At 72.3% G+C, this 113181-nt stretch carries 101 protein-coding genes and 3 pseudogenes (1 of these 104 only partly in view); 41 read left to right on the top strand and 63 right to left on the bottom strand.

The window, feature by feature from the left end; genetic code table 11:
• A protein-coding gene (locus tag WDV06_RS04780) for a C39 family peptidase (RefSeq protein ID WP_395508341.1) crosses the window boundary here: on the bottom strand, positions 1-344 show its 5' portion. The gene continues 271 nt to the left of window position 1, outside the view; only the first 344 of its 615 coding nucleotides appear in the window; its start codon is at positions 342-344; its stop codon lies off the left edge, out of view.
• A gap of 351 nt (positions 345-695) precedes the next feature.
• On the opposite strand from WDV06_RS04780, the gene WDV06_RS04775 reads away from it, so the two are divergent.
• The 3 genes from WDV06_RS04775 (at position 696) to WDV06_RS04765 (ending at position 3029) form a co-directional block, all read left to right on the top strand.
• Complete coding sequence (locus WDV06_RS04775; protein WP_395508340.1) at positions 696-1517, top strand: MerR family transcriptional regulator; 822 nt, start codon at positions 696-698, stop codon at positions 1515-1517.
• Between the two features lie 107 nt (positions 1518-1624).
• The gene (locus WDV06_RS04770; RefSeq protein ID WP_395508339.1) at positions 1625-2398 is read left to right on the top strand and encodes a molybdopterin-dependent oxidoreductase; all 774 of its coding nucleotides are present in this window, start codon (positions 1625-1627) and stop codon (positions 2396-2398) included.
• On the top strand, positions 2382-3029 hold the full coding sequence (locus WDV06_RS04765) for a cytochrome b/b6 domain-containing protein (RefSeq protein WP_395508338.1): 648 nt from the start codon (positions 2382-2384) through the stop codon (positions 3027-3029). Before WDV06_RS04770 ends, WDV06_RS04765 begins: the two co-directional genes overlap by 17 nt.
• 323 nt (positions 3030-3352) lie before the next feature.
• Here the strand turns inward: WDV06_RS04765 and WDV06_RS04760 are convergent, their stop codons facing one another.
• Entirely contained in the window at positions 3353-4438 is a 1086-nt protein-coding gene (locus WDV06_RS04760) for an SGNH/GDSL hydrolase family protein (protein ID WP_395508337.1), read from the bottom strand.
• A gap of 334 nt (positions 4439-4772) precedes the next feature.
• Positions 4773-4913: pseudogene (locus WDV06_RS04755) on the bottom strand (RNHCP domain-containing protein); the annotation flags it as partial.
• Positions 4914-5326: 413 nt separating this feature from the next.
• Here WDV06_RS04755 and WDV06_RS04750 point away from each other — a divergent pair.
• Positions 5327-5596: a hypothetical protein gene (locus WDV06_RS04750; protein ID WP_395508336.1), complete on the top strand. Its 270-nt coding sequence runs from the start codon at positions 5327-5329 to the stop codon at positions 5594-5596.
• A 309-nt stretch (positions 5597-5905) separates the two neighbouring features.
• Here the strand turns inward: WDV06_RS04750 and WDV06_RS04745 are convergent, their stop codons facing one another.
• Positions 5906-6640, bottom strand: a complete 735-nt coding sequence (locus WDV06_RS04745; RefSeq protein WP_395508335.1) for an alpha/beta fold hydrolase — start codon at positions 6638-6640, stop codon at positions 5906-5908.
• An 80-nt stretch (positions 6641-6720) separates the two neighbouring features.
• Here WDV06_RS04745 and WDV06_RS04740 point away from each other — a divergent pair, with 80 nt between their 5' ends.
• Positions 6721-7695 carry a helix-turn-helix transcriptional regulator gene (locus WDV06_RS04740; RefSeq protein WP_395508334.1) on the top strand — a complete coding sequence of 325 codons (975 nt, stop codon included), beginning with the start codon at positions 6721-6723 and terminating at the stop codon, positions 7693-7695.
• A 115-nt stretch (positions 7696-7810) separates the two neighbouring features.
• On the opposite strand, the gene WDV06_RS04735 is transcribed toward WDV06_RS04740, so the two are convergent.
• Positions 7811-8128, bottom strand: coding sequence for a cupin domain-containing protein (locus tag WDV06_RS04735; RefSeq protein ID WP_395508333.1), 318 nt, complete (start codon positions 8126-8128; stop codon positions 7811-7813).
• Positions 8129-8365: 237 nt separating this feature from the next.
• Between WDV06_RS04735 and WDV06_RS04730 the strand changes: the two genes are divergently transcribed.
• A complete protein-coding gene (locus tag WDV06_RS04730) occupies positions 8366-10279 on the top strand; it encodes a helix-turn-helix domain-containing protein (protein ID WP_395508332.1) in 1914 nt (637 codons plus the stop codon).
• A 225-nt stretch (positions 10280-10504) separates the two neighbouring features.
• On the opposite strand, the gene WDV06_RS04725 is transcribed toward WDV06_RS04730, so the two are convergent.
• Together WDV06_RS04725 and WDV06_RS04720 are read right to left on the bottom strand one after the other, a co-directional pair.
• Positions 10505-10867, bottom strand: a complete 363-nt coding sequence (locus tag WDV06_RS04725; protein ID WP_395508331.1) for a carboxymuconolactone decarboxylase — start codon at positions 10865-10867, stop codon at positions 10505-10507.
• Positions 10868-11020: 153 nt separating this feature from the next.
• A complete protein-coding gene (locus tag WDV06_RS04720; protein ID WP_395508330.1) occupies positions 11021-11554 on the bottom strand; it encodes a GtrA domain-containing protein in 534 nt (177 codons plus the stop codon).
• Positions 11555-12003: 449 nt separating this feature from the next.
• Between WDV06_RS04720 and WDV06_RS04715 the strand changes: the two genes are divergently transcribed.
• Both WDV06_RS04715 and WDV06_RS04710 read left to right on the top strand, forming a co-directional pair.
• On the top strand, positions 12004-13398 hold the full coding sequence (locus WDV06_RS04715) for an oxygenase MpaB family protein (RefSeq protein WP_395508329.1): 1395 nt from the start codon (positions 12004-12006) through the stop codon (positions 13396-13398).
• Positions 13399-13480: 82 nt separating this feature from the next.
• The gene (locus WDV06_RS04710; RefSeq protein WP_395508328.1) at positions 13481-13969 is read left to right on the top strand and encodes an asparagine synthase-related protein; all 489 of its coding nucleotides are present in this window, start codon (positions 13481-13483) and stop codon (positions 13967-13969) included.
• A gap of 138 nt (positions 13970-14107) precedes the next feature.
• Here WDV06_RS04710 and WDV06_RS04705 read toward each other — a convergent pair whose 3' ends face one another.
• Positions 14108-14581 carry a GNAT family N-acetyltransferase gene (locus WDV06_RS04705; RefSeq protein WP_395508350.1) on the bottom strand — a complete coding sequence of 158 codons (474 nt, stop codon included), beginning with the start codon at positions 14579-14581 and terminating at the stop codon, positions 14108-14110.
• A gap of 166 nt (positions 14582-14747) precedes the next feature.
• Here WDV06_RS04705 and WDV06_RS04700 point away from each other — a divergent pair, with 166 nt between their 5' ends.
• Positions 14748-16139 (top strand): competence protein CoiA family protein, encoded by a 1392-nt coding sequence (locus tag WDV06_RS04700; protein ID WP_395508327.1) that lies wholly within the window; start codon positions 14748-14750, stop codon positions 16137-16139.
• A gap of 318 nt (positions 16140-16457) precedes the next feature.
• Here WDV06_RS04700 and WDV06_RS04695 read toward each other — a convergent pair whose 3' ends face one another.
• Positions 16458-20720 (bottom strand): hypothetical protein, encoded by a 4263-nt coding sequence (locus WDV06_RS04695; RefSeq protein ID WP_395508326.1) that lies wholly within the window; start codon positions 20718-20720, stop codon positions 16458-16460.
• A 271-nt stretch (positions 20721-20991) separates the two neighbouring features.
• On the opposite strand from WDV06_RS04695, the gene WDV06_RS04690 reads away from it, so the two are divergent.
• Positions 20992-21210 carry a hypothetical protein gene (locus WDV06_RS04690; protein ID WP_395508325.1) on the top strand — a complete coding sequence of 73 codons (219 nt, stop codon included), beginning with the start codon at positions 20992-20994 and terminating at the stop codon, positions 21208-21210.
• Between the two features lie 75 nt (positions 21211-21285).
• On the opposite strand, the gene WDV06_RS04685 is transcribed toward WDV06_RS04690, so the two are convergent.
• The 6 genes from WDV06_RS04685 to WDV06_RS04660 all read right to left on the bottom strand — a co-directional run bounded on the left by WDV06_RS04685 (position 21286) and on the right by WDV06_RS04660 (position 26793).
• Positions 21286-23025, bottom strand: a complete 1740-nt coding sequence (locus tag WDV06_RS04685) for an immunity 49 family protein (protein WP_395508349.1) — start codon at positions 23023-23025, stop codon at positions 21286-21288.
• Between the two features lie 447 nt (positions 23026-23472).
• On the bottom strand, positions 23473-24138 hold the full coding sequence (locus WDV06_RS04680) for a response regulator transcription factor (protein WP_395508324.1): 666 nt from the start codon (positions 24136-24138) through the stop codon (positions 23473-23475).
• Complete coding sequence (locus WDV06_RS04675) at positions 24135-25346, bottom strand: sensor histidine kinase (protein WP_395508323.1); 1212 nt, start codon at positions 25344-25346, stop codon at positions 24135-24137. Before WDV06_RS04675 ends, WDV06_RS04680 begins: the two co-directional genes overlap by 4 nt.
• A 2-nt stretch (positions 25347-25348) precedes the next feature.
• Positions 25349-25873, bottom strand: coding sequence for a hypothetical protein (locus WDV06_RS04670; RefSeq protein WP_395508322.1), 525 nt, complete (start codon positions 25871-25873; stop codon positions 25349-25351).
• An 81-nt stretch (positions 25874-25954) separates the two neighbouring features.
• Positions 25955-26113, bottom strand: a complete 159-nt coding sequence (locus WDV06_RS04665) for a hypothetical protein (RefSeq protein WP_395508321.1) — start codon at positions 26111-26113, stop codon at positions 25955-25957.
• A 329-nt stretch (positions 26114-26442) separates the two neighbouring features.
• A complete protein-coding gene (locus WDV06_RS04660) occupies positions 26443-26793 on the bottom strand; it encodes a hypothetical protein (protein WP_395508320.1) in 351 nt (116 codons plus the stop codon).
• A gap of 955 nt (positions 26794-27748) precedes the next feature.
• Here WDV06_RS04660 and WDV06_RS04655 point away from each other — a divergent pair.
• Complete coding sequence (locus WDV06_RS04655) at positions 27749-28378, top strand: hypothetical protein (RefSeq protein WP_395508319.1); 630 nt, start codon at positions 27749-27751, stop codon at positions 28376-28378.
• 237 nt (positions 28379-28615) lie between these two features.
• Here WDV06_RS04655 and WDV06_RS04650 read toward each other — a convergent pair whose 3' ends face one another.
• The 4 genes from WDV06_RS04650 to WDV06_RS04635 form a co-directional block, all read right to left on the bottom strand.
• On the bottom strand, positions 28616-29617 hold the full coding sequence (locus WDV06_RS04650) for a terpene synthase family protein (RefSeq protein ID WP_395508318.1): 1002 nt from the start codon (positions 29615-29617) through the stop codon (positions 28616-28618).
• Entirely contained in the window at positions 29614-30399 is a 786-nt protein-coding gene (locus WDV06_RS04645) for a squalene/phytoene synthase family protein (RefSeq protein WP_395508317.1), read from the bottom strand. The genes WDV06_RS04650 and WDV06_RS04645 overlap by 4 nt, the downstream gene beginning before the upstream one ends.
• A 226-nt stretch (positions 30400-30625) precedes the next feature.
• Positions 30626-32014, bottom strand: coding sequence for a hypothetical protein (locus tag WDV06_RS04640; RefSeq protein ID WP_395508316.1), 1389 nt, complete (start codon positions 32012-32014; stop codon positions 30626-30628).
• Positions 32011-32730: a hypothetical protein gene (locus tag WDV06_RS04635; RefSeq protein ID WP_395508315.1), complete on the bottom strand. Its 720-nt coding sequence runs from the start codon at positions 32728-32730 to the stop codon at positions 32011-32013. Before WDV06_RS04635 ends, WDV06_RS04640 begins: the two co-directional genes overlap by 4 nt.
• A 231-nt stretch (positions 32731-32961) precedes the next feature.
• Between WDV06_RS04635 and WDV06_RS04630 the strand changes: the two genes are divergently transcribed.
• From WDV06_RS04630 to WDV06_RS04620, 3 genes are all read left to right on the top strand, one after another.
• Positions 32962-33183, top strand: coding sequence for a hypothetical protein (locus tag WDV06_RS04630; protein WP_395508314.1), 222 nt, complete (start codon positions 32962-32964; stop codon positions 33181-33183).
• A complete protein-coding gene (locus WDV06_RS04625; RefSeq protein ID WP_395508313.1) occupies positions 33180-35480 on the top strand; it encodes a bifunctional polysaccharide deacetylase/glycosyltransferase family 2 protein in 2301 nt (766 codons plus the stop codon). Before WDV06_RS04630 ends, WDV06_RS04625 begins: the two co-directional genes overlap by 4 nt.
• Positions 35481-35626: 146 nt before the next feature.
• Positions 35627-36049 (top strand): VOC family protein, encoded by a 423-nt coding sequence (locus WDV06_RS04620; protein ID WP_395508312.1) that lies wholly within the window; start codon positions 35627-35629, stop codon positions 36047-36049.
• 686 nt (positions 36050-36735) lie between these two features.
• Here the strand turns inward: WDV06_RS04620 and WDV06_RS04615 are convergent.
• Positions 36736-37152, bottom strand: a complete 417-nt coding sequence (locus WDV06_RS04615; RefSeq protein WP_395508311.1) for a DUF3052 domain-containing protein — start codon at positions 37150-37152, stop codon at positions 36736-36738.
• An 841-nt stretch (positions 37153-37993) separates the two neighbouring features.
• Here WDV06_RS04615 and WDV06_RS04610 point away from each other — a divergent pair.
• The gene (locus WDV06_RS04610) at positions 37994-38425 is read left to right on the top strand and encodes a VOC family protein (RefSeq protein WP_395508310.1); all 432 of its coding nucleotides are present in this window, start codon (positions 37994-37996) and stop codon (positions 38423-38425) included.
• Between the two features lie 308 nt (positions 38426-38733).
• Here WDV06_RS04610 and WDV06_RS04605 read toward each other — a convergent pair whose 3' ends face one another.
• On the bottom strand, positions 38734-39243 hold the full coding sequence (locus WDV06_RS04605; RefSeq protein ID WP_395508309.1) for an ABC transporter substrate-binding protein: 510 nt from the start codon (positions 39241-39243) through the stop codon (positions 38734-38736).
• A 90-nt stretch (positions 39244-39333) separates the two neighbouring features.
• Here WDV06_RS04605 and WDV06_RS04600 point away from each other — a divergent pair, with 90 nt between their 5' ends.
• The 6 genes from WDV06_RS04600 (at position 39334) to WDV06_RS04575 (ending at position 46684) form a co-directional block, all read left to right on the top strand.
• Complete coding sequence (locus WDV06_RS04600) at positions 39334-39915, top strand: hypothetical protein (protein ID WP_395508308.1); 582 nt, start codon at positions 39334-39336, stop codon at positions 39913-39915.
• A gap of 128 nt (positions 39916-40043) precedes the next feature.
• Positions 40044-42749, top strand: coding sequence for an AAA family ATPase (locus WDV06_RS04595; protein WP_395508307.1), 2706 nt, complete (start codon positions 40044-40046; stop codon positions 42747-42749).
• A gap of 82 nt (positions 42750-42831) precedes the next feature.
• A complete protein-coding gene (locus WDV06_RS04590; RefSeq protein WP_395508306.1) occupies positions 42832-43287 on the top strand; it encodes an SRPBCC family protein in 456 nt (151 codons plus the stop codon).
• Positions 43288-43349: 62 nt separating this feature from the next.
• Entirely contained in the window at positions 43350-44792 is a 1443-nt protein-coding gene (locus tag WDV06_RS04585) for an MFS transporter (RefSeq protein ID WP_395508305.1), read from the top strand.
• Between the two features lie 52 nt (positions 44793-44844).
• Complete coding sequence (locus tag WDV06_RS04580; protein WP_395508304.1) at positions 44845-45285, top strand: SRPBCC family protein; 441 nt, start codon at positions 44845-44847, stop codon at positions 45283-45285.
• 52 nt (positions 45286-45337) lie between these two features.
• A complete protein-coding gene (locus WDV06_RS04575) occupies positions 45338-46684 on the top strand; it encodes a carotenoid oxygenase family protein (protein ID WP_395508303.1) in 1347 nt (448 codons plus the stop codon).
• Positions 46685-46746: 62 nt separating this feature from the next.
• Here WDV06_RS04575 and WDV06_RS04570 read toward each other — a convergent pair whose 3' ends face one another.
• Together WDV06_RS04570 and WDV06_RS04565 are read right to left on the bottom strand one after the other, a co-directional pair.
• Positions 46747-47385, bottom strand: coding sequence for a flavin reductase family protein (locus WDV06_RS04570; RefSeq protein WP_395508302.1), 639 nt, complete (start codon positions 47383-47385; stop codon positions 46747-46749).
• A gap of 301 nt (positions 47386-47686) precedes the next feature.
• Positions 47687-47830, bottom strand: a complete 144-nt coding sequence (locus WDV06_RS04565; protein ID WP_395508301.1) for a hypothetical protein — start codon at positions 47828-47830, stop codon at positions 47687-47689.
• Positions 47831-48085: 255 nt separating this feature from the next.
• Here WDV06_RS04565 and WDV06_RS04560 point away from each other — a divergent pair, with 255 nt between their 5' ends.
• A complete protein-coding gene (locus WDV06_RS04560) occupies positions 48086-48493 on the top strand; it encodes a PPOX class F420-dependent oxidoreductase (protein ID WP_395508300.1) in 408 nt (135 codons plus the stop codon).
• Between the two features lie 193 nt (positions 48494-48686).
• Here the strand turns inward: WDV06_RS04560 and WDV06_RS04555 are convergent, their stop codons facing one another.
• Positions 48687-49202, bottom strand: coding sequence for a hypothetical protein (locus WDV06_RS04555; protein WP_395508299.1), 516 nt, complete (start codon positions 49200-49202; stop codon positions 48687-48689).
• 135 nt (positions 49203-49337) lie between these two features.
• On the opposite strand from WDV06_RS04555, the gene WDV06_RS04550 reads away from it, so the two are divergent.
• Positions 49338-50630, top strand: a complete 1293-nt coding sequence (locus tag WDV06_RS04550; RefSeq protein WP_395508298.1) for a sensor histidine kinase — start codon at positions 49338-49340, stop codon at positions 50628-50630.
• A gap of 295 nt (positions 50631-50925) precedes the next feature.
• Here the strand turns inward: WDV06_RS04550 and WDV06_RS04545 are convergent, their stop codons facing one another.
• Complete coding sequence (locus tag WDV06_RS04545) at positions 50926-52419, bottom strand: serine/threonine-protein kinase (RefSeq protein WP_395508297.1); 1494 nt, start codon at positions 52417-52419, stop codon at positions 50926-50928.
• A gap of 765 nt (positions 52420-53184) precedes the next feature.
• Positions 53185-53905, bottom strand: a pseudogene (locus WDV06_RS37320) (protein kinase family protein); the annotation flags it as partial.
• Between the two features lie 389 nt (positions 53906-54294).
• On the opposite strand from WDV06_RS37320, the gene WDV06_RS04535 reads away from it, so the two are divergent.
• Both WDV06_RS04535 and WDV06_RS04530 read left to right on the top strand, forming a co-directional pair.
• Positions 54295-54858 (top strand): papain-like cysteine protease family protein, encoded by a 564-nt coding sequence (locus WDV06_RS04535; RefSeq protein ID WP_395508295.1) that lies wholly within the window; start codon positions 54295-54297, stop codon positions 54856-54858.
• A gap of 10 nt (positions 54859-54868) precedes the next feature.
• Positions 54869-55750 (top strand): hypothetical protein, encoded by an 882-nt coding sequence (locus WDV06_RS04530; protein ID WP_395508294.1) that lies wholly within the window; start codon positions 54869-54871, stop codon positions 55748-55750.
• Positions 55751-56035: 285 nt separating this feature from the next.
• Here the strand turns inward: WDV06_RS04530 and WDV06_RS04525 are convergent, their stop codons facing one another.
• The 10 genes from WDV06_RS04525 to WDV06_RS04480 form a co-directional block, all read right to left on the bottom strand.
• Positions 56036-56593, bottom strand: coding sequence for a nucleoside 2-deoxyribosyltransferase (locus WDV06_RS04525; RefSeq protein WP_395508293.1), 558 nt, complete (start codon positions 56591-56593; stop codon positions 56036-56038).
• Positions 56594-56663: 70 nt separating this feature from the next.
• On the bottom strand, positions 56664-57314 hold the full coding sequence (locus WDV06_RS04520) for a class I SAM-dependent methyltransferase (RefSeq protein WP_045951142.1): 651 nt from the start codon (positions 57312-57314) through the stop codon (positions 56664-56666).
• A 31-nt stretch (positions 57315-57345) separates the two neighbouring features.
• Positions 57346-59229 carry a hypothetical protein gene (locus WDV06_RS04515; protein ID WP_395508292.1) on the bottom strand — a complete coding sequence of 628 codons (1884 nt, stop codon included), beginning with the start codon at positions 59227-59229 and terminating at the stop codon, positions 57346-57348.
• A 92-nt stretch (positions 59230-59321) separates the two neighbouring features.
• Entirely contained in the window at positions 59322-60578 is a 1257-nt protein-coding gene (locus WDV06_RS04510) for an MFS transporter (protein ID WP_395508291.1), read from the bottom strand.
• Between the two features lie 104 nt (positions 60579-60682).
• Positions 60683-61921, bottom strand: coding sequence for an ATP-grasp domain-containing protein (locus tag WDV06_RS04505; RefSeq protein WP_395508290.1), 1239 nt, complete (start codon positions 61919-61921; stop codon positions 60683-60685).
• Positions 61918-63099, bottom strand: a complete 1182-nt coding sequence (locus tag WDV06_RS04500; RefSeq protein ID WP_395508289.1) for a DegT/DnrJ/EryC1/StrS family aminotransferase — start codon at positions 63097-63099, stop codon at positions 61918-61920. The genes WDV06_RS04505 and WDV06_RS04500 overlap by 4 nt, the downstream gene beginning before the upstream one ends.
• Positions 63096-64262 (bottom strand): arginine 2,3-aminomutase, encoded by a 1167-nt coding sequence (gene blsG, locus WDV06_RS04495; protein WP_395508288.1) that lies wholly within the window; start codon positions 64260-64262, stop codon positions 63096-63098. The genes WDV06_RS04500 and blsG overlap by 4 nt, the downstream gene beginning before the upstream one ends.
• Positions 64263-64395: 133 nt before the next feature.
• Positions 64396-65331, bottom strand: coding sequence for a CGA synthase-related protein (gene blsF / locus WDV06_RS04490; RefSeq protein ID WP_395508287.1), 936 nt, complete (start codon positions 65329-65331; stop codon positions 64396-64398).
• A complete protein-coding gene (gene blsE, locus WDV06_RS04485) occupies positions 65319-66308 on the bottom strand; it encodes a cytosylglucuronate decarboxylase (protein WP_395508286.1) in 990 nt (329 codons plus the stop codon). Before blsE ends, blsF begins: the two co-directional genes overlap by 13 nt.
• A gap of 95 nt (positions 66309-66403) precedes the next feature.
• A complete protein-coding gene (locus WDV06_RS04480; protein ID WP_395508285.1) occupies positions 66404-67657 on the bottom strand; it encodes a hydroxymethylcytosylglucuronate/cytosylglucuronate synthase in 1254 nt (417 codons plus the stop codon).
• Positions 67658-67991: 334 nt separating this feature from the next.
• Between WDV06_RS04480 and WDV06_RS04475 the strand changes: the two genes are divergently transcribed.
• Entirely contained in the window at positions 67992-69632 is a 1641-nt protein-coding gene (locus WDV06_RS04475; protein ID WP_045951131.1) for an ABC-F family ATP-binding cassette domain-containing protein, read from the top strand.
• Between the two features lie 14 nt (positions 69633-69646).
• On the opposite strand, the gene WDV06_RS04470 is transcribed toward WDV06_RS04475, so the two are convergent.
• Together WDV06_RS04470 and WDV06_RS04465 are read right to left on the bottom strand one after the other, a co-directional pair.
• Complete coding sequence (locus tag WDV06_RS04470) at positions 69647-71296, bottom strand: purine-cytosine permease family protein (protein ID WP_395508284.1); 1650 nt, start codon at positions 71294-71296, stop codon at positions 69647-69649.
• Positions 71297-71488: 192 nt separating this feature from the next.
• Entirely contained in the window at positions 71489-73174 is a 1686-nt protein-coding gene (locus WDV06_RS04465; RefSeq protein ID WP_395508283.1) for a serine/threonine-protein kinase, read from the bottom strand.
• 430 nt (positions 73175-73604) lie between these two features.
• On the opposite strand from WDV06_RS04465, the gene WDV06_RS04460 reads away from it, so the two are divergent.
• Positions 73605-74384, top strand: a complete 780-nt coding sequence (locus WDV06_RS04460) for an SDR family NAD(P)-dependent oxidoreductase (protein ID WP_395508348.1) — start codon at positions 73605-73607, stop codon at positions 74382-74384.
• A gap of 79 nt (positions 74385-74463) precedes the next feature.
• On the opposite strand, the gene WDV06_RS04455 is transcribed toward WDV06_RS04460, so the two are convergent.
• The 5 genes from WDV06_RS04455 to WDV06_RS04435 all read right to left on the bottom strand — a co-directional run bounded on the left by WDV06_RS04455 (position 74464) and on the right by WDV06_RS04435 (position 78235).
• A complete protein-coding gene (locus WDV06_RS04455; protein ID WP_395508282.1) occupies positions 74464-75030 on the bottom strand; it encodes a TetR/AcrR family transcriptional regulator in 567 nt (188 codons plus the stop codon).
• Between the two features lie 28 nt (positions 75031-75058).
• Positions 75059-76459, bottom strand: coding sequence for an amidase (locus WDV06_RS04450; RefSeq protein ID WP_395508281.1), 1401 nt, complete (start codon positions 76457-76459; stop codon positions 75059-75061).
• The gene (locus tag WDV06_RS04445; protein ID WP_395508280.1) at positions 76446-76658 is read right to left on the bottom strand and encodes a hypothetical protein; all 213 of its coding nucleotides are present in this window, start codon (positions 76656-76658) and stop codon (positions 76446-76448) included. Before WDV06_RS04445 ends, WDV06_RS04450 begins: the two co-directional genes overlap by 14 nt.
• A 638-nt stretch (positions 76659-77296) precedes the next feature.
• Positions 77297-77704, bottom strand: coding sequence for a hypothetical protein (locus WDV06_RS04440; protein WP_395508347.1), 408 nt, complete (start codon positions 77702-77704; stop codon positions 77297-77299).
• Positions 77705-77920: 216 nt separating this feature from the next.
• Positions 77921-78235: a hypothetical protein gene (locus WDV06_RS04435; RefSeq protein ID WP_395508279.1), complete on the bottom strand. Its 315-nt coding sequence runs from the start codon at positions 78233-78235 to the stop codon at positions 77921-77923.
• Positions 78236-78528: 293 nt separating this feature from the next.
• On the opposite strand from WDV06_RS04435, the gene WDV06_RS04430 reads away from it, so the two are divergent.
• Positions 78529-79290, top strand: coding sequence for a metallophosphoesterase family protein (locus WDV06_RS04430; protein WP_395508278.1), 762 nt, complete (start codon positions 78529-78531; stop codon positions 79288-79290).
• Positions 79291-79525: 235 nt separating this feature from the next.
• On the opposite strand, the gene WDV06_RS04425 is transcribed toward WDV06_RS04430, so the two are convergent.
• Complete coding sequence (locus tag WDV06_RS04425) at positions 79526-79954, bottom strand: ester cyclase (RefSeq protein ID WP_395508277.1); 429 nt, start codon at positions 79952-79954, stop codon at positions 79526-79528.
• A pseudogene (locus tag WDV06_RS37315) lies at positions 79890-80087 on the bottom strand (hypothetical protein); the annotation flags it as partial. The gene WDV06_RS04425 and the pseudogene WDV06_RS37315, both read right to left, overlap by 65 nt.
• 396 nt (positions 80088-80483) lie before the next feature.
• Here WDV06_RS37315 and WDV06_RS04420 point away from each other — a divergent pair.
• Positions 80484-80681, top strand: coding sequence for an antitoxin (locus tag WDV06_RS04420; protein ID WP_395508276.1), 198 nt, complete (start codon positions 80484-80486; stop codon positions 80679-80681).
• A gap of 181 nt (positions 80682-80862) precedes the next feature.
• Here the strand turns inward: WDV06_RS04420 and WDV06_RS04415 are convergent, their stop codons facing one another.
• Together WDV06_RS04415 and WDV06_RS04410 are read right to left on the bottom strand one after the other, a co-directional pair.
• The gene (locus WDV06_RS04415) at positions 80863-81534 is read right to left on the bottom strand and encodes a response regulator (RefSeq protein ID WP_395508275.1); all 672 of its coding nucleotides are present in this window, start codon (positions 81532-81534) and stop codon (positions 80863-80865) included.
• Positions 81531-82754, bottom strand: a complete 1224-nt coding sequence (locus WDV06_RS04410; RefSeq protein WP_395508274.1) for a sensor histidine kinase — start codon at positions 82752-82754, stop codon at positions 81531-81533. Before WDV06_RS04410 ends, WDV06_RS04415 begins: the two co-directional genes overlap by 4 nt.
• A 164-nt stretch (positions 82755-82918) precedes the next feature.
• On the opposite strand from WDV06_RS04410, the gene WDV06_RS04405 reads away from it, so the two are divergent.
• The gene (locus tag WDV06_RS04405) at positions 82919-83812 is read left to right on the top strand and encodes a CPBP family glutamic-type intramembrane protease (RefSeq protein ID WP_395508273.1); all 894 of its coding nucleotides are present in this window, start codon (positions 82919-82921) and stop codon (positions 83810-83812) included.
• 174 nt (positions 83813-83986) lie between these two features.
• On the opposite strand, the gene dmpI is transcribed toward WDV06_RS04405, so the two are convergent.
• Both dmpI and WDV06_RS04395 read right to left on the bottom strand, forming a co-directional pair.
• Positions 83987-84169 carry a 4-oxalocrotonate tautomerase DmpI gene (gene dmpI / locus WDV06_RS04400; protein WP_395508272.1) on the bottom strand — a complete coding sequence of 61 codons (183 nt, stop codon included), beginning with the start codon at positions 84167-84169 and terminating at the stop codon, positions 83987-83989.
• 114 nt (positions 84170-84283) lie between these two features.
• Positions 84284-85183 (bottom strand): LysR family transcriptional regulator, encoded by a 900-nt coding sequence (locus WDV06_RS04395; RefSeq protein ID WP_395508271.1) that lies wholly within the window; start codon positions 85181-85183, stop codon positions 84284-84286.
• 198 nt (positions 85184-85381) lie between these two features.
• Between WDV06_RS04395 and WDV06_RS04390 the strand changes: the two genes are divergently transcribed.
• On the top strand, positions 85382-86011 hold the full coding sequence (locus WDV06_RS04390; RefSeq protein WP_395508270.1) for a hypothetical protein: 630 nt from the start codon (positions 85382-85384) through the stop codon (positions 86009-86011).
• A 27-nt stretch (positions 86012-86038) separates the two neighbouring features.
• On the opposite strand, the gene WDV06_RS04385 is transcribed toward WDV06_RS04390, so the two are convergent.
• Positions 86039-86620: a GNAT family N-acetyltransferase gene (locus tag WDV06_RS04385; RefSeq protein ID WP_395508269.1), complete on the bottom strand. Its 582-nt coding sequence runs from the start codon at positions 86618-86620 to the stop codon at positions 86039-86041.
• Positions 86621-86884: 264 nt separating this feature from the next.
• On the opposite strand from WDV06_RS04385, the gene WDV06_RS04380 reads away from it, so the two are divergent.
• Positions 86885-87361 carry a hypothetical protein gene (locus tag WDV06_RS04380; RefSeq protein WP_395508268.1) on the top strand — a complete coding sequence of 159 codons (477 nt, stop codon included), beginning with the start codon at positions 86885-86887 and terminating at the stop codon, positions 87359-87361.
• 38 nt (positions 87362-87399) lie between these two features.
• Here the strand turns inward: WDV06_RS04380 and WDV06_RS04375 are convergent, their stop codons facing one another.
• Together WDV06_RS04375 and WDV06_RS04370 are read right to left on the bottom strand one after the other, a co-directional pair.
• On the bottom strand, positions 87400-87621 hold the full coding sequence (locus WDV06_RS04375) for a hypothetical protein (RefSeq protein ID WP_395508267.1): 222 nt from the start codon (positions 87619-87621) through the stop codon (positions 87400-87402).
• Between the two features lie 33 nt (positions 87622-87654).
• Complete coding sequence (locus WDV06_RS04370; RefSeq protein WP_395508266.1) at positions 87655-88236, bottom strand: Dps family protein; 582 nt, start codon at positions 88234-88236, stop codon at positions 87655-87657.
• A gap of 593 nt (positions 88237-88829) precedes the next feature.
• Between WDV06_RS04370 and WDV06_RS04365 the strand changes: the two genes are divergently transcribed.
• Positions 88830-89108, top strand: coding sequence for a GlsB/YeaQ/YmgE family stress response membrane protein (locus WDV06_RS04365; RefSeq protein ID WP_385874689.1), 279 nt, complete (start codon positions 88830-88832; stop codon positions 89106-89108).
• Positions 89109-89297: 189 nt separating this feature from the next.
• Here WDV06_RS04365 and WDV06_RS04360 read toward each other — a convergent pair whose 3' ends face one another.
• On the bottom strand, positions 89298-90332 hold the full coding sequence (locus WDV06_RS04360; RefSeq protein WP_395508265.1) for a saccharopine dehydrogenase NADP-binding domain-containing protein: 1035 nt from the start codon (positions 90330-90332) through the stop codon (positions 89298-89300).
• A gap of 71 nt (positions 90333-90403) precedes the next feature.
• On the opposite strand from WDV06_RS04360, the gene WDV06_RS04355 reads away from it, so the two are divergent.
• Entirely contained in the window at positions 90404-91354 is a 951-nt protein-coding gene (locus WDV06_RS04355) for a helix-turn-helix domain-containing protein (protein ID WP_395508264.1), read from the top strand.
• Between the two features lie 340 nt (positions 91355-91694).
• Here WDV06_RS04355 and WDV06_RS04350 read toward each other — a convergent pair whose 3' ends face one another.
• Complete coding sequence (locus WDV06_RS04350; RefSeq protein ID WP_395508263.1) at positions 91695-92318, bottom strand: flavodoxin family protein; 624 nt, start codon at positions 92316-92318, stop codon at positions 91695-91697.
• Positions 92319-92979: 661 nt separating this feature from the next.
• Here WDV06_RS04350 and WDV06_RS04345 point away from each other — a divergent pair.
• Together WDV06_RS04345 and WDV06_RS04340 are read left to right on the top strand one after the other, a co-directional pair.
• On the top strand, positions 92980-93288 hold the full coding sequence (locus WDV06_RS04345) for a hypothetical protein (protein WP_395508262.1): 309 nt from the start codon (positions 92980-92982) through the stop codon (positions 93286-93288).
• 615 nt (positions 93289-93903) lie between these two features.
• The gene (locus WDV06_RS04340) at positions 93904-95631 is read left to right on the top strand and encodes a thiamine pyrophosphate-dependent enzyme (protein WP_395508261.1); all 1728 of its coding nucleotides are present in this window, start codon (positions 93904-93906) and stop codon (positions 95629-95631) included.
• Between the two features lie 150 nt (positions 95632-95781).
• Here WDV06_RS04340 and WDV06_RS04335 read toward each other — a convergent pair whose 3' ends face one another.
• The 3 genes from WDV06_RS04335 to WDV06_RS04325 all read right to left on the bottom strand — a co-directional run bounded on the left by WDV06_RS04335 (position 95782) and on the right by WDV06_RS04325 (position 97320).
• Positions 95782-96093, bottom strand: coding sequence for a hypothetical protein (locus WDV06_RS04335; protein WP_395508260.1), 312 nt, complete (start codon positions 96091-96093; stop codon positions 95782-95784).
• Positions 96094-96270: 177 nt separating this feature from the next.
• A complete protein-coding gene (locus WDV06_RS04330) occupies positions 96271-96699 on the bottom strand; it encodes an SsgA family sporulation/cell division regulator (protein WP_395508259.1) in 429 nt (142 codons plus the stop codon).
• Between the two features lie 426 nt (positions 96700-97125).
• Positions 97126-97320, bottom strand: a complete 195-nt coding sequence (locus WDV06_RS04325) for a hypothetical protein (protein ID WP_395508346.1) — start codon at positions 97318-97320, stop codon at positions 97126-97128.
• 733 nt (positions 97321-98053) lie between these two features.
• Between WDV06_RS04325 and WDV06_RS04320 the strand changes: the two genes are divergently transcribed.
• Both WDV06_RS04320 and htpG read left to right on the top strand, forming a co-directional pair.
• Positions 98054-98296 carry a hypothetical protein gene (locus WDV06_RS04320; RefSeq protein WP_395508258.1) on the top strand — a complete coding sequence of 81 codons (243 nt, stop codon included), beginning with the start codon at positions 98054-98056 and terminating at the stop codon, positions 98294-98296.
• 203 nt (positions 98297-98499) lie between these two features.
• A complete protein-coding gene (gene htpG / locus WDV06_RS04315; protein ID WP_395508257.1) occupies positions 98500-100419 on the top strand; it encodes a molecular chaperone HtpG in 1920 nt (639 codons plus the stop codon).
• Between the two features lie 423 nt (positions 100420-100842).
• On the opposite strand, the gene WDV06_RS04310 is transcribed toward htpG, so the two are convergent.
• Complete coding sequence (locus WDV06_RS04310) at positions 100843-101217, bottom strand: DUF6193 family natural product biosynthesis protein (RefSeq protein WP_395508256.1); 375 nt, start codon at positions 101215-101217, stop codon at positions 100843-100845.
• Between the two features lie 115 nt (positions 101218-101332).
• Here WDV06_RS04310 and WDV06_RS04305 point away from each other — a divergent pair, with 115 nt between their 5' ends.
• Together WDV06_RS04305 and WDV06_RS04300 are read left to right on the top strand one after the other, a co-directional pair.
• Positions 101333-101878 (top strand): YcxB family protein, encoded by a 546-nt coding sequence (locus WDV06_RS04305; protein WP_395508255.1) that lies wholly within the window; start codon positions 101333-101335, stop codon positions 101876-101878.
• A 197-nt stretch (positions 101879-102075) separates the two neighbouring features.
• The gene (locus tag WDV06_RS04300) at positions 102076-102522 is read left to right on the top strand and encodes a DUF6228 family protein (protein WP_395508254.1); all 447 of its coding nucleotides are present in this window, start codon (positions 102076-102078) and stop codon (positions 102520-102522) included.
• Between the two features lie 63 nt (positions 102523-102585).
• On the opposite strand, the gene WDV06_RS04295 is transcribed toward WDV06_RS04300, so the two are convergent.
• The 5 genes from WDV06_RS04295 to WDV06_RS04275 all read right to left on the bottom strand — a co-directional run bounded on the left by WDV06_RS04295 (position 102586) and on the right by WDV06_RS04275 (position 111745).
• Complete coding sequence (locus WDV06_RS04295) at positions 102586-102918, bottom strand: hypothetical protein (protein WP_395508253.1); 333 nt, start codon at positions 102916-102918, stop codon at positions 102586-102588.
• A 236-nt stretch (positions 102919-103154) separates the two neighbouring features.
• Complete coding sequence (locus WDV06_RS04290) at positions 103155-107588, bottom strand: caspase, EACC1-associated type (RefSeq protein WP_463668207.1); 4434 nt, start codon at positions 107586-107588, stop codon at positions 103155-103157.
• Positions 107585-108076 carry an effector-associated constant component EACC1 gene (locus WDV06_RS04285; protein WP_395508251.1) on the bottom strand — a complete coding sequence of 164 codons (492 nt, stop codon included), beginning with the start codon at positions 108074-108076 and terminating at the stop codon, positions 107585-107587. Before WDV06_RS04285 ends, WDV06_RS04290 begins: the two co-directional genes overlap by 4 nt.
• 189 nt (positions 108077-108265) lie before the next feature.
• Positions 108266-109312, bottom strand: coding sequence for a DUF4259 domain-containing protein (locus tag WDV06_RS04280; RefSeq protein ID WP_395508250.1), 1047 nt, complete (start codon positions 109310-109312; stop codon positions 108266-108268).
• Positions 109313-109528: 216 nt separating this feature from the next.
• The gene (locus WDV06_RS04275; RefSeq protein WP_395508249.1) at positions 109529-111745 is read right to left on the bottom strand and encodes a protein kinase domain-containing protein; all 2217 of its coding nucleotides are present in this window, start codon (positions 111743-111745) and stop codon (positions 109529-109531) included.
• A 483-nt stretch (positions 111746-112228) separates the two neighbouring features.
• Between WDV06_RS04275 and WDV06_RS04270 the strand changes: the two genes are divergently transcribed.
• Positions 112229-113002 (top strand): hypothetical protein, encoded by a 774-nt coding sequence (locus WDV06_RS04270; RefSeq protein WP_395508248.1) that lies wholly within the window; start codon positions 112229-112231, stop codon positions 113000-113002.
• The last annotated feature ends 179 nt before the right edge of the window (positions 113003-113181 follow it).

The raw sequence follows: 113181 nt of genomic DNA, 5'->3' as shown, positions 1-113181 counted from the left end.
TGCAGGCGGTGGACGTCCTGTACGTACCGGGCGAACGGGGCGTAGATCAGGCCGCGGATCGCTCCGGTGTCCGGGTCCTCGGTGTACGCCCCGTACGTCCGGGCGCCGTCGAGGAGCTCGAACGGGGTGGGTGCGTGGCCGTCGCGGGCCAGTAGGGCCATGCGCAGGCAGGCGATGCCGCACATGTGGCCGCACCAGGTGCGGTAGGTGTCGGCGTCGGGGGCTCCGCTCTCGGCCCAGCGGGGATCGGCCCCCTGGTCGTGGCCGTCGTAGACGATCGCGGCGATCAGGTCCGGGCTGGCGTACTGCGTGACGGTGGGGAACGTGAGGTCGGGGTCGGGCACGGGGGCGGGTCCCTCCGGTGGGCGGGGGCGGCGCGGACGAATGGAACGCCGCGTCGGGGAGGTCGCGCGGTCGGCCCGGGCAGGACGCTCCCACCCCGCGACGATGCCTGAACGACGAACACGTCCCGGTGCACAACCGGCCGCCACGAACGTACTCGACGGCACCGACAGCCGGGTCCCGGAGGTGGGCGGGAGCCGGACCAGCCCCACCGGCGCGGGCGCGTCGGGCTCGCCGGCTCCGCGAGGACGGCCCCGGCAGCCCGGCGAAGGCACCCCGGGCTCCGCCGCACCTCGGCCGCCGAGTAGCTTCTTGACCCTCACACCGTGTCAGGCGGTCCACTCGGAGACATCATGTTCACCATCGGAGACTTCGCCCGACACGGCCGCGTCTCGGTCCGGATGCTGCGTCACTACGACGCGACCGGCCTGCTGCGCCCGGCCCATGTCGACCCCCACAACGGCTACCGCCACTACACCGCGGCCCAGCTCGCCCGCCTCAACCGGATCATCGCGCTGAAAGACCTCGGCTTCACCCTCCAGCAGGTCCACGACATCGTGGACGAGAAGGTCGGAGCCGAGGAGCTGCGCGGCATGCTGCGGCTGCGGCAGGCCGAGCTGGAGAGCGCCGTGGCCGCCGCGGGGGCACGACTGGTGCAGGTCGAGGCGAGGCTCCGGGCCATCGAGAGCGAGGGGCGCATGTCCGTCGACGACGTCGTCATCAAGAACCTTCCCGCCGTCCGGGTCGCGGAGCTGACCGCGACCGCCGAGAGTTTCGGGCCCGAGGACATCGGACCGGTCATCGGGCCGCTCTACGACGAGCTGTTCCGGCTCCTGGGAGCGGCCGGCATCATCCCCACCGGTCCCGGCGTCGCGTACTACGAGGACGCGGCGGAGGGCGGCGGCAGGATCAGCGTCCACGCGGGCGTCCAGGTCTCCGCCCCGCTCCAGGACGGTCCCTTCCGCGTACTCGACCTGCCGCCCGTCGAGCAGGCGGCGACCGTCGTGCACTGCGGCTCGATGGACACCGTGCTCCCCACCGCCCAGACCCTGGCCCGCTGGATCGACGCCCACGGCTACCGGTCGGCCGGCCATCCCCGTGAGATCAACCTGGAGTGCCCCGAGAACCGCGACGAGTGGGTGACGGAGCTGCAGGCACCGGTCGTCCGGTCCTGAAGTGAAGAGGACGGCCGCCCAACCGGCCGACCGACCAGGTGTGACGGAAGTCTGACGGACGGCCGCCGGGTCTGGTGCGCGGGTGCCGGCGGTGGTCGAATCGTCAGGTGAGCCCCGTACCCGCACCCGCACCCCCACCCCGCCGGGCCGGCCCTGCCGCCGAGCCCGACCCGGACGGCCACGGCACGCCGATCGGACGTCGGCTCGTCCTCGGCATGGTCGGGCTCGGCGCGGCCGCACTGGCCGCCGCCCCGTACGTACAGGGCGGCTTCGAGGCGTTCCTCGGCGCCGCCTCCGAGAAGGACCCCACCGGCCTCACCGGCCTGCTGCCGAACGGCGGCGGGTTCCGCTACTACTCGGTGGCCCCCTCCGTCCCCGAGCGGGGCCCCGAGAACTACCGCCTGACCGTCGACGGCCTGGTCGAACGTCCCACGACGTACACGCTCGACGCGCTGCAGCGGCTCCCGCAGACCCGAGTGGTGCGGGACGTCCAGTGCGTCACGGGCTGGCGGGTGCCCGGCACGTCCTTCGAGGGAGTGCCGCTGGCACGGCTGCTCGACGCGGCCGGGGTCCGACCGGAAGCCCGGGCCGTGCGCTTCACCTGTTTCGACGGCACGTACACCGAGAGCCTGACCCTCCCCCAGGCCCGCCGGGACGACGTCATGGTGGCGCTGCGCATGCAGGACGAGCCGATGGGCCACTCCCACGGTGGTCCCGTCCGGCTGTACGTCGCCCCCATGTACTTCTACAAATCGGCGAAGTGGCTCTCCGGCATCACCGTCACCCGTGACGTCGAACCCGGGTACTGGGAACGCCTCGGGTACGACGTCGACGCCTGGGTCGGCCGGTCGAACGGACGTGACGATGCCCCCACCGTCTGAGGCCGCGCCCCGGCGCCCCGAACGCGTGCGCCGGTTCAGCCGCGGCGAGCGGTGGGTACACCGGGCCACGGCCGCCCTGATGGGCCTGTGCGTCACCTCTGCCGGCTGCCTGTACCTTCCCGGGCTCGCCGAACTCGTCGGCCGCCGGCAGCTGGTCGTCACCGTGCACGTGTGGTCCGGGCTGCTGCTCGGCGCGCCGTTCCTGCTGGGGCTCGCCTCGCGGGCCTTCCGGGCCGACCTGCGGCGGCTGGGCCGCTTCGGACCGCACGACCGGGACTGGCTGCGGGCCGCCCTGCGCCCCGGCCGCGCGGGCACGCGGCCCGCCGGCAAGTTCAACGCGGGACAGAAGGTGTACGCGGGCTGGCTGGCCGGGGCGGTACTGGTGATGGCGGCCACGGGGGCACTGATGTGGTGGACCGGCCTGGTCCCCCTCGCACAGCGCACCGCTGCCGTCTTCGTCCACGACTGGCTGGCCCTCGCCGTGGGTCTCGTGCTGGCCGTGCACATCGGCAAGGGCCTGGCCGACCCGGAGGCGCGCCGCGGGCTGCGCACGGGCTCCGTCCACCGGGCATGGGCGGAGCGCGAACACCCGCTGTGGCAGCCCGACCGGGCCGGACCGTACGAGGGATGACCCGCCGGGCCGGCGGCCGGGCCCCCGCGGGGGCACCCGGTCTCGGCCGCCGTCGCGCAGGCCGTGGCGAGCCAGGCAACGAGGGCGGCGCCCAGGGGGATCCCGTTCCGCGTCGCTGTCGCACATCGGATCGCCTCGCGGCCGGACACCGGATTCCCGGACCCTCGGGACCTCCTGGGGCCGGGCCCCGGGGCGCCGTACCCGGCGGACGCGAAGGGCCGCCGCCCCCGGATGGGGAGCGGCGACCCGTGTGGACGCCCCCGACCTCGTCCACGTTCAGGGGAAGCCGGGGTCGCCGCCGCGCGCTTCCTCGGCCGCGCCGCTCAGATGATGCCGGCGGTGCGCAGTGCGGTGGTGACCTGGCGGGTCTGGTTGTCGGCGCCGCGCTTGTTGGGGTGGAAAGTGGTCAGCGTCTCGTTCCCGCGGAAGATGCCGTCCCCGTGGGCGAGCATGCCCTGCATCCAAGCGGTCCAGCCGGGGCTGAAGGGCGGCATGTCCTTGCCGGCGGGGAAGCGGGCGGGCTTGTAGCCCTGCAGCTCCTCGTCGAACGTGTAGCGGGCGTAGAGCCCGAACATCCACTTCTCGGTGCCCTCGCGGCAGACGTGGTGGGAGCGGGTGGACTCGGCGATGTCGACGTAGGTGTGGCCGTGGTCCCGGGCCGCCTCGCGGATGACGGAGTCGACCAGGTCGAACTGCTGCTGGATGAAGGGCATGTCACCCTTCTTGATCGTGATGTTCTCGTCCAGCCCGCCGTCGCAGGTGCCCTGTCCTTCCGCGGCCGGGAAGAGGGTGGGGTAGCCGACGAAGAAGAACTTGGCGTGTGGGGCGCGCTCTCGCAGCTCCGGCATCATCTTCGCGAAGCCGTCGCGCAGGTCCTCCTCCTTCCGGGCCAGGTCCGCGCGGCCTTCCTCGGTGTGGCGGTAGTAGTCGGTACCGGGGCTGCCGATGGCGGACGCGCCCAGGGAAGCACACTTGGCGATGATCTGGCCGAGGTTGTACTGGTTGCCGCCGATGCCGATGGTGACCAGCGTGGTGGCCTTGCTGAGGGCGTCGATCTGCGCGGGGCGCGGGGTGGGGGTGAACTGCGGTACGCCGCTGCCGTCGACGGGGATGTAGGGCGGGCCTCCGAAGACGGTCTGCGGGGTGAGGATGCCGCCGAGGCCGAGGCCCCGGTCGTCGATGGTCGCGCCGCCGCAGGTGACGTCGATGAACTCGTAGGCGGACAGCACGGTGCGGGCCAGCTGCTGCGGGTAGCTGTCCTTCGAGCGGCCGCTGTAGTCGCCGTCCGGCCCGCCCAGACCGCCGTCCACCGGCTCGCGGACCAGGTTGGTATCACCGCCGATGAACTGGCCGGCGCTGTAGGAGTCGCCGAGCGCGACGTACTGAGGCAGAGGCTGGATGTGCGGCATGGACGCCCTTCCCGAGAGGTCAACACTGCGCGTGACGCATCGGGTCCATAGATATGCCATCGGAATATGCAGGAGGGGAGGGCGACACGGGAACGATGCGATACAGCTGCCGCGACCGTAACGCGTTCACCCGTATGCCGGAGGCCGGCGCCGTCGTACCGGCCGCCGGTCAGTGCCTGGTGGAGGGGGAGGTGCCGGGCTCCTCCATGCCCCGCTCACAGCATGAGCAGGGCCCGGCCGGCGCGCCCGGGGGTCGGCGCTCCATCCGGCCCCGGCAGTCGGCGTCGCGGTCGCCGGGGATCTTCCCGTACGTGCACTGGAAGTCGTCGGCCCATTCGAGCGGAAAGGGCGGTTGGGCCGACGGGCGGACCGCCATGCGCATCAGGATGAGCTGGTTGTCGTCCGTGCGGACGGGGTTGGAGGTGAGCTCGTTGCAGCGCACGCAGCGGTGGACCACCTTCCAGTCACCGGTGCGGCAGCGCCTGGGGCGACGGGTTCCACGTCCACCGAGCCCATCGGCGAGATCCACCAGAGCCGCACCACGTGCTCGAAGCTCGTTTGAGCTGCGGCGATGCGTCCCGTAGGCGTCCGTGACGCAGATGCTGCCGCCTGCCGCAGAGGAAGTGCAGTCCCCCTGCTGCCGTGGTCTCCTGGAATCGACGTACGTGGCAGCGCAGCCGTTTCGGTCGGCCCGGTGAAAGGCGCCCACGGCCGGCCTCGTGGACATCCTGTTCGACCCGGAGGACCTTCCTGCGTGCTGCGAGTGGGGCGAAGGCGCTCCCCACATGGTCTGTCCGGCTCCGCGAGCTCGGCCCCCGGGCGGAGCGGATGCTCCGGACACCCGAACCGGCTCGGCGACCGGTATGCGAAGGACAGAGGTGATGCGCCGTGCGCGCGCACGATTGCAGTGAATTGCAGGCAGCCGCCAAGGCGGCCTATCAAAAGCTGAAGGCGGACACCGCGGTCCTCAACGTCCTTGAGGGCGAGCTGGACGCCCTCAAGCACCTGCCGCACCCCGATCCGGACCAAGTGGCCGCGCAGCAGCAGAAGGTGAATGCGGCACGGAAAGTCGTGGACGAGGACACGAGGAATTCCGATGACGCGCAGCGGGAACTCCATGACTGTCAGCACCCCGACCAGCCGCCGGTGACTTCGTAGAGGCGCCTCGGCCGCCCGCCGGTCGGTGAGGATGCGCAGGGAGACGGGACGGCCGCCTGGGCCACCCAAACGAACGCCCCGGATGCACACACCGCGATCGGTGAAGTCCGTACGGCGCACCCCGGGCCGGCGGGCGGCCGGTTCCGGGCCCAGGGGCACGTACCGGTCCAGGTCGGCGGTCCTTCGGCCGACCGCGCGGATTCACCCGCCCGGAGGACAGGGCGGCTGTGCTGCGGCGGTCAGCCCGCCGCCGCCGTGGGGCCCGCGCCGAACGGCGGCACGTCGGGCTGTGCCTGTCGGCGGGCGCGGTCAGGAGACGGCCTCGTCGAGGACGCGGGCGAGTTCGGCGGGCGCGGACAGCATCGGCCAGTGCCCGGTGGGCAGGTCGAAGCGCCGCCACGGCGGCTGGTTCAGGTAGGCCAGCATCGGCACTCCGGCGTCCAGCAGCCCCGTGAAGTCACGGCAGGCGATCAGGACACGGTCCACACCGGGACCGGGCTCGGCCGGGCCGGCCAGACGCTGGGTGAAGGTGCCGAACGGCTGAGGCGTGGCACGCGTGCGCAGAACGTTCTGCCGGCCCTCATCGAGCCCGTCGAGGCTGCTGGACAAGCCCAGGACCTCGAACGGCGGCATCGGCAGCCGCCACCCGTCGCCGGAAGCGTCGACCTGCCGGCGCAGCTGGTCCACTGCCTGCGGTGGCATGAGGTCGAGCATGCACATGCCTGCGGTGAACGGCGCACTGTCCACGTAGATCACGCGCTCCAGCAGATCGCCGAGACCTCCGGCTGCCCCGGTCACAGGGGCAGCCGCGTAGCTGTGGGCGACCAGCGTGACGTCACGCAGACCGTTCCGTTCGACGAATCCCGTGATGTCCGCGATGTGCGTGTCCAGATCCGTCTCGGGGCCGCCCTGGTCGGCGTGCTCGGCCAGGCCGGTCAGTGTCAGCGGCAACGCCGTGTGGCCGCGCTCCCGCAGAGCGCGGGCGGTGTCTTCCCAGGCCCATGCGCCGAGCCAGGCGCCGGGAACGAGTACGAAGGTGGCCATGTGATCTCCCTGAAGTGAGGTGCTGCGGGGAGCGTAAAGTCGATACAGGACAGAATCCGCCCTGAAATGCCGAGTGATCCATGTCGCATCCCCTGACCCGTGTGCTGACCCTGCTGGAACTCCTCCAGTCCCACGCCCGGCTCACCGGGACGGAGCTGGCCGACCGGCTGGACACCGACGTGCGCACGGTGCGCCGGTACACCGCGCACCTGCGGGAACTGGGCATCCCCGTGGAGGCCGAACGCGGCCGCTACGGCGGCTACCGACTGGCCCGCGGCTACCGCATGCCACCCCTGGTCCTCACCGATGACGAGGCTCTCGCCGTCGTCCTTGGCCTGGTCGCGGCGGAACGTCTGGGCATGGGCACCGCCGCGCCGGCCAGTGCCGGTGCCCTGGCCAAGATCGAACGGGTGCTTCCGCACGCCCTGCGCGAACCGCTCGCCGCCATGCGGGAGACCCTGTCGTTCACCGCCCACGCCGTGATCGGTCAGGCACCCGGAACCGGCGTCCTGCTGACCCTGGCCCAGGCCTCCCGCGCCCGCACGACCGTCGGCATCCACCACCGGTCCTGGCGCCAGGAACACACCGAACGCGACATCGACCCCTACGGCGTGGTCTTCCACACCGGCCGCTGGTACGTCGTCGGCCACGACCACCTCCGCGACAGCTTGCGCACCTTCCGCATCGACCGCATCACCTCCGTCACCCCCCGAGCCGACAGCTTCACCGCACCCGACGGCTTCGACCCCGTCGCCCACCTGACCTCCAACCTCGCTCAGGGGCCCTACCGCTGGCAGGTCGAGGTGACGATCCACGGCCCCCTCGATCAGATCGCTCGCCGGCTGCCTCGCTCAGCGGTGACCCTCACCGCCCAGCCCACCGGCGTTCTCATGCACGCACGGGCGGAACGGCTGGACGGCATGGCACACCTGCTCGCCTCCCTGGAGTGGCCCTTCACCATCCACCATCCCGACGAACTGCGGCAGGCACTCAAGAATCTGGCCGCCCAGCTCACCGCAGCCGCCCAGCGGAAACCGGAGGAGCTGCCGCAGTAAACGGCCGCCGGCCTGTTGCCCCTTTGGCGCGCATCCGGGTCACACCTCTGACAGAGGTTGCAGCGCCCGTCCGATGTCGGGTGCATCTTGGCACAGCCGGCGGCACTCCATCCGGTCAGGCGTCCTCGCCGTCGGGGTAGACGACCAGGATCGTGCAGCCGGCCGCCGACTGAGGGTGGTGCACGGATCCGGGCTCGGCACAGAGCAGGGTGCCGGCCGGCCAGACGTTCGTGCCGTCGCCGAACTCGCCCTTGAGCACGTGAACGATTTCGCGGACCGTGTGCCGGTCCTCGCCGAACTGCGCGCCCGGCGCGAACTCCAGCAGCACGATCACGCTGGGGTCGTTCGGCGTGCCCTCCTTCAGCACGCGCATGGTGATGTGCTCGTTGACCTGACTGTCCGACACCGGGGCCTGGTCCAGATGAGCGCTCACGAAGCCTGGAAGCATGGGTATCCCCATTTCAATTGCGGTGCGGTGGCGGCCTGTTGCCGTCCGCCGGATGTCGATCAGCGTAGGGATCTTCAACGGCGCTTACTACGCCACGCATGCACCACTTTTCACATGATGCACAGCACGCGTGCACTGGACGCCGCCAGGCCCGCCACACCGCCGTCACCTGCTGCGTCGCGTCCGGATAGCCTTTGCCTCTGCCCCGTCGGAGGAGACGTGATGCTCACACTCGCGGCCCTCACCCGCCACCCCGAGTACCTTTTGCACCCCCTGCACACCGCCGGCCCGGAGGACCGGGTCGTGGACCGTGCCGAACTGCTCATGCCCGGCGACCGCCCCGCCCGGCTCGCCGGCACGCTCCTCATCTGTTCACCCGACACGGTCGACATCGGGCATGCACACGGCCGGCTGCGGCACTGGGCCGACCAAGGTGCCGCCGGTCTGGTCCTCGTGGCAGAAGCGGCGCCCCGTCCGCAACGGCCGCTGCTTGAGGCCGCTCGTCACGCTGCCCTCCCGCTGCTGGCGTCCCGCGCACCCGTGGCAGCCTGGCGCCGCACCTTGATCCCTCAGGTCGCCGAACACCGTCGGCAGGAAGCCGACCGGCACGCCGAGCGCCTCGCCCATCTCCTGGACCACCTCGACGGCGACAGCTCCCCGGCCGGCGATCTCCTGGACTGGCTGGCCCGTCAGCTGGACGCGGAAGTGAGCCTTCAGCGCGACAGCCGCGTCTCCGTTCCCCCCAGCGGACGCCGACTGTCCGCGGCGGACAGCACCTTCACCTCCGTCCACTCGCTCTGGGACGACGACCTCCTCCTCACCGCCCACCGCCACCACCCCTTCAGCACCGCAGACCAGGACCTGCTCGCCCGATCTGCCACCGTCCTCACGCTCCGCCGGCGTACGTCCGCACCCGCAGGCGGCACCTTGCTCGCCGAGACGCTGCACGCCGTACACCTGGCCGCGTTCCAGGCCCTGATGACCGGCCACATCGAAGCCGCCCAACGCATCCTGGGGCCCCTCTTGCCCTACCTGCTCGACACGGACGACGTCCAGATCGCCATCGTCAACTGCGCCGACGCCGACACCTCCCGCGACGAGACACTCGCCCGAGTCGAGGCCCTTCTGTCCGACACCGGCCTCGCCGTACGGTGCCCCGCCTTCGACGGGCACATCGTCGTCGTCGCCCCCCACCGCGACCCCGGCCTCCCGGAAGCGCCAGCCGTCACCGCGCTGCGCCGCCTGGTCGCCGACCGCAGCCGCCGACTGAGTCTGGGCATCAGCCCCACCCTGCCCCTCCACGACACCGCCACCGGTTTCGCCCTGGCCTACGACGCCATCGCCCCCGCCCGGCTCAGTCCCACCCGCGCCGCAGTCGCCCCTCTCACCCCCGGCCTGCTGGACGCCCTCGACCTGCCCGCTGCACAGCAGTGGGCCACCGTCCTGCTCCAACCGGTCCTCAGCCACCAGCTGTCCAGCGTCGCCCTTGGGCTCGAATTCGAAGTCTCGGCTGCCTCCCGCATCCTCGGCATCCACCGCAACACCCTCAGCCGCCGCATACACACCGTGCTCCGGGCCACCGGCCTTGCCAGCGACCGCACCGCCGATCGCATCACCCTCTCCCTCGCCCTGCAGATCCACGCCCTGCACGGCCCGGCCACCGGCCCCGCCCCCCATCCCCCGCCGGCCCTCGCCCACCTCCTGGCGCAGCCACCGGTCACCGACTGGGCCGCCACCGCGCTCGCCCCGCTCGGCCGGGAACGCACCGACCGGCGCACCACCGGCAGCGACACCCTCGCCCGGACCCTCCGCACCTGGACCCACGAGGACTTCCGGGTCGACACCACCGCCCAACGCCTCAACCTCTACCCGGCCACCGTCCGCGGGCACATCCGCACCGCCGAGGCGCTCCTCGGATGGATGCTCCTGTCGAACGTCCCCACCGGCCTGCCGGCCGACGACAAAGACGCCCCCGGCAAACAGTCCGGGCTGCGCAACCTCGCGGTCGCGCTCCAGGCGGGCCCCGGAACCCCCCGGACCACCCTGCCCGACCCCACCGCGTGCTGCGTGAGCACTTCGGGACGGGGTCACGACAAGGACCCGCAGCGCGACACGGCCAGTCCTGCGACAGCTTGACAGCCAACATGACGCGGGCTCGGCCGAACACCGCTTCGCGACGGCGGAGCATCCCGGCACGACCGGTGGCCGCGCGTTCCCGGTCAGGGCGTTCCCTCACCCCGGCCCCGCTCGCAGCCGTGGCGCATGCAGGGGGTGCCGGTCCGGGAGACGCGTGGCACACCGCGGTGTCCGTCCTGCCGAGCGCGAGGGGACGGCTCTCGGGCGGAGGGCGGGAGGGAGTCCTCAGGACATGTTGCGGCTGGCGGCCTCCGCCTGGGCTATCGCCTCGGCCTCGCTCTCGGCGAGCGCGAGGGCGACGCCGAAGGCCTGTGCGATGTGCCCGGCCGCGGACATGACGCGTGCCGTTCCCACGACGGGCGCGATCGCGACGAGGAGGTCCTGGAGCTGCTCGACCGTGAAGTCGGCCTTGACGGCCGGGTTGATGTGGGCCAGGTAGGAGATCGCGGGCGCGTCCATGGCCACGAGCGCGGCGATGCGGCTGATGATCAGCATGCGCTCGTCCATGTGGCAGTGCTCAAGGGAGTCGATCGTCATCGCGGCGATGGTGTCGAGTACGGGGGTGTCGAATTCGGGTGCGGTAGCCATGACAGGGCCGCCTTCCGGTTCCTGTGCAGCAGGGAGCCGGACCATCACCCCGTTGGTGCAGGGGTCCCCCCGAATGCCCGGCGGTGACCCGTCAAGCCTAGGCACCGCCCCCCGGCGCCGCACGCCGGATGCGGCGCCGCCTGGGCGCATCGATCAGGCGGCGCGGCACAGAGCCGTCGGGCCGGTGGTCGCCTCGGTGTAGGCAAGGGGCGAGGATCCGGGGCGGTCCATGCGGCCGGGTGCCGAGCCCCCTCGTGCGCGGTGGCGTGCGAAGACGACGAGGCGCAGGACCGCGAAGCGCGCGGCGCCGGCCAGTGCGGAGGCGGCGAGGTAGACGACCTGCTCGGTGACCGCTCCGGGTGCCGCGGCCAGACGGTGCAGGGCGAGCATCGCCACACAGGTGATCGCGTAGGCGGCGGCTGCCGATCCGGCCGACTGCGTGTGCTGCCGCCACGTCGCACGGCCGCCCGCGCCGAAGGTGAAGCGGGCGTGCAGCTCGGTGGCCAGGAGGGTGGATGCCGCGGTGATGACGGCATTGGCCACGGCCCAGGGCATCCAGGGGGCGAGGGCCGCCACGGCGAAGCTGGAGGCGAGCCCCACTCCCCCACCGCAGAGGACGAAGCGGGCGAACGCGTGGAGAGCGCCGGGTGCCGCCGCCTGCTGCCGGTTCGGTGCCGCTGCTTCCATGACCCACCCCTTCGGACGTGCACTCCACGGGATCCCCGCCCGACCGACCGGGGAGCCCACGACTCCTTGTTTCTGATGACAGAAACGCTACGTTGCGTTCATGAAGGAAGGAAGCGCCGCATTGCCTTTGGTTGCTATTTCTGCAGTTCAGGCGCAGGAAATCGTTGCATCGGAGCTGAATCTAACGCAACGACCAGGAGAGGATCGTTGCAACGACATGGCGGTGAACGCTACAGGCGAGGCGTCCCCGGCCAGCGGCCCGCGGCACGCGTGCGTCAGCGTGGGGCCTCACCCCGTGTCCCGGCGCCCCCGGTGCCGGCAGCGGCGGACCGGACGGGCGGGCGTTCGGGACGACACACGTCCGGGTGGAGGACCACGTGCGGTGGGCCGGGTGACCGGACGGGGGCGTTGTACGGGTGTTGGCGTCCCCGTGAGAAAAGGAAGCTCCTGTGACCTCTGTGGACTTACCCGCTGTCGAGACCCTGCTCCGGCGGACCCTCGGCGAGCGGCGCATGGGGCTCGTGGCATGGCGGTTGCTCGTGATGCAGATCGCCCATCCCGTCGTCGCCGCGGGGATGGACCGCTACTCCACCTACCGCGCCCACCCCTGGCGGCGGATCGAGCACACCATGGAGAGCGGCAGCCGGCTGTTCTTCGCCGGGCCCGAGGAACGGCGGCTGGAGGTGGCCCGCCTCGGGCGGACGCACCGGCGCATCCACGGGACCGACGCGGCCGGGCGGGCGTACAGTGCCGAGGATCCCGAGGTCCGCGGCTGGGTGATGGTGACGCTGTACGAGTCCATGACCGCCATGCGCGAACTGTCGGGTGATCCGCTGTCACCCGCCGAACGCGACGTGCTGTACGGGGAGTTCCTGGACGTGTGCACCGCCCTCGGGATTCCGGGCGAGGTGCTCCCGGCGAGCGCCGCCGACGTCCCGGGCTACGTCGAGCGTATGGTCGGGGAGGTCCTGGAGTACGGACCCGAGGTCCACGACATGCTGCACGGGATGCTCCGCCAGGCTCCCGTCCCCCGCCGGCTCGGGCGGCTGGCGCCGGCGTGGCCGGTGCTGCGGGTGGTGATCGCCCGCGCGGTGGCCGCCCTCACGGTCAGTGATCTGCCGCCGGCCTGGCACAAGAGGTTCGGGACCTCGCGCGGCCCCGTCGGCGCCGCGCTGTCGTGGACCCTGCACCACGGGCTGCGCCACGCCATGGAACTGGCTCCCGACCGGGTGCGCTACCGCCAGCGGTCCGTGAGCGGCGCGCCCACACCCGCACGGGTGCCGGCGTCCAGGGCCCGGAGCGGCGGTGACACCCGTCCGGCGCGGCTGGAGGCGTTCTTCCGTCAGGTGCTGGACCAGACCGGGAACGGCCGGGTCGACTCCGCCGACCTCCAGGCCATGGTGCACACCATGTGCTGGCGGCTCGAACTCCCCACCGAGCGGGAGGACGAACTGTACGCCGCGTTCGAGGGCTGGTGGCGACAGCTCCGGGAAGCGGCCGACACCGACGGCGACGGGGGTGTGGACTGCCGCGAGTTCGTGTCCGCGATGACGGCCGGCGTGGACCGTGACCCGGCGTACCTGGAGAAGGGCCTCGTACCGGCGGTGCGGGCCCTCTTCCGCGCCGCCGACGCCGACGGCAGCGGCCGGCTGGGGGCGGACGAGTACCGGGCGCTGTTCGGAGGGCCGCGGGTACACCCGGCCGAACTCAACGACGGGTTCCGCGCGATGGACGCGGACGGCGACGGACAGGTCGGGGAGGAGGAGTTCGTCGCCGCGTTCTGCGCGTTCTTCACGGCCCGGTCCGGCAGCGTCGCGGGAGCGGGCCTGCTCGGCCGGGCCTGAGGCGCCACGGCCGGCTCGGTGCCGGGGCGCGGAGCCGGCCCGGTGAGCCGATGGGGCGATGGGCCGATGAGACGATGGCCCGATGGGTTCACGGGCCGCCGCCCGGGGCCGCCACGGCGACCTGCTGGGGATCCAGGACACCGGCCGGATGATCCGCCAGCTCCACCAAGTGGTGGCGGCGTCGGATTTCACTCCGGTCTCCCCCTTCCTGGACGACCAGGTGGTGCAGGCGTGCCTTGCGGTGCGGCCCGAACAGCGCGCCACTCCTTGGAAGTTCAAACCTCTGGTCAAGGCGGCTATGGCGGATGTCATGCCACGCGGAACGGGGACTGATCGACCCCGAACCGCTACGGGAACTGTTCCGTCGCCCGTACTCCCACCGGGACCACGAAGGAGCCATGCTCGTGGTCATCGGCTGCGACCTACGGACTCGGGCCGCCCCGCGCACTGCCGCCGACAGCTGAACGACCACGGCCCGTACGGCCGACACCGAGTACGGAACGGTGCTGTTGGACGCAACCCGCCGAGCGGCTCGCCCGCAGACCGCCGGCCCAGATCCAGGCCGTTCTGAGCCCACGCCTGGGTGGAGGCGGAAGGCCGCATGGTCGAGGAGGACGTGGAGCGCTCCTACTTCCGCGCCCTGTTCTCGGTCCCGGCACAGCAGGGCCGGCACGGGTGGCGGTCGGCGGGGCTGGGCGGCCGCGGCCGCTCAGGGCTGCGTGGCGTCGAACGGCAGGGCGCGGTGGAAGACGACCATGGCCTGGTCGGGACCGTTGTAGTCATCGACGGTCTTCGCGTCGAATCCGAGGCGGCGATGGAATGCGATCGAGCCGGTGTTGCCGAGTGACGTGATCGCCTTCAGTCGCAGCGCGCCGTGACGATGGGCGGCGTCAGCGAACGCCGCATACAGACGGCGCCCGAGACCGGTGCCGCGGGCGTCGTCCCGAGTGGCGATCAGGTGTACGTACCCGGTGCCGGTCGGGGTGACGAACCCGATGACGTACCCGTGGATTCCGTCCTCGGCACGGGCGACCAGACAGGTTTCGCCGAACTCCTGCACCAGCGCCGGAAGGTGGAGGGACCGAAGGTCGCGTTCGCCCCAGTATCGGTGGTGGTCGGCGAGGACCTGGTGGATGTCGGCCATCCCGGCCGATGTGATCTGTGTGTGCATGACACGGATCATGGCAGGCACGTCACCCGTTTGAGGAGCGGAAGTTCCGGTCGGCTCGTGACATGACAAAGGCCGCACTGCGATGCATCCGCGTCGAGCATCGACAGTTCAAGGCGACGCATCAGGGCACCGTGATCCACAATCTGAGATCACCTTGACGACAGACCCTGGGGCCGAAATGGCGTTTACGGCACTACACCCGGAGGCCGGCCGACTCGACGTCTCGCAGCCTGACCTGGGTGGCGGACTGGCCTGGTCCGACGTCTACCGCGTCCGGCCCCGACCGGGGTTGACCTGCCCCGAGTGCGGATGGGGCGTCCACGCCAAGCACACCCCGCGGCCCCGGCGGCTGCGCATGTTCGCCCATGACGCCGGGCGCCCGCCGGAATGCACGATGGCCGAGGAGTCGTGGGAACACCACATGCTGAAGCTGGAGATGGCCTCGGCCATCCGCGCCGCGGGCTGGCACGCCGACCTCGAAGTGTCAGCCCAGGACGGAACATGGCGTGCGGACGTGATGGCGACATCGCCGGACGGTGTGCGGCGGATGGCCTGGGAGGCTCAGCTCTCCCCGATCACGGTGGAGGACATTCATGCGCGAACGGCTCGCTACCGCGCCTGCGGCATCGACGTCTGCTGGGTCTCGCCACATCCACGGCCCCCCATGTGGATGGGTGAGGTCCCGTCCATACGGGTTCGTCCGCCGCTGGATGACCATCCTGGCTGTTGGTCCGTCGAGGACGGGCTGGCAGGGTTCAACCCGGTGGCCGGCCAGTGGGAGTTCCAGGTGGCGCCGCTCCCCCGTTTCGTGGCGTGGGTCCTGCGGGGTGCCGTCATCACGGACCGGGTCCTGCCCGGCTACCGCCGGGTGTCGCGGATCGTCGAGGGCGAGTACGAGTCCTGCGTCCGCGACATGTGGTGGACCTCCCGGAGGTCGGCACGCGCGCAGGTGGAGTACGAGCGGCTGAGGCCGCAGCGGGAAGCGGCGGCGCAGGCTCGTGAGGCGGAGCGGCAGAGGCGGGCGGCAGAGGCCGCGCGCAGGCGGGAGGAGAGGGCGGCCGCGAACCGTCGTCTCCGGGCGGAGGCTGCCGCGCGCGGGCGAAGGACCCGTGAGGCGCAGGCCGAGCGAGAACGGGCGACACGGCGGGCGGCGGCGGAGCAGCGCCGCGCTGTCGAGGAGCAGCGGCGCATCCGTGATGAGGCCGAGCTGGCCCGTCGGGCGGTGCTGGAGCAGAAGGCGGTGGGGATCGCGGCCGCATGGTGGGCCCGCCTGTCACCGGGGCAAGTGGAGGAGCTCTTCGCCGCCGTCCGTGAGGAGGCCGAGGAGGACGGGGTGGTACTGAGCAACCCCAACGCCCGTGCCGGGGTTCCGGCCTTCGCCTACGGCGTGCCCGTTCACGGCGGCGGGCTGTACGGCGTGGTTCGCCCGTGCCCCGACCTCGCCGTCCTCTCGCCGCAGCTGGTTTTCCAACGGATCTTCGTCCGCAACCTTGATGAAGCACAGGAACTGGTCAATGCCGGGATTCCGCCATGGCGGATCAGAGACCTCGGTTTTCCCGAGCACCAGTAGGCGGTGCAGCGCCGTATCGCCACCATGCGGATCGGGAGCGGGGAGGCGCGGGCAGGTTCCGATCACGGTGTCGGGACCGACCGCGCTGCACGGGACGGGGGCCGGCCGGACGCCAACTCCCCGCCGGCTTCTTCGAGGGCGTCCGGGCCCCGTGCCCGCCGGGCACCCCGTGCAAGGGCGGACGGTACGGCGCACGACCCGGCTCGGCCGGCCGCCGGTGGCCCGACCGTGGCCCGGCCGGCGAGAAGGCGTTTCCGCTCCAGGAGCACAAGGCCGGCCCCCGCCACCACCAGCGCGCGCCGGGGCCCACGCCCGTCCTCACGCCCCCGCGGGGTGCAGGACGGCAGGCCACAGCCGTTCCTCCAGCGGGGTCCTGCGGTGGCGGACTGCGGCGTCGCGGAGGCCGGCCATCGCTGCGTCGCGGTACGGGCTGGTTTCCAGTGCGCGGGCGGCGTCGGCGCGTACGTCCTCCTCGCGGCGGCGGGCGGCGGCCGTGTCGAGGGCCTTCTGGAGCATCGCCTGGGGGCCGTCGGCCAGGCCTCTGATCAGCCGCAGCCAGTCCTCGCGGTCGGCGGTCGAGGCCAGCCGGGTCAGCGGCTTCTGCCACTTCCAGCCCAGGCGGGTGACGTGGTGGGGGTCGGTCAGACCCGAGCCTGCCGTCCGGCGGGCCACCTCCAGCGCCACCTCGACGGCCCGACCGGGCTCGCAGGCGCAGAGGCGCTCGGTCAGGAAACCGGCCCCCGAGTCGTGGATCGCCGCCGTGTCGGTGGAGAGCCGGACCTGGTCGGCCACGGTGTCGATCGCCGCGGTGACCGCGTCGCCCGTGGCCAGGGGCGCGAAACGGCAGCGGAGGAGCGAGCGGAGGAGGGCCAGCTCCCCGGTCGAGGCGTCCGGGACGACCGCCGCGGCCAAGGCCCCGTCCAGTTCCTCCCAGCCGGGCTCGCCGCCGACGGCCGCGAGCGGGGAGACCTCGTGGCCGTTCCAGTGCCCCAGGACTTTGCACGCCGTCGGCCACTGCCCGCTGCGCACCTTCGCGGCCAGCCGGGCCTGCGCGGCGAGCGAGGGCCGGTCGGCGGCGCCCAGGCGGACCACGTCGCCCCACAGGCGCAGCGCCGCCAGCTTGGCGGTCGGGTCGGGACACGGGCCGGTGTTCCACAGGGCGGCACACCAGTCGGCCAGTTCCGGTCCGAAGCGGTCGAACAGGGCACGGGCCGGAGCGGCGGCCGGACCGGGCTGCTCCACCGTGCGCTTCGCGAGGGCGGCGAGCCAGGGGACGTCGGCCGTCGGCACCCGTCGGCGCAGCGCCTCCGGGACCAGCCGGTGGGCCTCGGCGGCGTGATCGGCGAGGGCCGCCTGGATCACCCCGTTCATCCGGTCGCGGTCGCGAGGGCCGTGGTACGGCCTTCCGCCCCGGAACTCCGGCCACTTGTTGCGGCCTCGGGCCAGCTGCTCGTGTCTGAGCCCCTCAAGGGTCCGCCAGCGTTCCAGGGCAACGACCGCTCTGAAGTGGCCTGAAGCCGCCAGCGGGACGAGGAGTTTGGCGGCGCCGTCGAGTGCCAGGAAGGTGTCGTCGATCCTGTCCTCCCCCCACTGGCCCCCCATCCGCCGCCAGGGCACGATGTCCGACAACCGGGCCGGCTCCAGCATGGACAGGCCGGTGACCGCGAACCGCAGGGCCGGGGACCCCGTACGGCGGCCCCGGTTGGCGCGCGGGTCGAAGACGCCGAGCCGGGCGGCGCACCAGGCGGCGGCCGCCCGTGTCCCGGGGTCGTCGGCGGGCTCGCGGAGCAGGGGCGGCAGCAGGAAGGCGGCGATGGTGTCGACGGTGTCCCGGCCCCGGCACAGCGCCACGGTCTCCTCCAGGAGCTCGGGCACTCCCTCGGCTGCCTCACGCAGCAGCGTACCGACCTGCCCCAGCACCGCCCTCAGCCGGGAGTGGGGGACGTCGAACGGGTTCTTCCCCTCCGCCGCCAGGTCACGGATCACCTCCCCGGGCGACGTGGCGGGCGTGGAGAGCGAGGCGGCGAACCAGTGGGCGTCCAGCGCCGCCTGGGCCCGCCTCCACTCCTCCACCGGCGTACGGGCCTCCCACGTACCGCCGCTCTCCTCCCTCTCGCCGTCGGTGTCGGCCGGGAGGGCCTTGTCGGTACCGAGCCCCTGGGCGATCCGGGCCGCGACCGGGAAGAGCGCGTCCCACTCCGGCTCGCCGGCTCGCCGGTGGATGACGGCCACGCAATGGAGGGCCTGGGCGCGCGAGCGATGCCGCTCGGCCAGCACGAGCAGGTCCCGCATGCGCTCGGCCGTCCACTCGCCGCGGTGCTCGGCGAGGGCGTCGATCAGCCTCACCGCCTGGTTGCCGTGGCTGCTCATGCTGTTGGAGTCCCGGTTGACCAGCCACGACCACAGGCAGTGTTCGCCCGCGCAGCCGGTCGGGGCGGCGTCGGCGTCCTGTGGGTCCGGCTCGCGCATCAGACAGCGCGCGTGGTCCGCGCACAGCTCACGCAGGAACGTCCAGACGACGCCCGCGGTCCTGCGGTCGAGCCGCCCGAACCTGCACAGCACGTCCAGTACGCGCCACCGCATGCGCGAGCTGTTCCTGAGGACGACGCCCAGGTCCTCGGCCACCCGCTCGGGGTTCATGTGCTCCCGTGTGGGCAGCAGGGCCAGCACCTCGCGCAGCATCGCCGGCGAGGCCTTCTCCCGCAGGTAGTCGTGGAACACGGCGCGGACGTCGCTGTACAGGTCGTCCGGGAGCAGCGCGCAGGCGCGCACGGCGATCACCTGGAGGTCGACGTCCTCGCTCCCGAGGAGTTCCGCGAGCAGCTTCTCCGCGTCGTCCCGTACCCGGCCGCTCGCGCGCATCCCCTGGACCAGGGCCTGTTCGGCGACCACCGCCCGCAGGAAATCGTCCGGATGCGCCGCCAGGTGCCGGCCCAGCGCCCCGTAGTACGACTGCTTCTTCTCCGCGGCCAGCCGCACCAGGCAGCGGCCCGCCGCGTACTCGAAGAGCGTCTGGTGGAAGAAGTGGACGCTGGAGCGGCGGTCGGCCGTCCCCGCGACCACGCTGCGCCGGTCGAGCTGCGTCAGCTGCTCCAGCGGATCGCCGTCGCCGGCCTCCGGGTTGGCCCCCGCCATGCGGCCGACCGCGTCCGCGACGGGCAGGGCCACCGCTCCGTCGTGCAGCATGAGGCGGGCCAGGGTCTGGGCGGGCCAGGACAGGTCCGGCGACTCCGGCACCGCGTGGCCGGCGGCTCCGTGACGGCCGTCCTCGCGGACGCGTCGCTCCCAGTAGCGCTCGTACAGCCCCGCCGCGTCGATTTCGGGCGCCGGCGACTGGGGCGCGTACACCTCGAAGAGCATGCGCAGCGTCAGTGGCCGGGCCACCACCTCGCGGATGGGCAGCCCGCGCACCGCGGCCTCCAGCAGGTCCGCCACCGCCTTCGCCCGGGCGGCGGGGGTGGCCGCGGGCAGGTAGTGGAGGCAGTACGTGGACAGGGCGCGCTCCAGCTCCTCGCCGCTGCGGAAGTCGCCCGTGTGGAAGACGACGTCGGACGGGGTCCTGCCCAGGAGGTCGTGGAGGGCGGCGCTGTCACGCGTACGGCAGGTCAGGGCGAGCGGTACGCCGCGCTCCTGGCAGAAGGCGACCGCCCGGCGCAGCACGCTGCGGCCGTCCGCGGCGTGCAGGAGCAGGTCCGCGGTATCGAGCAGTGCGATACGGCCGGTTTGCAGGCTGCGTTCGAAGGAGTCCAGCAGCTGTTCGCCCTCGCCCGGGGTGAGCAGTTGTTCGGCCCTCAGCAGGACCGGCCGCAGCTCCGCGCCCGCGCGGAGCTCGTCCGAGGGAGGGCCGGTGCGCGTCCCGGCGAGCGGGGCCGCCGCCCGACGGCCGTCGAGGAGGTCGGCCAGGTACCACAGCAGGCTCGACTTGCCGGTGCCCGCTTCGCCCAGCACCACCTGGACCGGCTGGCCCGGGCTGCCGGTCAGGGCCTGCTGCTGCAGGACGCGCGCCAGGCGCTCCTCGGTACCGCGGCGCACGTACACGTCCCGCAGCGATACGGGCGGGGCGTCCGCGGAGCCGTGGTCGAGGAGCAGCATGTCCTGACGGGCCCGCCCGCTGATCTCGTCGACCAGCTGCCGGTGCGCGCTGCCGCCGTCGCCCGCCCGTCGGGCGGCGAACTGCCACAGCCGCCGGGCGGCCTTCTCCAGCCCGAGGCGGAGCCCGGACGGCAGGACGTACTCCGGCTCACCGAGGCGCGCCAGTGCCTCCACGACCCGCTGCCGGTCCTGGGTGATCGGCCTTTCCAGGAAGAGGTCGGCGCGTAGCCGCTGGAACGTCGTCCAGTGGAACCTCGTGTACCGGTCGGGCGCCGTACTCACCCCGGCCCGCCGGTCCCGCTCCATCTGGCGGGCGATCCGCGCGTGGACGTGCCGCCACAGGGGGGAGTCCGCCGGCCGCTCGCGCGTCTCGCCGGAACGGGGCAGGGGGCGTCCGGACTGCCGTCGGTCCTCAAGGTCGTAGAGCAGGCACAGGGCCCGGTGCAGGTACGCCCGTACTGCCCGCGCGACATCCTCCTCGGCCGCCATCGGCCCCTCCCCACTGACGGATCGACAGGCGGCTCAGCGTAGGGCAACCGGCCCGGCCACGGAGCCGTCCCGGCCCGCCCCGCGGCGAACGAGACCTCGCGGGAGTCCTGCACGCATCGCCTTTGACCTGCGATTGCACATCCTCCGTACCGGATCTCCCGCGGGAGTTCGGGAGCACCACCGCACCGGACGACTCTGACTGCGCACGCCGGCAACCCCGGGGTGCGGGCCCGCACCTCACCCGTCTCAGAAACGGTGAGGTCACCACACCATGCACGATGTCCGTTCCCTCCTCGTCACCTTCATCGGCCACGCACTGCACACCGCGGGCGCCGTCCTCTCATGGCACCCGAGCCCCGAAGTCCACTTCGTGGGCCAGGTCGTCCACGACCTGGCATCGAGCGAAGCGGTGCGCCTGTGGGCACGCACGACCATCCGCGTGCACTGGACCCGCCTCACGGCCCGGCTGAGCCGCGGCGACAACCGGTAGCACCCGACCCCCATCCCCGGTCCCGTCCGCCGGTGGCACCGTGAGGTGCCGCCGGCGGACTACGCGGTCACCCCGCTAGAAGGGTTCGGCGGCCCGCAGGAGGTACGGCGGCAGGTAGGGGGACTCCACGCGGATGGCCCAGCCGCGGCGGCGGGCGTGGCAGGCCAGGGCGAGGACGTCAAGGTTGACGGAAACCGCGGGGCCGTCGGCTCGGTCGGCGACCTGGTAGTGGGCGCGGTGGGCTTCGAGCGCGTCGGCCAGGGCGAGGTTGAAGCTCTCCTCGTCGCCTTCCACGAGCTGCGACAGCAGCACGGCCGGCGGCATCGCGATGCCCCAGTCCTTGGCCTTCTCCGCCTCCTGCAGCGCCCGCTGTGCGGCCGCTTCGGGTTCGACGCCCGTCAGGTAGGCGTGGAGCGCTTCGCGGTAGGCGGTGAACGCAGATCCGTCCGCGCCGGCGAAGGTGGGACCGGTGAGGACCAGGGGAGCGAGGTCCTCGCGCACGCCGGTGGTCAGGGCGAAGGCGGCGGCCGTCTGCCAGTACCCGGCGCCGGCTTCCCTGCCCCGCTGGGCGGGGTAGCGCAGGGTGCGCCCGCCGATGGACACCTCGACCTCGGTGTCCGGCTCCGCCAGCGCGACGCGGAACAGGGCCGCCCCCATCTGGGAGGCCAGCCGAACCGTGGCGAGCTGGGCGTCCGCGGTGTCGCCGAGGTTTCCCGCCCGCCACTGGAACAAGCGCTGCTGGTCCTCCAGCACCCTGGCCAGTTGCCCGACAGCAAGGGGCTTGCCGTCGACGGCGGTGAAGGCTTCGCGGAGGTGCTCCTCGTACATGACCTCGATCCGCTGGATCCCATCCCGCTCGCAGGCCGGCCGTTCCACCACGAGCGGGCCCGCGGCGAGAGCGGCGACAGCGTCCGGCCGCCGGTTCCGGCCGAAGCCGGCGACCCGAGGTTCCCGCGACTCGAAGCCGGTGACCAGCGCGTGCGGGAGGTAGTCGCTGCTGACGGCCGGCGCCCAGCCCAGCGTGCGGTACGCGAGCGCGGCCAGCGCGATCGGGACGAGCGGGAGAAGGCTGCGCGGGGAGGTCGTCGAGCCGTGCAGGGCGGCGTGCCGGGTCAGGAGGCCGGCCAGTGCCGCATCGAAGGCGTCCCGGTCCTCGGCTGCCAGGGCGCGCAGGGCCTGGAGCGCCACGCCGTCCGGCCGGTCCAGGAGGGGTTCGCCGGTCTCCTGGGCGCGGGTGCGGATCCGCGCCAGGGCCGCGTCGACGGCGGCGAGCTTGGCCTGGGCGCTCGGCGGGTACTCCTCGTCCTCGTCGCCGATGTCGTCCAGGACGACGGCCATCAGCCCGGTGACGAGCTCGCCGACGGGGATTGCCTTCGTCCGCTCGGCGAACTTCTGGCGGGCGAAATGGAAGGCCTCGCCGTGCCACTTCGCCTTGTCCCGGAGCACCGACAGGCACAGTGCGTCGATCCACTCCGCCGGTGTGACGCTCTCCTCGGGGGCGTCGTCACCGGGGTGGTAGCTCATGCCGAAGTTCACGTAGTCCAGGAAGACGCTGAACGAGCAGTGCGGGTGGTACGCGGCGTAGGCGACCGCACCGGCCGCGGCTTCGGAGGCGTCCTTGAGGGCGGCCTCGGCCTCCGGGGTGTCGAGGCCGGGTGTGCCGACGGACACGGCGCCCAGGTAGTCGAGGAACTCCTCCGAGATCGACTGCCACTCGTACGTGGCCATCCGGCCGGCCTTCGACATGGAGTGCACCTGACGCCCGATGCGGTGCGTGAAGTCCTCACGCGCTGCCGACACGGCGGCCCCGCCCACCTGGTGACGCTCTATTCGCACTGTCCCGCTCCTTGATCGGATCTCTGCGACAGCCTAGGCGCGGGCTCTGACAGACCGGCGACGTGATCCCGACCCCCCTGCCGTGCCGGTAGGCGGGCACGAAGGACGTGGGAGCGCGAACTTGACGAAGCGGCAGCTCGTTCGGTCCTGCGGTCCCTGTACGGCCGTCGCGGCAGCTCCTCGCCGTCCAGCTGCCGCGGGCCGGGGCGAGCGCCCGCGACAGCGGGACGCCGTCGACCCAGCCGACCGCGAGCCACCGGCCACCGCCCCCAGGGCCGGCGTCGGGGCGCAGGGCCCCGGCCTCGGTGAGGCGCAGGAGGTCCTCGTCCACCTGGGCCATCTCGGCGGCCTTGTCCCGGCTCGCCTCGTCGGGGCCGTTCGCTTTCGTGGACGGACTTCGGCGACTCCGGGTGGGTGGGTGACGGCTCAGGCCAGGCCCGCGGCGATGGCGCGGCGGACGGCGTCCGCGCGGTCGCGGATCCCCGCCTTGGCGAACAGGTTGTTGATGTGCGTCTTGACCGTGGCCTCGCTGATGAAGAGCCGCTCGGCGATGCCCCGGTTGGGCAGGCCCTCGCCGATCAGCGCGAGGACTTCGCGTTCGCGCGGGGTGAGGTCCTCGGGCAGGGCACGCTCGGGCGGGGGCGCGTGGGTCCTGACGGTGGCGAGGAGGCGGTCCTGGACCTCGCGGTCGAGTACGGACTGGCCGGCGGCCGCGGCCCGGATCGCGCGGGTGATGTCCTGGCGTCCGGCGTTCTTGGTCAGGTAGCCGCGGGCGCCCGCGCCCAGCGCGCCGAGAATCGAGTCGTCGTCGGCGAAGGTCGTCAGGACCACCACCGCGACGTCCGGGTACTCACCGGCCAGCCGGCGGGTCGTCTCGATCCCGTCCATGACGGGCATCCTCAGATCCATCAGCACCACGTCCACCGGGCCGGCCGCGACCGCCGCCAGCACCTCGGTGCCGTTCGCCGCAGCCGCGACGACCTCGATACCCTCGGCCAGGGCGAGGACCGCGGCGAGGGGCTCACGGACGGCGGCCTGGTCGTCGGCGACGACCACCTTCAACTGCTTCTCCTGTGCCACCGCTTCGGTCATTGCGGGATCACTGCCTCCACTTGCCAGTCGCCCAGGTGCGGGCCCTCCGTGACCGGGCCCGCGGTCAGCGTTCCCCCGAGCAAGGCTACGCGTTCGCGCATGCCGATCAGACCCATCCCGCTGCCCGCGCCCGGGACCGCCGGGCGGGTGGCGGGGCGGTTGCGGATCCTCAGCACGGTCGACTCCGGGGTGAACGCCAGCTCCATGGAGACGGCTCCTCCGGGAGCGTGCCGGGCCGCGTTGGTCAGGGCCTCCTGGGCAATCCTCAGCAGGCTCTGGACCGCCTGGGCGGGCACGTCGCGCACCGTCCCGGTGACGGTGAGGACGTCCCGGTGGCCTGAGGAGGCGAGCATCGAGGCCAGGGTCTCCCGCAGCGGCAGCGCGTCCTCACGCAGGGCGTGGACGGTCCACTGTGCTTGCTTCAGGCTCTCCTTGACGAGGCTGTGTGCCTTGGCGTGGGCCTCGCGCACCTTCTCCAGGTCCCCGGTGTCGATCAGCGCGTCGGCCAGCTCCAGCTGCATGTTGATCCCGGCGAGGGAATGCGCCAGGACGTCGTGGACGTCCCGGGCGATCCGGCCGCGTTCGGTGAGCACGGCGGTGAGCGCCTCGGCGCGGGCGGCGCGTTCGGCCGACTCCGCCGCGTCGATCGCAGCCCGTACGGCCTGCCGCTGGCTGCGGTTGACGATGCCGATCAGGACCGGGGCGCCGGTGGCGAGGCCGAACACCCAGGGCAGCGCCTCGTGCCCCGGTCCCAGGCGGAAGTACAGCACGGCACCGCAGAGCAGGCTGCAGAATCCCGCCAAGACGAGGGCCTGTCTGGTCTCCAGCCGGTATCCGATGTGGCCGGCGAGGAAGAAGGCGAAGAGGTAGCCCGTTCCGCTGCTGCTGAGGCCGATCAGGGCGGCCGCCGCGACGACCCCGAGCGTCAGCCAGCCGAGGGCGATGCGCGGCGGGACCTTGTGTTCGGGCAGCCGGCGGGCCAGCAGCGCGGCGGAGTTGACCACGAACAGGGCTGCCACGGCCAGGCCCCGGCCGGTCGGCCCCATGGGCCGGATCGTCAGGAGGCCCGCGACGACGACCGCGAGGGAGATCACCCACTGCACGCGCACGTCGTGCCCCGGCACGGGGCGCGCGCCCGCACTCCGGGCGGCGTCGTCGCCGGGGTGCGGGGCGCTCTGGTCTGCGGGCACAGGCCGAAGATACGGCACGGTCAGACCGTGGTGCCGAGCACGGGGTGGGTGGCGGCCTTCGCCATGGCCCGGCTGCGGACGTAGATCGTGGCCACCCGGGTGACGACCTCGGTGAGCGCCATCAGCACGAAGGCCGTGACCCACGCCTGCTGGCTGGTGATGTGGTGGGCCAGGCTGAACCGGGCGACGTCGTCGGCGCCGCCGCCGTGTTCCACCCAGGTCTGGAAGCCCATCCGGGCCCCCATCCCGGCGATCCAGAGGACCGCCGACACGGCGCCCGCCTTGATCAGGAGAGCTCCGTCGAGGCTGCGGATCCGGGTGTAGACGCCGCCGGCGATGCCGAGCACGGCGCCCACGGCCGTCAGGGCGCCGATCAGGACGAGGTCGTTGCCGTCGGTGGGGACGGAGTCCAGGTACGAGTACCCCACGAAGGCCACGATCGCCAGCGGGAGCAGGAAGGTCTTCTGGTCCAGACGGCCCTCCCGCAGCTGCCGGAAGACGATCAGGACGAGGGCGATGTCGGTGATCCACTCGGTTGCTGTCATGCCCTCCAGACTGCTGCGGAGCCGCCTTCCGCACCTGGACCCGCGGGTGGAGAAGAAGGTGGAGATCCGGACCGGGCGCCGTCAGCGCCGCGCCCCTCCCGCGGTGGGGACGGCGTCGCCGCGCAGGACCGCGCCGAGGCTGCTCTTGGGCAGTCGGTGCCTGCCGTCGTGGGTCTTGCCGGCGCGCCGTTGCAGTTCGGCGAGGGAGGGTTGGCCGTCGCGTTCCCTGAGGTGCGCCATCGGCGGCGCAGCTCCCCCACAGTCTCGGTGACCTTGGGGTGGGAGAGGGCCTGGACGACCTGGTCGGCCAGGCCCTCGAACTCTCCGGCCCGTCGGCGGCGGGTGTGTTCTGCGGCGCGGGCAGCCTTCCGCACGCGTCGTCCCTCGGCGGGGTCGCCCTGGCAGGCGCGGGTGAAAGCCTCGACGACTTGCAGCGTGGGTACGGTTGCCCGGCCGCTGTCCGGAGAGGCGAAAGCCCAGCTGAGGGGTGCAACGCGGGCCGCGTTGCAGTCAGCGGCCAGGGGTGTGCGGCCGCAGACGGGGCGGAGCCAGGCCGACGAGGATCCGGGTCAGAACCCCTGGCGCACCTGGAAGACGCCGCTGCCCCAGTACACGGACGGCTCGTCGGCTCCGCTCGGCCAGTCGCTCTGCAGATGGCGGCGGCCGTGTCCGAGGGCTCCGACCCGGTGTGGGCTCAACCGCCCCGCTATCAGGTCGTCCGCTTCGGCGTCCGTGATCGGCAGAAGGGTCCGGTACTGTGCGTCCTGTGAGGCGACCCAGTCAACGTACTCGGTGAAGACGCTCGCGAAGGCCTGCGAACAGAGGCCGCAGCGCCGGACAGAGACGATGAAATGCGAGTCGTCCCGAATCATCCTGTCGACCCGGACCCCGTTGTGGCTCTGATGGTGCGCCTGCGCCACCAGGGCGTCTTCGGCGCAGCAAGCCGCGCACCCGAAACCTGCGTGGTCACTTCCATACTGCGAACCCACGGATCCCCCCCGCCCAAGCCATCCCTGATCAACCGTCACCCTAGCAACCCACCGGCGAATGCCGTCCAAGGAGACCCTGAGCCGGCTGCCGTAGCGCCCCGACCACGCACGGGGCAGGCCCCCATCTGCGCAGGTCAGTGGCTGTTGTCGTTCCGGACGTGAGACTGCGTTCTCGCTGTCGGCCGGAGCGTTGCGGACCAGCGCGAGGAGGGTCGCCCTCCGCTGCCCATTCAGCGAATCCTGCGGCAGCCACCGTGGCCGCGGCGAACAGCTGGCACCGGCAGGCACCGACGAAGACGGCAGCTTCGGCATGAACGAACTACGACTCACACCTCTCGGCCGGGACAGCGCCGACCGGATCCGTGAGTGGCGCCTGCTGACCGGCGATGAGGCCCTGTCCCCGGTCGTGATGGGCCCCGCGCGGCACGAGCGCCAACGGCCAGGGCAGCAACCGTCTCCATACAGGGGGCCTGGCCGGAGCCAGGCCAGGCTGCGGGGGAGGGCGGCGCCGAGGGCTCCGGCTACCGCAACGACGTCCGCCGGTTCGCACTCGCCGGGCACAGGGCGGGCTGTGGTGCGGTCATCCGGGACCCGGGTACCCCGGGAGTTTCGCCAGGGAGACCTACCGGAAGGTGAAAGCGATCATGGGGTAGGTCGACGACTTGGAGGGGCCGACCGCAGTGACCGTCGTAGGCAGTGAGGCCGGCGGCGACGCGCCGGGGTGTCTGCGGGGCGATCACCCCGCCTCCAGTGCGCCTGCCAGGATCACGTCAGCTGCTCTTTGTGGCCGAAAGGGTGGCTGGTTCACCTACTGGGCGAAAAGGGCGTTCTTCCCTCTCAATGGAGGAGTTGGTGTCCGAGGGCAGCAGGGGAGGCTGGGGAGATCGTGTCCGACCACAGCGGCAAGGTCACAGAAGAGCAGGTGCGCGAGCGGGCCGCCCAGATCCGGGAGCGGCTCAAGCGTTGGGAGTACCTCACGGGTTTCGACGTGGCGGCAGCGATGGACGTGGAGGCGGCGGCGCGGCGTGCGTTGCAGGCCCGGGCCAGGCCGAAGCGGTCCGCGGAGGACCTGCTGAAGGTGTTCCGGCCCGAGTGGGAGAAGGAAGCGGCGCAACAACAGCTGACCGGTGAGGCCTTGACCGCTTTCAGGCGGCAGGTCCTGGACTCGGACGTCCCGCAGGTCTTCTGCGACACGGACGGCCTGTTCAACCTGCGGTATCACATCCACCTCAACAAAGCCGCCGTCGAGGCGATCTCCTGGAACACGGAGGTCGTCCTTGAGGCGCTGGAGTGGGCCGCGGTGGGCGTCCCGATGATCGATGAGCTGCTCTCCCCGCTCGAAGCCTTCATCAGGGCCGAAGTCACGGCGATCCAGGCGACCGGCCGCGCCAACAGCAACGGTCAGGCCCAGCTCGTGGGGGTGTATCCCATCCCGATCCCGATCGTGGAGTCCGACGACGACGACTGGGACACCGCGGGCAAAGTCGGGGACATCATCCACCACATGGGCGGGTAGACGGCACAAAGTGCTGACGGCCGCCTGCCCCTGCGCGGGCGGCCTCCAGCCTCGGCCACGTCGATCACCCCCGGGCGGCGGGCGTTCTCCTGACTGCTGCGCACGGCGTCCGCGGCGCCCAGGTGCGGGGGCAGCAACCGGAACCGGCACCCGCACTCCAGGCACCCGAACACTGGACATGCCTGCGGTACGGCCGGAGCAGAACCGGGAAGAATCCGATCACCCTCGGAACTCGTGCTAGAGGCCGATGTCGTATCGGCCGGTCTCGTGGAGCCAGGCCAGGTGCCCGGCGATCTGGTCCTCCAGCCCGCGCAGGTAGCGGGCGATCACCTCGCGGCCGCGCCCGCGCAGGCCCGCGGCGAGTTCGGCGAACCGGGCCGTGTCGCGCTCGACCTCGGCGGCGGTGATGTCGATTCCCTCCTGGACGGTGTGGCCGTGGTGGTGAGCGAGGACCATGGGCAGGTTGGCAATGTGGTTGCGGGCGACGTCGCGGGCGCAGCCGTAGACGTCATTGGTCAGGCCGATGATGCGGATCGCCAGATCGGTTGCCTCCCGGACCTCCGGGTCGAGCAGGAGGGCCGTCGGCATCTCGAAGCCCTGGGCGACCTCCGTGAGGACGAAGTGGTGGTGCAGGTGGGCGATCAGGTGCCGGATACGCCGGTACTCGGCCACCGGCGGGACGACCCGATGCTCGGCATAGACGGCGTCGGCGACGGCTCCGACGCTGTAGTGGAGCATCCCCTTGCGGATGCGCAGGACCTGCTGCGGCGTCGCCGCGTGTTCGATCCGCTGGAACAGATCGCGGTACGCCCACTCGATGGGGGCGTCGTGCGGCACCGGCGCGAACGGGTCCTCGGCGATGCTCTCGCAGGCCAGCAGGTGCTCCGAGAGGTCGGTGGTGCGGCCTGCGAGGCCCAGCCCCTCGGTGTAGCGGTCGTCCTGCACGGTGGCCCAGATACAGAACTGCGTCGCGATCAGCACCCGTTCCGTGTCGCCTTCGGGAATCATCCACGCGTAGGTGCGCCCGAGCGTGGAGTGGCGCAGGTACTCCTCGTCCGCGTCCGTGCCGATGATGCCGAAGTCGCGCAGCCACGCGAGCGTGCGCTCCTCCAGCTCGGCGGCGTCCGGGTGGAGCCGGGCGGGCACCGTGAACGTGATCCGGGGGATCACCAGCCGGGCGGCGATCGCGCTTGCGGCCGGGTTCCCGGCCTGTGCCCGGCCTGGCTGCCCGGGGTTCATGCGCCGTCTCCTTCTTCGCCGTTCACGCCGTCGTGGAGCCCGGCCGTGAGCCGGACGGCCCGGTGCGCGCGTTCGAGTGGCTCGGAGCAGAACGTCCGGGCCGGTCCTGGTGACAGGGCGGCGAGGTAGGCGTCGGCGCCGGCCAGTTCCCGGCGCGCGTAGGCGATCATGTCAGCGGTGCGCCAGCCGTCGGGCCAGAAGTCCACGTGCCGGGCGGTGTCCTCGTCCCGGTCGATCAGGATGTTGACGCTCTGGAGCGCTCGTCCGTAGGCGACGCCCAGGGTCCGGTTCACGCGGGTGCCGTCGTGCCAGGCCCACAGGTCGGACAGCATCAGTACGAGCGTGCCGGACACCGCGTAGGTGTACCGGTCGAGGTCGGTGGCGGTCCTGACCACGAAGCCGGCTTCGGCCCACTGGGCCATGCGTTCCGCCATGGTGGCGAACGTCTCGTACACGCGGGGCCCGATGTCCGGGGAAGGAAGCGCCGTCCACTCCGCGATCCGCAGGGTCACCGCCGGGAGGACGGCCCTGTGGTTCCGGAAGAGATCGTCGAAGTCGTCCGCGGTGAACCGGGTCTGCAGCAGCCGGCCGACGCCGCGCAGCAACAGGGACTTGTCCGCGGTGCCCAGCGACGGGTGGTCCTCGATCTCGTCGACCCCCCGCATGAGCAGGTAGGCGCAGGAGACCGCTTCGTCCAACCCCGGTGGCATGCTCGTCACCGGCTCGTACCACGTAGTGCTGTACTCGCGCACCACAGCGTGCGCGTCATCGAGCAGGGTCATGTCGGACGCCTACCAGGACCAGGATTCAGCCTCGGGCTCATCCTGCATCGTCGGTCAGCACGCGGCCGGACACAAGGGGCCGAGCACCACTGCACGAGGTCGGCGGGCATGGCCTCGACGGCCCCCGGACGCGCCTCTGCGGCAGCGGACGGCGGCCCGTCCGCGGCCCGCCTGCCCGCCGCGTGCTTCCCGTGACCGTGTGCCGCGGGCTCCGCGTCGCCGGGTGTCAGACGCGGATGTACCAGCCGCGTGCCACGAGGAGCCGCGCGAGCGGCACGTAGAACAGGGACAGCCACAGCACCGCCCACACCGCACTCGCCAGCGGCGCCGGCATCCACGGGGCAAGAACAACCCGGGCCCCCGCGCTCCAGGCTGTCCACTCCTGGCCGTGGTGGTGGACCGGGATGTAATCCAGCGTGCAGACGACGAGCTCGGACAGGACGTAGAAGAACAGCGGGTTGCGGCCGAGGGCCACGAGTGTGTCTTCGCCGGGCCTGATGCGGTGCCCGGCCCACAGCCCGCCGTCGAAGGCCGCCAGGACCACGCCGAAGCCCGCGGTCAGGAGCCCGATGGTCACCAGGGCGTACGAGGGGGTCCACAGTTGCTTGCCGATCGGGATGGCCATGCCCAGCGCGAGGCCGGCGCCGGTGCAGGTACCGCCGACGGCGATCAACAGGGAGGCCCGCTTGCGGACGCCGTCGGGCGTCGCGTAGCACTGCTTGTTCCGGACGACGTCGATGCCGATGACGAGCCCGGCCCAGCAGTTGGCCACGGCCACCAGCGTGGAGACGATGCCTTCGGGGTCGAAGGGGCGACCCTCGAAGTTGTGCCCGGCACCCCAGGTGCTCGTGTCGACGTAGGCCTGGAACGAGCAGTCCCGCGCCAGCGCGGAGGCGTCGGCGCAGGCGGGCCAGGGGTTGTGGAAGGTGTAGGTGGCTACGGTCCAGACGGTGACGCACACGAGCGGGAACCCGCCCAGCAGCAGTGTCCTGGCCAGGAGGCGGAGGGCACGCGGCCGGACGGGGGCTGGGGCCGGGGACCTGCCTGGGCGGGCCGGGGGGCCGCTGGGGGGCGCCATCGACCAGGCGCACGTGATGTACAGCAGTGAGACCATCAGGTAGACCGCGGCGAGGCGTTGGAGCACCCCGACGAAGCGCAGGTGTTCCAGTTCCTCGGGGAGGAAGGGGTACGCGCCCAGGAACATGCCGATGGCGTACAGCAGGACGGCTCGGCGTGCGGCGCGCAGCAGGTGGGGTCTTCTGGCCGCCGTGTCGGGGCCGCCTGCGGCCGGCGAGCGGAGGAGGGCGGACATGGACACCGGCACGGCCATGCCCATCATGAACAGGAACCCCGGAAACACCAGGTCGGCGAGGGTCAGTCCGAAGCCGTCCGCGTGCAGTACGGCCGGGGCGGCGATCTCGGCGACCTGGCTGCCGATGAAGAGGCGCAGGGCGACGACGGCACCCCGGGTGCCGTCCAGTGCGCGCAGGCGCCGGCGGCCGGGTGGGGTCCGCGTCTCCTTCGCCGCCGGTTCGTTCGCGCCCGGCCGCGCCGGCGCAAGGGCCGTGACGGCGTCAGGCGCGGCGCCGCCGGGAGCTCCGCCGGGCCGCGTCATCGGCGCAGGGCTTCGGGCGCTTGGGCCCGGATGGTGGCGGCTTTGGTGATGAAGTAGTACGTCTCGTCCTCGATGGCGGTCCGGGTCTGCTCGCCGATGTAGAGGTCGAGGTGTCTGGCGGTGTCGCAGCCGATGCTGCACAGGTCGTCGACGCGCCAGTGGGCGGCCTTCACCCGCGTGCAGGTCTCGCCGGGCACGCCCGGGCCGCAGTCGGTGACGCGGATCCGGGTACCGGGTGAGAGGTGGTTGGCGGCGACGGACTGCCAGGGCACGAGGGGGTTGTCGTGGGAGCCGACCGGTGGGCGGCCGGTCGCGAAGTAGCAGTGGCGGTCGAAGTCCCAGCCGAGGTAGTCGCCGCGTGCCGTCTTGCCGAAGCCCTCCATGCCGACGCGTTCCAGGTAGTCGGTGGGGAAGGCGTCCGGCAGGTTCTGGCCGGGGCATACCTGGCGGCGGATGCTGCGCTGTGGGCCGTGGTAGTACGCCTCGCTGGGGGTGAAGTAGACGGTGAGGGTGTAGCCGCCCTGGGGAGCGGTGTCTCCCGGCGGCATGTCGATGGTGTTCAGCCGGTGGTGCAGCCGCAGGCCGAGGTAGCCGAGAACCGCCGGGATGAGCAGGCCGGCCAGGACGACGAAGAGCCGGCGTACCGAGGTGGGGCGCGGTCGGCGGCCCGGCGGTGCGGGCGTCGCAGGCGGGGTGGTCATCGGGGGCGCGGTCATGGACGGATCCGCTCCGTGCGGTGTGCGGGGCAGGGCGGTAGGCGTGCCGGTGAACGGTGGTCACCACGCCTTCGTTGATTCGATCATGGGGCATCCGGCCGGCCCGGATCCCCCGGCTTGACCCGTTCGCCGTAGCGCGCGTCAAGGTACACGTGCGCGGCTCGTTCCTGCGGGCGAAAGTCCGCGTGGCCGTGGGGGCTCCCGGACGTGATCTTCCTAGCATCCGGTCACGTGATCAACGATCTTGGAAGTCTTCCGAAGCCCGCTGCCTCCCCGCCCGTGTTCGACGACCCGCACGGACACCGCCGCAGGATCGTGACCGTCGCGGGTGTGGTGGTGGGCCTGCTGTGCCTGTGCGTCCTCGCCATCGGCGGCAGCGTGCTCTACGCCGACCCCCAGCCTCCGGCGACGCACCCGGCCGAGGCCGTCGAAGCGCCGCCCCTGCCACGATGAAGGCGGTCTCGCCCCGCGGGCACTGGTGGCTCCTGGGGGGTGTCCTGGCGGTGTTCCTGTCCGCCCTCTTCCTGGCGACGTCGGTCCTGCGCGGCGTCGGCGTACCGAGCACCGTCCCGGAACGGCAACCGGGCGCCCTCGTACCGCAATCCGTCTCGGGCGGCGGACCCGTCGTCGACACCCGCGACGGCTCGCCCGTCAGCCTGGCCGTGCGTCCGGGCACGGTGGCACTCACCTTCGACGACGGCCCCGACCCCACCTGGACCCCGCAGATCATGCGCCTGCTGGCCGCCAGATCGGTCCCCGCCACGTTCTTCGTCGTCGGCCGGCACGTGGCCGAACACCCGGAGATCGTCCGCGCGCAGACCGCGGCCGGACACGAAGTCGGCCTGCACACCTTCACCCACACCGACCTGGCCACAGCACCGGTCTGGCGAATCCGCCTGGAACTCGCCGCCAGCCGCGCCGTCCTCGCCGGGGCCACCGGCACGAGTACGACGCTCCTGCGGCCGCCGTACTCCTCGATGCCCGACGCACTCAACGACCGCGACTGGCACGCAGCCCTGCGCACCGGCGCCCTCGGCTACCTGACCGTCCTGTCCACCCGCGACGGCCTCGACTGGGAGGCCCGCAGCGTTGCGGACATCATGCGCGGCGCCGTCCCGGAGGAGGGCCGCGGTGCCGTCGTTCTGCTGCACGACGCGGGCGGCGACCGTTCCAGGACGGTCGCCGCCCTGGGGCCGCTCATCGACTCCCTCAAGGCCCGCGGATACCGGTTCACCACGCTGTCCGACGCGGTCGGCCTGCCGCCCCAGACGGCACCGGTCAGCCGGTTCGACCACTGGTACGGCGTCGCCCTGATCGGCCTGGTCCAGGCGGCGGTTGCCGTACCGCCTGCCGCCGCGTGGCTGCTGTACGCCGTGGCACTGCTCACCGCCGCCCGCCTGCTCCTGCTCTCGGCCGCCTCGGCCGTTCACCGGAGGCACCGCGAAGTCCGGAACCCGGCCGGGCCCCTGCCCCGCGTCTCCGCGGTCGTTCCTGCCCACAACGAACAGGCGACCGTCGCCGCCTGTGTGCGCGCCCTGCTCGACGGCGGCTGCCCGGACATCGACGTCGTGGTGGTCGACGACGGCTCCACCGACGGGACCGCGGAGACGGCCCGCGCGGTGGCGGACCCCAGGGTGCGCGTGGTGACCCAGCCCAACCGGGGCAAGCCCGCCGCCCTGAACGCCGGAGTCGGCCACGCAGCACACGAGGTGATCGTGATGGTCGACGCGGATACCGTGGTCGCCCCCGGAGCGGTGGCACGGCTGGCCGCCGCCTTCACCGACCCGTCGGTGGGTGCGGTCGCCGGCAATACGAAGGTCGCCAACCGCGAGGGCCTGCTGCCCCTGTGGCAGCACCTGGAGTACGTGATGAGCTTCGGCCTGGAACGACGGCTCTTCGACCTGGCCGGTGCGAGCCCGACCGTTCCCGGGGCCATCGGAGCCTTCCGGCGGACGGCCCTGGACTCCTGCGGCGGCATCAGCGCCGACACCCTCGCGGAGGACACCGACATCGCCATGGCGCTGTGCCGGGCCGGCTGGCGCGTCGTCTACCGCAGCGACGCCCACGCCCGGACGCACGTACCGACGACCGTCCGCAGCCTCTGGCACCAACGCCACCGATGGGCGTACGGCACCCTGCAGTCCATCTGGAAACACCGCCGCGCCGTCCGGGAAACCGGCATCGCCGGCCGCCTCGGCCGCCGCACCCTGCCCTACCTGCTCCTCTTCCAGCTCGCCCTGCCGCTCGCCGCACCCCTCATGGACGCCGCCGCCCTGTACGGGCTCGCCTCCGGCACCACGCCCGTTCCCGCACTCACCTGGACCGGCTTCAGCCTCGCCCAACTCGTCCTCGCCGCCTACGCCCTGCGCACGGACGGCGAAGGCCTGCGCCACCTCTGGCTCGTCCCGCTCCAGCAGACCCTCTACCGCACGGCCCTGTGCCTGGTCACCATCCACGCCCTGGCCACGGCGGCACTCGGGGCAGGCCCCACATGGCACCGGCCGGCCGCCCGGGAACACACGACAGCACGCCCGGCAACGCCTCCACGCTCCGCACCACCTGCGCCTGGCCGGGCCCACAAGGCGTGGCGATCACGCCACATGACGATCTTGCGGTGGGACCGAGTGTCAGGACCTGGCAGACTGCCCGCATGTAGTTCCCCGCCCTCAGCGACAGACCGGCCGTCACCAGCCCGGTCACGGTCACGTTCGCCGTCGCGGGACCAAGGACGCGCCGGGCCGCAGACCTGACCCCGAACACCGGCTCGCCGCCTCGCCGCCTCGGCCCAGGCGAACCCGCAGAAGCCCGGGGCCTGCTGGGCCGCCGGCCCCACACGCGGCCCTGGGGAGATCGCGGTCGAGCCGGAACGCGAGCCGGAAGAGCTGGAAAGTTCGGTATGGAACTCACCCAGATACGCCTGTTGGTGTCCGACTTCCCCGCCGTTTACCGCTTCTACCGGGACGTGCTCGGCCTCAAGCCGCAGTTCGAGGCCGAGAACGGCCCCTACGCCAAGCTCATCCCCGACAGCGGACACGCCGCGATCGCGCTGCAGGCCCGGGCCCAGATGGCCGAGGTGCTGGAGCGGTTGGCGGCGGAGCCGGAGGGTTACCGCGCGCTGGTGGTGCTGCGGGTGGACGATCTGGACGCCGCCCACGCCGAGCTCACCTCGCGGGGGGTGCGGTTCACCCGAGACCCCGCCCCGTTGGGCGACCGCATACGGGTCGCCTACCTGGAGGACCCGGAAGGGAATCTGATCGAACTCCAGGAGTGGCTCGCGCTGCGCGAGCAGGCTGCCAACGCGCCGACGGAGGAGGTGTAGCGGCGGGGCATCCGCGGCCGAGCCTCGGTCGCCGGCGTGTGGGCGGTCGCGCACGCCATCGCAGCGTGGGCTGTGCGGGGCACGAGGGGTAGCGCGCTGGGAGGCTCTCGGCTGGGGGGCCCGCGGGTGAGAGCGAGGTGCCAGGCCTCACCCGGGCACGCCCTGTCGGCACGGCCACTCCCCCGCCCCCGCCAGCCGGGGTGGGGGAGGCAGGGGACGTCGCCCCGCCACCCGAACCGGCCGGGGTAGACGCCATCGGCCTCGGCCGGCTCGTACGCGCACAGCGGCCACCCGGCCCGAACGCGCCCCGCTCCGACATCAGCAGGACACCGTCCGCCAGCTCCAGCGGACTCCAGCCGCTCACGTTGCGGGCCGGCCGTCCAGCGGGCCGCCCATCAGCTCACGTAGGCGCGGCCCGGTACCGGACCGGGGTCAGGGTCATCCGGGTCCGACCCGTACACCCGGTCGGCGTCGAAACGCCCGGCGGCAGATGGTGACCGCGGATGTGAGTCGCGCGGACACAGGAGTCGCAGCGGCGCCTTATCCAGGTGGCCGACCGAGCAGGAGCACGCGATCAGCAACGGTGCGCCTTACCAACCCCGAGTGACGCTACCCGTTGCCTCGTTCCGGTCACCCGGAGGTGTCCGGGTGACCGGAAAGTCAGCGGGGAAGGCGGACCCCGGCTTTCAGCGCGTACGCTTGGCGTTCTGGGGGGAGACGACGCGGACGCCGGACCAGCTCTCGCCTACGCCGACGGCAGAGGCCCGCGACAGGCCGGCAGTGGCGACGGCCTCGGCGATCTCGGAGGGTTCGACATACCCGTCGCGGCCGGACTTCGGGGTAAGCACCCAGATCACCCCGTCTTCTGCCAGCGGGGTGACTGCATCGACGAGCGCGTCCGCCAGGTCGCCGTCGTCGCTCCGCCACCACAGCAGGACCATGTCGACGACATCGTCGACGTCCTCGTCGAGAAGCTCCGAGCCAATGCGCTCCTGAACCTCGGTCCGGACCTGTTCGTCGCAGTCCTCGCCGAACCCAACTTCCTGGACCACCAGGCCCACATCGATGCCGAGCCTGTCCGCGATACCCACCGTGCTTGTCATCTGGCATTCCCTTGTCGGTCGTGGGCAACCGTGCGGCCGCCGGCTCAAAGCTGATCAGCCCTGAGGCAGCAGAACGACGAGCCCAAGAACAAGACCACCCGAATGCGTCAGCATTCGTTTCCTCGTCGCCAAATCAAGACGGGGGGATGCGATCACTCCACCCACACGGCAGGACCGACCGTGGACGGCCCGGTAGGACTGCCCCCACAGCCCACTGGACGCCAAGGGCACCGGGCCTGGCCCGCGCACGCCATATCGGCACGAGCCGACCGCACCCAGGCCGGCTCGTGCGCGCAGCGGCCACCCGGCCCGAACGCGCCCCGCTCCGACATCAGCAGGACACCGTCCGGTCCTCGGTGTACACGCCGTCGCCTCCATGTCGGCCAGGCAGGCGTCGATCGTCCGGCTCCCGATGTCGGCCATCTCGTCATCGGTCGTGGGCCAGAGTCCGCCCCACACAGGCGGGCCGCGGGGTGCGGATGCTGCGGTGCGCTGCGCGGCCAAGGCTGGCAGCGTGGGCCGCCGACGGGGTGCCGCTCCATCACCGGGACGGTCGCATCCCCGCGTTCGGGGCACCAGGGAGGCCATCCGACCCCGACCGCAACTGGTCGATCACCCGTACCTCCCCCCACACCGCAAACGGCCCCGCCCCGGGTGCGGTCAGCCGGCGCACCAAGGAAACGACCGACCTCGTCAACAAAGTCCTGGCAGGCTTCCCCGCCTACGGGTTCTCCACCGGCGCGGTCATGGACCCCAACCGCATGGTCGCCTCACCCTCCTCCTGACCGCCTGCAGACCCTTGACCTGCGGAGATGGGGAGAACCCCTGTTATTGTGCGCCAATGTCAACGATCAAACAGTTCCAGGTGGCCTTCGACTGCGCGGAGCCTGTGCGCCTCGCCGCCTTCTGGTGCGAGGTGCTGGGGTACGTCATGCCGGCGGTCCCCGAGGGCTTCGCCACGTGGGAGGAGTGCTACGGCTCGCTGCCGCCCGAGGATACGGTCTACTTCGCGTGCACTGATCCCGCGGGTGTGGCTCCGCGCCTGCTCTTCCAGCGAGTTCCCGAAGGCAAGGTCGTCAAGAACCGGATGCATCTCGATGTACGGGCCGGCGCCGGGCTCGTTGGGGACGAGCGCCTGGCCACACTTGAGGCCGAATGCGCTCGGCTGATGGCGCTCGGTGCGAAGCACGTGCTGACGCAGCGCGCCGATGGCGTCAACGAGTCGTGCATCACGATGCAGGACATCGAGGGCAACGAGTTCTGCCTCGCCTGATTTCTCCTCCGAGACTGCGAGGTGGAGAGCGGTATCCGGCCTTGGGGAACATCGGGGCAGCCGATGTCGGCTGCCCCGCAAGGCCGGCCGTCGGCGGCCGGTCACCCTGTTACGGCAGAAGGTCCCCGGGATGGCCGAGCGGAGGCGGCCGCTCTGATCGTGCGGAGTCGGGCCGGCTCGCTGAGGGACGTGTTCGACCAGCGAAAACATCCATGCCGGGCATCGGCGTCAGGACCGGAGCCAGGATCCCTGTCGAGGTCGGTGACGGCAGCACCTCCCGACCGCAGGTCACCCCAGGACGAGCGGGCCTACAGGGCACGCACCACACCCAAGCCCGCCTCCGCCTCGCACACCGCCGGGCAGACGTCCGGCGGACACTCATCCCGTCCGTTCCAGTCGGCGCATCCATTCAGGCCGTAGTGCTTGCCGTCGATCCGGCCCTGCGCCTTGCTCGCGTCGGTGGCGTTGGACATGGTCGTGGCGGAGACGTACGCGTCGATCGGGGCGAGCTTGCTGTTGTAGACGAAGTTCGCCATGGTCGGGCCGTCGAACTCCAGCACGTCCGGCAGCTTGGCGGCGTCGGTGGCGGTGATGGTGATGGTCTTGGTGTAGTCGGCCTCGGGTATCAGCTTCAGCTCGACCTTGATGTCGTTCTGCGAGGAGTTGAAGGACCTCACCGCGCTCTGCAGCGCACTGGCCTCGCCCTTCTGACCCTGGTGGGCCCAGACGCTGATGGTGCCCCTGCCGCTCCCGGCCTCGGCGGAGGTAGCGGTACCGGTGCCCGAGCCGCAGGCGGCGAGCGCCACCAGGGGGGCCAAGGCCAGGCCCCTGCGAGGACCGCCCCCCACCTCAGGGGGCCCTGGACCCGCCGTGGCCCGCTCGGCCCGACCGGCGCCTACGCTCCGCGCGTGATCACCGCGCCCGACGGCTCCCGCGTCGTGCTGCACACCACGCCCCGCCGCGTCGGTCTCACCGACACCGGGGAGCGCTGCCGCGGCATGCTCACCCAGCCGAAGTCGCTCGTGGTGGAAGCCGATGCGGCTCCCCGCCTGGAATGGTGGCCCGGCCTGAACGCCTGGCTCGGCGAGGAGACCGACCGCCCCACCCTGCACGCCGTCGGCGACATCGGCATCACCGGGCCGGTCGAGATCACCCTGCGCACCGACACCCCGGACGGTGAGCGCCCCGCCCTCGCCGTCGGGTGCGACGGCAAGAACCTCTGGGTCACCGGCCCCGACGGGGCCCGACTCGGCGAAACCGTCCTGACCGGCCCCGCCGCCACCCTGCGGATCCTCACGATCGGCGAATACGTCGAGGTCTACGCCGACGGCGTGTTCGCCCTGACCACCCTGTGCTACTCCGGGAAACCTGCCCCGTGGACGGTCACCGCACAAGGCGGCCGACGCACGATTCCGGTCCGCCCGATCCGGCTGCCCGACCCGCACCGCGACGACGCCTCGGCCATCTGGCCCGGCCCCTCGACTCCCTGACGGGTGAGAACCCGCGCCCGCGGGGACGGTGAGATCCTCGGCCGCGCCCTCGGCGCCTCGGTGCCGGCGCCACCCGTCGGACAAGAGGGCGTATCTCCCGAGGTCAGAAGGCGTGGCATGATTCCCGAGTGGCTCCCGCGACCGGCTCCGAGTACGTACCGCCCGCTGAACGCACCGCTCTCGTCGACCTGTTGGCCGGTGTCCGGGCGGGCCGGGGCGGGGCGGTGGTCGTGCGCGGTGAGGCGGGCATCGGCAAGACGACGTTGCTGCGCCACGTCACCGACGGCCTGTCGGGTGTGCGGCTGCTGTGGGTGAACGGGGCGGAGTTCGAGGCTGACTTCGCGTACGCCGCCGTGCACCAGTTGACCTGGCCCCTGCACGAGCGGATCGGACAGTTGCCCGCTGCGCAGCGGGACGATCTGGCCGTTGCGCTGGGGCTGGGCAAGGGGGGTGCGCCGAGCCGTTTCGCCGTCGGCCTGGCCCTGTTGGGGCTGCTGTCGGATGCTGCGGGTGAGCAGCCCGTGGTGTGCGTGGTGGACGACGCGCAGTGGCTGGACCGGGCCTCGGCGCAGGTGCTGGCGTTCGTGGCCCGGCGGGTGGCGGACGAGTCGGTGGCGTTCGTGTTCGGGGTGCGCGACCCGCACCTCGTCGCGGAATTCGAAGGCCTGCCGGTGCTGACGCTGCCCCGGCTGTCCGACCGGGTGGCACGGCGGCTGCCGGCGTCCAGCCTGCCCGGTCCCTTGGACGACCAGGTGCGGGAGCGGATCCTGGCCGAGGCGCGGGGCAATCCGCTGGCGCTGCTGGAGCTGCCGCGTCGGCTCGGGCCCGCCGCGCTGGCGGGCGGCTTCGGGCTGCCGACGCCGGTCTCCCCGGCCAACCGGATCGAGCAGAGCTACCAGCAGCAGGTCTCCCTGCTCTCCCCGGACGCCCGGACCCTGCTGCTGGTGGCGGCCGCCGAACCGCTGGGGGATCCGGGGCTGCTGTGGCGGGCGGCGGACCTGCTGAGCGTGGCGCCGCAAGCGGGGCGGGAGGCCGAGGGGAGCGAGCTGATCGAGCTGGGCGGGCAGTCGCGCTTCCGGCATCCGCTGGTGCGCTCGGCGGTGTACACCGCCGCCTCCCCTGCGGAGCGCCGCCGCGTCCACGGGGCGCTCGCGGAGGCCACCGACCCGCTGACGGCGCCCGACCGGCGGGCGTGGCACCGCGCGCAGTCCCTGTCCCGGCCGGACGAGGAGGCGTCGACCGACCTGCTGCACTGCGCGGAGCGGGCCCGGCGCCGGGGCGGGGCCGCTGCCGAGGCTGCGTTCCTGGAGCAGGCCGCGATCCTGACGGCCGATCCGCGGCTGCGGGCCGAACGCGGTCTCGCCGCGGCCCGGGCCGCACTGGCGGCCGGCGCGTTCGAGAACGCGGTGAGGCTGGTGGAGGCCGCCGAGGGCGGCCCGATCGACACCGCCGGGCGGGTCCAGGCCCAACTCCTGCGCGGCCGCGCGGCGTTCTTCGGTGACGGCGCGGCGGACGCGGTCGGCAACCTGGTGGCGGCGGCCGCCCTCGACCCCGACCGGGCCCGCGTCCACCTGCTGGACGCCCTGCAGGCGGGCCTGGTGGTCGGCCGGTCCTCGCCCGCGGCGCGGGACGCCCTGGCGGCGGCCCGGCGGGCGCCCGCCCCGGCCGGTGAACGCTCCAGGGCGGACGGGCTGCTGGACGCGCTCGTCGGCTATCTCGACGGCGACCTCGCGACGGTGCCGGTGCTGCACGGACTGCTGTCCGAGGTGACCGACCCGCTGTGGGAGGGCCGGCTGTCGCTGGCCGCCCTGCTCGCCGTCGAGCTGTGGGACGTCACCCTGGAGGACCGGCTCGCCGGCCGGGCCGTGGACGCCGCGCGCACCGGCGGGACATTGATGGTCCTGCCGGTGGGCCTGTGGATGCAGGCGATGGCCGCCACCCAGCGCGGCGACCTGCTCGGGGCGGCGGCGCTGAACAGCGAGGCCGACGGCATAGCCGAAGCGACCGGCGTCCCGCCGCACTGGTACGGCCGGCTGTTCGCCGCCGCGGTGCGCGGGGTGGACGCGGAGGCGCGGCCCCTGTTCGAGCGGGTGCTGGCCGAGTCACACGCCCGGCGCAAAGGCATGCTGACGGCGACCGTCCACGCGGCGGCGGCCCTGCACACCAACGGCACGGCCGACCACCGGGCGGCCCTGGCCTCGGCCCGGCTGGCCGTCGCCGACGGCGAGCTGGGGATCTCCAGCCTCGCCCTGCCCGAGCTCATCGAGGCGGCCGTCCGGTGCGGCGAGCGGGACACCGCCCAGGAGGCGTTCGCACGGCTGTCGCGGCACGCGTCGGCGGCGGGCACCGACTGGGCGCTGGGCGTGCGCGCCGCGCTCGCCGCCCTGCTCTCGGACGACCCGGAGGACCTCCACGTCGAGGCGGTGGCCCGGCTGGACGCCACCGGCTTGCGGGTGTGGCACGGCCGCGCCCTGCTGCACCAGGGCGCGTGGCTGCGCCGCGACGGCCGCCGCGGGCAGGCCCGCGAGGCGCTGCGCACCGCTCACGGTCTGTTCACCGCGATGGGCGCGGAGGGCTTCGCCGAACGGGCCCGGCTGGAGCTGGCAGCCACCGGTGAACAGGCCCGGCCCGCCGAGCTCGGCGCGGTGGAACTGCTGACGGGTCAGGAGCTGAACATCGCCCGCCTGGTGGCGACCGGCGCGACCTCGCGGGAGGTCGCCGACCGGCTGTTCCTGAGCCCGCGCACCATCGACGCCCACCTGCGCAGCGTGTTCCGCAAGCTCGGCGTCACCTCGCGCCGCCAGCTCGCCGACGCGCTCGGCCGGAACGCCTGAGCGCCGGCCGGCTCACTTAGGCAGCCGCCTAGGCGACTTTCGCCGATGAGGGCACCGGGGCGGTCGGACCAGACTCGGGGGCATGAAGAACACGCCCTCGGGCATCGACCGGGCCGCCCCGGTCGTCGCCCGCCGTGAGCTGTCGATCCGGGCCCCGGCCCCCGCCGTCTGGGCTCTGCTGACGTACGTGCCCGGCTGGCCGACCTGGCAACCGGACATCGCCGAGGCCCGCGCCCTGACCCCGCTGACGCCGGGCGCGGTGTTCCACTGGCGCACCGGCGGTGTGGACATCGCCTCCACCGTGTACGCGGTGGACGCGCCCCGGCTCGTTCTCTGGGGCGGCCGCTCTCAGGGCATCACCGCCGTCCACCGATGGACGTTCACGCCTTCGTCCAGGGCCACCCTCGTCGTCACCGAGGAGTCCTGGGACGGTGAGCCCGTACGGGCCGATGCCGCCGCCGTCGCCCAGGCACTGGACCGCTCCCTCGCGCAGTGGCTGCTGCACCTGAAGTCCGCCTCCGAGCGCGCCGCGCGCTGACGCCCACCGCGCCGTTCCCCTCCCACCGGCCCGCTTCCCACCGTCCCGTTCCCGGAGTTCCCATGCCCAGTACGCGCCGTGGCACCGTCCTTGCGGTGCTGGCCGCCGCCCAGTTCACCGTCATGCTGGCCACCTCGATCGTGAACGTCGCCCTGCCGCAGATCCGTGACGGCGTCGGTCTGTCCGACTCCGCCACCACCTGGGTCGTCAACGCCTACGGCCTGGCGTTCGGGGCGCTGCTGCCGGCCGGCGGGCGGGCCGCCGACCTGCTGGGACGGCGCCGCGTTCTGCTCACCGGTCTCGCCGCCTTCGCGGCTGCCTCCGCCGTCGCCGCGCTGGCCGCCTCGCCCGGTGTCCTGATCGCCGCGCGGGCCGTCCAGGGAGCCGGGGCGGCGGCCGTCGCTCCGGCCGCCCTCGCCCTCGCGGTGGGCCTGTACCCCCCGGGTAAGGCCCGCGGCCGGGCGCTGGCGGTCTGGGGCGCGGTCTCCGGTGCGGGCGGGGCGGCGGGAGTGCTGCTCGGCGGGCTGCTGACCCGGGCATGGGGCTGGCCGTGGATCTTCCACACGGTGGCGATCGGCGGCTGCGCGGTGCTCGCGGCGACGGCCGCGTACGTCCCGGCGGCGGGCCCGGTGCAACGCGTCGGGTTCGACTGGGCCGGGACAGCCACCAGCGCCCTCGCTCTGACCGCCCTGGTGTGGGCTCTGACCACGGCCCGCCGCTCGGGCTGGACGGACCCCTGGGTGCTGGCCGCGGGCGGCGCCGCCGCCGTGCTCGCCGTGGCGTTCTGGCGGATCGAGTCCACCAGCGCCGCCCCACTGGTGCCGCCGCGGCTGTTCGCCGCCCGCGACGTGACGGTCGGCAACCTGCTGACCGGACTGTTCGGCTCCGTGTGGATCGCCCTGTTCTTCTTCCTGCCGCTCTACCAGCAGCAGGTCCTCGGCGAGGACCCGCTGACCACCGGCCTGGGCCAGCTCCCCCTCGCCGTCGCGAACATGCTCGGCGCGGCCCTCGCCCCCACCCTGGTCCGCCGGGTCGGCGCCCGCATCGCACTGGTCGCAGCGCTGCTGACCGAGGCGGCCGGAATGCTGTGGCTGTCCCGCATCGGCGCCGACGGCACCTTCCCCACCGACGTGCTCGGCCCCAGCGTCCTGGTCGGACTCGGTCTGAGCGTCGCCTTCGTCCAGCTCACCGGCCTGTCCGTGGCCGGCGTCGCCGGACCGGACACGGGCCTGGCGGGCGGCCTGGCCAACACCACCCGGCAGGTCGGCGGCGCCGTCGGACTCGCCGTCCTGACCACCGTCGCCGGATCCGTCACCAGCAGCGCGGCCCGCCACCAACCGCACCTGGAGGCACTGACCGCCGGCTACCGCACCGCCTTCGCCCTGGGCGCCGCCGTCCTGGCCGCCACCGCGCTGCTCGCCGCCCTGCTGGTGCGCCGCACGCCCGCCGCCGACCGGCCGCACCACGCGCCCGCCCCGGAGCCCGCCTCCCCGGGCCGACCCTGACCACCCGACGCCCCTTCCCCTCCCTGCCCACCCCGCATCGAAAGGAACTGCCGTGCTCACCATCGACGAGAGCGCACCCGTCATCGTCCGCCTGTCCACCGAGATCAACGCCCCGCTGGAGCGCGTCTGGGCCCTGCACACCGGCATCGACGACTGGCCGGTCTGGAACCCCGACATCGACCAGGCCCGCCTGCAGGGCCCGCTCGCCGAGGGGGCCTCGTTCACCTGGCGCACCCACGGACTGGAGATCACCTCCACCGTCCGCGAACTGGTGCCCGGCGCCCGGATCGTCTGGGGCGGCCCCGCGAGCGGCATCGACGGCGTCCACGTGTGGACCTTCGAGCAGGCCGGCGACCGGGTCACCGTCCGCACCGAGGAGTCCTGGAGCGGCGCGCCCGTCGACGCCGCCACCGACCAGCTCGCCGCCGCCCTGCGCACCTCCCTGGAGGACTGGCTCACCTGCCTCAAGAACCGCGCCGAGAAGCCCTCCTGACCTCCCCTCCCTCCGCCCCTCACCGAACCGAAGAGACCCGAGGACCGCGAACATGACCGCCAAGCCCTACCTGACCGGCCACTACGAGCCCGTCGCCGACGAACTGACCGCCACCGACCTGACCGTCGACGGCACCCTCCCGCCGGAACTCACCGGGCGCCTGATCCGCAACAGCCACAACCCCAAGCCCGGCGTCACCCCCACCCACTGGTTCAAGGGCAGCGGCATGGTGCACGGCATCCGGCTGCGCGAGGGCCGCGCCGAGTGGTACCGCAACCGCTGGATACAGACCCCCGCGCTGGACGGCGCCCCCTACATGACCGAGCACGGCCCGGACCTGACCGCCTCCACCGCCGGCACCCACGTCATCGAGCACGCCGGCCGCCTGCTCGCCCTGTGCGAGGCCAACTTCCCCTTCGAACTCACCCCCGGCCTCGACACCGTCGGCCCCTACGACTTCGACGGCACGTTGCGCAGCGCGATGACCGCGCACCCCAAGAGCGACCCCGTCACCGGCGAGCTGCACTTCTTCGGCTCCTCGCCCTTCCCCCCGTACCTGGTGTACTACGTCGCCGACGCGGACGGGCACATCACCCACAGCGCCGAGGTCCCCGGCGCCGGCGCCGCGCTCAAGCACGACTTCGCCGTCACCCGCAACCACGTGGTCTTCGTGGAGGGCACCGTCACCTTCGACCCCACCGAGCACTCCGGCATCCCCTACTCCTGGCAGGACGAGCAGCCCGCCCGGATCGGCGTCATGCCGCGCGGGGCGCAGGGCACCGCCGCGATCCGCTGGTTCCCGATCGAGCCCGGCAACATGCTGCACGTCGCCAACGCCTACGAGGACACCCACGGCCGCATCGTGCTGGAGGGCCCCACCGTCGACCGCGAGGGTTTCCGGCTCTCCTGGAACTGGTGGGTCGGCGCCCCCGGCCGCGGCAGCGAACCCAACACCCGCTCCTACAACCGCCGCTGGACCGTCGACCTGAGCACGGGACGGGTCGACGAGCGGGTCATCGACGACCTCGCCATCGAGTTCCCCACCCTCAACGAGGACTACCTCGGCGTCGAGAACCGCTACCAGTACGCCGTCTCCTTCCCCGACCAGCACGGCTTCGGCGGCTACGGCGTCGTCAAGTACGACCGCGCCACCGGCGGGCGCCGCATCCACCAGGCCGGCGACGCCCGGCTGCCCAGCGAGGCGGTGTTCGTCCCCGCAGCCGGCGCCACCCGCGAGGACGACGGCTACCTCCTCACCGTCGTCTCCGACCTCAAGCAGGACGCCTCCCAGCTGCTCGTCCTGGACGCTGCCGGCCTCGACACGATCGCCACCGTCCACCTCCCGCGCCGCGTCACCGCCGGCATCCACGGCTCCTGGATCCCCGACGCCCACCTCTGACCCCACCCGAGCGGTCCCCCGGGGCGCTCCGCCCCGGGGCCTGCCGGACGCCGGATGCCGGTTCAGGCGGTCGCCGACCGGAGCTGGTGCGGCATGTTCCAGCCCTCAGCGAGTCTCGACGGATGGACGTTGCGTCCCCCGCCGAAGAACTCGCAGAACTTCATGATCAGCGGGTCCCAGCCGAGCGGGTCCACGTACTGCGTCCCCGGGATGACCAGGTTTTCCTCGACATGGGCGCGAAGGACCTCGACTTCGAAGGCGGTGGCATGCGGTTCGGGACCGCCGAAGGGATGGGCCGCGACGACCCTGCATTCCAGCTGGACCGGGCATTGCGCAACCCTGGGAGCCCGGACGAGGTCCGATGCCTGCTCCGTCAGCCGCGCGGCCGAGAACTTGTCCGGCTCGTACCGGTAGCCCTGCTTCTCCTTGTAGTCGGGCATGGCCGGCTTTCCGGTGGTGAGCGCGATCCGGTCGACGGCATCGACCATCGCCGACGAGGGCAGATTGAGCACGCATTCGCCTTCCCGCAGCAGGTTGGCGGTGGTCTGGGCGTTGTTGCCGAGACCGAGCATGCAGGACTGGTCCAGCCACCACGCCGAGGACATCGGCGCGAGGTTCGCTGTGCCGTTCTCGTTGAGTGAGCTGATCAGGACGACCGGCGTTCCGAAGTACAGGACCTTGAGCCCGGGGACGACATGCATGCGCTGTTCCTTTCGCGAAGCATCAGACGGACAGGTCCGCGATCAGGAACACGAACCGCCGCTGACTCTCTCGCGAGCGGGACGCCAACTCTGGCGGGAATACGACATCAGGTTCGGGGCGACCAGAGTGCCGGGCCGTCCGGTGAGGGCGGAGCGGTGGTGGCCGTCGGCGCGGCTCGGCGGCGGCCAGCGCTTCCTCGTCCGCCATGGCCGCCGCGACCTTGGCCTCGGCACCCGCCGGCATCGACCAGGCCCGCCGCGTGGTCGACAACGGCAACGGCGGGGTCTGGGGCAGCGGCCATCACGACTTCCAGGGCCAGTGCGCGTCGAGCCGGGCCCGAGGCATCCGGTGAGCCAGGCCCTCCCGGAGCGGAGCAGCGTCGAAGTGGGCGTCCTCGTCCCGTCCGTAGAGGTCGCCCGGCAGTTCGTGCGGGGTGAGATTCACCGAGGCAGCCCTTCTTCGCCAAGAGGGTCAAGATCCAGGATCCACCCGCCCGGCTTCATCCTACGGGTGGCTGTCCTATGGTCAGCTGTCCCTGTCGAAGCCGGCGACTCCCACCGACCGCGAGTCGGCCGGTGGACTGGACCGGCCCACGCCACCCCGGACAGTCCGGGACCGTTGGTGGGGCGTTGGATCTTCAGCGGCGGGCATCCGGACCGTCTGGAGACAGCCTCCGCCAGCCCAGGGAAGGAACCCACCATGTCTGCTGCGCTCTCCGACGACCTGCGGAAGATCATCGACGACACGCCTGTCTTCGCGACCGTTGCCACCATCCAGCCGGACGGCAGCCCGCAGCTGTCCGTCACCTGGCTCGCCCGAGACGGCGACGACCTGCTGTTCTCCACGACCGTCGGTCGCCGCAAGGAGACCAACCTGCGCAGGGACCCCCGGGTAGCCGTCATGATCAACCCCGCGAACGCGCCCTACACCTATGCCGAGATCCGAGGTCACGCCACCATGACCACGGAAGGCGGACAGGAACTGATCAACGAACTGTCACGCAAGTACACGGGCAAGGACTACGCGGACTTCAACCCGGCATCGGCCGACGACGCCCAACGGGTCGTGGTCCGCATCACCCCCAGGAAGGTCGTCGGCTCCCTCTGAGCAGACCCATCCACCGGGGCCCGCCCGGCGCCCCACCTCGCTCGCCCGACCGGTGCATCCGGCTGCTCCACGACACCGGCTGCACCGGTCGGGAGTCGGCGGAGCGGACAAGACCCCGCAACACCCGTGCGCGGTTTGCCACATCCCCGAGACTGATTCCTGCCTCGGTACTGGCGTGGCTGGGCGGTCGGCGTCACGCGTGCCGGCTCAGCGCCCGCAGCGCCAGCCGACCGCACAGCACCGCGAGCGGGAGCTCGGCCCCGAACGCCATGGCGGCCGCGGTGGCGAAGTCGCCGCCCGGGGCCGCGGTCGTAGTGTCAAACCAGGCGTCCACCACCAGCAGCGTCGCCGTCGCGGCGGCTGCCAGGGCGTGCCGCCGGTCGCCGCGGGCGGCGAGGAGGCCGGTGGCGATCAGGCCGAGCGCCTCCAACGCGTCGAGCCCGACCCAGGCGCCCGGCCAGTGCGCCGCGGTCGCGGTGGCCGGCAAGCCGGTGGCCAGCACGTACAGCCACGGCAGCAGGGCGAGCCCGCAGGCGACCAGCAGCCCTCCGGCCCGCCGCAGGCCCCGCGCCGTGCGCGGCTCCTCTGCCTCTTCGCGGAGGGGGATCACCTCGCCGTGGTCGAAGCCCTCGGCACCGGCCCCTTCGTCATTGCACAACACCAGGTGACGCATCGTCTTCCCCTGCTCCCCGCCGGCTCTCCCTTTCATGTGCTCCACCCTGCGCCGCACACCAGGGCGCCGTCAGTCACGCAGGGCTCCGACCCAGGGTGGAGACAAGTACACCCCTGAACCGGGGGGGAGCGTCATGGCACGGGGATGGCCTGCGGCTTTACCGTGTGCCGCATGCAGCTCACGACGTGGCTACGGCTGGTCCCGGGCCGTCCGTTCCGCAGGGCGGGACACCGGATCGCGCTGGTCGCCGCCGGCCTGCCGCTCCACCTCGCCGTGGTGCCACTGTGGCTCTGGCTGCTCGGCACGATGGCGGCGTTGGTGCCGGCCGTGACTCCTCTGCCCGTACTGCTCACGCTCGTGATGACACCCCTGCTGACCGCCGGGCAGCGGCGGCGCTACCGGGCGCTCGTCGGCAAGGAGCTCCCGCGCCCGGCCCTCCCCGGGCCGGGACGCAACTGGAAGTCGGTAGTGCGCTGGCTGACCGCTCGGACCTTGTGGCGGCAGGCCTGTTACCACGCCGCGGCGGGTCCGCTGTTCGCCGTCCTGGAGCTCGCCGTCCTCGCCGTCTGGGCCGCCGCTCTCGTGTCCGCCTCCCTCTTCGTGTGGATCTGGGCGCTGCCCCCGCAGTGGCAGGTCGCCTACCTCGGGTACACCACGCAGGCCGCGTACATCACCGCCGGTGGCCTCGCCCTGCTGTTCCTCGGGCCCCGGGTGACCGGCGCTCTGGTGCGGCTGGAGAGCCGGGCGGCCGAGGTCCTGCTCGGCCCCAGCCACACGGAGAAGCTGGCCCGCCGGGTCGCCGACCTCGCCGAGAGCCGAGCCGGCGTGCTCGACGCCGCCGACGCCGAGCGGCGGCGGATCGAGCGCGACCTGCACGACGGCGCCCAGCAGCGCCTCGTCTCACTCGCCGTCAACCTCGGCCTGGCCAGGTCCACCCTCGGCGACCTGCCGGAGAACGCCCGCAAGGTGATCGACGAGGCGCACCGCGAGGCGAAGGAGGCGATCGCCGAGCTGAACAACCTGGTCCGCGGCCTGCATCCGGCCGTCCTTGAGGACCGCGGTCTCGACGCGGCACTGTCAGGGGTCGCCGCCCGCCTCCCGATCCCGGTGCGCCTGGCGGTGGACCTGCCGCAGCGCCCCTCACCCACGGTCGAGGCCGTCGCGTACTTCGTGGTCTCCGAGGCCTTGACGAATGTGGTCAAACACGCCCGGGCGACCCGGGCGGACGTGACCGTGGAGCGGGCAGGAGAGACACTGCTGGTGGTCGTCGCGGACGACGGAGCGGGCGGCGCGGATCTCGCGTCGGCCGGCGGCACCGGGCTCGCCGGGCTCGCCAAGCGCGTCGCGTCCGTCGACGGCACGTTCTCCTGCCGCAGCCCCGCCGGGGGCCCGACGGTCATCACCGTGCAGCTGCCATGCGCTCCGGGATCGCCGCGGATGCCCTCCGGGTGCGCACTGGCGTAGTCAGGTCTTCGAGGACGACGGCACCTCCAGCCACCTTCACTCCTCCAGCACGCGAAGTCCCGCGAACTGCTCACCTGCGCGGGGCCGTACTGCTCGCCCGGCTGCGCCGCGACACCGCGGGAGCCCGCACGGCGACCCGGAGCCGGCCGATGGAGCGGGGCGGCGAAGGCTCCGGCGAAGCGTTCCCGACCTGCGGCGGCCAGGGACGTGAGGACTCGGAGGCCGACCGGTCTGCCCGGCCACTCCCCGGGGCCGAGCCCTCCGCGAGCGCCTGGGCTGCGTGGTGGAGCGTCGGTCACTCCTCGTTGAGCCAGCCGCATACGTAGTACTGCTGATCCGCGTCCCGCTCGATGATCCACTGGTTGAGGACGTCCCCGGCGAGTTGCCCGGTGTCGGGGTCCCGTCGGGTGATCTTCGCTTCCACGCTGAGCTGGTTCATGCCGACGGGAATCTCGTAGGGCTGGAGTTCCCACCGGTCTACGAAGTAGCCGTTGAGGAGGAACCCGAGCAGACCGGAACGCAGCCGGGGGCAGGTGCCCCGGCGCAGCGAGGTCATGTCGTGGTCGGCGAGACCGTTCATGTAGAGCGCGAAGACGCGCTCCACGGCTTGACGGTCGAGAGGAGCGGGCGAGGGCTTCGGCGTGGGAGTCGGCTTGGGCGTCGGGGTCCCCGGGGAACTGTTCGCGGAGGGTGTGACGGGGGAGGGCGACGGGGACGGCCGGGTGGGCGTCGCGGAGCCGGCCGCGCGGGTACGGCCGTCGTCGTCGGGGGCGGACCGTGACTCCGGTAACCACCAGGGCACCGCCATCAGCACGGCCACCACGGCCCCCGCCAGCAGGGCCAGGCGATACCCCCACGACCGGGGACGACGGGGTCGAGCCGGCGGGCTCGGTGGTTCCGCCCCGGGGGCCGTACGCAGCCGCAGCGTGGATGCGGAGGTCGGGGTGGGCTCCCGCCGGGAGGGCCGCGGTCCGCCCGCCGGCCCGGCGAGCAGGTCGTACGCCTCCTCGGCGGTGAGGCGTTGTGCCGGGTCCTTACGCAAGAGCCCCATCAGCACGGGGGCGAGGTCCCCGGCGCGGACGGCGGTGACGGGTTCCTCGGTGGCGATGGCGACGAAGACGGCCCAGGAACCGGAGCCGCCGAACGGAGGGTGTCCCTCCACCGCGGTGAACAGCGTCGCCCCCAAGGACCACAGGTCGGATTCGGCGGTCGCCGGGAGACCGCGCACCTGCTCGGGTGACATGTAGGACGGAGTGCCCATGACGGCTCCCGACCGGGTAAGCCCGGGCTCCCCCTCCACGACGGCGATCCCGAAGTCGGTCAGCACCACCCGGTCGCCTTCGAGCAGCACGTTGGCGGGTTTGATGTCCCGGTGGGTCACGCCGGTGGCGTGCACGGCGCGCAGGGCGTCCAGGATCTCCCGGCCGATCCTGGCCACCCGGGCCGGGGGAAGCGGACCTTCCTCCTCGACGAGGTCGTCAAGGGAGCGGCCGCGGACGAGTTCCATCACGATCCACGGGTGGCCGTCCTCGTCGGCTATCCGGTCGTGGACGGTGATCACCCCTGGGTGTTTCAGCCTGGCGGCCGCCCGCGCCTCACGGTCGAGGCGGCCGATCCATGCCTCGCGCCGGGAGGTGTCGAGGCCGTCGGGGAACCGGAGCTCCTTGAGGGCGACCTCTCGGCCGAGGTGTTCGTCCCGGGCTCGCCAGACGGTCCCCATGCCGCCCTGGCCGAGCACTTCGGCCAGCCGGTACCGGCCGGCCAGCAGTCGTCCGCGATCGTGAGTCACGATCAGGAACCTAGCCCACACCCCCGTCCGTGACGAACACGCCCTGGCCGGACCGTGACCGACACCTGCCGTCCTCACCGCCGAGGGAGCCGCTCCTGCGACGGGGCCGGGAGTCGTATCCCGCACGCCGGCCGGCACTGGCGGGCGGGGGCCGGCAGAGCCGACACGGCCGAGTTCGACCACCTAGTCCTTGCGGTCCGCGCCGCGCCAGACCGTCATGTCCAGGGTGGCGTATGTGCTCGGGTCGTCCTCGGCCGAACGGCCCCGGTACACGACCAAGGCGATCGTCCCTTGTGACGTGCGTACGCAGATGCCGTCCCCCCGGGAGATCGCCGCGACGGGGATCTCACTGGTGAACCGGGTCTCCTGGCGGCACGCCTGCAGGGAGCCCTCGGTGCCGCTGTCGAGCCGTGCCAGCTTCGCGTCGGAGTTGGAGTGGAAGCCGCAGATCTTGGAGTAGCACAGGTAGCGCAGGTCGCCGTGGTTCTGGCGGGGTACCGGCTGGTCGTCGGCGAAGCTCACATCGTAGTTGTCGGGGAGGTTGAACCCCTTGTACTCGACGGGCTTCGGGTCAGGGCGCGGGGCCGTGGAGGTGGCGCGGGGTGCGGCGTCCGCACTGTCGCCCGAGGACTTGCCGTCGATGTTGCTCAGCACGGCCATGCAGCCCGCGAGCAGGAAGAACAGGCCCCCGAGGACAGAGATTAGGACGACAGCATTCCGGTTGCTCCCCGGAGGGCGGGGGATCACGACGAACGGCTGCGGCGAGGGGGCCGGAGCGGGCATGGGGGGCGGGGTGGGCGGCGCGGCGTACGGGGCGTTGAAGGTGCCCGCAGGGGCGTACAGGGGCCGGGCCGGCACGGTGGGCTGCGCCACGGGCAGCGGGGGCGCGGCCCCTTCCACGACCGTGGGGACCGGCGCCGGAGGACTCGGACGGTTCGCGAGGCGCGTCGCGACCCCGTCCGGCAGCCAGTCCTCGGGCCGCCGGAGCCGGGTGTGGTCGCCGGCCCCCGGCACAGGTCGAGGACCTCGGCGGGCGAAGGACGCTTCGACGGGTCCTTGGCGAGACAGCGCTCGACGAGCGGGCGCAGCGTCCCGTCCAGGCCCGACAGATCCGGTTCCTCGTGCACGATCCGGTACAGCACGCCGTGGGAGGGGCCGTCGCCGTAGGCGGGCGTCCCCAGGGCGGCGTACGCGGCCACCTGCCCGAGTGCGAACACGTCGGTCGCCCCGCTGACCTCGCCCCCCGCCGCCTGACCTGGAGGGCCTCCGCGATCCCGGCGACGAGCATCAGGACGGTCGAAGCCGGCAGCGGGCCGTGCTCGCCCACCGCTTCGGCCAGCGACGGGCCCCGTACGTAGGCCGTGGCCAGCCAGGGCACGGGCCCCTCGGTGTCGCTGTCGATGACCGGCGCGGTGTAGAGGCCCTGGACACGCCGGGCGGCACTCACCTCCCGGCGGAACCGCCGCCGGAACTCCGGGTCCTCAGCGCCGGACTTCGTCCCGCTCCCGCCGCGGGACCGGCTGCTGTCCTGCCCGCGGGCGGTCGCCGCACGGCGTGGTCCCGTAGGGGGCTGCGCGGGCGGGCGGTCCGCGTCGCGCGCGGGCCGGGAGGCCCGAGACCTCGGGGGAAGCCGGCTCAAGGGGTGCGTCGGCCTGGGACGCAAGGGGGGGACCTGCCCGTCCAAGCGGCCGGCGCGGGGGTGATCGCCGAGGGCGATGCTCCCGGTCGGAGGGCGAGACACGCGATTACATGACAAATCATCAGGTGGCATGAATTCCCCGGTGTCCTCCTTGCATGGCCTTGGCATGGTGCACTGTCATATTCGTGCTGGATCGCCCCGATCGTCTCGTCGCACCATCAGGGGAAGGCAGAACCATGGGCACACGCAGGTGCAAGTCCGCGACGCTGGCCGTCGCACTGGCCGCCTCGGCCCTGCTCGCGGCCGCCGGAGGAACGGCGCACGCGGAGGCGGGCCAGGACACCATCACCATGTACAAGCAGGAGAAGACCCAGTGGTGCTGGGTGGCCTCGGGGCTGACCATCGCCAAGTTCCAGGGTTTCGGCTCCACTCAGACGGACTTCTGCAACCGGGCCCAGCCCTACTACGGCTGCAACAACCAGCCCGCCACGCTCGACGACATGGCCAGGGCCTGGGGCAGCCTGGGCATGGCTCACACCGGGTCGGGCCTGAACAGCGCGGCCACGTTCAACCAGGTGTACACCGAGGTCAAGGCGGCCCGGCCGATCGCCACCCGGATCGGGTGGACCTCCGGCGGCGGTCACATGAACGTGGTCTACGGCTTCGACACGTCGCAGAACACGATCGCCGTGGCCGACCCATGGCCGGACACCGCCACGTACACGTGGTGGAACTACAACGACTACGTCAGCAACAGCTCGTCCAAGTGGACCCACTCCCGCATCGGCATCTCCGGCTAAGGCAGGCGACGTGCGCGACACCAGCACCACCGAAACGTCCGGCGGGCGGGCGGAGTTCCGCTCTTCCCGCCCGTCCCTCCTCCTCGCAGGGATCGCGGCCGCCCTGCTGTCCCTCGCCGGCCCGGCTCACGCGGCCCCGGCCAAGGACCCGCTCCCGGCGGACATCCCGGACTACCAGGCCGCCCTCGACGCGGTGAAGTCGACGGACGTCCGCAACGCCGTCTGCCGCTTCCTGAGCACACCTCTGCCCGCAGGTGACGGCGGGCCGGTGCAGACGATCCCCGAGACGGCCGAGGCGTGCCAGGGGCTGCCGGCCTTCACGATCAAAGACCCGGTGGCGCTGAACGAGATCACCCCCGGCTTCGTGGCGGGCACGGCGCAGCCGCTGCCCACCGAGGCGGTCAGGCTGACGCAGCTGGTCTCCTCGCTGAGCGCCACCGTCAACGGCCGCAACGCCACGGTGATGCTCGCACCCACCCAAGGCGGCGGCTGGCACCTGGCAGCCATCCGCGACGGCGACAGCGACGCCACGTACGCCGGCAAGGCGACCCCCGGGACGCTGGTCTTCTCCGAGCCGCAGATCCGCGGCTGGTACCAGCTCAAGCTCACCACCGTCGAACCGCTCAACGACCAGGCCCGGGAAGGACTGGGCGGCCGGGAAGCGGTCTCGCTCGGCGACTACCAGCAACTGGTCAAGGCCCGCTACGCCGACAAGCTGCCCGGCTCCCCGTACGACGCCGGGGGCTACTCCAGCGGCTACGGCTCCCAGGAGAAGACGAACGACACCTCGTCCCGCACCCCGCTGCTCGCGGGCGGCTCGGGTGCGGCACTCGTCCTCGCGGGCGGGGCGGCGGCGATCATCCGGCGCCGCCGCCGCGCTTGCAGCGGCTGAACGACAACCCCCTACCGCCCGCGCCCTGCTCCGGGCCGTGACCGTTCACGTGCTCGCGATCACCGGGCCTGAACCCGCCGCAGCCGTCCGGTGCCGGCAGCCAACGGGGGGGCACGGCGACCCGGCTCGGGGACCGCCCGGCGGGTTCCGGGCAGCTGTACACGAGGGTGCGCTCCCCGTGCGCCGGCGGCGGGCGGTGGCCCTCCCCCCCTCGCCGCGGCCGGCGCCGTCCCCGTGCTCGTGGCGCGGGGAGCGGAGCCGGCCGCGTTGGCCGCCGGGCCGTCTTCACCGACGGCCGCCGCTGCCCTCCCGCTGGCGCAGGACCGCCAGGTCCACCGCCCGGTCGACGGCGGGCAGGCAGGCGGCGATGTCCGTGTGGACCACGTACTCCACCGACGCGACCGTGTGCAGGCCCTGCACCAGGAAGGTGTACTCCCTGTCGCGCTCCAGCAGCAGGACGATCGGCTTGTCGAAGGCACTGGCCCACCCGATCTCGATGTGGGTGCCCGGGGAGGCCGGGTGGCCCGGCAGGGCCACGAACACGTCGGCCTTGCGGATCTCGTCCTGGTCCAGCTTGGTGCACTGCTCCGGCCGCATCAGCTCCGCCCCCCACGCCTCGCGGCGGTGGGCGTTGTGCACGGAGAGCCCCTGCGCCTCGAAGTGCTTGATCAGGACGTCGAACGGCGCCCGGGCACCGGCCGGCATCTCCCCGGTCTCGGGGTCCAGGAGCTGGATGAACGGGCCGGCGAGGAAGACCGAGCGGATGCCCAGGTCGGGGCGGATGCCGGGCGAGACGGGTGAGCCGAGCGAGGCGGGCGGGTCGAAGGGCGGCGTGAGGGCCATGGGAGGTACCTCCGGGAGGAGCGCTGGGGCGTGGTGTCGGGTGCGGGCGGCGGCTGGAGGGCGGACCGGATCAGTCCTTGAGGAAGCACTGGATGAACGCGTCGCCGGTGGTGCCGCCGTGCGTGTACTCGGTGGTGTCGTACGCGACGAAGGGGTGCCGCTCGACCCGGATCCGGCGGAAGTGCGGGAGGTACTGCCAGCGCAGCTCCGGCTTGGTGCTGAAGAACGGGATGAAGACGCCGCCGGGGCGCAGCACCCGGACGACCTCCGGCATGGTCCTGGCCCACAGCGCGGCGTCCGTCCAGACCTCCATGTCGAGGGCGGGGTCGAAGAACATCCCGTCGATGCTCTCCGACGGCAGTTCGAAGATCCGCTCGAAGAAGTCGCCGCGCTCGATCGTGAGGTTGTCGGGGACCCGGGGGTGCCGGGCCCGGAACAGGTCCTCGACCTCGCCGAAGAGTTCCAGCACCGTGTGGCTGCGGGTCGCGGGGTTGCCGGCGATGCGCAGCGCGGACAGGCCGAGCCCGAGCCCGACCTCGTAGAAGTCCTTTCCGTACTCGCACAGCATGTCGGCGCTGGCCCACATCAGGTCCCGCTCCCAGGCCTGCATGGCCTGCTCGCCGCCGATGCTGAGGGTCACTTCGCCGTTCTGCTCGATCAGTTCGATCGCCGGCTTGTCCGCGGGCGCGGTGCCCGGCTCGGTCACGTCCTGGCTCTGCATGTTCTTCTCCTCGTGGGGTGCGGGGGTTCGGTCAGGCGGTCCGGGGAACGACGCCGAAGTGGCGCCGGGCCGTGGAGACGGCCAGGTCCTGTACGGCGAACACGGTGAAGTAGTAGGCCTGCGGGGCGGTCCCGGGGGCGAAGCGCACGCGGAAGGCGACGTCCTCGGCCCGCCCGCCGGTGAGCCGGAGCCTGGTGGTGGCGGGCTCCACGGTCGTGTCCTCGCGCAGGTAGGTCGGGACGAAGAGGCCCAGCCGGACCGGGCCGGTGCGGGCCGCGGTGACCGTGGCCCGCACCTCCAGCACCCCGCCCTGCGCGACCTCGTCGGCGGCGTGGGCGAGCAGCGCGGGCGCGTCCGGGATCCGGAAGGTGACGTCGCCGCACCGCATGCAGACGGCGCAGGTGGTGTCCAGGACGTGCGGGAGCAGGCCCCGCCGGGTGAACTCCTGCGCGGGGCGGCCGCAGTGGCAGGTGACCTCCCGGACGTCCGGGTCCAGGCTGCTGCGGTCGCCGAAGTACGCCGGGTAGTTCATCAGCTCGGTCTCGGGATCGGCCGCGACCTGGTCGGTGATCACGTGGTCGAGGGACTGCAGGTCCGCCGTGAGGGAGGCCTCGATCTGCTCGGGCGACTGGTCGGCGAGATGCGTGGGCCTGGCCACCCAGAGGTCGACCTTCCTGGCCAGTTTGGTCAGCCGGGGCCGCAGCGGGTGGTTGTGCGGCAGCAGCTCCGAGGCGAGGTAGGCGGTGAGCCGGGCGCCCGCGGTGAGCAGCAGCGGGGCGGGGCGGTGGTCCGCGGGATCGGGAGGCGCCGGCGTGTCCTCCGGCGCGCCCGGCAGCCCGAAGCGCATGAACGCCGGGTAGGGGTGCGAGCCCGCCAGGCTGGCGTTGAGGGTGTCGACCGAGTCCGCGCCGGTGAGGGCGCCGTGCATCCAGGCGACGTTCTCGGGCCGGTCGGAGTCGTGCACCGACACCGCCGAGACCACCGTACGGGCCGGACCGTCGAGCGCGTTCAGCAACAGCTGGTACTTCGGGTCGTAGAGGGCGAGGTCCGAGAGGGGGCCGCTGTTGCACGCGCTGAGGACCAGTTCCACGGCCTCCACCCGGTTGAGGGGGACCAGCTTGTCCTCCGGTTTGTAGCAGGGCAGCCCGTACGCGCAGCGCGGGCCGAGCAGTCCGGGGGTGGCCGGGGCCGAGGGGTTCAGACCGCAGAGGGTGAACTCGCCGAGGTTGACGCTGTCGTCCTTGCCGTGGCCCTGGAAGCCCACCCGCCGCCACCGGGTGCCCAGGATCTCCGCCTGGATGTCGGCGCGCTCGAAGTCCCGGTCGTCGAAGACCCGGACACCGGGCAGCCGCGGAGGCCGGTCCGTGTCGGTGAACAGGCCCAGGGCGTCGACGTCGGGGGCCGGTTCCGCGTACTGCTTGGCGACGTTCCAGCAGACCGAGTCACCGTCGCGGCCGCTCAGCAGCGTCAGGCCGTGCCGCGGGCCCCGGTAGGTGGCCATCAGCAGGTCCCGGACGGGGTCGAGGGTGAGCCGGTCGTAACAACCGACGACCAGCAGCGAACCGCCGTGCCGGGCCCGGAACGCCGCGACGTCCGCCAGCTCCTCCTCGCCCACCCACGTCCGGGCGAACGGACGGGCCAGCTCCGCGAGTCCCTCGGGCAGGTGCCCCGCGCCGAGGAGGACCCCGACGTCCAGCGGGTGCGGCCGCCGCAGAGCGCCGTACAGCCGGCCGGCGAGCTCGACGCTCTCCGCCAGATCGGCGCGGTCGCCGGCCGGCACCGGCACCGGCAGGAGCCCGGGCGAGTCGAGGAACTCCCGGACGGCTCCGGCGAATTCCTGCCTGGCGACGGGGCGGAACAGGGGGCCCGGCCCGGCAGGCCCGTCGGTTCGCTGCTCGGTGAGCGCTGCGTTCATGGTGGACCACCTCGTGTCGTCCGCGCCGGGGGCGCGGGGTAAGGGGAACGGGGAGAGGGAAGGACGGGGAGCGGCTGCGCGCCGGGGAGGGGTCAAGGGGTTGGCATGCCGGGTTCGGCGGTCATGCCGCGCACTTCGGCACCGGGCGCCGCCCGCCGTGCCAGCAGCCCCCGGCAGACGAAGGCCAGCGCGGCGGCGGCCAGGGCGGCTCCGGTCGCCACCGCGAACACCGTCCGCGGCCCGAACGGATCCATCAGCAGCCCGCCGGCCTGCTGGCCCAGCGCGTCGCCCAGGACGGTGGCCAGTGACGCCCAGGTGAACGCCTCGGCCATGGACCGTCCTTCGGCGATGCCGCTCACCAGGCTCATCTCGGTGGCGGAGACCAGGGCGATCGGTACGCTGCCCACCGCGAGCGCCACGGCCAGGCCCACCTGGGAGCCGGCGAGCAGCGTCAGCCCGGTGCCGACGGCGTAGGCCAGCAGGAGACGGGCCAGGCGCACCTGCGGGGCCACCTCGGACTGGGACCGGCCGAGCCAGACGGCCCCCAGAGCGCTGCCGACACCCCAGCAGGCGTACACCACGCCCGCGCCGCCCGGAGCCCCGTGCCGGTCGACGAACGCCGGGATGGCCAGGGTCAGCAGACCGATGGGCACCGCGGAGACGGCCATGATGCCGGCCAGCGCCAGCAGGGCCGGCTCCCGCAGCGGGCCCAGCGGGTGGCGCGGACCCTTCGGGTCCTGCGGGGCGGCCCCGGTGCCGGCGGGCAGCCGGGTGTACGCGAGCCCGAGCGTGCCCACGCCGCCCACCACCGCGATCACCGTCAGCGCCGCCCCCGCCGGGCCGGCCAGCATCAGCGCCGCCAGCATCAGCGGCGCGCCGATCACCAGGACCTCGGTGAGCAGCGCCTCCCAGAGGTAGGCCGTCTCGCGTTCCTCCTCCCGGAGGGGCAGCCGCGCCCAGAGCGAGCGCATGCAGGCGTTCGCGGGCGGCAGCACCATCCCCGCGACGACCGCCGCCGCCGGCTGCGCCCAGCCCCCCGGGCGGGTCGCCCACACCAGGACGGCCAGTGCCAGGGGGTAGGCGACGGCGGTCGCGGTCAGCACCACCGCGCGGCCGTTGCGGTCGAGGCGGCGGGCGATGAGCGGGCTGCCCAGGGCCATCCCGACCGTGTAGAGCGCCGCGACCAGCCCGGCCTGGGCGTAACTGCCGCCCTGCTCGCGGACGGTCAGGACGAGGGCGAGCGACATCAGGTAGACCGGCAGCCTGGAGACGACGCTCCACCAGGCCGCCCCGGCCACCCGGGGACGTGTGAGCAGGTCGAGGAAGCGACGGGGCAGGCCGCTGGTCACGTGTCGGTCTCCGTTTCGACGGCCGCGCGGCGCGGCGCGGCCGGGCCGGGCGCCGGGCCGCCGTGGGGCGGCCGGCTCGGGCGGCGGTCGGGCAAGGACGGCGGTCAGGCAAGGGCGGCGGACGGCTCCTGCGCCACCACCTCGATCGTGAAACGTGCCAGTACGTCGCGCATGCGGCTCTCCACCTCCCCGACCGAGGCTCCCACGACATGGGCGTACCCCGAGGCGTTGTGCGAGGCCCGGCGGGCCGTCACGGTGTCGCCGGCGCGGACCTTGAGCACCGCGTCGATGACCCCGGGCATGGCCAGCAGTTCCTCGCGGGAGGTGATCCGCCGGATCGTCCCGGAGCCGGGCAGCGGCAGCAGCAGGTCGCCCGCGCAGCGGCGTTCGCCGTAGCGGAGGTCGGGCCGCCGGCCGAGGTAGACCGCCAGGGTGGCGCCGAACACGTCGAAGCCGTACGCGTGCCCGTGGTTCGCGGGGATCTCGCAGCCGGCGAGCCGCACGCCGATCTCGCCGGCGTACACCTCGCCGTCGATCAGGAAGAACTCCATGTGGGCGTAGCCGTGGTCGATGCCCATGCCCGTGACGACGCGCTGGACCAGGGCCCGCAGGTCGACGGCCGGGCCCTCGCCGGTGCCGACGCTGATGTTGGCGTTCATCGCGCCGTCGACGATGTCCAGCGGGCGGCAGGGCATGGCGCTCGGCCACGCGTCGAGGACCTCTCCGCCGAGGATGATCGCGCAGACCTCCCATTCCGTTCCCCCGAGGTACGCCTCCACCATCCAGTCCCGCGCCGCGAGGTCGATTCCTTCGAGGTCGTCCGGCCCGTCGAGCCGGTGGGTGTCCACGCAGGCGAACGAGTCCACCGGCTTGAGCACCACCGGCCAGCCGTGCCGGCCGGCGAACCGCTCGATCCCGGCGGCCGACCGCACGCGCTCGAACTCCGCCGTCCGCAGGCCCAGTTCCCGGAAGCAGGCCTTCATGGCCGCCTTGTCGCGGACCAGAGCCACCTGCCGCTCGGTCAGGTGCGGCAGGCCGGCGAGCCGGGCGAACCGCTGGGCGGCCGCCTGCCGGGGCTCGGAGGGGTTGCAGAACCTGGTCGGCGCCGCCGACAGCCCCGCCGCCCACTCCCGGTACCGCCGGGCCTCCTCGGCCGGCGCCGCGTCCTCGCGCACCCAGAAGGCGGGCAGGTGCGCGGTCTCCCGCAGGTGGTCCTCGGGCAGGTCCGGCCGGGTGTCGGCGAACCGCAGCAGGACCAGCCGGCCGGCCAGCTCCCGGGCCGCGTAGCGGGTGAAGGACGACGGCCGGTCGTCCACCATCAACAGCACCTCGGCGCCGCTCACACCGCCTCCAGCACCCGGCGGACGGCCTTGACCGCGAGCGCCTGTTCCTCCTCCGGGAGTTCCGGGGAGAGCGGCAGGCACAGGGTGCGGTCCAGCAGGTCCCGCGTGCGGGCGAAGCCGTCGCGGCTGAGGGCGAGGGGCCCCTCCGGGGCGTGGTTCCACGGAAAGCCGTCGCGGTACAGCGAACGGCGGCCGGTGAGCACCGGGTGGGCGGGCAGCAGGTACTTCCCCAGCGTCCAGTTGGCGATGCCGGCCCCGGTGAGCGCGGCCACCGCGGCGTCCCGCAGCTCCTTGCTCTCGCACCGGAACCGCAGGCTGACCTTCACGTCGCCCGCCGCCCGGGGCCGGACCTCCAGGTCGGGTCGGCCGGGCAGTTCGGTCATGGCGATGGCGTACATCCGCTCCAGTCCGGCGAGCAACTCGTCGAGGTGGCGGAACTGCTGGCACTGGACGGCCGCGACCTGCTCGCTGGTGACGAAGTTCTCGCCGAAGTGGGCGTCCTCGTCCCAGGTCGGGTAGTGGCCGGGCACCCGGGCCGAGCCGTGGTCGTGGTAGCGGCGCATGGTAGCCCAGGCGTCGTCGGCGCCGGTGACGACGAGCCCGCCCTCGCCCGAGGTGAGGACCTTGTTGTGGTGGAAGCTGAACGTCCCGGCGTAGCCGGCCGTTCCCGCGTGCCGGCCGTCGGGGAGGCGTGCGCCGAGCGACTGCGCGCAGTCCTCGATCAGGTAGGGCACGCCCGCCGGCAGCGGGGCGACGGTGCCCTCCATGTGGGCCGTGATCACGCGCTGCGCGTCCGGCGGCAGCAGCGTCGGGTCCATCGAAAGCGAGTCGTCGGCGTCGACCAGGACCGGGATCAGGCCGCAGGACAGCACCGCGCCGGCCACCGCGACGAACGTCACGGCCGGGATGTACACGGGGTCGCCGACGGCCGGGCGGGTGGAGATCAGCGCCAGCCGCAGTGCCTCCGTGCAGTTGTGCACGGCCAGGGCGTGGCCCGCGCCGAGCCGTTCGGCCACGGTCCGCTCCAGGCGGGAAGCCATGCTCTCGGTCTCGGTCTGGTACCGGAACAGGACCTGGTGCTCGATCACCTTCTTCAGTTCCGACATGTCGGACCAGTCGAGGTAGTTCGCGCCGTAGGGCAGGAAGCGCTGCCCGAGCCGCTTGTCGAGTGTGCTCATCGTGTGTCGGACTCCGTGATCGGCTGCGCGTCGCCGCCGACGACCATTTCCTGGCCTCGGTAGTTGCGCAGCAGCAGGCCGTCGGGGGTGGGGGTGAAGGAGGGCCGCGCGATGGGGATCTTGCCGATCCTGGTGGTGAGGACGTACTGGGGGACGCCGAACCCGGTGATGTGGCCCTGGAGGCCGTCCATGATCTCCCAGCCCTTCTCCACCGTCGTCATGAAGTGGGAGACCCCTGTGACGTTGTCGCAGTGGTAGAGGTAGTACGGACGGACCCGGATCCGCAGCAGCTCGGTCATCAGGGTGCGCATGACGGCGACGTCGTCGTTGATCCCGCGCAGCAGCACCGTCTGGTTCCCGACCGGGATGCCGTGCCGCAGCAGGCGGTCGACGGCCGCCGCGGCCTCCGGCGTGATCTCCTTGGGGTGGTTGAAATGGGTGTTCAGCCAGACCGGGTGGTAGCGCGCGAGCATGGAGCAGAGCTCTTCGGTGATCCTCTGCGGCAGCAGGACGGGGAACCTGCTGCCGATGCGGATGATCTCCACGCTGGGGATCGCCCGCAGCCCGGCGATGATCTCCTCCAGCTTGCCGTCCTGGTAGGAGAGCGGATCGCCGCCGGTCAGCAGGACGTCCCGGATCTCGGGGTGGTCGGCGATGTAGCGCAGGTCCTCCTCGAAGGAGCCGCCCTCGTCGTCACGGAAGTAGGTGCCGTCGACGTCGGTGGTGTGGAACTTGCGCGTGCAGTGGCGGCAGTAGACGGGGCAGGCCTCGGTGATCAGCATGATCACGCGGTCCGGGTACTTGTGCACGACCCGGTTGGTCTTGCGGTAGTAGGTGTCCCCGACGGGGTCGACCTCGGCGCCGGGGAACTCCATCAGCTCGCCGAGCGCCGGCACCGCCTGCTGGCGGACCGGACAGGCGGGGTCGTCGGGGTCCATCAGGGAGGCGTAGTACGGGGTGACGCTCCAGCGGTACTTGCCCGCCACCCCGGCGATGGCCTCCTCCTCGTCGGCACTGAGGTTGATCCACTGCCTGGCCTTGTCGACGTTGGTGATGCGCCGGCGCATGTGCCAGCGCCAGTCGTCCCAGTCGTTCTCGGGGACCCGGGGACGGATCAGTTCGGGGCGGGCGGTGGTGACGGGTTCGCGGACGGTGTCGGACATGGCGGCTCCAGCACGGCGCGGACGACGTGGGTGAGTGGGCCGGAAGCGGCGGGGCCGGACCGGCGGGCTGACGAGGGGGCGTGGGCGGGCGGCCCCGGGGCGGGTTTCACAGGGGCGCGGTCCAGGGCGGGGTTCACAGGGGGGCGAGCGCGAGCTGACGGAGGGTACGGGCGACCCGCTGCGCGCCGCGCAGGTCGTCCAGGGCCGGGTCGAGCAGGTGCCACGGCCCGGCTGCGGCCGGGGGCGCCCACAGGGCCGGGTCGGCGGGGTCCTCGGCCGAAGGCAGCGGCAGGACCTCGGCGACCTGTGCGGCGAGGTCCCGCTGGGCGTTCCCCAGCGGTGGCAGCAGCGCCAGGGGTGCCCGGCGCGCCTGGGCGAGGGCCAGTGCCCCGAGCACCGGTGAGGCGAGGAACACGGCGGCTCCGGCGTGGAGGGCGTCCGGGTCGGCCTCGGCGGCGCGGAGCACCCGGACGGCCGGATGGGCCGCCAGCGCGGACCGCACGGGTGCGAGCCCGGTGTCGGCCACGACGGTGCAGCTCCCGGTGCGGTGCAGCGCGGCAGCGGCCAGCCCGCGCAGCGTTCCGGCCGCGAAGGTTCCCGCTTCGGCGTCGGGGACGCCCCACAGGGACAGCAGGACGAGGGTGCCCGAGCGGGTCCGGTTCCGTCCGGTGCGCCGCGGCGCGAGGATCCCGGTGGGCCGGGCGCCCCGGGGACCGGGGCCGGACGGTGGCAGCCACCCCGGCCGGTGTACCCGTACGAGCGCGCGCTCCGGCGGCGCTTGGCCGTCGGGCGGGCCGGCGGGCCCCGATTCCAGGTGGACCACCGGTACGCCCCGCTCCAGGAGCCGCCCGGTGGCGGCCACGTCGTCGCAGACCAGCGCCGCGGCCGGCAGGGGGTCCGGCCCGTCCCGGCCGGTCCGGCGCAGGCCCCCGAGGTGGGCGGCCACCCGGGCGAGGGCGAGAACCGAGTCCAGCCGGTCCTCGCAGGCGTCCAGCAGCACCCGCGGGCCGGCGCGGCCGCCGCCTTCCGTCGCGGCCGGAGCGGCCCCGGACGGGTTCAGTAGTGCCATGCCCCCACCGCCCCCAGCCGCGCCACGTCGTCGCTGTACCCGGCGGCGGTGGTGGAGCACCCGCTGCACACCTGGGGGCCGCGTTCGCGGAAGTAGTCGGCGTGCGCCCGGAACACCGGGGTGTCCAGCCGGACCACCCCCTGCTCCCGCAGCGGCGCGCCGCCGGGCCCGTCGTCGCCCTCCCGGTGCGGGATGCAGCTGCACGCGTACATCCGCCCGTACTTGCCGTCCACGTAGATGACGTCGTCGGCGACGTGGCACAGCGGTTCGGCGGCGCGCGGGGTGACGGACCCGGTGAAGTACCGCTCCTGTTCCTGCGGGGTGTCCCCGTAGAAGCGTTTGCCCATCGGGACCAGCAGGGCGGCCGGGTCGGCGTCGTAGATCGGGTCGCAGACGCTGCGGACGTGGTCGGCGTCCGGGTAGGTGATCGTGCGGTCGAGCTTGAGCGCGGACAGCTCCCACTGGCGCACCCCCGCCTCCGTCAGGACCTCCTGGAGTCGTGGCATCTCGGCGTAGTTGTGCGGTCCCACCACGGTGTTGACCCTGGGGAGGACACCCAGCGCGGCGGCCTCCCGCAGGCCCCGCAGCCCGCTGTCGAACAGGCCGGGGGTGCGCCGGTAGACGTCGTGGGTGGCTCCCGAGGCGCCGTCCAGGCTGACGATCACCTGCGCGAGGCCGGCCGCGGCCAGCGGGGCGGCCGTACGGGGCAGCAGCGAGCCGTTGGTGATGACGGACATCTTCATCCCGGCGTCCGTACCCGCGCGCACCAGGTCCACCACGTCGGGGTGCATCAGCGGTTCGCCGCCGGTGAACCGGACGTAGCCCACGCCGGCGTCCCTGGCCTTCGGCAGCAGGTCGGCGAAGTCCTCCGGGGAGAAGCGGTACGTGTCGCGGGAGAGGGCGAACTCGCACATGAAGCAGTCGGCGTTGCAGGCTTCCAGGATCCTGATGAAGAGGTAGCGATCGCGTGCACGCACGGGCGGAGACCTTCCAGGCGACTCACGGGACGGATGGGACGGTGCGGTGGGGCGGCGCCGGGTGGCCGCCGGGCCCGCCGGACCGTGCGGGCGGGTCAGGACGGAGGGCCGGACGCGCCCAGGACTTCGAGGAGTGCGTCGGCCACCTGGGCCGAGCCGCGGGTGCCCACCGCGGTGGTGAGCGCGTCCCAGGCGCCGACGCCGGCGGAGCGGCGCAGCGCGTCCAGGACGCCCTCGCGCAGCGCGCGGCCGACCTCCTGCCGGGAATCGCCCCGCGCGGCCGCCCCGATGGCGCCGTAGATCCGTTCCAGAGCGTGGTCCTCGCCCTTCGCACGGAGCGCCAGCACCTCGTCCTCGACGAGTACCTCCTTGGGCCAGAGCACGCGCAGCCGGGCCCCGAGCGCCTGGCTGTGGTACCGGCCGTTGAAGATCTGGCTGAGGTTCTGCGGAGGCAGGCAGACGGTGGGGACGCCCAGCCCGCCCGCTTCGAGCAGGGTGGTCAGTCCCGGCGAGGTGAGCAGGACGTCGCAGGCGTCCAGCCGCTCCAGGAAGGCGGCGTGCCCCAGCGGGCCGGCGGTGGTCCGCGGCGCGGCGGCGCAGGAATCGACGAGGCCGCCGACCAGGCCGCCGGGCAGGTTGCCGGCGATGTGCACCTCCTCGACCCCGTGGGCGGCGAGGGCCTCCAGGGCGGCCGGGAGGACCAGGCGCGGGTAGTGCTCCGGGGCGAGGAGGTTCGGCGCGCGCAGACCGCCCAGGCTGATCAGCGCCCTGCGGTACGGGCGGCCCGCACTCCGCGGGACTCCCCGGTCCGGCTCCGCGGCACGGGGCCGGGCGATGACCGCCTCGACCCAGCGCAGCCCCCGGGCGTCGGCGAGCACGCTCCGGCACTCGGGCGGCAGCTCGACGCTCTTCTGGGCGCAGTACACGGTCGCGTCCAGTGGCAGCGCGGCCCGGTCGCCCTCGGACCAGAGGAAGGGCAGGCTGTCGACGAAGACGGTGGGCACGCCGGCGGCCAGCAGCGCCGTCGCGGCCGCACCGTCCAGGACCACCACGGCGGCCCGCACCCCCTGTGACCGTACGAACTCCGCGACCCAGGGGCCGGCTCGGCCGGGATCGTCCGGCAGGTCGTACCAGCCGTCCACCGGGTGTTCGGCGAGCAGGGGGCGGCCCAGTCCCGATCCCATTCCGACGAATCGCAGGGGAGGCGCCGGCCGGTCGCGCAGCGCGGAGAGCACCGCGCTCAGTTTTCCCGAACTTCCCCATCCGAATTCCGCACCGACGAGTGCGACGGTGGCAGCGCCCGGGGGGTCGGAAGGAGTCGCGGAGTTCAGTGCGGGAATGGGCGGCATCGGCTGACTCTCGCATTTCGGTGGAGTGAAGGGCATGGCCGGGAAAGGGGAGGAGGGCGTGGCACACGCATCTGCGCACACGCAGGCACAGCCGCCCGCAGAGGGGTCGGCGAACGCTTCCCGAAGTCCTCGTCGAGCACCACCATTCCGCATGCGGGTGCATGCTGCAAGGAATCGCCGCAGCCCTGAAACCGACGAGTGAATAGCCTGATCAGTCGCATAATCGACAGCCGGTGAAGAGCAATTGGATATGCGCCACAGGGTCGAAATCCCGCCAGTCGGGGCGCCGTAATCGAATCGCCCCCGAGGAATCCGGCCGCTAGCATCTGCTCCCATGGGCTACCTCGAAGCCGCTTCCCTGGGGCACGTCCTCCCCGATGGACGCGAGCTGTTCAGCGATGTCTCGTTCCGGGTTCCGGCAGGCCAGACCGTCGCGCTCATCGGCGACAACGGTGCGGGCAAGACGACTCTCCTGCGCACCCTCTCGGGCGAGATCCCGGCGCAGCGGGGGTCGTTCCGCAGCCAGGGCGCCGTCGCCGTCATGCCGCAGTTCATCGGCAGCCTGCGCGACGACCGCACCGTCCGGGACCTCCTGCTCACCGTCGCCCCGCAGCCCCTGCGGACGGCGGCCGCGGCCCTCGACGCGGCCGAACTCGCGATGATGGAGGCCGACGACGAGCGCACCCAGGTGCGGTACGCCCAGGCGCTGGTGGACTGGGGCGAGGCCGGCGGATACGACCACGAGGTGCTCTGGGACACGGTGACGGTCGCCGCTCTCGGCGTCCCGTTCCAGGTCGCGCAGTTCCGGGAGGTGACGACGCTGTCCGGCGGTGAGCAGAAGCGGCTCGTCCTGGAGGCCCTGCTGCGGGGTCCGGCCGAACTGCTGCTGCTGGACGAACCGGACAACTACCTGGACGTTCCGGGGAAGCGCTGGCTGGAGGAGCAGCTCACCCAGACCCGGCAGGGGGTGCTGCTGATCACCCACGACCGGGAGGTGCTGAGCCGCACGGCCGGCCAGGTCGTGACCCTGGAGGGCGGAACGGCCTGGACCCACGGCGGCGGGTTCGCCACCTGGGGCGAGGCCCGTGAGGCCCGCTGGCAGCGGGCGGCGGAGCTGCGCCAGCGCTGGAGCGAGAAGCACGACCAGCTCAAGGAGCTGGTCCGGACCCTGCGCCAGCAGTCCTCCATCAGCGACGAGATGGCCTCCCGGTACCACGCGGCGCAGACCCGGCTGGCGAAGTTCGAGGCGGCCGGGCCGCCGCCCGCACCGCCGCGCCGGCAGCGGGTCGCGCCGGACCTGCGCGGCGGGCGCACCGGCATCCGTGCCATCACCTGCAAGAACCTCGAACTCAGCGGACTGATGCGGCCGTTCGACCTGGAGGTGTTCTTCGGTGACCGGGTCTGCGTGCTCGGTTCGAACGGATCGGGCAAGAGCCACTTCCTGCGCCTGCTGGACGAGGTCTCCCTCGACACGGCCGGAACCGTGGCCCACACGGGTGAGTGCAGGCTGGGAGCACGCGTCCGGCCCGGGCTCTTCGCCCAGACGCACCGGCACCCGGAGTGGGCCGGCCGGACCCCGGCCGACATCCTCGGCGCCGGCGAGGGCGACCGCCCCGGGCTGGACCTCCAGGGCGCCATGTCGGCCCTGAGCCGCTACGGCCTGGCGGGTGCGGGCCGGCAGAACTTCGAGACCCTCTCGGGGGGACAGCAGGCCCGCTTCCAGGTCCTGCTGCTGGAACTGGCCGGGGCGACCCTGCTGCTGCTGGACGAACCGACCGACAACCTCGACCTGATCTCGGCCGAGGCCCTGGAACAGGCCCTGGCCGGCTTCACCGGCACGGTGGTGGCCGTCACCCACGACCGGTGGTTCGCCCGGGTGTTCAGCCGGTTCCTGGTCTTCCGGGAGGACGGCCGGGTGGTGGAGACGGACGAACCGGTGTGGGACGAGGGCCGGGTCAGCCGCGTCCGCGGCTGACCACCGGGTCCGCTCTAGACGGTGGCCGGCAGGACGTGTTCGCCGGTCTTGTCGGTGCTCAGGCACAGGGAGCAGACGACCGCGGCATGGGTGACGCAGGCCGCGAGGTCGGGGCGCTCGTAGGACTGGTGGCAGACGTGGCAGTCGAGGGTGACCGCGCTCGGGTTTCCCTCGCCGTCCAGCAGGCGTTCGGCGATGCCGTCGTCGGCGCGGCGCAGGTAGTAGCGGCCCTTGGTGACGACGGCCGCCAGCGGGGTGACGACGAAGGCGATGAGGGCCGCGGCGACGGGCGAGTACGGCTGGAGGCTGTCGCCGAAGAGGTGGAAGTACAGGGCGATCGACAGGCCGGAGGCGGAGAGGAAGGACACGACGCCGACCGGATTGACCGCGTGGAGCATGCCCCGGCGGAACTCCGGCCGGAGCGGGGAGAGCTTCAGGACGTACTTGTTGATGCCGATGTCGGTGGCGACGGTGACCACCCAGGCGATCGCGCAGTTCGAGTAGAAGCCCAGGACGCCGCTCAGGAAGCTGAACATGTCGGCTTCCATCAGGGCGAGCGCGAAGGCGAGGTTGACCAGGACGAAGACCATGCGGCCGGGGTAGTGCCGGGTGACGCGGGTGAAGGCGTTCGTCCAGGCCAGCGAGCCGGAGTAGGCGTTCGTCACATTGATCTTGATCTGGCTGATGACCACCAGGGCCACGGCCAGCGGGACGACGGCCCAGTGCGGCATCATCGCGTCGAAGGCGCCGCGGAACTGCCGGATGGGCTCGGGCGCGGCGACCGGTCCGGCCTCGGCGAGGACGTAGACGGCGAGGAAGACGCCGATCGCCTGCTTGAGCGCGCCGAGCAGCACCCACCCGGGGCCGGCCAGGACCACCGCGGTCCACCAGGCGCGCCGGTTCGCCTCGGTCCTGGGCGGCATGAAGCGCAGGTAGTCGATCTGTTCGCCGATCTGCGCGATCAGGGACAGGCACACGCCCGCTCCGAGCATGACGGAGGCGGTGTCGACGGCGCCGTCGCCGTCCGTACCGGCGTAGGACAGGAACCGGCCGACCGTGCCGGGGTCCTCGGCGACCAGGTAGACCAGCGGGCCGACCATGAGCAGCAGCCAGATCGGGGTGGTCCACACCTGGAGCCTGCTGAGCGCCTTCATGCCGTATACCACCAGCGGGATCACCATGAGGGTGGAGACGGCGTAGCCCAGCCACAGGGGCAGGCCGAGGCCGAGCTCAAGGCCCTGGGCCATGATCGAGCCTTCGAGGGCGAAGAAGATGAAGGTGAAGCTGGCGAAGATGACGCCGGTGAGGACGGAGCCGTGGTAACCGAAGCCCGAGCCGCGGGTGATGAGGTCGAGGTCGATGTTGTAGCGCGCGCCGTAGTAGGCCAGGGGGAAACCGGTGACGAAGATGACGACCGCGGCGACGGCGATGGCCACGAGGGCGTTGCCGGTGCCGTGGGCCAGGCCGATGCCGGCGCCGATGGAGAAGTCGGCCATGTAGGCGATGCCGCCGAGGGCCGTGGTGGCCACGACCGCGGGCGTCCAGCGGCGGTAACTGCGGGGTGCGAAACGGAGGGTGTAGTCCTCCAGCGTCTCCTTGACCGCCTGGTCGGGAGCGGTCCTGGCCGGGTCCGGCACGGTCTGGGGTGACTCGGTGGTGCTCATTGCGAAGCCTCCCGGTGGGGATGGGTGCCAGCGCTGCGCTGCGGTCGGCCAGGCTAGGAAGCGGTTGTTGCCGCGGGCGCCCGGTGCGGTGAACACCGTGTTGCCGCGGGCGGCTCGGCCGCGCGCGCACGCCGGGCGGGGCCCCGAGGAGGCCCCGGCCGCTCTCCCCGGAGGAGGCGAGGAGGGGTCCGCCTACTCGGCGATCCTCCAGAGGGTCAGCGTGGTGACGTAGTCGGGCATGTCGGACGACAGGCCTCCCCCCTTGGCCGGGGGCACCACATCGGTGATCCGCAGCATCGCCAGGTTGCCCTCGCTGGTGACGGTGCACAACACGGTCCCCTTGGCGAGGGTCGTGCCCAGGTTCAGCTCCTTCCGGGGCAGAGCGGCCGGCAGGGTGTCGGTGTCGACGCCGATCCTGCACGCCTCGGGCGTGGTGCCGCCGCTTTTGCCCAGGGGAGTCAGGAACCTCAGGTCGGCGTCGCCCCAGTCCTGATAGGTGAGTTCCATTCCGGTGGTCTTGCCGATCTCGCCGTCGGGGAACAGCTTCGGTGCGTCCAGGTCGACGTGCGTGCCGGTGTTGAAGGCCGGCGCGCGCAGGGTGAGGGGCCTGTCCTCGAAGACGAGCGTGTACGCGGCCTGCTTGGACGGGGAGGGGGAGGACGCCGAGGAGGCGGGCGCCGAAGCCCCCGTGGGCTTGCGGTCCGTCCGGGAGCCGTCGGGGGTGCCGGCGCCGCCGTCCGGGCTGACGACCGCCCAGGTCACGGCGGCGGTGAGGCCCACGGTCACCGCGAGGCCCGCGGCCAGCAGGGCGGGGCGCACCCGCGGGGCGGATCGCGCGGAGGGGGCATGTGCCGGCTGCGGCGGGTGGGCCGGGCCGGGCCTCGGCGGGGCCGTCACCGTGGGCTGCCCGGACCATTCTGCACCGGCGTCGGGGCGGGTCGGGGCGGGCGTGGGCTCCGGGGGGTGGGCGGCGGCCGCCTCGCGGCGGGCGACGCGCTCCATGAGCGGCGCCGGCAGCCAGCCGTCGAACGCGCGCAGCGGCCGTCCCGCCTCCCGTTCGCACAGCGCGGCCAGCTCATCCGTCGTGATGCGTCCCGCGGGCTCCGCGGCGAGGCAGCGTTCCAGCAGGGTCCGCAGCGCAGCCGGGTGGTCGCCGAGATCGGGGGCCGCCCGCCCGGTGTTGGCGATCCTCACGGCGAGCGCGGTCGCGCCGCCCTCGCCGTAGGGGTGCCGGCCGGTCGCCGCGACCGCTGCGATCAGGCCAAGGGAGAACACGTCGGTGGCCGCGGTGAGGGGCTCGCCCAGGGCCTGTTCGGGCGACATGTACTGCGGGGTGCCGACGACGCCGCCGTGCGTCAGCTGCGTGCTCTCGGCCGCCCGCGCGATGCCGAAGTCGATGACGTAAGGGCCGGCCGAGCCGAGGAGGATGTTGGCCGGTTTGAGGTCACGGTGGACGACGTCCGCCGCGTGGATGGAACCCAGCGCCCTGGCCGTGCAGCCGACCAGCTGGAAGACGGCGGACAGGGGGAGGGGACCGCAGGAGGCGAGCGCGTCCGCCAGCGTGAGCCCGGGGACGAAGGCCGAGGCGATCCAGGGGAGCCGCCCCGTCGTGTCGTGGTCGACGACCGGCACCAGGTGGTAGCCCTGCACCCGGCGCGCGGCCCGCACCTCCTGTTCGAAGCGGCGCCGGAAGTCCGGGTCCTGGCCGTACTCGCGGCGGATCACCTTGAACGCCACGGGCTGCCCGCCCCGGGTGTGGGAGAGGTAGACGGTGCCCATGCCGCCCTCGCCGAGCCGGGCGAGGAGCCGGTAGCCGGAGACCTCGCGCGGGTCGAGGGGGCCCAGCGGGGTCAGTACGTCGTCGCTGCCGTTCGTCACGGTGCCCCACCCTAAACGGCATGACGTGCGGTCAAACATGTTGGTGCAGAAGACCGTTGGACGTCACTGCGCGGCGGCACAGTGCGGAGTGCGCCGATCCGCAGTGTTCGCCGGCGACACACGGCTCCGGCGGCCCGCCACACGGGATCACGCGGCCCAGGGTGGCCCCATGGGTCACGACGGCACCTGCGCGACCGGCCGGCCTCTCGACCTGCTGCCCGGCCGGAACGCCTCCCCCCTCGCGGGCCGGCCGCGGAAACATCCCGGCGCCGAGATCATCCGCCGTCACCGGGCCGGCTCCCACGCCGACGGCGCCTCACGGTCCGGGGGCGGAGGAACCCACCGAAGGCGGGCCCGATGCGAAGGGTCGGTGGTGGGACGCGGTCCGGGGGCACTCAAGTGCGTGGCGGTCTTGGTCGATGACATCACCATGGATCTCGGACTGGAAGGTCGCGTGGCCCTGGTGACGGGCGCGAGCCGGGGTATCGGCCTCGCGATCGTGCGGGCCCTGGCGGCCGAGGGCGCCCTGGTGGTGGCCGGCGCACGTCACTCCTCCGCTGAGCTCGACGCACTGGTCGAGCGCGGCGGCGTCCGCCTCGTGCGGGTGGATCTGGCCGGGGCCGAGGGAGCCAGGCAGCTCGTCGCAGCGGCCGGGGACCGCGTCGACGTCCTCGTGAACAACGTGGGCTCGGCCTCCGCCCGGCCGAGTGGATTTCTCGGTGTCACCGATGAGCAGTGGCAACAGGCGATCAACCTCAACCTGTTCGCAGCGGTGCGCGTCACCCGGGAAGTGCTGCCGCTGATGCTGGACAGGGGCAGTGGGTCGATCGTCAACATCTGCTCGGTCAACTCCGTCTTCCCCGATCCGATGGTGATCGACTACTCGGTGGGCAAGGCGGCCCTGGCGAATTTCTCCAAGGGCCTGTCCAAAGAGGTGGGCGGCCGCGGGATCCGCGTGAACACGGTCAGCCCCGGCCCGGTCGAGACCGACCTGTGGCTGGCCGGTGACGGCGTCGCCGCCACCGTGTCCCGGGCGACCGGGATGACGCCGCAAGAGGTGGCGGCCCAGGCCGCCGGTGCCACGGTCACCGGTCGGTTCTCGAAGCCCTCCGAGGTCGCGGACGTGGTGCTGATGCTGGCGAGCGACCGGACGAGCAATGTCACCGGATCCGACATCACCATCGACGGCGGGTTCCTGACGACCTGGTAGCCGGTCGGCTCTCGTGCTCCGTTCCGGGGACGGCTGCGCCGGGACCAGGAGGCCCTTGCGGAGGGCCGCGCCAGGTCGGTCAGTGCGCGTTCGGCGCGAGGAGGCCGGCCAGCAGGTGGTGGACGTACGTGGTGTCGAGTCCCTCAGGTCGGAAGAGGATGCGATACATCGTGGGGGCGACGACGCGGTCGAGGATCGTTTCGGCGTCGGGTGCAGCTTCATCGCGGTCGGCCGCGCGGCTGAGGATGACCTCGATCTGCTCGGCCGCGTAGGCCGAGCACCGGCCGGCGTTGGTGCCGTCCGGGTCGCCGAGCAGGGCGTCGCGGATGTAGGCGCGGCCCGTGGGGGCGGCCATCTCCTCCAGGAACTGTTCGGCCCAGGCCTCCAGGTCGGACCTGAGGCTGCCCAGGTCCGCCGGCGCCGTCTCGGGCCGCAACCGCTCTACCGCCACGTCCGACATCAGCTCCTGCAGATCCCCCCAACGGCGGTAGATCGTGGACGGGGTGACTCCGGCCCGAGCGGCAACCAGCGGGACCGTGAGGGCTTCGCGGCCCAGCTCCGCCTCAAGTTCGCGCACGGCGGCGTGCACCGATGCCTGCACCCTGGCGCTGCGCCCTCCGGGGCGCACCATGGTTCTTCGGCTCATGGGACCAGCTTAAAGCAAAGATGATGCTTCAAGCGGTCGTCTGGGCCGACGCCAGGTGGCGTGCGGGCCGGGTCTGCTCGTAGGCGTGGCCGACGCGCAGGACCACCTGCTCCCCGAGGGGGCGGCCGAGGAGTTGCATGCCGATGGGCAGGCCCGCCGCGCCGTGGCCGACCGGGACGGACAACGAGGGCATCCCGGTGATGTTGGCGGGGGCCGAGAGGCGCACGTAGGCATCGGACACCGCCTCGACGGTACCGTCCTGCCAGGTGATCGTTTCCTGGTCCGCCTTCACCGCGGTGGCCGGGACGGTCGGGGCGGCGATCACGTCGGCCTCCTCCAGCAGGTGGGCCCACGCCTGCCGCATGAGGGTGCGCGAGCGCTGGGCGCGCAGGTGGTCGGCGGCCGGCATCAGCTCGCCGGCTTCGAGCAGGGTCCGTACGTCGTCCCGGTAGAGCTCGGGGACGGCGCGCAGGGTGCGCTCGTGGTAGGCGGTGGCCTCGGGCACCATCAGGCCCCACTGGGTGGCCTGGACGTAGCGCGTCATCGGGATCTCGACCTCGACGAGCTGTGCTCCGAGGCTTTCGAGCTGGGCGATGGCGAGGCGGACGGCGGCCTCCACCTCGGAGTGGACGTGGTCGAAGTAGTAGTTGCGCGGCACGCCGATGCGCAGGCCCGTCAGGTCCGTGGCGCTGTCCGGCCGGTAGTGGGCGCGGGGTGCGGTCAGGGAGGCGGGGTCGCGTGGATCGTGGCCGGCCAGGGACGAGAGGACCAGCGCGGCGTCCTCCACGGTGCGGGTGATCGGGCCCACGTGGTCCAGCGACCAGGAGAGGGACGTCACGCCGTGGCGGGGGACGAGGCCGTAGGTCGGCTTGAGGCCGACGACCCCGTTGAGCGCGGAGGGCACCCGGATCGATCCGCCGGTGTCGGTGCCGAGGGCGAAGGTCGCCGCTCCCGCGGCGACGGCGACGGCGGAGCCGCCGCTGGAGCCGCCGGCGATCCGGTCCCGGTTCCAGGCGTTGTGGGTCTGCGGGGTGGTCAGGCCGTAGGCGAACTCATGGGTGTGCGTCTTGCCGAGCAGGACCGCGCCTGCGGCGGCCAGGCGGGCGGCGACCGTACTGTCGGTCTCGGCCCGGTGGCCCGCACGGACCCGGGAGCTGGCGGTGGTGGGCGCGCCGGCGACGTCGATGAGGTCCTTCAGCCCCATGGGGACGCCGTGCAACGGGCCTCGCAGACGGCCGGCGGCGACGTCCTGCTCGGCCTCGCGCGCCGCCCGGCGGGCCTCGTCGGCCCGGACGGAGACGTACGCCTGAAGGTGCGGCTCCACCTGTTCGAGGCGGTCGAGAACGGAGTCCACCAGTTCGACGGGGGACAACTCTCGCGCCCGGATCGCTTCGGCGGCTGCCGCGATGGACAGTTCAAACGGCTGCATCGTTCTTCTCCTCTTCGGCGCGGTAGGCGGCGGCAGGCGGGGTGTCCCCGAAGTCCAGTTCCCGCAGGACGGACACGACGGACAGGATGTGGTTGGCGGTGACGGCGACTGCGGCGAGCCGGTCGGCCGGAAGCGGGAGCCCGGCGCGGTCGGCCCAGCGGGCCGCCTCCGAGGGCGTGAGTTCGGCGGCAGCGGACATGGGCCTTCTCTCCTGATCGGACGGGAACGGACGGGGGCGAGGGCGCGGTCCCGGGCACCCGTCCCAGGACCGCCGCACGTCAAAAGCTAACGGTTCGCTTTAAGCGAGGGTAGGCATTGAGATCACTTAAAGCAATTCGATTGCGTTTAGGGGAGGGTTCCAGGCACCACCCTGCTCGCTGCCGCCGCGGCGCTCCAGCCCGTCACGTCGAGCAGCCGGCCGTCTAGCGAGCCGCCCCCACCAGCTCCACGGGGACGCGGCCAGCACCGGACCCGGGTCATCCACGTCCGACCCCGCACACCCACCGGCCCACCCTCCCACCGCCGGCCCACGCCCGAGCCGTGAGCGTCGGCCGCCCCTGTGGAACATGGGCCAGGCAGGGGCCGTCAGGCCCTTTGCCGGGCGCTGTCAGTGCCGTCCGCCAGGATGGCGTCATGATCGAGAACGAGGACGAGGGCCGAGGAGGCCTTCAGTACGACGGCCACGACAGCAGAGCAGGCTCAGGCGCGCGATGTTCCTTTCCGCGTTCGCCGCCCTGCACGACCACGCTTCCCGCACCGACTACGACCGCTGCCGGGCCCGCGGCAAGACCCCAAGCGACGGTTGCATGAACCAGCCCACAGGCAGGTCGGTTCAGATCAACACCTTGTGCCCTCTGTCCACGCCGAGATCTCTGCGGCACCCCGGCGGACAGCTTCTTCCTGGTCTCGGGCAAGCTTCCGGCAGGTCGCTGCGACGTCCGGCACGCCGTCTGCGTCCACGAGCGCGTCATGCACCCCGGTCTGCAACCAGTCGGCGTGGTTGTCGTCAGCCTCGGCAACCGCAAGAGCGATGAGTCTTACAGCCGCCACCGTCCCCACCTGGGCCAGGGCCTCGGCGGTCTGCCGAGTCACCGCCGTGTCCTCGACGTCCAGCAGCAGCCCCACCAACACTTCCGCAGCCTCAGGCACATCAGCGAAGAAGGCAAGGTCACGCCCGGCACGAGCACGTTGCGTCCACGAAGGAGACGACGCCTCAGCCAAGGCCGCCTCCAACCCACTCATCATCTCTGGCACGACCAGACGATGTCATGCCCCCACGAAGAAGATCGAACCTCGGGGCCGAAGCTGCCCACACGCTTGACGAAGAACATGGAGGCCCCCGCATGTCGGCTGAGACAGCTGCTGCAGGATCAGAGGGTCGGAACTTGGCTCCGGGAGGCACCCCATCACCCTCATCACGCACGACAACTTGATCGGCAAGGACCTCATAGACCACTTGATTCAGGTAGACCTGTCTGACCGTAAGGAAGGGTGGCGCGAGCAATCCGGGCTCTTGTAGATGACCCCGACATACACGTTGCACGTGGGTTCCCCGCTGCGGACGGCGCTGGCCACCCAGGTCGGTTTGTTGGTGGTGACGCCGCCGGTGTAGCTGAACTTTCCCTCGGTCCGGCAGTCGCCGGACAGGAAGTGCACGTCGAACCGTTCCGGGTAGCCGGCGGCGCTCGCGGCCCCCACATGGGCCAGGGCCAGACCGGCCGCCATCGCGGCCGCCGCGACGGCCTTCTTCCTGACGCTCATTCCTTTGACGCTCATGCGAGCCTCCCAAGGTCATGGACGTCGTGCTGCTCCGATGGTGTGCGGCCGGTCGCATCGCCAGCCGGACAGTTGAGCGGCATCTGTGCTCCCACAGCCAAGTGAGCCGGGACGTTCCGCCATCCCCGGCCCACATGCACGCCACAGCCCGCTCCGCCGTGGCACCCGAGGGTGCGGGCGGTGGACCGGCCTCGGGGAAGGGGTTGTCCGTGCCGGGCCACCTGCCCCCTCTGGAACTACGCGCGCGGCGAAAGATCACACCCTGCGGCCGCTTCCGCTCGACAGTGGTGAGCATGCTGAACCGAGTAGCCGTTCTGTCCGACATCCACGGAGTCCTGCCTGCCCTGGAAGCAGTACTGGCCGAACCAGACCTCGGCACCGCCGATCGCATCGTGCTGACCGGCGACATCACCGCCGGCCCGCAACCCGCCCAGGTCCTCGACCTGCTGAGCAGCCTCGGCGACCGTGTCGTCTGGATCAGCGGCAACGCCGACCGCGAACTCCTCGAATACCGTCGGGGACAACGCGAAACGATCCCCGACCCGATCGCCCCCTGGGCAGCCGAGCAGCTCCGCGACGACCATCTCGACCTACTCGACTCGCTTCCACGATCACTCTCCCTGACCGTGAACGGCCTGGGAAAGGTGCTGTTCTGCCACGCCACCCCCCGCGACGACGAGGAGGTCGTCCTGGTCGACTCCCGCCTCGACCGCTGGGAGGAGGTCTTCGAGGGACTCGATGCCGACATCCGCACCGTGGTCTGCGGCCACACCCACATGCCGTTCGTCCGCCTCGCCCACAGCCGTCTCGTGATCAACCCAGGCAGCGTCGGTATGCCCTACGGACGAGCGGGAGCGCACTGGGCCCTCCTGGGCCCGGGCGTCGAGCTTCGCACCACGCACTTCGACCTCCATGCCGCAGCCACCCAGCTCAGCCGGGACTCGTCCTACCCCGACATCACCGCATGGGCCGACTACTTTCTGCACGCCCGCGCGACCGACGTCGAAGCCCTCACAGCCTTCGGACCACGCGACGGACGCGACCACAGGCCGTGACCCGCTCCCGGCCGCGACGCGGCGCAGCCGAACAGCGGGCGCGGTCGTCCCTCGCGCAGCAGGTGGTCGCTTGGGTGAGGAGAACTGGTCACGGGGGGACCCCCGTGGTCATCCTTGTGACGACTGCTGCGACATGGGGGGGTGCCGGGCGTACGTCGAGGGGCGCTGCGTTCGCCCGGCAAGCCGCCACCAGGGCGCTCGGCGTCCGCACGGTGCCGGTGGATCGAGTCCGGAATCAGCGCGGGGAAGCGGCTTGCTCCAGCTGGGCGGTGATTCCCTGCCGGTCGATCTGGATCCAGTACTCGGCGATCAGGCCGTCCTCAACGCGGTAGACCGCGCTGGTCATCGCTATGAGCTGCGCACCGGTCGGCTGGTAGTGGTCGACCGGTCCGACATGTCGTCCGACTTGGGTCCAGCGGGCATAGACGCGATCGCCCTCGGCGATGAGCTCGTCCACGGTCAGCGTGAAGGCGCCGTATGCGTCGAGCATCTCCTGGACGTGCTCGGCGTACTGCTGCGGTGTCCGCTCCACGACCACAGGTGCCTCCGAGACGACCTGGTGGGCTCGGACGCGGCCGGCCATGAAGCGACTGGCCCGGTCAGGGTGCAGCCCTGACCGCACCTGCAGAAGAAACTCGCGGACTGTGTCCTTGGCGTTGGTCATCAGCAAAGTCTGGCATTGCGTTCGTGCCGCGTACGAAGCGGGCTCCGGCGCGGACCGGGACGACGAGGTGGGGAGCCTTCACGGGCCGCCACCGCTGCCGGGCCGACTCGACGAGTTCGAAGACCGAGGCCAGGTGGCCTTCCACAAGCCCAGGGCGCGCCGTCACCGCCCGCCAGACCGGGGCGCGCATGCCCCGCGGGCGCAGTCGCGCAGCAGGTCGTGCCCAGGACTCGCCGGATCGCCGTAGCTGTCCTTGAGCGCCACCAATCCATGAAGGCGCGTGGTCGGCCTGCCACTGCTGGAACGCCGTCTTCGGAGAGACGCCCTGGGCGGGCAGGTCGGCCTCGATCCGGTCGGTCTGCGTGCGGATGCCGGCCCCGACGCCGGAACCCTCAACCCCGGCTCGGCTACGCGGACGGGCCGCCGTTGCCTTTCGGATCTATGTCCGGATGCTCCCCGACTGCCCGCTTCCGGGCGGGACGTGGAATCATGCCCTTTACAGCAATCCACCGGAGGGGACGGGTCCACCATGTTCGACGCCTTGAAGAACCTCAAGGACAAGGCCGAGGAGATCGCCCAGTCGCACGGCGGCGCGATCGCCGCCGGACTGGAGAAGGTCGGCGGCATCGTCGACCAGAAGACCGACGGCAAGCACAGCGCCGCGATCGACACGGCCGTCGACAAGGCCCAGGGCCTCGTGGAGAACCTGGCGAAGAAGAAGGACTGACACCCCGTTCGCAGCCGTGGTCGGGAGGGGCGGGGTGTCGGCGGGCAGGCGATGCCGAAGATCCTCGTCCGATACGTCTTCCACATGGGTCAGTAACACCCATTGTGGCCCGAAGGGTCCTTCAGGCTGACGGTGCGGTCACCCCGTGGAACACGTCCGTCGGCGCGGCGAAGGAAGCGGTCTACGCCGCTTCCGGGTCGGCGACGCCCGCCTGGAACGCGGTGATGACGGCCTGGGTGCGGTTGGCCGCGCCGAGTTTGGCGAGGATGTTGCCGACGTGGGTCTTCACGGTCTCCTGGCTGACGACGAGCTCTGCCGAGATCGCCTGGTTGGACAGGCCGCGCGCCATCAGCCGGAGGATTTCGGTCTCCCGTTGTGTGAGGGCCGCGGTGCGTGCGGCGGCTCCCGGGTGCACGGGCCGGGCCGTGGCCAGGCGGCGTACGGCGTGGGGGAAGAGTATCGAGCTGCCCTCGGCGACCAGCCGGACGGCCTGGGCGATCTGGCGGGCGGGCGCCCGTTTGCGGAGGAAGCCGCTCGCGCCGGCGCGCAGCGCGCCGTACACGTGATCGTCGTTCTCGAACGTGGTGAGGACCAGGATCTTCGGGGGGTCGGCCAGTTCCTCCCGCAGCCTGCGCGTCGCCACGATGCCGTCGACCGTGGGCATCCGGACATCCATCAGCACGACGTCCGGCCGCAGCCGCTCCACGAGCGGCAACACCTGGGAGCCGTCGTCTGCCTCACCGACCACCTCGATGTCGGGCTGTGCGGAGAGCAGCGTACGCAGTCCGGTTCGGGTCAACTCCTCGTCGTCGACGACGAGTACGGTCACGGCGGGCTCGGCAGGGGCGGTCATGCAGGCGAGCGTAGCGGGAGCCGGGCGGTGAGCCGCCAGCGTTCGTGACCGTCTTCGGCGTCGTACCAGGGGCCCGCCGAGGTTTCGCCGCGCAGCGTGCGCACGCGCTCGCGGATGCCGTCGAGGCCCTGCCCGGCCGGCCGGCGGCGCGGCGCGCGCTTCCCGGAGGGCAGGTTGAGCAGTTCCAGGTCCAGCCAGTCCTCCCCCGCCGTCACCTGCAGGGTGATCGACGACGGGTCGCCGTGCCGCAGCGCGTTGGTCAGCCCCTCCTGGACGATCCGGTACGCCTCGCGGGACACGGTCGCCGGGACCCGGGTGAAGTCGCCGCGGGTCTCGACGCGCAGCCCGGCACCGGTCTGTCTCACCCCGTCGGTGAGCGGGCCGAGGTCGGCGAGGGTGCGCGGGGGTGCGGTGGGTGTGATCCCGGCGCGCAGGAGGCCGAGGACGTGGTCGAGGTCGTCCATCGCCGTGCGCGTGGTCTCCTCGATGCTGGTGAGCGCGCGCCGCGCCGCCTCCGGGTCGCGGTCCAGCAGTTCACTCGCGACGGCGGCCTGGATGGTGGAGGCGGTCAGGGTGTGCCCGATCGAGTCGTGCAACTCGCGTGCCAGTCGCTGCTGTCCGGCGAGCCGGTTCAGTTCCTCCTCGGCGGCGGCGAGCCGTTCGGCGGGCCGGTGGTCGAGGAGGGCCTGGGCGAGCGGGCGCAGCACGGCTGCGCCGCCCAGGGCGACGTACGCTGCGGCGGCGAGTGTCACGACGGACACCGGCGGGGTCCACGCACCCCGCCATCCGGCCTCCACCGGCACGGTCGTGCCGAACGTCGACACCTGGCCGCCGCCGGTCAGCCACACCGCGGGGAACACCACCGCGGACAGCAGCAGGAGGAAGGTCACCGCGGTCACCGCGAGGCCCACCACCATGTGCGGCACCAGCCACGCTGTCGTCCGCAACCGGTGGTCGCGGCTCATCCTGGCGACGGGTGCGGGCAGCTCCGTACCGAGGAGGGCGTTCGCCAGGCGTACGGAACCGGTGCGGCCGGCGCGCGGGATTCCCATGGCCGCGAGGACGGCGAGCAGCGCCACCACGCTCGCGGCGGCCCGAAGCGGCAGCGGTCGGCCGGGCGGCGCCGCCAACACGGCGGCCAGCGCGAGCGGAAGGCTCAGCAGGGCGCCGATGACGGCGTGGAGCCACGGCCGCGGGCTGCGGATCAATACGGTGCGCATGGCTGGACCGTACTGCCCGCCCGTGCCCGCCGCTTCCCCCGAAAGAGCCAGGCGAGGGGCCTCCTTCGGGGGAGCCGCAGTTGGCTCCGGATGGCGATGTGGGGGCGGGGCCGGCGGTGGGAGCTTTCTCCGTGTCGTCGTCCGGAGATGGGGAGAGAATGCGCATGACACAGGAAGCGGGCCTCGAAGGGGCCGGGGCAGCGGGCGTGGGATACACGGAGGAGGACGCGGCAGAGGCCGTCGGGAGCAAGGGCGTTGTCGTGTTCCTGGTCCTGTCGTTCGGTCTGACGTGGCTGTGGCTGCTGTTCGCCCGGCGAGGGCTCGGGCTGGCGGCGGTGAATCCGCTGCTGCAGCTCCCCTATGCCCTCGGTCCGGGGATCGTGGCGGTCGTCGTGCGCCGCTGGGTCACGAAGGAGGGGTTCGCGGACGCGGGGCTGAGGTTGCGGCTGCGGGAGGCCTGGCCGTACTGGATCATCGCGTGGCTCGGCCCGCTGGGCATCGCCGCGGCGTCCGTCGCCCTGGCGGCGGCGCTCGGCCTGTGGAAGCCCGACCTGGCACCGCTTGGTGAGGTGCTGTCGGGGCTGCCGGGCTGGGCCGCAGTGGCGGCGTTGATGCTGGTCGTGCCGGTGCTCACCCCCCTGTACTGCGGTGAGGAGTTCGGCTGGACCAGCTACCTGCGGCCCCGGCTGTGCGGGGGCCGGACCGTCCCGTCGTTGCTGGCGACCGGGCTGATCTGGGCGGTGTGGCACTTTCCGTTGGCGTTCATCGGTTACGTCGAGTTCCGTGACCGAGCCGTCGGGCTGGCCGCGTGGACGGTGTCCTTCCTGGTCCAGGAGGTCCTGCTGTGGTGGCTCTACCGGCGCAGCGGGAGCGTGTGGGTGGCGAGCCTGGCGCACAGCGGCAACAACATGGTGCTGTTCCTGCTGGTCGGCCAACTGCTGGACGGCCCCGGGGCGGGCCTGGGTCCTTTGGCCACGACGGTACTTCCGACGCTGGCGATGGCGCCGCTGGCCGTCCTGTGCCTGCTGGAGGGGTGGCGGCGGCGCCACGGGCGGTGACCCCGCCCTGCCGCTCGTAGTCGACCTCCACCGAACCCGCCGGTGACAGCCACCCGAGCGGCACCGCCGGGTCGAAGTCCACGCGGCGGACCCCGGGCCGGCGTCCGTCGACACGGGAGGGGGCACCGACCGGTTCTGGTGACGTTGGTTGCGTTGCGGGGCTCCGCGCGGCCGCTATCGGTCGGCGGTGAGCTTGCCCGCCGCGGCCCAGCTGTCGGCGGGGACCTCGTGGATCCAGACCTGGACGGTCTCGGCGGGCAGCTGCAGGGTGTCCACGAAGGCATCGGTGATCCGCGCGACCAGCTCGCGCTTGAGCTCGATGCTGCGGGGGCCCTGCTGGATGGTGACGATCGGCACGGTCTGCTCCTCAAAGGGGTTGCGCCGTCCGGCTCCTGGTGTCCGGTCCGCGCTCTGGGAACAGTCCACCGCAGAGCCCGGCGGCGAACCAGACGAGCTTCGCTCTGACAGCGATCACGATTCGTGATCGTGCGCGGCCCTCCCCCGGCAGGCCTCGACCAGCAGCTCCGGGCGCGGCACGGTGCGGCGCACTCCGAGCGCCACCGGCAGGGCCAGCACCCGGTCCCGCAGCGGCCGGAAGGCGATCCGCGGATGGCTGGTCAGGCGGGCGTTGGCCGCGTAGACCACCGTCCACATCGGGGTGCCGGTGCCGATCGCGGCGAGCGTGTCCTGCAGGGTGCTGGACGCCGGGCCGGGGACGGGCTGGAAGCCGGCCCGGTGGCAGGCGGTGAGCACCAGGTCGACCAGCGCCGGATGGTTGCGGCGCTCGGTGAGCCGCAGCGGCAGTTCGGCGAGGTCCGCCAGGTCGAGCTCGGAACGCTCCGCGAGCGGGTGGCGGGCGGGCAGCGCGATCACCAACTCGTCGGGCGGCAGCGGCAGGAAGCGCACGTCGTCGGTGCCCGCGGGAATCTCGCCGCGGACGAAGGCCGCGTCGAGGCGGCCGTCCGCGAGCCTGGCGAGTCGTTCCTGCACCGGGGCCGAGTGCAGTTCCACGCGGATCTCGGGCGCGTGCCGTTGGTAGGCGTCGAGGATCCGGTCGAGCCGCTCGCCGAGCCCGGTGATGGTGCCGAGCCCGAACGCCCGGGCGCCGGGAGCGGCCAGCTCGGCGGCCAGCGCCGCGGCGGCCCGCTCGGCGGCCAGCACCTCCCGGGCGGCCGGCAGGAACCGTTCGCCGGCCGAGGTGAGCCGGACGTACCGCGGCGAGCGGTCGAACAGTTCCACCTTCAACTCCCGCTCCAGCCGGCGCACCTGCTGGCTCACCGCCGGCTGGCCGAGCATCAACCGGTCGGCGGCCCGTCCGAAGTGCAACTCCTCCGCGACGGCGACGAAGCACCGCAACTGGCGCAGCTCCACGTGATCCCCCGGTTCCGGTCCCTGTCCTGATCTGCGGCGGCCCGCGAAGGCCCCACCTCGGCAGCCTACGGCCGGGCATTTTCGGGAGGGTCCTCAAGGCCGTAGTGTCTGATCATGACCATGTCGTCTTTCCCCAGCCCGCCCGACACGTCCGGGACCTCGTAGCAGTCGCACGCGGGCCCGGGGGCAGACGGCCCTGTGGGAAAGCGACGGGGCAGGAGGACGGTACTGATCGTCGCCGTGTCGGTCGCGGGGCTCCTCGCCGCGGGATTCGGGGTGCGGTGGATGGCGAGCGGGCCGGACGAGTACCGGCTCTCCATGCCCGACACCCTGCTCGGTGGCTCCTACCAGCGGTCTGAAGACGGTCCGCCGAGCGCCGAGGACGATGCACCCCTGGGGCCTTCCGGCACCGCTGCCGGGAAGCCCGCCCGCGTCACCGCCCAGTACGAGAAGGGCTCGGCGGGTACCCGAGAGGTCCTCATGGTGACGGGGGCGTACGGCCGTTTCACAACCCCGCACGACAGGTCCCGCACGGCCCTGCTTGCAGGAGCCTCGGCGCCGACCGAGGCACAAGCGCCTGTCCCGCCCAAGGACATCACCCCGCCGGGCAGCGACATCACGGTGAGCTGCCAGGTTCTCACCCGGCCCGGCGATGAGGAGGTCCGGGTCGACATGCCCATGTGCGCATGGTCGGACGGGAACACCATGGCGCTGGTGGCGCTGATCACCCCGGACGGCCCGCAGCCGGCCCCGGAGAGCATCGATCTGGACCGGCTCGCCGCCATGACGCTGCAGGTACGGTCAGAGGCCCGACAGCCGGCCGGTTGATCGTGCGGCGTCGTGCGGCGTGAGCCGTCACCACAGCTTGTCGATGTCCCCGGGATACAGCTCGATGCGGGAGTGCCGGAACGTCGTCTCCGCCTCGCGGCCCGCTGCCGAGAAGAAGTCCGACATCGTGATCTTGGCGAAGCCGGACTGGTCGCTGGGGAAGGGAGCCTGTCGTGTTCCTCCGACGAGTACGGCCCCCGGGAGCAGGCTCCAGCCGGCGCTCTCGTAGAACGCCCGCAGAGGACGGTCGCAGGTGAACACACCGAGGTCCAGGTGCCGGGCGATCATCGCCTCGCGCGCCGCCGTCACCAGGTGCCGGCCGTACCCACGGCCGCGTACGTGCTCGCTCGTCACCACCGTGCTCAGCCCCCCGGCCGAGAAGGCCCGGCCTGCATGGGTGATCTCCTTGAACAGGATGTCCAGCGCGGCCAGCACTCTCCCCTCGTCCACCAGCAGCATCGACAAGGGGCGCAGCGCAGGGTCGTGGGTCGTGGCCTGGGCAGGCGCGTCGGAGCCGGACCCGGAGGGCCACGCCCGGTCCTGCATCTGCCTCACCTGCACGCGGAGGCCGGCGGGGGTGGCTGCCTCGGGGAACGAATGGATCTGCATGCGCCGATTGTGCGCATACCCTGCCGGGAGGTGTGACGAGGGTGGTGGGGGTTGCCGACGTGCTGCGGAGAGCCGGCCGTCGAAGGCGTCCGGAAAATGCGCGCGGGCCTTGACGCCCGCCGCATCCGCGCGTTCACCGCGGGCGTCCCCAGCGCGCCCGGTGTCTTGCGGTGAAGGGAGCCGGCGCCGAACACTGGTTGCCGTTGGCCCGTTCACGCGGGCCCGGACGCCAACACACCGGTCACGAGCTGAGGAGCGTCACTCATGCAGCGGCTCCGGAACGTACGACGCACAGCCGCACTTTCAGTCGCTGCCCTGGCGCTGGCCGCTACGGCCAACGTCACGGCTGCGGGTACCGCCAGTGCCAACGGCTGGCCCTATTGCACGGACACCCCGTCGGGCTGGGGGGCCTGGACCATCAAGGCGTGCGCGTGGTGGAGCACCGCCGACGACGCGGTGTGGGCGGCCACCGAGGCCAACGCCCTCCCGCACGCGACCGACGTCAGGCTCTACACACAGCTGTGGCGGAGCTGCGACGGCAACCGCACGTGGCAGATGGTCGACTCCACCGCCTACCGCGGCGGCACCCACGCGGGCCCGACCGACGAGGGCGTCGGCCGCTGGTACGACTCCACTCACTCGGTCACGCGCGGGTCATGCTCCTTCCAGGCGCACAGCTGGCTGGACGAGAGCGGCGTGACCCGGGCCAACTCGTGGGCAGTGATGTGGGGCTGGTCGTAACGGTTGAGTCCGTGCCTTTGGTGTGACATGGCACGGCCTCATAGCGTGTCGAGACAGTCGCCGAAGGCGGCTTCTTCGACGACCGCCCGGCCGCTCCCGCCGCCGCGCGAGACGCTGCTGGACATCGTCGCGATCCGCTGCGTGACCTGCCCGTTCCTCAGTTCGACCAGGCCGGTCGCCCGGAAGGCCGCCACCAGGCGTCCGTCCGGGGTGTAGGTCTGCGGGCTTCGGCAGGAGGCCGGGCCGGGAGCAGCCGGCACGGCCTCCGTACGCCCTACCGTGCATGGAGGCGGTCATGCGCCCCCGGCCGACGCCCGGGCGGCCTGGCCGGCGGCGTCGCTGAGCGTGTGCGCGCCGGACGTGCTGAGGCGGCCGCTGCCGCTCTCCAGGTGGGCGCGGACGAACCACTGGAACTGCTCCAGCTTCGCCAGCTGTCCGATCAGCATGTCCTCTGTCACCGGGTCGATGTCGCCGGCCGTCTTCATGGCGGCCCGGTGGTCCTCGATGACGCCGGTGTAGACCAGGTCCAGCGCGCCGAGGTGTGCGACGGCGTCGGCGCGTCCCACTTCGTAGTCGTCCCAGGTGCGCCCCGCGACGAGGGCGCCCGGGGTGCCGATCGGGACTCCGCCGAGGGCGGCCATGCGCTCCGCCGTGGTGTCGGCCATCTCGCGGACGGCGTCCACCTGCGGGTCGAGCATCTCGTGCACGGCGATGAAGTGCGGGCCGACGACGTTCCAGTGGACGTGCTTGAGGGTGAGGGCCAGGTCGTTGAGGGCGTGCAGCCGCGCCTGCAGAACGTCCACGACCCGCTCGGCCTCGATCGGGTCCAGTCCGGGCACGGTGTGCGGTGCGGTGGCCTGCGTGGCGTCGGTCATGGGCGGACTCCTCTTGTCGCTGTCGTTCGATTACCGCGGGCTCTCGGGCGGAACCGTGCGGTCCCTCCCGTCGCCGTCCCATCGCCTGCCCCGCCAGACGGGACGCACACCCCCGGGTTCGTCGCCGCCGCTCCGGGCGGTGGACGGAGGTCAGCGGGCGGAACCGGATCGCGGCCTCCGTCGCCGGAGCCGGGGCGACGTTCCGGTCGAGCGTCGACGCGCACGAGGGGCGGCGCGGCGAGGCAGACGTGCGGGCGAATGCCGGCCGTCCCGGCGCCCCGGACATCCGTACCGAACAGGCGGGCGGTACCCGCCTGCTCGTCGTCGTGCGTCGCGGCCGCCCCCCCTCACCCTCGCCGCCGGCCTCACCGCGCGGTGGTGGCACCCGGCCCTCCGGCGGCCTCTTGAACGCCTCCTGCGCCGGATGCGGCCGCTGCCGTGGTGGCGCTGCCAGGTCCGTCGGTTCGCGTCCGGCCTTCGAAGCGGTGGCGGACGGTTCCGGCCCGGTGCGTTTGAAATCGCGATGGGGGCGCACGAGCGAGGATGACAGCGGAAACGACCGTTACCTCACATCGGATGGGCGGAGGCACATCATGGGCATCATCGCGTGGATCCTCATCGGACTGCTGGCCGGTCTCATCGCCAAGGCCCTCATGCCTGGCAAGGACCCGGGCGGCATCATCATCACCACCCTCATCGGCATAGCCGGCGGTCTGCTCGGTGGCTGGCTCGGCAAGGTGATCTTCGGCGTCGACTCCATCGACGGCTTCTTCGACCTCTCCACCTGGATCGCCGCGATCGTCGGCTCCGTCATCCTGCTGGCCCTCTACCGCCTGCTCACCGGCAACCGCCACTCCCACCGGCACGCCTGACCCCCGACGACAGCCCACGCGCACGCGCCGTCGGCCCGTTCCCGCACGGAGGGGAACGGGCCGACGGCGCGTGCGCGCAGCCGCTGTGGCGACCCTGTAGCGGCCGCCGCTCAGGCCGGTGCCGCGGTCGCGGTGCCGGGCCGGCCGTGCCGAAGGCGGTGGGGGTGCGCGGCCCGGAGGCGTCGCGCGTCAGCGCCGCGACCAGATGATGTCGGCGACGCAGGAGAGGAAGTCCTCGGCGTCGAAGACCTCGCCCGGGGCGCGCATCCCGGAGGCCGCGCCGCCCGGCAGCGTCCGGCCGGCGAGGATCCGGACGGCCGCCTCGGCGACCAGCGGGGCGGTCACCGCGTAGATGTCCCGGCCGGCAGCGGACGCGGCGCGGCGCTCGGCTCCTCGTCTGACCACGACGTCGACCAGCCACGACTGCGCGGAACGGCCGTCGCCGGACGCGGCGGTGGGGCCCGGCGTGCTCGGGTCGCGCAGGTCGTCCAGCGGTGCCTCGTTCATGAACGCCCGGACCTCGGGAGCCTTCAGGTGGCGCGAGATGGTGATCTGGTCGGCCGTCCCGAGGGCGCGTACGGGCTGCCTGCCCGCCGGCGCCGGGAAGTCCCAGTGCGCCGGGACGTCCGGGCCGTCGGTGAAGGGGACCAGCCGACCGCCGCTCACGGTCACCCGCTTGCCCGCGCTCCGCGCCCCCGCCTTGCGGGTGCCGGCGGTGGGGTGCCAGCTGTCGAGCGAGAACGCCACCGTGATGTCGTCCGCGGCCGCCCAGTCGCCCATCGCCGCGGTGGCCAGCAGGTCCGGCAGGCCGCCGAAGAAGCCCAGGGCGGGCAGGAACAGCAGGCCGCTGTCCGCGAGCGGGTCCCGGTAGGTCTCGAAGTCGTGGCGGGTGACCGGCTGCTCCCCGGTGATGTCGATGTAGTGGATACCGGCGCGCAGCGCGGCCTCGATCAGCGGGCCCGTGGTGTCGCCGAACGGTCCGGCGGCGTTGACGACCAGCGCGGCGCCCTCCACCAGCGCGTCCAGGGATCCGGGTTCGTCGACGGTGGCGACGTGGACGCGGGCGTGGGGGTGGATCTCGGCCAGGGCGGTCATGCGGACCGGGTCGCGGCCACCGAGGGAGAGGCGCAGGCCGCGCTGGTGGAACTCGTCGATGAGGAAGCGGGCGGTGTGGCCGTAGGCGCCGAAGATCGCGACGGTCTGCTGCGCCGGGTTGATGTCCATGGCATCGAGCTTGGGGGCGGCAGGCTGCCCGCACGAGTGTCGGAAAGGACACCACCCGTACACTTCCGGACATGACTCTGGTGGCGATGCCGGTGTACGACGGGGCGATGCTGTTCGAGGCGGCCATCGCCATGGAGGTCTTCGGCACGGACCGCCCCCAGCTGGCCGACCCCTGGTACGCGTTCGCGGTCTGCGGACCGCAGGACGCCCGGCTCGGGGGCCTGCTGCGCCTCGACGCCGCGCACGGGCTCGACGTACTCGCCCGCGCCGACACGGTGATCGTGCCGTCCTGCGACGACATCGAGGCCGAGCCGCCCGCCGACCTGCTGGACGCGCTCCGTGCCGCCTACCGGCGCGGGGCCCGTATCGCGTCGCTGTGCACCGGCTCCTTCGTCCTCGCCGCCGCAGGGCTGCTGGACGGGCGCGAGGCCGCCACGCACTGGCTGCACGCGGACCGGCTGGCGGAGCGCCATCCGCGCGTACGGGTCAACGCGGACGTCCTCTACACCCACGACGGGCAGATCCTCACCGCCGCGGGCAAGGCGGCCGCCCTCGACCTCAGCCTCCACCTGGTACGCCTCGACCACGGCGCCGCGGTCGCCAACGCGCTGGCCCGCATCCTGGTCGTGCCTCCGCACCGCGCCGGCGGCCAGGCGCAGTACATCGCCGCGCCCGTCCCGGCCCGCAGCGCTGACGGGTTCACCGCCCTGCAGGACTGGATCCTCGACCGGCTGCACGAGCCGTTGACCGTCCAGGACCTGGCCTCCCGCGCGGGGATGAGCGCCCGGCACCTGACACGGCTCTTCCACCGGAGCACCGGTCTCACCCCGCTGCGGTGGTTGCACGTGCAGCGCATCAGGCGTGCGCAGGAGCTGCTGGAGACCACCGACACTCCCGTCGAACGGATCGCCGTCCACGCGGGCATGGGCACGGCGACCACCCTGCGCCGGCACTTCAGCCGCGCGGTGGGAGTGCCCCCGGACACCTACCGGCGCACCTTCCGCGGTGGCAGCGGCTCATAGCCCCCGCGCGATCCTCCGGAAGACCTCGTCCACCGGTCGCCCCCCCCGGGATCGTCGGCCCGGCGGTGAGGCGGATGCCCCCGCCCTGGCCCGCTCCCGCACGGGCCGGCCGTCGACGGCGCCGCGCGCCTGCTGACGGCCTCCGGGCCGGCCAAGAACACCATCAACGTGTACGACGTCGGCACCCCCCGCCATGGGCGACCTCGGCACCCTGAACGGCCTCGCCCTCGACGCCACGGGGCAACGCAGGGCAGCGTGGGGCACACGCTCTTTCCGGCTCTGGGATACCGAGGACCCGACGGCCCCCATTGGACCGCCCCGCGGCCGGGGCGGACGGGGCCTAGGACGGCGGATAGGGGGCGTACTTGAGGCGGCGGGCCAGGTGGGCGACGTTCGCCGCGAGGGTGGCGGTCGTCGCGGCCGTCTTCTCCGGGGTCTTGTCGAGGTCCTGGTAGTCGGTGCCCTGCATGGCCTCCCCCACCCAGTACGTCACCGCGTTCGCCGGCAGGGTGAAGCCGCAGTCGTTGAGCCCCTGGAACAGTTCGGCGCTGACGTGGTGGGCGCCGTCCTCGTTGCCGACCACGCAGACTCCGGCGACCTTCCCGTAGGTGAGCATCCTGCCTTCCTCGTCGCTCTCCCCGATCTCCGCGTTGAGGCGCTCCATGACGCGCTGCGCGAGGCTGGAGGGGTGGCCGAGCCAGATCGGGGTGGCGAGGATCAGGATGTCGGTGCCGAGGATCGTCTCGCGGATCTCCGGCCAGAAGTCCCCCTCCCCCATGTCGACGGCCACGCCCGGCCGTACGTCGTGGTCGGCGATGCGGAGGACCTTGCCGGTCACTCCGTGGCCGGCGAGCGCTTCCATGGTCTGCTCGGCCAGTAGTTGGGAGGAGGACGGCTTCGGGGACGGGGACAGGGTGCACACCAGGGCTACGGCGCGCAGCGGAGTGGTCTCGTTGGCTTCCATGCCACGCGCCTACCCCGGCGAAGCCGTTGTGATCAGCATCGTCTGGACGAAGGCGAGGCAGACAAGCCCTGTCCACATCTCCGGCCGCCGGCAGGGGGCTGCCCCCTTGCCCGAAGGCGGCGGCGACCTTGCCGTCCGGACAGGCCGTGGAACGCGGCGAGGCGCGCCGTAACGAGCGGCTCACTCACCTCATCGAATGTCTGTCTGCGGTGCAGGAAGCGGAACGAGTCGCGGTGGATCGGCGTCACCACAACCTGGCTGACGAGCAGTAGCAGGCCCGGGCACGATCCGCGTACTGTGCGCGCCCGAGGTCCGAAGCGGCACACAGCCTCGCCTGGGCAGTACAGGAGGATCCGCAGGACGAGAAGGTCTGGGCGCACATACGTCCGAGCCGACAGGCCTTCCTTGACCTCGCGCGGGACCAGCTGAGTTGAACCCCGGGCGGGGTGCGGCAGCCGGCGTGAGCGGCCCGGGACGCCTTGGGGCAGGAGGCGTGCATGTCCAACTCGGAAGTGCCGGACCGTACTCGCCCCCCCCCGGGCGAGCGAGTACGAACGGCAAGTCAGATGACTGATGCGGCACGGATCACCGCGGCGGCACAGTGGAGTTGTTCCGCGGGCAAGGCCGCGGAGCGGTGTCCACGACGAAGGAGATCCTGTTCATGAAGCGCATCACACGGGCCTCGGCTGCCCTCCTGCTGGCGGGAGCCGCGGCCGCCGCGGCGCTCACCGCGAGCACCGGGACGGCCGTCGCGGCGGCCAACGTTTCGTACGCCAACGATCTGGTGCGCACCTACGACACGGGCGACAGCGCCGACAACTGGAACGGGTGCAACAAGGCCAAGTACGTGGAGAACAGCCGCCTCGACCGTGTGCATCCCCGGGATCCCGAGGAGTACTACTACTGCGCACCGGGTTACTTCGGAAACGGTGTCCAGCGGGTGAACCTCTGGTTCAGGCACCGGGCCTGACGGTCGGCGCCCGTGGGGCCGGTGCTCTTGCTGTGCCAGAGCCGGCCCGCCGGGCCGGGTCCTTCCCGGACGATCCCGTACCGAGAACGGGAGCTCGCGGGTGGCCCAGGCCCGGCAGCACGGCCCCCGGCCGCGCCGTACGCCCGCGCCGGGGCCCGTCGGCGAACCGGATGGTGGCGGACCCGGGCTGCCTCGGCCTGGGCGCGGTCCAAGCCGTCCACGACCGGGTTGAGCAGGGTGGAGCGGCGTGCTCCTCGTTCTGGAACACCTGGAGCCGGCCGCCCGGGGTGAGGTGCCGGTCGGTCGCCCCCGCCATGGGGCGCGCATGGGCGCGTGCGATGCGGACCGCGCGCGGAGCGGACCGCATGCGCGCGGGCCGTCCGGGCATGCGCGCGGTGTGATGACGAAGCTCAAGGTGATGACGTTCGCGCTGCCCGGCGCGCTCGCGGCCGGCGGCGACCTGGTGGGAGATCGGTACGGGCCACTTCGGCTGCCGCACCGAGGACGGCCGCTTCGGCGGCTGACCGCCGTCCCGTGCCGGCCCGCCACTTCGCCCCGCCGCACCCCGCCTCGTTCCCCTTTCACCCGCCACCCCACGACCCACAGGACTGCCCCATGACACGTACCGTTGCCCGCGCCATCGTCGACGCCCTCAAGGAGCTCGACGTCCGCCACGTCTTCGGGGTCGTCGGCGACGCCCTCAACCCGCTGACGGACGCCATCCGCACCACCGACGGCATCGAGTGGATCGGCTGCCGCCACGAGGAGGCGGCAGCCTTCGCGGCGGGCGCGCAGGCCCAGCTGTCCGGCCGGCTCGGCGTGTGCATGGGCACCGTCGGCCCCGGCTCCGTCCACCTCCTCAACGGCCTCTATGACGCGGCCAAGAGCCACGCGCCCGTGCTCGCCGTCTGCGGCCAGGTACCGCTCGCCGAGCTGGGCACCGACTACTTCCAGGAGGTCGACAACGACCAGCTGTTCCGCGACGTCGCCGTGTACCGGGCGACGGTGACCTCGCCGCAGCAGATGCCCCGGATGCTGGAGTCGGCGGTCCGGGCGGCGGTGACGCAGGGCGGCGTGGCGGTCCTGACCGTCCCCGGCGACCTCGGCGAGCAGGAGATCGAGGAGGACCGTCCGGTGCGGCTCGCTCCGGACCGGCCGGTGACCCGGCCCGACGATCCGGCGCTCGCGGAGGCCGCACGGCTCGTCAACGCGGGCTCCAGGACCACCCTGCTGGTCGGCCGCGGGGCGCGGGAGGCCCGCGAGGAGGTCCTGAGGCTGGCGGAACTCCTCGCCGCGCCCATGGTGCTCACCCTGAAGGCCAAGGAGGGCTTCGAGCACGACAACCCGTACCAGGTGGGCCAGACCGGGCTGATCGGCAACCCCGCGGCGTCGCACGCCCTCGACGGCTGCGACACCCTGGTCATGCTGGGCACCGACTTCCCCTACCGCGACTGGTACCCCTCGGGCCGCAAGGTCGTCCAGATCGACACCCGGGCCGAACACCTGGGCCGCCGGGTCCCGGTGGACGCCCCGCTCGCCGGGGACGTCGGGGCCACCCTGCGCGCCCTGATCCCGCGGCTGGAGGCCACGACCGACCGCTCCCACCTCGACGACGCCCGCTCCCGCTTCGATTCCTGGACCGAGGACCAGCACAAGCTCGCCGACCCCCGCCACGACCGCCGTTGGACGGGCCGGCTGCGCGCCCTGGTCGACAACCGGGACCACGACGTCCGCCCCGAGGCCCTGGCCCTGGCCGTGGACCGGCACGCCTCGGACGACGCGGTCTTCACCTCCGACACCGGCATGGCCACCGTCTGGCTCTCCCGCTTCGTCACGCTGCGCGGGACGCGGCGGCTGCTCGGCTCCTACAACCTCGGGTCGATGGCGAACGCCATGCCGCAGGCGCTCGGCGCGCAGCTGTGGGACCCCGACCGGCAGGTGGTCGCGTTCTGCGGGGACGGCGGGCTGAGCATGCTGCTCGGGGACCTGATGACGATCAAGACGTATGGGCTGCCGGTCAAGCTCGTCCTGTTCGACAACCGGCGCCTGGGGATGGTCAAGCTGGAGCAGGAACAGGCGGGACTGCCGGAGTTCGGCACGGAACTCGACAACCCCGACTTCGCCGCCGTCGCCACCGCCCTCGGCCTGACCGGCATCCGTGTCACCGACCCGGCCGCGCTGGACGACGCGGTGCGCCAGGCGCTGGAGACGCCGGGACCGGTCCTGCTCGATGTGCTGACCAATCCCCGCGAGATCGCCGTGCCCGCCAAACCCACCGTGGGGCAGGGGTGGGGCTTCGCCATCGCCAAGGTCAAGGAGACCCTGGCCAGCGACCGGGACTGACCTCCCCCGCGTCGGGCGCCGGGCGCGGCCGGCAGGGCGTCCGGGGGCGTTCACCACGTCGCTCAGCCAGTCCACGCCGAGCGCCACCAACCTCTCGTCGCAGCTCGCCCGCCGCTGCGCCCAACGTCAGCAGGCCCGTCAGCGCGAGGGTCAGCGGTCGCGACGCGCTCCTGTGGCCAGCCGCTCGGGAGCCTGGCTGCCGGCCTCCTGAGTGCGGACTGGGGCGCCGGTGACGGTGAACGCGATGTCCAGACTGCGGCACATCCGCTGTGTGCGAGCCATGGCACTGAGCGTGGCGGGACCGGGTTCACCGGCGGGCAGTTCGAGGACGACCTGATCCGGGCGGTGAGTGGCCACGAGCGCTTCGATCTGGAAGGCCACCGCCGCCCGGTTGGTGATGTCCAGGCCGTGCAGGACCTTCACCGTGAGGGTGCCGCGGTCGAGCACATGGGTGATCAACATCCACACGCCTCCAAAGAGCCCGGGCGGGCCGCGTAAGCCCACCACACCTGCCTCCAGCATGCGGGCGCGCGGCCCCCGCCGCACGAACCACGCAGGGGCACTCCCCAGGCGGCCCGGGATCCGGCCGGGCCTCCTCGATGTCGGGGCGAATGGCTGCGTCGCTGATCACGGCCGCGTTCAGCAGGTCAGGAGCCGGTGGATGGGGGTCCAGTCCATGTGCTCCTCCTCCGTACCCGGGGGAACGAGGGTGTAGGTGGTCTGCAGCCACGCGATCATCCGTCCGCGGTCGAGACCGAGCAGGGCGTGATCAGGCTGGGGCCCCAGGCGCAACCACAGCCGGCCGTCGTCGACCGGATCGGGCCAGCCGACGACATCGCTGCCGCCGACGAGTGAACGGGTGGCGGCCGCGAGCAGGTCGCGTCCCAGGTGCCAGGTGATGTCCTGCCGGCAGTGGAAGACGGCTTTCACGCACAAAGGGTCCTCCGACCGATAGCTGAAGGTCACCGGCACCGTGAGCGGGTGAGACAGGTGAGGGAGGTACTGGCGGACGAACGTGAACCAGCGGGCGTCGCGGGGAGCCGCGCCGGGGCAAGGGGTGATCTCCACGGGATCCAATCCTGGGGAGGAGCATGGTGGGCGATGCCCCCCGCCTTCCCGCTGCCAGCGCTCTGACGCGTCGCTGCTGTCAGCCGATCGGGTGGAACACCGCTGCCGGCAGTCCGCTGCGGAACGGTCAAACTACGAGATCCATACCTGCTCGCGGATGGTGTGGCGGCGGGGAGCCGGGCGCGGAGAGGACGGCGTCTACGATCAGGAAGGCCGCCTGGCCGCAGTCATGATCGGCGCTGGGCGAGGCCCGTTCGTCCGGGTCGACCGAGTCGAGCTGATTGCGTCCGTCCGTCCGACCAGGGCAGTGGACTGGAGCGAGGACACCAGCCGCTACCGGGCAGGCGCCACCTCAGGCGGCACGTCGTGCGCCGTCACGTCCAGGAGCGCGCCGCCGCCTGAAACCGCCGGAGTAGGGCTCCCGGCCTAATCGTCTCCGCTGGTGGTCCCGTTCAGGTTCCGGCGCCGGTTCTTCCCAGAGCGGCGCACCAGGTCGCCCGCGGCCAGCGTCACTTGTGCCACGGCACGGGTCCACCGGGGGCCGCCGCGCTCCGCCCACACCACACATGCGCACCCGCCGACGGTGAGCGCCACGATACCGAGCAGCACCAGACCCACCATGTTCCCCACCTCATGTTCCTTCGTACGATCCGGCTGATCGTCTCAGAGGGCGGCTTGTGAGGTGCTCTGCCACTGCTTGCCGTTGACGCCACCGGTGCCTCGCGGAGACGGGGGCGGCCAGCGCGTCGGCTTCCTCGTTGGTGGACCAGCCTGACGAGTCGTCGCCGGCCAGGTCGCCGGCCAGGTCGTCGGCCAGGACCAGGTGCGGGTCATCGAGGCGGAACCGATGCGCGGCGCCGTCGGTCTCCGCCACCGTCAGGTAGGCGACCGTCGGGGCCCGTGGTGTGACGGGCCGCCGTGACCGTGCGTACGCCCCGCCAGTCCACGCAGGGGCCCTTGCGAGTGGCGCCGGCCCGCCGTTGCGGTGCACGGAATGGAGCGCGACGGTGCAAGGCACCGCCCGGCTCGGACCCTGACGGTGAGCACGTTCCGCTCGATGTCGAAGTCGTTCGCCTCCGCTGTGACGCAGGGGAGCGCGAAGGCCGTCATCACGTACCCTTCGCCCTCGCCCCAGGCGTCCCGGTGGGCATCGCCGGGGGGCGCGTCGGCATCGGAGCACCTCCACCGGGTCCGGGTAGGTGCCGACGCGCTGCGCCGCCACCCTTGTAACATGTCACCCGATGGACGACAGGGGTGGTGTCGTCGAGCTGATGACCATGAGGGGGCGCCTGTGACCACGGCCGGCCAGCCGAGCAGAACCCAGCCCGGCCCCGGGCAGGCGGTGGCCTTTCTGATGCCGCTGCGACAGGTGCGCGAGGGATTCGCCGACCGGGAGACCGGGGTGATCGAGGCCGCCGAACGCCGGTACTCGTGCGGCCGCCTCGGGGCCGCCACCACCCCCAGCGGACAACGCCTCACCGCCATCCACCGGGCCAACGCCGCCGGCCTGCGCCGCCTCACCGGACAGATCACCGCGCTCGCCCTCCTCGGGCCCGAAGTGCGCGTCCCGGCGCCACCCAGCTCGTTGCGCACCTGACCGGCATGCGCGCTCCCACCTCGGTACCCGCCCCCAGCGGCCCCGTCCAATCCCTGGAGACCCTCCGGAGCCGGCACACGACGGCATTCACCGACGTCGGCCGGCTCCCCTTCACAGAGTCACATCACGGCGGCGACGGGCAGCGGTCCATCACCGGCCCGAGTCCACATCAGTCCCTGACGTACGCACAGAAAGAGACCCGCATGAGCAGCAGTGTAGAGACGCTGGAATTCCAGGCCGAGACCCGCCAGTTGCTCCGACTGGTGATTCACTCGATCTACTCGAACAAAGACATCTTCCTGCGCGAGCTGATCTCGAACGCCTCCGATGCCCTGGACAAGCTGCGACTGGAATCGCTGACCGACTCCAGCCTCGCCGACGACGGCACCACCGACCTGCACATCTCGCTGGAGGTCGACAAGGACGCCCGCACGCTCACCGTCCGTGACAACGGGATCGGCATGACCCGGGACGATCTCGTGGAGCTGATCGGCACCATCGCCAAGTCCGGTACCGCCGGCCTGCTGGAGAAGATCAAGGAGTCCAAGGACGCCGCCACCGCCGAGAGCCTGATCGGGCAATTCGGCGTCGGCTTCTACTCGGCGTTCATGGTCGCCGACAAGGTCACCGTCCGCACCCGTCGGGCCGGCACCGACTCCGGCACGCAGTGGGAATCCGACGGCGAGGCCACCTACGACCTCCAGGACGTCGACGGGCTGCCCGTGGGCACCTCCGTCACCCTGCACCTCAAGCCCGCCGACAGCGAGGACGGGCTGGCCGACTACCTCTCCGAGTCGAAGATCCGCCAGATCGTCAAGCAGTACTCGGACTTCATCCGCTGGCCGATCCGGATGGCCACCGAGCGCACCGACACCGAGGGCGGGATCACCCGCGACATCGACACGCTCAACTCGATGAAGGCGCTGTGGGCCCGTCCGCGCAGCGAGGTGACGGAGGAGGAGTACAACGAGTTCTACCAGCAGATCGGTCACGACTGGCTGCCCCCGGCCGAGACGATCCACATGCGCGCCGAGGGCACCTTCGAGTACGAGGCGCTGCTGTTCATCCCTTCGCAGGCGCCCTTCGACCTGTTCTCCCGCGAGACCAGGAGCGGCGTGCAGCTGTACGTCAAGCGGGTGTTCATCATGGACGACTGCGAAGCGCTGATGCCCAACTACCTGCGCTTCGTCAAGGGCGTCGTGGATGCCCACGACCTGTCGCTGAACGTCTCCCGTGAGCTCCTCCAGCACGACCGCCAGATCCACGGCGTACGCCGGCGCCTGGTCAAGAAGGTGCTCGGCGCCCTCAAGGACATGCAGTCCAAGGACGCCGAGCGCTACACGAAGGTGTGGGAGCAGTTCGGCCGGGCGCTCAAGGAAGGCCTTGTCGAGGACACAGCGAACACCGAAGCCCTGCTGGAGCTGGTGTCGGCCGCCTCCACCCATGACCCGGAGAAGACCACCACGCTGCGCGAGTACGTCGAGCGGATGAAGGACGGCCAGGACAGCATCTACTACCTGACCGGCGAGAGCCGCGCGATGGTGGAGAACTCCCCGCACATGGAGGCCTTCACCGCCAAGGGCTACGAGGTCCTGATCCTCACCGACCCCATCGACGAGGTGTGGGTGGACCAGGTCCCCGCCTTCGACGGCCATCCTCTGCAGTCCATCGCCAAGGGGCAGGTCGACCTCGACGCCTCCGCGGACGGCCAGAAGGAGACCGAGGCCGAGAAGGCGCAGCGCGAGCAGCACTTCGCCGCTCTGCTGCCTTGGCTGACCACCACCCTGTCCGAGCAGGTCAAGCAGGTCCGCCTGTCGTCGCGCCTGACGACCTCGGCGGCGTGCATCGTCGGGGACGCCCACGACCTGACCCCGACCCTGGAAAAGATGTACCGGGCCATGGGCCGGCAGATTCCCCCGGTCAAGAGGATCTTGGAGCTCAACCCCGCACACCCGCTCATCACGGCCCTGCGCGCGGCGCACGAAACGGACGCCGAAAACCCCGCACTGGCGGAGACCGCCGAGCTCATCTACGGCAGCGCGCTGCTCGCAGAAGGAGGCGACCTGCCCGACCCGGCCCGCTTCACCAGGCTCCTCACCGACCGCCTGACCGGCACCCTGTAGCCACGGGAACGGCCCGGCTGAACGGTAGAACCCGGTCACCTGGCTGCGTCGTCGCGCGCGGATCACGCGCGGGACGGTGGCCACCCGGGTCGCCGAACAGCTCGGGCCGGAGCCCTCGGCGTGTGTCGGGTGGGGCAGAAGTGAGGTGCGCTGTGCTTGGCTCGGCAGCGCACTCGGTCAGGAGGAGCAGGCTGAACGTCGCGCGCGACAGGACCTGGCCGCCCCGCCCTGACCGAGCACCGACACCGGCGGCGGCCTGCGCTGCGCGGCCGGGCTGTGCAGCGCAGGCGGCCGCCGGGATGCCGCAGCCCACCCGGGCTCAGGTGCGGGTCATCGAGGCGGAACCGGCGCGCAGCTGCCCCGGTCCCGGCCAGCGTCAGGCCACCGCGCCGCTGCCGAACTGCGGGTGCGCATCAGCGCGGTTCAGTCGGTGGAGCTCTCGGGTGGCGGCCACGGCCCGTCGAAGGCTGGACCGCAGTCAGGGGGCAGGTGGGCCACTACCAACGCAGCCGCCTCGTGCGGTGTGAGTGACTCGCCCAGGACACGCTCCGGCACGCCGAGCGGCGCATACACGATGCACGATTGCGCATCGCCCACGATGAACGGCAGGTCGTTGCTCCACGGGAACTGCGTGTTCCGGTGGAAGCTGAGGGCCCCGTGGCTCGGGAACGGGAACAAGGCCCGCAAACGCGGTTCGGCGTAAGCGGCCTCTACGACCGCGGGCTCCCCTCGCCGCGCCTCGGGACGCCTCTCCAGCATCCCCCGCCACGTCTGCTCAACAACCGTCTCCTCAACCATCCCGCGATCATGACGTCCGCACCCGCCCAGGACAACCCGCACAGCACCGGCCGGCCGGCCGTGGCGGCCCAGCCGGGATCCGTCATCGAGGAGCGGAACGCTATGCTCCGCCCCTGTGAACGGCAACGAGATAGACCTGCGCCCGGACGCTCCGGCCGCGGGCGAAGTCCTGCGGGTCAGCGGACAGGCCGACAAGAGCGAGCTCCGTGCGGCCCTTCGGGAAGCGGGGGTGTTCCGCCGCGTGCGGTTGTCCGGCGTGGCGGGGGCGCTCGCCGTCGCGCTGCTGGGCGTGGCCCTCAGCACCGGCGACGGCATGGTCGATTTTCCCTTCGTGGCCGGGGCGGTCGCGTACGGGGTGACGGTCTGGCTGCTGGCGCCCCGTCGGATCGTCTCCCGTGCGCTCAAGACCGCCCGTGCACACGGGGAGAGGGAGTACACCCTCGACGAGGGCGGCATCACGGTCAGCTGCGCGGGCGGCGAGCAGGGCCGGGTGTCCTGGGAGGAGCTGAAGCGGTTCCACGAGACGCCCGAGGTCTACGTTGTCGTGGGCAGGTCCGGCTGGAAGACCTGCTTCTTCGTCCTGCCCAAGAGGCTGATGCCCGCCCCGGGCCAGGACGAACTGGTCGGCGCCCTGCTCGACTCACGACTGCGGCGGCGCTGAGGACGCAGCCCCGCAACGCGGCCGCCTACAGGCCGGCCCTGACCGGCAGCGACCGCGTCGGGTGGGAGGGCCTCAAGGGAACTGCAGAGAACGGTCCGTGGGTCAGGGGGCATGCAATGTCGATGAGAAGTGGCAACGTCGCTGCCTCGTGAGAACTGAAGTGACGACGGCTCTGCGTGCCTCGTATCGTTCGGCACGTGAGTGTGTTCGAAGTTTCCCCTCAGCGGTCCGAGCTTGTAGTGCGTAGTCCGGAGACGCCGTCGACGTATGTCCGGCTGTCCGACTGGGCCCGGTTGGACGAGCACGAGGTCGCCATTGCGGTGGAGGCCGTGGCGGATGGCCTGCGCGCACGACTCGATGCAGAGAGCATCTCGGTGTGGGACAGGGCCGGAGACCTGACCGATTTCCTGGAGGGTCTGGCGTATGACTTCCGGGGTTGGGAGGGCGAAAGGACGTGGGTGACCAATCGGCTCGTCCTGACGGCGACATTCCAAGCCGGCGGCCACGTTCAGCTCCGCTGGGCTCTGCGCGCCGGGGTCTTCGCTGAGGATGCGTGGGAGTGTTCTGTGACGACGACCCTCGAAGCGGGCGAGCAGATGTCGAGGCTCTCGTCTGAGCTGCGGAGGTTCCTCCATCAGGGGTAGGCCCCGTGCCGCCGGCAGGATCCTGAGTCGGTCGACGATGGCCGCGCAGAGGCGGCAGTCGGTTTACAGGCCAAGGGCCAGCAGGATCGTGACCGTCGGCGGGACCGGCGCGACCCAGCCCGCCCAGCGGCCCGCCCTGGCCAGGGCGGAGTGACGCCGGCACAGCCAGAAGGCCACCACAAGCAGTGGAGTCGCCGTCCAGGACCCGAACCAGCAGACCGTGACGACCGCCACGGTTTGAGGATGAACCTCCGCGGCCATTCCCGCCAAGGCCCCGAAGACGAACGCCACCGGAATCAAGACCACCGCCAAGGTCGTGACCCAGCACGACACCACGTCGGTGGCAGCAGGGGTCGCGGTGGCGCGGTCGGTGGTCAGAGAGGTCGTCTCGTGCATGGGTACAGCCAATCGACTCCGGCGCCGGTTCGCTTGCGCGGGCGTACTCAGGGTCGGCAGGTCTTCGTACTCATCATGCCCAGGCAGCCGTCCACGGCCCGTGCCGGGCCGTCACACGGAGCTGTGGGCCGTGGCCGGTCTCGACGAGTTGCAAGCGGGCCCTCGCGGTCGAACAGCGATGTCACGCTCCGCGCGGGCTCCCCAAGGTCGGTTCCCGAACCCGGATCGGGCAGCGGTTACGGGGTGCAGGTCTCCTTGAAGGGAAGGTCGGGGACGAACTTCTTCCACTCCTCGCGCGTGAACCCGCCGCCCGCCGCGGCACAGGCCATCGCGGTGGGGTCGGCCACGATCTGCGGCAGCCGGCCCAGGTCCCACAGGACCGCCCGGCCGTCGTAGCCGACGCTGACCGCGTAACGGCCGTCGGACCGGAACGTGATCGCCCGGACGCCATCACTGTGCCCGGTGAGCAGATCGACCTGGTGCACCCGGCCGGGGTCGCCGACGTCCCACAGGTTCACCTCGCCGCTGCGCTGGAGCCCGGCGACCACATTGCCTCCGGGATGGTAGGCGAGACCGTCGATGTCGTCCTCGGTCCGGGGTACGCGGCCGACGCGCTTGGGCTTGCCCGGCTTGCCGACGTCCCACAGCATCAGGTCATCGTCGTAGCCGCCCGTGGCCAACGTGCGGCCGTCGGGCGAGAAGGCGGCAGGGTCTTTGCTCTCGGGCAGTGTCACGCCCTTCGCCGCTTCGGCCCGCGAGCGCAGCACGACGTTCAGCCCGTCGAGCGCCAGCAGGTCACCGCGAGGGTCGATCGCACTGCCGTTGGCGGTGAAGGTGAGGGTCGCGGCCAGTCCCCGCGCTTCCTCGGAATCCGCGGCCGGCTTGGGGTGGGCCGGATCCGCAAGGTCGTAGAAGGTCACGCCCGCACGCACGTACCCGATGGCGAGCGTCCGGCCGTCCCGGGTGAAGGCGACACCCCAGACGAAGCGGTCACCGGGGATGACCGCCAGCTTCTTCGGCTGTCGCGGCTCGGCCATGTCCCAGAGCGTGACGTCCTGGCCCTTCCCTCCCGCGGCGAGGATCCGTCCGTCCGCGGTGAAAGCGGCGCTGTCGATCGCCGGCCCACCGCCGACCACGTTGGCGACGGCGACGGGCCGCCCCCAGCTCTCCAGGTCCCACCGTATGACCCGCCCGTCATCGCCCACGGAAACCAGCGCCTTGTTCGCGGTGAACGCGGCATCGGCCACGCCGTCCGTGTGCCCGGCGAACCGCGCCCGGACCTCCACCTTGGGCAGCACCGTCATGTCGAACAGCGCCAGGTCCTTGTCGGATGCGTCGCCGGCCGTGAGCAGTCGCGAGCCGTCAGCGCTGAACCGCAGGGTGGTCACCGCTCCGCGGTGCGCCGGCCATCGAGCGATCTCCGTCGGTTTCGCAGGGTCGCGAACGTCCCAGATCTGGACCTCGTTGCTCCTCGTGGTGACGAGCCGCCGGCTGTCCGGGCTGAACGCCCTGTGCGCGCCGGTGCCCGGCAACCGTGTGAGGTTGCGGGGAGCGGCGGGGTCGCTGATGTCCCAGAGCGTGGTGCCCGACGTGGTGGTCAACGAGTTCCGGTCCTTCGGTTCCTCGATGCCGGTGACCAACCCCGTGTAACTGAGCAGTGTCCTGCCGTCGGGGCTGAACAGTACGGCCGAGCTGTCGGAGACGTCGTCCCGCACCCCCAGCTGCCGGGGTGCCGTGAGGACCCGGATGTCCCACAGTGCGATCGTGCCCTTCAGCCCGTCTGCCTGGCCGGAGGCGGCGAGAAGGGCGCCGTCGGAGCTGAAGGCCACGCCCTGTGCCCTGGTCCCCAGACCAGGGATCCGGAGGGTGGCGGCCGGCACCAGCGGGCCGGAGGCGGGCAGGTCCGTGAGCCGCCACAGTACGACCGTGCCCTGCGGGCAGGTCGCGGCGAGCATCCGGCCGTCATGGCTGAAGACGAGCCGTTCGTCGGTGTTCACGTTGCAGTCGGCCGTGGGGCGCACGTCGAGTCGGGTGCGGACGGCTCTTTCGTCGATGCGCCACAGCACCACGCCGTCCTCGTCATGGACGGAAGCTTCCAGCGTGCCGTCGGGGCCCAGGACCGCGTCCTCGTGCTTCGCCTTCGTGTCGATGCTGCTCACGAGGGCGTCGGTGCGGCCGAGGGTGTCCACGAGGGCCGCGCGAGCGCCCGCCGTCGGATCGACCTTCTCGGCTGCCAGGCCCAGCTTGAGTGCCATCAGGGGTTGTTCGTCGCGCAGGGTGTTCACCCGCTCCACCATCGTCTGGTGGAGGGCCCGCAGCCGCTGCTCGCCGGCTTCCGTTCGCTGTTGGAAGGCGAGGCCGGCTGCGACGAGCGCCAGGCACAGGCCGACGACGGTCCCGGCGAGTGCGGCCTGCAGGCGCCGGGTACGGCGCGTCTCGCGTTGCCTCTCGGCGTGTTGCGCGTCGCTGCTGGCGGTCAGGAACTCCTCGTCCAGGACCGGGAGCCTGCGGTGGCGCAGCCGCTCCTCGCGGATCAGGGCGCGGGCTTCCTCCAGCCGGCCACCACGGAGGTGGAAGTCCGGATGACGGCCGGCCGCGGCCCACGCCTCGGCCGCCTCGGTCAGGTGCTGGCGGACGACGAGCCCCTCACGGTCCTCGTCGATCCAGGCGCGGAGCCGGGGCCAGGCACGGAGCAGCGCCTCGTGGGAGATCTGGACGCCGTCGCGGTCGACGGTGATCAGGCGGGCTGAGGCGAGCCGGTCGCGCAGGGCGGCGGCGGTGTCGCGCTGCCGCTGCGTGAATCCGGACAGGAGGGTGCCCGGGTCCACGCGGCGGCGGACGACGGAGTCCCCGCCGTCCAGGCCCGCGGGGGTGAGGTGGACCAGCCGCATCAGCAGCTCGCGCAGCAGCTCACGATCGGTGGCGTCGAGTTCTTGGTAGAGCGCCTCGGTGGTGGTGGTGACGGAGCGCCAGATACCGCCTGTGGCTTCGTACCCGGCGAGGGTGAGGGTGACGCCGCTGCGGGCGAGCCAGGTCTCGCGGAGCGCGTGGGCCAGGAAGGGCAGCGCGCTCTCCGCGTCGGGGCCGGTCCGCAGGTCGCGCAGCAGGCGGTCGGTGAGGCCCGCTTCGAGGGTCAGCCCGACGGCCCGGGCGGGCCGCTCGATCACCGCGCGCAGTTCGTCGCCGGTCATGGGCGGTACGGTCAACTGTGCGTCCCGTAGGGCCCGGACGAGGGCGGGGTGCGCGAGGCAGCTGCCGTACAGGTCGGCGCGGAGCCCCAGTACGGTACGTGGGCCGGTGGTGAGGAGTTCGAGGAACCTCTCGCGCTCTTCCGCGTCGTCGCAGCGGGTGAAGACTTCCTCGAACTGGTCGACGACGAGCAGGCGGCACGGCTCGCGGCCGGGCAGCGCCTCGGGCAGCGTCCCGCCCGGGGCGGCGATGTCGGCGTGGACGGCGTCGGCGTCGCGGCCGGTCGAGCGGGCCCACACCTCGGCGAGGGCGCGGACTGGGCGGAGTCCGGGGGCGGGGAGCAGCAGGGCGGGCCAGGGGATGCGGGGCGACTCGCGGTCCGGAGCGGGGTGCCCGGTGTCGGCGGCCTGGCGGCGCTGTTGGAGTCCGGCGAGGAGTCCGGCGCGCAGGATCGAGGACTTGCCGACGCCGGATGCGCCCACGAGGACGACGGGTGAGGCGAGGGCGGGTGCGCAGACCGCTTCGACGAGGCGTTCCGTCAGAGTGTCCCGGCCGAAGAAGTGGCGGCTCTCGGCTGCCCTGAACGCCTCCATGCCGGGGTACGGGCACGGCACGTCGGCGGGTGGCAGGACCGGCGCCGTTCCGGCCGGTGCGCGGTAGGCGCGGTTGCGGGCGACAGGGAGGGAGCCCAGGGTGCCCTCGCCCTGGCGGCGGGGCCGGACCGGTTGGTCCCGGAAGTGGCGGTCCAGGGCGACGTACAGGCTGTCCATCGTGTGCCACAGCGGACCGGCCGGGTCGCCTGTGCTCAGCAGGTTCAGCACCTGGCCGCTGAAGAGCGTGTGCCGCCGGCCCGGCGGGGCGAACGACAGGTCGTAGCCGGAGGCCGACGTGAGCAGCAGGCTGCCGTCGGGCCGGGCGGAGGCGAAGGACTCCCATGCCCTCGCTGCGGCGCCCGGGGACGGGCTCTCGGCGCGGCCCGAGAAACAGCAGTCGAGCACGACGATGCTCCCGCCCACCGCATCGCTCAACAGGTCCCGCACCGTTCGGTAGGGCACCGCGCCGGCTATCCGGTCCTGGTCGGTGGTGGCGTGTGTGGCGAGGTAGAGGGCGTTGCGGGGGCCGAGGAGGCCGTGACCGACGTAGTACAGGAGCACGGGCCCCGTGGCCTCGGCGACGGCCCGCTCGACCGCGGCGATCACCCCGCCGGTGTCGGCGTCGTACGGAACCCGGCTGATCCGGTCGGGGTCGGTGATGCCGCACACGTTGCGCAGGGTGGACGCGAGGTCGTCCAACGTGGTGGTGACAGCGGGCAGATCCGGCAGCCGCGAGCCGGGTACGTGTCGCCCCGTGCCGATCAGTACGGCGTGCGCACCCGAAGCGCCGAGGCCCGAGCCCGCGGCGGACGGCCCGGGCTCCCCGCTCTCGCGGACCCCTCCGGGGGCGGGAACCGGCTCGGCCCCGGGCGTCGCCGGCCCGCTCACGGCAGGCGACGTGTCGGGGGCGCTTCGGCGGCGGGCGGGGCGCCTGCGGGTGCGGTCCCGGCGGCGGGCTCGGGTGCGGGAGCAGCGGCGGGCTCGGGTGCGGGAGCGGCTGGCGGAGCTCCGAGCATGGCGGCCAGCTCCCTGGCCAGGTCCGCGCTCTGGCGGGCGTCCAGACCGCGGACGCGAGTGGTCGAGATGGTGATCTCGGTGCCCTCACCCGTGGTGATGGTGACGGTCTGGTCGCCACGGCGGCTCTGCACCCAGGCGACGATGGCACCGGCCAACACGGCGGCGACGCCGCCCGGCGCGAGAACGGCGATCAGTGCGTCGGAGCCCAGGCCCATGGCGTCGGGAGGCGGCGGCTCGCCCAGGTGGCGGCGGACGCGACCGCGAAGTTCCGGCTCTTCGGAGAGGCGCCGACGAAGTTCGGGCAACGCACCGGAGTCGTCGCTCCGGCTCCCGCCCTCGACCGTGATGACGACGCGCATACAGGCCCCCTTCCTGTTCACCGCATCCCGCATCCTAACGGCCAACTCCCTTTCGACTGGGCGAAATTGAGGCTGGGCCGTCGGCGGGGTCGCCTTCCCGCCATGATCCGCCCGGCGATGATTCGCTGTGTGGTGCATCCGCGGGCCTGGGGACAGGGCGACGCACGGAGGCGTGCCCTTGCAGGGCATCTACTCGTGAGGTGGGGTGGTTCGTGCGGCCGTGCGCGGTGCGGGGACGAGGCGTGCGCCGTTCAGCTCGGATTTGCCGGTGAGGGCCCACCACAGCTCCCCCTCCGGGGTGAGGTAGGGACTGTTGCCGTCGATTTCGCCGCCGTGTTCGAGGGCGTCGGCCACGGCGGTCAGGTAGACGGACAGGGAGGGCCAGGCGTCCTCGAAGTGGCCGCTGTCGTCGTGTGCCGCGTTGCCGAGTCGGCCTTGGTTCGGACCCTGGCGCATGTCGATGATCTGGGCGTCTCCGTCACTTTGGGCCCAGGGGATCCACTGGGGGTGCCACCACGGTTCGTCGGCCCATTCAGCGGGTTCGGTGAGGTCGGGGTCGTCACCGGCGAGCTCGACGCGCATCTGCCAGTGGTCGAGGATCCCAGCGACGGACATGGGCGGCTGATCAGGTACGAGGTTGGCCCACTCTGTGATCCCGTTGTGGCAGGCAAGCGACTCCACGAGGTCGGTGGGGAACCGCAGCCCCATCGCCCTCTGCGCGTCTTCGACTTCGACGGGATCGGCCGGCGGCGCGAGGAGTGCGTACGAGGCGGGGGCGTGGCACCGCATCCAGGCGTCGATCCTTGCCCAGGAGCGGGCCACCGGCTGAGGCGCGGGGAAGGTGAGCACCCTGCGCATGAGCCGCAGGCTCTGTAGCCAGGAGAAGTACTCGTTGGTTTCCGCCCAGAGTTCCTGCAGCTCGCAGGTTTCGGATTGGGCCCGGTCCAGGGCGCGGACAGCGGTGCTGCGCAGATCGGCTGACAGGGCGAGGACAGGCAGGTCGGGCCCGTACGCGCTGCTGACGGGCCGGCCGCCGGGGCACTGGGCGGCAACGAGGGCTGCCGCGGCGACCGCTTCGACCGCGAGGTGCTGGTCCAGGGGGTCGTCGGTGCCAAGGACGCGGAGCAGCGCGTCCCGTACGAGGCGGGGCCGGTCGGTCTCGGCGGCTTCGTCGAGGGAGGCGCAGAAATCGGCGGCGGTGTCGTTCCCGAAGGGGCCGACGTCCCAGGTACCCATGGTTCTCCTTGAATGGGGGTGCTCACGGATCCTGTCATGGACGCCACCGGACCTGGGAGAGCAGTAAGAGCACAGCGGACCGCCACCCCTGAGGGGATGGCGGCCCGTTCGCACGACGGCCCCGGCCGGGGGCTGGACTCGTCCCTTCGGATCGCGACCACCCTCCCGTCCGTTGGCCGAAGTGCTCGGGCAGGTCCGTCCACGGCATCACTGCCCTCAGGTCATGGCGGAGAGGGGGAATGCGTAGAGGCGCGATTCAGGGCCTTTATCCGCTTGGTTCGCGACGTCCGGGAAGCGGTCCGCGCAGCGTGCGTAGACGGTGCTGTCGGCGTGGAAGAGGTGGAGCAGTTCCTTTTCCGGCAGGAGCCGCACCGGCCCGCGGTGACCGGTTCTCACATCCACGCGGACCAGGCCGACGCCCCCGACATCCGCTCGCAGGATCAGCGGGTCCCCCTCACCCATGACGACCTGCACTTTCCCGGAGGAGGGGAAGAACAGGTCGCGGTACAGCCAGCGCTGGGTGCCGGTGCGGATGTCCACGGCCAGCGTGCCACTGGACTTCTCGTCCGGCGCCGACTTGACCATCACGACGGTGTCGCCGAAGACGCGGGGCGTGAACGCGTCGGGAACGGACCAGAGGCGATTCCCGCCGGTGGCGAACCAGGCTTCCACGCCGCCGGCGGGCAAGGTGTTCAGGAGCACCTTGTGCTCCGGGACGGGGCTGGCCCCGTGGAGTCCCTTGTAGGTGCCGACGAGCCGGCCTGTGTTCGAGTCGAGCACGATGAGGTCGTCGTCGGCCTGGAAGAAGAGCCGGTCGGCGGCTTCGCCGACGTACGGCCGAGGATCGGAACCTTCCCATTGCCAGGTCCACCGTTGCCGCCCGTCCGCCTCGCCGATCGCGATCCAGGGGCCGCCCCTGAAATCCGCGCGGGCCAGCACGGCACCGGATGCCTTGCCCAGACCGCCGACGACCCTTTTGGCCGCGGGCATGTCGTAGCGCCACTGGACCTCGCCGGTCCCGTGGTGCAGGGCGGAGACGTACGGGCCCTGTCCGACGAACACGGCGGCCGGTTCCGGGAGGGGGAACGTGCCGCCGCTGACGTACTCGCCGAGCGGCCGGTACTCCCAGCGGGTGTCCCCGGTGCGCGGGTCCAGGGCCTTGAGAGGGCCGCCCGCGCTGTTCGTGGCGTAGAACGTGGTGTCTGCGAAGGGCGTCAGACGATCGGCCTCCGACGATACGCGCCAGAGCTCCTTGCCCGTGCGGGAGTCGTACACCACGGCTTGCTTCTCGCTGTCGGCACTGTCGACAACGACCATGGGGCCCACCGTGCCCGGCCGGGTGTCGGGCTGGAGTGAGAGCTTCCACGACGGCTTGAGCGTGCTGCGGTCGGAGCCCTTGTTTCCTCCGTCGCCACTGCCGCTGTCGGGGAGCAACTGCGGCACGGCGATCACGGTCGACACCGAGACCACGCCGAACAGTCCCAGGAGCACCGTCCGCCGCTGAACCGGCCGCTCGTGCCGCCGCTCCGCACGCCCTGCCGGGGCAGGTGGCCGTGCGGGCATGGGGGGCGCGGGTCGTCCGACCGTCTCCTCCGCTCCCAGCTCGTGCAGCACGGCTCCCAGGCGGGCCGCCGTCTCCGCCGCCGAAGCGGGGCGGTTCTCGGGGGACTTGGCGAGCAGTTCCATCACCAGCTGTTCCAGACCGGCGTGCAGCCCGGTGCGGCGGCTGGACAGGGGCGCGGGAATCTCGGTCGAGTGGGCGATGATCTGTGCGAGTGCGTCCCGGTCTCCGAACGGGGGCGTCCCGGTCAGGAGCTGGTAGAGCAGGCAGCCGACCGAATAGAGGTCCGAGGCCGGGCCGACCTCCCCTCCGCGCGCCTGCTCGGGTGACATCCAGGGGGCGCTGCCGAGAATTCCGCCGGCCTGACTCAGCCGGTCCAGTCCGAGCTCCGGGTGGAACCAGGCGATGCCGAAGTCGAGGACGCGTACGACGCCGTCCGCGGCGACCATCACGTTGGCCGGCTTGATGTCCCGGTGCACGATGCCCCGTTCGTGCGCCGCCTCCAAGGCGATGCACACCTGACGGGTCCACTCCACGGCCCGCACCGGGGAGGGGGGACCGTCGGCCGCGAGGATGCGGTCGAGCGGCCGCCCGGCGGCCAGGGCCATGACAATGAACAGGGTGTCGCCGTCCCGCCCGAAGTCGTGCACGGTCACCACATGAGGGTTGTCGGACAAGCCGGCTGCGGCCCGCGCCTCGCGCTCCAGCCTCGCCGCCGCGTCGTCGGTGACACCGGGACCGGCGACGGTCTTCACCGCGACTTCACGGTGCAGAAGCAGATCCTCCGCCCTCCAGACGACGCCCATCCCTCCCGCGCCAAGCCGCTCGACCAGTCGATAGCGCCCGGATAAGACCCGTTCTGCCACTGTCATCCCCCCTGTCACGGCACGTCCTTGCCAGCCTAGGGCGTCAATCCCCGCACAGGGCGAGGAACTTGTGTAGCGGTGCCTCCACCTCGCCGCGGTGCCGGTCCGCTGTGGAAGCAGCAGCCGCCGTCGGATGTGCCCCTGCCGCCGATGGTGACTGCCGGGTGGCTTCGCGTCGTCCGGATCGCCCATGATCGAACCTCTGGACGTTGGGCACTGGGATGGTGTGGTGTGGGGGACTGGCAGGCCGATCCGACGTTCGCGATGTGCCGGGCTCTGGTCGACGGGGCGGATCCGGCCTCGTTCGCGGGAGGCCCGTTCGACGTCCGGGCTGTCGTGGCGACCGTCCGGCCCGGGACCTTCGACGGAGCCGTCCTCGATGACCTTCCCTGGGGAAACTTCCCTCACGGGGGCAAGGCCCGGGAGGCCGTTCGCCAGTTGTGCGCCGGAGACCGGGGCTCATGCAACGCACTGGGTGTGCTGATCGGCATGTGCGCCGATGACAGCCGGGCCGCCGTCGCTCTCGCCGTGCCGTTCCTGATCCGGATCGCCACCGACCCCGACCATCGACACCGCGCCGCCGCCCTCGGCGGTCTCGCCGCCCCGGCCCGCGCCCGTCACTTCGGTGTCGCCTCCCGCGACGAGTTCCTCCTTCACCGCTCCGGCCCCCAGCACGAGATGCGCAACGGCTACGACGATTACGGCGTCGAGGTGACCGGCTACCCGGCGGGCTGGTCGGTGGCCGCCGCCCGGGCCGCGATCACCGCCGCAGCCCCCTTGCTCCTGCCTCTCCTCGGAGACTCCGACCCCGCCATGCGCATCGACGCCTCCTACGCTCTGGCCACCGCGGCCGACCCCGGCCACACGGTCCGAGGCGTGTTCGCCGCCAGGTTCGCCGAGGAGAAGGACCCTGTGGCCCTGGCCGCCTTGGTTCTCACCACCGCGGAGATCACACGGGGCCACCCGCACCGGCCGGCCACCGCGTGGCTCCGCGAGCTGTGGCAGGACCGGGCACAGGTCCCCGAGGTCCGCCTTGCCGCCGCAATCGGCTGGCTCTGCCTCACCGACGAACCCGCCCCCGACACCCTGCGCACCACCGTCGACGCCCTGGCCACCGACGAACGCGCCCGCGCCATGGACGCCCTGCCCTGGATGGCCGCCGTCGGCGGCAACGAACCGGGGCTCCTGCGGTGTGTCCGCCGCATGCTGCACCCGGAAGCGCCTGAACCGTACAGCGACGATCCCTGGGCCCCACAGCCCTGAGCAACGAACGACAGGGTTCCGGCCTGGCTCCCGACCGACAGCGCCGGCGCCGGCGGTCAGTCTGAGTCGTACCAATGGGTGAAGGGGCGGTCCGGGCAGTGTCGGCATTCGAAGATGTACACGGAGCCCACGCTGCCCACATCGAGGCCGGTGGGGTCGACCGGGACGGCTCGGCTCCC

The sequence above is a fragment of the Streptomyces racemochromogenes genome, from assembly GCF_044129415.1.
In the GTDB taxonomy this organism is placed as follows: domain Bacteria; phylum Actinomycetota; class Actinomycetes; order Streptomycetales; family Streptomycetaceae; genus Streptomyces; species Streptomyces racemochromogenes_A.
Note: the sequence above shows the minus strand (reverse complement) of the source record. Positions and strands in the feature narration are given on the sequence as shown.

Excerpts from the sequence above, each read along its gene's own strand:
- WDV06_RS04775 (WP_395508340.1), top strand. The coding sequence starts at position 696 with ATGTTCACCATCGGAGACTTCGCCCGACACGGCCGCGTCTCGGTCCGG.
- WDV06_RS04765 (WP_395508338.1), top strand. The coding sequence starts at position 2,382 with ATGCCCCCACCGTCTGAGGCCGCGCCCCGGCGCCCCGAACGCGTGCGC.
- WDV06_RS04760 (WP_395508337.1), bottom strand. The coding sequence starts at position 4,438 with ATGCCGCACATCCAGCCTCTGCCTCAGTACGTCGCGCTCGGCGACTCC.
- WDV06_RS04745 (WP_395508335.1), bottom strand. The coding sequence starts at position 6,640 with ATGGCCACCTTCGTACTCGTTCCCGGCGCCTGGCTCGGCGCATGGGCC.
- WDV06_RS04740 (WP_395508334.1), top strand. The coding sequence starts at position 6,721 with ATGTCGCATCCCCTGACCCGTGTGCTGACCCTGCTGGAACTCCTCCAG.
- WDV06_RS04730 (WP_395508332.1), top strand. The coding sequence starts at position 8,366 with ATGCTCACACTCGCGGCCCTCACCCGCCACCCCGAGTACCTTTTGCAC.
- WDV06_RS04725 (WP_395508331.1), bottom strand. The coding sequence starts at position 10,867 with ATGGCTACCGCACCCGAATTCGACACCCCCGTACTCGACACCATCGCC.
- WDV06_RS04720 (WP_395508330.1), bottom strand. The coding sequence starts at position 11,554 with ATGGAAGCAGCGGCACCGAACCGGCAGCAGGCGGCGGCACCCGGCGCT.
- WDV06_RS04710 (WP_395508328.1), top strand. The coding sequence starts at position 13,481 with ATGGGTTCACGGGCCGCCGCCCGGGGCCGCCACGGCGACCTGCTGGGG.
- WDV06_RS04705 (WP_395508350.1), bottom strand. The coding sequence starts at position 14,581 with ATGATCCGTGTCATGCACACACAGATCACATCGGCCGGGATGGCCGAC.
- WDV06_RS04700 (WP_395508327.1), top strand. The coding sequence starts at position 14,748 with ATGGCGTTTACGGCACTACACCCGGAGGCCGGCCGACTCGACGTCTCG.
- WDV06_RS04695 (WP_395508326.1), bottom strand. The coding sequence starts at position 20,720 with ATGGCGGCCGAGGAGGATGTCGCGCGGGCAGTACGGGCGTACCTGCAC.
- WDV06_RS04690 (WP_395508325.1), top strand. The coding sequence starts at position 20,992 with ATGCACGATGTCCGTTCCCTCCTCGTCACCTTCATCGGCCACGCACTG.
- WDV06_RS04680 (WP_395508324.1), bottom strand. The coding sequence starts at position 24,138 with ATGACCGAAGCGGTGGCACAGGAGAAGCAGTTGAAGGTGGTCGTCGCC.
- WDV06_RS04670 (WP_395508322.1), bottom strand. The coding sequence starts at position 25,873 with ATGACAGCAACCGAGTGGATCACCGACATCGCCCTCGTCCTGATCGTC.
- WDV06_RS04665 (WP_395508321.1), bottom strand. The coding sequence starts at position 26,113 with ATGGCGCACCTCAGGGAACGCGACGGCCAACCCTCCCTCGCCGAACTG.
- WDV06_RS04650 (WP_395508318.1), bottom strand. The coding sequence starts at position 29,617 with ATGAACCCCGGGCAGCCAGGCCGGGCACAGGCCGGGAACCCGGCCGCA.
- WDV06_RS04645 (WP_395508317.1), bottom strand. The coding sequence starts at position 30,399 with ATGACCCTGCTCGATGACGCGCACGCTGTGGTGCGCGAGTACAGCACT.
- WDV06_RS04640 (WP_395508316.1), bottom strand. The coding sequence starts at position 32,014 with ATGACGCGGCCCGGCGGAGCTCCCGGCGGCGCCGCGCCTGACGCCGTC.
- WDV06_RS04635 (WP_395508315.1), bottom strand. The coding sequence starts at position 32,730 with ATGACCGCGCCCCCGATGACCACCCCGCCTGCGACGCCCGCACCGCCG.
- WDV06_RS04625 (WP_395508313.1), top strand. The coding sequence starts at position 33,180 with ATGAAGGCGGTCTCGCCCCGCGGGCACTGGTGGCTCCTGGGGGGTGTC.
- WDV06_RS04620 (WP_395508312.1), top strand. The coding sequence starts at position 35,627 with ATGGAACTCACCCAGATACGCCTGTTGGTGTCCGACTTCCCCGCCGTT.
- WDV06_RS04615 (WP_395508311.1), bottom strand. The coding sequence starts at position 37,152 with ATGACAAGCACGGTGGGTATCGCGGACAGGCTCGGCATCGATGTGGGC.
- WDV06_RS04610 (WP_395508310.1), top strand. The coding sequence starts at position 37,994 with ATGTCAACGATCAAACAGTTCCAGGTGGCCTTCGACTGCGCGGAGCCT.
- WDV06_RS04590 (WP_395508306.1), top strand. The coding sequence starts at position 42,832 with ATGAAGAACACGCCCTCGGGCATCGACCGGGCCGCCCCGGTCGTCGCC.
- WDV06_RS04585 (WP_395508305.1), top strand. The coding sequence starts at position 43,350 with ATGCCCAGTACGCGCCGTGGCACCGTCCTTGCGGTGCTGGCCGCCGCC.
- WDV06_RS04575 (WP_395508303.1), top strand. The coding sequence starts at position 45,338 with ATGACCGCCAAGCCCTACCTGACCGGCCACTACGAGCCCGTCGCCGAC.
- WDV06_RS04570 (WP_395508302.1), bottom strand. The coding sequence starts at position 47,385 with ATGCATGTCGTCCCCGGGCTCAAGGTCCTGTACTTCGGAACGCCGGTC.
- WDV06_RS04560 (WP_395508300.1), top strand. The coding sequence starts at position 48,086 with ATGTCTGCTGCGCTCTCCGACGACCTGCGGAAGATCATCGACGACACG.
- WDV06_RS04555 (WP_395508299.1), bottom strand. The coding sequence starts at position 49,202 with ATGAAAGGGAGAGCCGGCGGGGAGCAGGGGAAGACGATGCGTCACCTG.
- WDV06_RS04550 (WP_395508298.1), top strand. The coding sequence starts at position 49,338 with ATGCAGCTCACGACGTGGCTACGGCTGGTCCCGGGCCGTCCGTTCCGC.
- WDV06_RS04535 (WP_395508295.1), top strand. The coding sequence starts at position 54,295 with ATGGGCACACGCAGGTGCAAGTCCGCGACGCTGGCCGTCGCACTGGCC.
- WDV06_RS04525 (WP_395508293.1), bottom strand. The coding sequence starts at position 56,593 with ATGGCCCTCACGCCGCCCTTCGACCCGCCCGCCTCGCTCGGCTCACCC.
- WDV06_RS04520 (WP_045951142.1), bottom strand. The coding sequence starts at position 57,314 with ATGCAGAGCCAGGACGTGACCGAGCCGGGCACCGCGCCCGCGGACAAG.
- WDV06_RS04515 (WP_395508292.1), bottom strand. The coding sequence starts at position 59,229 with ATGAACGCAGCGCTCACCGAGCAGCGAACCGACGGGCCTGCCGGGCCG.
- WDV06_RS04500 (WP_395508289.1), bottom strand. The coding sequence starts at position 63,099 with ATGAGCACACTCGACAAGCGGCTCGGGCAGCGCTTCCTGCCCTACGGC.
- blsG (WP_395508288.1), bottom strand. The coding sequence starts at position 64,262 with ATGTCCGACACCGTCCGCGAACCCGTCACCACCGCCCGCCCCGAACTG.
- blsF (WP_395508287.1), bottom strand. The coding sequence starts at position 65,331 with ATGGCACTACTGAACCCGTCCGGGGCCGCTCCGGCCGCGACGGAAGGC.
- WDV06_RS04480 (WP_395508285.1), bottom strand. The coding sequence starts at position 67,657 with ATGCCGCCCATTCCCGCACTGAACTCCGCGACTCCTTCCGACCCCCCG.
- WDV06_RS04475 (WP_045951131.1), top strand. The coding sequence starts at position 67,992 with ATGGGCTACCTCGAAGCCGCTTCCCTGGGGCACGTCCTCCCCGATGGA.
- WDV06_RS04470 (WP_395508284.1), bottom strand. The coding sequence starts at position 71,296 with ATGAGCACCACCGAGTCACCCCAGACCGTGCCGGACCCGGCCAGGACC.
- WDV06_RS04460 (WP_395508348.1), top strand. The coding sequence starts at position 73,605 with ATGGATCTCGGACTGGAAGGTCGCGTGGCCCTGGTGACGGGCGCGAGC.
- WDV06_RS04455 (WP_395508282.1), bottom strand. The coding sequence starts at position 75,030 with ATGAGCCGAAGAACCATGGTGCGCCCCGGAGGGCGCAGCGCCAGGGTG.
- WDV06_RS04450 (WP_395508281.1), bottom strand. The coding sequence starts at position 76,459 with ATGCAGCCGTTTGAACTGTCCATCGCGGCAGCCGCCGAAGCGATCCGG.
- WDV06_RS04445 (WP_395508280.1), bottom strand. The coding sequence starts at position 76,658 with ATGTCCGCTGCCGCCGAACTCACGCCCTCGGAGGCGGCCCGCTGGGCC.
- WDV06_RS04440 (WP_395508347.1), bottom strand. The coding sequence starts at position 77,704 with ATGATGAGTGGGTTGGAGGCGGCCTTGGCTGAGGCGTCGTCTCCTTCG.
- WDV06_RS04435 (WP_395508279.1), bottom strand. The coding sequence starts at position 78,235 with ATGAGCGTCAAAGGAATGAGCGTCAGGAAGAAGGCCGTCGCGGCGGCC.
- WDV06_RS04430 (WP_395508278.1), top strand. The coding sequence starts at position 78,529 with ATGCTGAACCGAGTAGCCGTTCTGTCCGACATCCACGGAGTCCTGCCT.
- WDV06_RS04425 (WP_395508277.1), bottom strand. The coding sequence starts at position 79,954 with ATGACCAACGCCAAGGACACAGTCCGCGAGTTTCTTCTGCAGGTGCGG.
- WDV06_RS04420 (WP_395508276.1), top strand. The coding sequence starts at position 80,484 with ATGTTCGACGCCTTGAAGAACCTCAAGGACAAGGCCGAGGAGATCGCC.
- WDV06_RS04415 (WP_395508275.1), bottom strand. The coding sequence starts at position 81,534 with ATGACCGCCCCTGCCGAGCCCGCCGTGACCGTACTCGTCGTCGACGAC.
- WDV06_RS04410 (WP_395508274.1), bottom strand. The coding sequence starts at position 82,754 with ATGCGCACCGTATTGATCCGCAGCCCGCGGCCGTGGCTCCACGCCGTC.
- WDV06_RS04405 (WP_395508273.1), top strand. The coding sequence starts at position 82,919 with ATGACACAGGAAGCGGGCCTCGAAGGGGCCGGGGCAGCGGGCGTGGGA.
- WDV06_RS04385 (WP_395508269.1), bottom strand. The coding sequence starts at position 86,620 with ATGCAGATCCATTCGTTCCCCGAGGCAGCCACCCCCGCCGGCCTCCGC.
- WDV06_RS04380 (WP_395508268.1), top strand. The coding sequence starts at position 86,885 with ATGCAGCGGCTCCGGAACGTACGACGCACAGCCGCACTTTCAGTCGCT.
- WDV06_RS04370 (WP_395508266.1), bottom strand. The coding sequence starts at position 88,236 with ATGACCGACGCCACGCAGGCCACCGCACCGCACACCGTGCCCGGACTG.
- WDV06_RS04365 (WP_385874689.1), top strand. The coding sequence starts at position 88,830 with ATGGGCATCATCGCGTGGATCCTCATCGGACTGCTGGCCGGTCTCATC.
- WDV06_RS04360 (WP_395508265.1), bottom strand. The coding sequence starts at position 90,332 with ATGGACATCAACCCGGCGCAGCAGACCGTCGCGATCTTCGGCGCCTAC.
- WDV06_RS04355 (WP_395508264.1), top strand. The coding sequence starts at position 90,404 with ATGACTCTGGTGGCGATGCCGGTGTACGACGGGGCGATGCTGTTCGAG.
- WDV06_RS04350 (WP_395508263.1), bottom strand. The coding sequence starts at position 92,318 with ATGGAAGCCAACGAGACCACTCCGCTGCGCGCCGTAGCCCTGGTGTGC.
- WDV06_RS04345 (WP_395508262.1), top strand. The coding sequence starts at position 92,980 with ATGAAGCGCATCACACGGGCCTCGGCTGCCCTCCTGCTGGCGGGAGCC.
- WDV06_RS04340 (WP_395508261.1), top strand. The coding sequence starts at position 93,904 with ATGACACGTACCGTTGCCCGCGCCATCGTCGACGCCCTCAAGGAGCTC.
- WDV06_RS04335 (WP_395508260.1), bottom strand. The coding sequence starts at position 96,093 with ATGTTGATCACCCATGTGCTCGACCGCGGCACCCTCACGGTGAAGGTC.
- WDV06_RS04325 (WP_395508346.1), bottom strand. The coding sequence starts at position 97,320 with ATGGTGGGTCTGGTGCTGCTCGGTATCGTGGCGCTCACCGTCGGCGGG.
- WDV06_RS04320 (WP_395508258.1), top strand. The coding sequence starts at position 98,054 with ATGCCGCTGCGACAGGTGCGCGAGGGATTCGCCGACCGGGAGACCGGG.
- htpG (WP_395508257.1), top strand. The coding sequence starts at position 98,500 with ATGAGCAGCAGTGTAGAGACGCTGGAATTCCAGGCCGAGACCCGCCAG.
- WDV06_RS04310 (WP_395508256.1), bottom strand. The coding sequence starts at position 101,217 with ATGGTTGAGGAGACGGTTGTTGAGCAGACGTGGCGGGGGATGCTGGAG.
- WDV06_RS04295 (WP_395508253.1), bottom strand. The coding sequence starts at position 102,918 with ATGCACGAGACGACCTCTCTGACCACCGACCGCGCCACCGCGACCCCT.
- WDV06_RS04285 (WP_395508251.1), bottom strand. The coding sequence starts at position 108,076 with ATGCGCGTCGTCATCACGGTCGAGGGCGGGAGCCGGAGCGACGACTCC.
- WDV06_RS04280 (WP_395508250.1), bottom strand. The coding sequence starts at position 109,312 with ATGGGTACCTGGGACGTCGGCCCCTTCGGGAACGACACCGCCGCCGAT.
- WDV06_RS04275 (WP_395508249.1), bottom strand. The coding sequence starts at position 111,745 with ATGACAGTGGCAGAACGGGTCTTATCCGGGCGCTATCGACTGGTCGAG.
- WDV06_RS04270 (WP_395508248.1), top strand. The coding sequence starts at position 112,229 with ATGTGCGCCGATGACAGCCGGGCCGCCGTCGCTCTCGCCGTGCCGTTC.